This is a genomic window from Paenarthrobacter sp. NPDC090517 (assembly GCF_044769165.1).
Lineage (GTDB): Bacteria > Actinomycetota > Actinomycetes > Actinomycetales > Micrococcaceae > Arthrobacter.
In genome coordinates this window covers 115,343-228,865 of the sequence record NZ_JBIVXN010000004.1, presented here as the reverse complement: position 1 = coordinate 228,865, position 113,523 = coordinate 115,343, and the positions used below count along the sequence as shown (strand labels likewise).

General features: G+C 62.7%; 104 protein-coding genes, 1 tRNA gene and 1 pseudogene (2 of these 106 only partly in view). 64 read left to right on the top strand and 42 right to left on the bottom strand.

Annotation, left to right across the window (positions count from 1 at the left end):
- Both purN and ACIQTW_RS14610 read left to right on the top strand, forming a co-directional pair.
- Positions 1 to 281, top strand: the 3' portion of a protein-coding gene (gene purN, locus ACIQTW_RS14615; RefSeq protein ID WP_402938037.1) for a phosphoribosylglycinamide formyltransferase. Its footprint begins 301 nt before the window's first position; the window shows 281 of its 582 coding nt (coding positions 302-582); its start codon lies off the left edge, out of view; its stop codon occupies positions 279 to 281.
- A gap of 120 nt (positions 282 to 401) precedes the next feature.
- A complete protein-coding gene (locus tag ACIQTW_RS14610; RefSeq protein WP_402938034.1) occupies positions 402 to 1,337 on the top strand; it encodes a hypothetical protein in 936 nt (311 codons plus the stop codon).
- A gap of 57 nt (positions 1,338 to 1,394) precedes the next feature.
- On the opposite strand, the gene ACIQTW_RS14605 is transcribed toward ACIQTW_RS14610, so the two are convergent.
- Genes ACIQTW_RS14605 through ACIQTW_RS14595 form a run of 3 tightly spaced genes read right to left on the bottom strand, consistent with a single transcriptional unit; the run spans position 1,395 to position 4,671 of the window.
- Positions 1,395 to 2,747, bottom strand: coding sequence for an MFS transporter (locus ACIQTW_RS14605; protein ID WP_402938031.1), 1,353 nt, complete (start codon positions 2,745 to 2,747; stop codon positions 1,395 to 1,397).
- 51 nt (positions 2,748 to 2,798) lie between these two features.
- The gene (murQ, locus tag ACIQTW_RS14600; RefSeq protein ID WP_402938029.1) at positions 2,799 to 3,749 is read right to left on the bottom strand and encodes an N-acetylmuramic acid 6-phosphate etherase; all 951 of its coding nucleotides are present in this window, start codon (positions 3,747 to 3,749) and stop codon (positions 2,799 to 2,801) included.
- Positions 3,724 to 4,671, bottom strand: coding sequence for an N-acetylglucosamine kinase (locus ACIQTW_RS14595; protein WP_402938027.1), 948 nt, complete (start codon positions 4,669 to 4,671; stop codon positions 3,724 to 3,726). Before ACIQTW_RS14595 ends, murQ begins: the two co-directional genes overlap by 26 nt.
- A gap of 236 nt (positions 4,672 to 4,907) precedes the next feature.
- Between ACIQTW_RS14595 and ACIQTW_RS14590 the strand changes: the two genes are divergently transcribed.
- Positions 4,908 to 5,837 carry an endonuclease domain-containing protein gene (locus ACIQTW_RS14590; protein ID WP_402938025.1) on the top strand — a complete coding sequence of 310 codons (930 nt, stop codon included), beginning with the start codon at positions 4,908 to 4,910 and terminating at the stop codon, positions 5,835 to 5,837.
- Between the two features lie 345 nt (positions 5,838 to 6,182).
- Positions 6,183 to 7,853: a bifunctional phosphoribosylaminoimidazolecarboxamide formyltransferase/IMP cyclohydrolase gene (gene purH, locus ACIQTW_RS14585; protein ID WP_402938022.1), complete on the top strand. Its 1,671-nt coding sequence runs from the start codon at positions 6,183 to 6,185 to the stop codon at positions 7,851 to 7,853.
- Positions 7,854 to 7,988: 135 nt separating this feature from the next.
- Here the strand turns inward: purH and ACIQTW_RS14580 are convergent, their stop codons facing one another.
- Positions 7,989 to 9,098 carry a trypsin-like serine peptidase gene (locus ACIQTW_RS14580; protein WP_402938019.1) on the bottom strand — a complete coding sequence of 370 codons (1,110 nt, stop codon included), beginning with the start codon at positions 9,096 to 9,098 and terminating at the stop codon, positions 7,989 to 7,991.
- A 129-nt stretch (positions 9,099 to 9,227) separates the two neighbouring features.
- Here ACIQTW_RS14580 and ACIQTW_RS14575 point away from each other — a divergent pair, with 129 nt between their 5' ends.
- The 3 genes from ACIQTW_RS14575 to ACIQTW_RS14565 all read left to right on the top strand — a co-directional run bounded on the left by ACIQTW_RS14575 (position 9,228) and on the right by ACIQTW_RS14565 (position 13,001).
- Positions 9,228 to 9,824 carry a DUF2243 domain-containing protein gene (locus ACIQTW_RS14575; protein ID WP_402938016.1) on the top strand — a complete coding sequence of 199 codons (597 nt, stop codon included), beginning with the start codon at positions 9,228 to 9,230 and terminating at the stop codon, positions 9,822 to 9,824.
- Between the two features lie 3 nt (positions 9,825 to 9,827).
- Positions 9,828 to 10,667: a cytochrome c oxidase assembly protein gene (locus ACIQTW_RS14570; protein ID WP_402938014.1), complete on the top strand. Its 840-nt coding sequence runs from the start codon at positions 9,828 to 9,830 to the stop codon at positions 10,665 to 10,667.
- A gap of 114 nt (positions 10,668 to 10,781) precedes the next feature.
- Positions 10,782 to 13,001 (top strand): NADP-dependent isocitrate dehydrogenase, encoded by a 2,220-nt coding sequence (locus ACIQTW_RS14565; protein WP_402938011.1) that lies wholly within the window; start codon positions 10,782 to 10,784, stop codon positions 12,999 to 13,001.
- Positions 13,002 to 13,064: 63 nt separating this feature from the next.
- Here the strand turns inward: ACIQTW_RS14565 and ACIQTW_RS14560 are convergent, their stop codons facing one another.
- The 5 genes from ACIQTW_RS14560 to ACIQTW_RS14540 form a co-directional block, all read right to left on the bottom strand.
- Positions 13,065 to 14,174, bottom strand: coding sequence for an FAD-dependent oxidoreductase (locus tag ACIQTW_RS14560; RefSeq protein ID WP_402938008.1), 1,110 nt, complete (start codon positions 14,172 to 14,174; stop codon positions 13,065 to 13,067).
- A gap of 153 nt (positions 14,175 to 14,327) precedes the next feature.
- The gene (phnE, locus tag ACIQTW_RS14555) at positions 14,328 to 15,182 is read right to left on the bottom strand and encodes a phosphonate ABC transporter, permease protein PhnE (RefSeq protein ID WP_402938006.1); all 855 of its coding nucleotides are present in this window, start codon (positions 15,180 to 15,182) and stop codon (positions 14,328 to 14,330) included.
- Entirely contained in the window at positions 15,179 to 15,973 is a 795-nt protein-coding gene (locus tag ACIQTW_RS14550) for a phosphonate ABC transporter ATP-binding protein (RefSeq protein ID WP_402938003.1), read from the bottom strand. The genes phnE and ACIQTW_RS14550 overlap by 4 nt, the downstream gene beginning before the upstream one ends.
- Complete coding sequence (locus tag ACIQTW_RS14545; RefSeq protein ID WP_402938000.1) at positions 15,973 to 16,887, bottom strand: phosphate/phosphite/phosphonate ABC transporter substrate-binding protein; 915 nt, start codon at positions 16,885 to 16,887, stop codon at positions 15,973 to 15,975. The genes ACIQTW_RS14550 and ACIQTW_RS14545 overlap by 1 nt, the downstream gene beginning before the upstream one ends.
- A gap of 53 nt (positions 16,888 to 16,940) precedes the next feature.
- Positions 16,941 to 18,194, bottom strand: coding sequence for a TIGR03364 family FAD-dependent oxidoreductase (locus tag ACIQTW_RS14540; RefSeq protein ID WP_402937998.1), 1,254 nt, complete (start codon positions 18,192 to 18,194; stop codon positions 16,941 to 16,943).
- A gap of 127 nt (positions 18,195 to 18,321) precedes the next feature.
- Here ACIQTW_RS14540 and ACIQTW_RS14535 point away from each other — a divergent pair, with 127 nt between their 5' ends.
- The 3 genes from ACIQTW_RS14535 to ACIQTW_RS14525 all read left to right on the top strand — a co-directional run bounded on the left by ACIQTW_RS14535 (position 18,322) and on the right by ACIQTW_RS14525 (position 20,260).
- A complete protein-coding gene (locus tag ACIQTW_RS14535; RefSeq protein ID WP_402937995.1) occupies positions 18,322 to 19,089 on the top strand; it encodes a GntR family transcriptional regulator in 768 nt (255 codons plus the stop codon).
- Positions 19,086 to 19,757, top strand: a complete 672-nt coding sequence (locus ACIQTW_RS14530; RefSeq protein ID WP_402937992.1) for a phosphonatase-like hydrolase — start codon at positions 19,086 to 19,088, stop codon at positions 19,755 to 19,757. Before ACIQTW_RS14535 ends, ACIQTW_RS14530 begins: the two co-directional genes overlap by 4 nt.
- 62 nt (positions 19,758 to 19,819) lie before the next feature.
- Entirely contained in the window at positions 19,820 to 20,260 is a 441-nt protein-coding gene (locus ACIQTW_RS14525) for a DoxX family protein (protein ID WP_402937990.1), read from the top strand.
- A 101-nt stretch (positions 20,261 to 20,361) separates the two neighbouring features.
- Here the strand turns inward: ACIQTW_RS14525 and ACIQTW_RS14520 are convergent, their stop codons facing one another.
- Both ACIQTW_RS14520 and ACIQTW_RS14515 read right to left on the bottom strand, forming a co-directional pair.
- A complete protein-coding gene (locus tag ACIQTW_RS14520) occupies positions 20,362 to 21,432 on the bottom strand; it encodes a Gfo/Idh/MocA family protein (protein WP_402937987.1) in 1,071 nt (356 codons plus the stop codon).
- 13 nt (positions 21,433 to 21,445) lie between these two features.
- Complete coding sequence (locus ACIQTW_RS14515; RefSeq protein WP_402937984.1) at positions 21,446 to 21,970, bottom strand: hypothetical protein; 525 nt, start codon at positions 21,968 to 21,970, stop codon at positions 21,446 to 21,448.
- Positions 21,971 to 22,377: 407 nt separating this feature from the next.
- On the opposite strand from ACIQTW_RS14515, the gene ACIQTW_RS14510 reads away from it, so the two are divergent.
- From ACIQTW_RS14510 to ACIQTW_RS14500, 3 genes are read left to right on the top strand one after another with little or no spacing between them, the layout of a single operon-like run.
- A complete protein-coding gene (locus ACIQTW_RS14510; RefSeq protein WP_402937981.1) occupies positions 22,378 to 23,472 on the top strand; it encodes a biotin/lipoyl-binding protein in 1,095 nt (364 codons plus the stop codon).
- A gap of 13 nt (positions 23,473 to 23,485) precedes the next feature.
- Complete coding sequence (locus ACIQTW_RS14505; RefSeq protein WP_402937978.1) at positions 23,486 to 24,214, top strand: ABC transporter ATP-binding protein; 729 nt, start codon at positions 23,486 to 23,488, stop codon at positions 24,212 to 24,214.
- Complete coding sequence (locus ACIQTW_RS14500) at positions 24,211 to 25,392, top strand: ABC transporter permease (RefSeq protein ID WP_402937976.1); 1,182 nt, start codon at positions 24,211 to 24,213, stop codon at positions 25,390 to 25,392. Before ACIQTW_RS14505 ends, ACIQTW_RS14500 begins: the two co-directional genes overlap by 4 nt.
- Before the next feature lie 110 nt (positions 25,393 to 25,502).
- Here ACIQTW_RS14500 and ACIQTW_RS14495 read toward each other — a convergent pair whose 3' ends face one another.
- From ACIQTW_RS14495 to ACIQTW_RS14480, 4 genes are all read right to left on the bottom strand, one after another.
- The gene (locus ACIQTW_RS14495) at positions 25,503 to 26,600 is read right to left on the bottom strand and encodes a substrate-binding domain-containing protein (protein ID WP_402937973.1); all 1,098 of its coding nucleotides are present in this window, start codon (positions 26,598 to 26,600) and stop codon (positions 25,503 to 25,505) included.
- A gap of 54 nt (positions 26,601 to 26,654) precedes the next feature.
- Positions 26,655 to 27,923 (bottom strand): multiple monosaccharide ABC transporter permease, encoded by a 1,269-nt coding sequence (gene mmsB / locus ACIQTW_RS14490; protein ID WP_091466014.1) that lies wholly within the window; start codon positions 27,921 to 27,923, stop codon positions 26,655 to 26,657.
- A 45-nt stretch (positions 27,924 to 27,968) separates the two neighbouring features.
- Entirely contained in the window at positions 27,969 to 29,525 is a 1,557-nt protein-coding gene (gene mmsA / locus ACIQTW_RS14485) for a multiple monosaccharide ABC transporter ATP-binding protein (RefSeq protein ID WP_402937970.1), read from the bottom strand.
- Between the two features lie 129 nt (positions 29,526 to 29,654).
- Entirely contained in the window at positions 29,655 to 30,845 is a 1,191-nt protein-coding gene (locus tag ACIQTW_RS14480) for an ROK family transcriptional regulator (protein WP_402937967.1), read from the bottom strand.
- Positions 30,846 to 31,155: 310 nt separating this feature from the next.
- Here ACIQTW_RS14480 and ACIQTW_RS14475 point away from each other — a divergent pair, with 310 nt between their 5' ends.
- A complete protein-coding gene (locus ACIQTW_RS14475) occupies positions 31,156 to 31,965 on the top strand; it encodes a carbon-nitrogen hydrolase family protein (protein WP_402937964.1) in 810 nt (269 codons plus the stop codon).
- On the opposite strand, the gene ACIQTW_RS14470 is transcribed toward ACIQTW_RS14475, so the two are convergent.
- Both ACIQTW_RS14470 and alr read right to left on the bottom strand, forming a co-directional pair.
- Positions 31,962 to 33,590: a PucR family transcriptional regulator ligand-binding domain-containing protein gene (locus ACIQTW_RS14470; protein ID WP_402937962.1), complete on the bottom strand. Its 1,629-nt coding sequence runs from the start codon at positions 33,588 to 33,590 to the stop codon at positions 31,962 to 31,964. The genes ACIQTW_RS14475 and ACIQTW_RS14470 overlap by 4 nt on opposite strands.
- Positions 33,580 to 34,827 (bottom strand): alanine racemase, encoded by a 1,248-nt coding sequence (gene alr / locus ACIQTW_RS14465; RefSeq protein WP_402937959.1) that lies wholly within the window; start codon positions 34,825 to 34,827, stop codon positions 33,580 to 33,582. The genes ACIQTW_RS14470 and alr overlap by 11 nt, the downstream gene beginning before the upstream one ends.
- A 194-nt stretch (positions 34,828 to 35,021) precedes the next feature.
- Here alr and ACIQTW_RS14460 point away from each other — a divergent pair, with 194 nt between their 5' ends.
- Together ACIQTW_RS14460 and ACIQTW_RS14455 are read left to right on the top strand one after the other, a co-directional pair.
- The gene (locus ACIQTW_RS14460) at positions 35,022 to 36,452 is read left to right on the top strand and encodes an amino acid permease (RefSeq protein ID WP_402938464.1); all 1,431 of its coding nucleotides are present in this window, start codon (positions 35,022 to 35,024) and stop codon (positions 36,450 to 36,452) included.
- Entirely contained in the window at positions 36,449 to 38,155 is a 1,707-nt protein-coding gene (locus ACIQTW_RS14455) for a flavin monoamine oxidase family protein (protein WP_402937957.1), read from the top strand. The genes ACIQTW_RS14460 and ACIQTW_RS14455 overlap by 4 nt, the downstream gene beginning before the upstream one ends.
- Before the next feature lie 76 nt (positions 38,156 to 38,231).
- Here the strand turns inward: ACIQTW_RS14455 and ACIQTW_RS14450 are convergent, their stop codons facing one another.
- From ACIQTW_RS14450 to purU, 3 genes are all read right to left on the bottom strand, one after another.
- Positions 38,232 to 38,750 (bottom strand): gamma carbonic anhydrase family protein, encoded by a 519-nt coding sequence (locus ACIQTW_RS14450; RefSeq protein WP_402937954.1) that lies wholly within the window; start codon positions 38,748 to 38,750, stop codon positions 38,232 to 38,234.
- 72 nt (positions 38,751 to 38,822) lie between these two features.
- Positions 38,823 to 39,488: a class I SAM-dependent methyltransferase gene (locus tag ACIQTW_RS14445; protein WP_402937951.1), complete on the bottom strand. Its 666-nt coding sequence runs from the start codon at positions 39,486 to 39,488 to the stop codon at positions 38,823 to 38,825.
- 21 nt (positions 39,489 to 39,509) lie between these two features.
- The gene (purU, locus tag ACIQTW_RS14440; RefSeq protein ID WP_091466029.1) at positions 39,510 to 40,361 is read right to left on the bottom strand and encodes a formyltetrahydrofolate deformylase; all 852 of its coding nucleotides are present in this window, start codon (positions 40,359 to 40,361) and stop codon (positions 39,510 to 39,512) included.
- Positions 40,362 to 40,597: 236 nt separating this feature from the next.
- Here purU and glyA point away from each other — a divergent pair, with 236 nt between their 5' ends.
- The 5 genes from glyA to ACIQTW_RS14415 all read left to right on the top strand — a co-directional run bounded on the left by glyA (position 40,598) and on the right by ACIQTW_RS14415 (position 45,809).
- Entirely contained in the window at positions 40,598 to 41,893 is a 1,296-nt protein-coding gene (gene glyA / locus ACIQTW_RS14435) for a serine hydroxymethyltransferase (RefSeq protein ID WP_364308261.1), read from the top strand.
- Between the two features lie 151 nt (positions 41,894 to 42,044).
- Positions 42,045 to 42,938, top strand: coding sequence for a bifunctional methylenetetrahydrofolate dehydrogenase/methenyltetrahydrofolate cyclohydrolase (locus ACIQTW_RS14430; RefSeq protein WP_402937946.1), 894 nt, complete (start codon positions 42,045 to 42,047; stop codon positions 42,936 to 42,938).
- 255 nt (positions 42,939 to 43,193) lie between these two features.
- Positions 43,194 to 44,123: an ABC transporter ATP-binding protein gene (locus ACIQTW_RS14425; RefSeq protein WP_402937944.1), complete on the top strand. Its 930-nt coding sequence runs from the start codon at positions 43,194 to 43,196 to the stop codon at positions 44,121 to 44,123.
- A 4-nt stretch (positions 44,124 to 44,127) separates the two neighbouring features.
- On the top strand, positions 44,128 to 44,979 hold the full coding sequence (locus tag ACIQTW_RS14420) for an ABC transporter permease (protein ID WP_402937941.1): 852 nt from the start codon (positions 44,128 to 44,130) through the stop codon (positions 44,977 to 44,979).
- The gene (locus tag ACIQTW_RS14415) at positions 44,976 to 45,809 is read left to right on the top strand and encodes an ABC transporter permease (RefSeq protein WP_402937939.1); all 834 of its coding nucleotides are present in this window, start codon (positions 44,976 to 44,978) and stop codon (positions 45,807 to 45,809) included. The genes ACIQTW_RS14420 and ACIQTW_RS14415 overlap by 4 nt, the downstream gene beginning before the upstream one ends.
- A 27-nt stretch (positions 45,810 to 45,836) precedes the next feature.
- Here ACIQTW_RS14415 and ACIQTW_RS14410 read toward each other — a convergent pair whose 3' ends face one another.
- Both ACIQTW_RS14410 and ACIQTW_RS14405 read right to left on the bottom strand, forming a co-directional pair.
- Entirely contained in the window at positions 45,837 to 47,162 is a 1,326-nt protein-coding gene (locus ACIQTW_RS14410) for an MFS transporter (protein WP_402937936.1), read from the bottom strand.
- 58 nt (positions 47,163 to 47,220) lie between these two features.
- The gene (locus ACIQTW_RS14405; protein ID WP_402937933.1) at positions 47,221 to 48,312 is read right to left on the bottom strand and encodes a C45 family autoproteolytic acyltransferase/hydolase; all 1,092 of its coding nucleotides are present in this window, start codon (positions 48,310 to 48,312) and stop codon (positions 47,221 to 47,223) included.
- A gap of 188 nt (positions 48,313 to 48,500) precedes the next feature.
- Between ACIQTW_RS14405 and ACIQTW_RS14400 the strand changes: the two genes are divergently transcribed.
- The 7 genes from ACIQTW_RS14400 to ACIQTW_RS14370 all read left to right on the top strand — a co-directional run bounded on the left by ACIQTW_RS14400 (position 48,501) and on the right by ACIQTW_RS14370 (position 54,042).
- The gene (locus ACIQTW_RS14400; RefSeq protein ID WP_402937930.1) at positions 48,501 to 49,553 is read left to right on the top strand and encodes a LacI family DNA-binding transcriptional regulator; all 1,053 of its coding nucleotides are present in this window, start codon (positions 48,501 to 48,503) and stop codon (positions 49,551 to 49,553) included.
- Between the two features lie 65 nt (positions 49,554 to 49,618).
- On the top strand, positions 49,619 to 50,185 hold the full coding sequence (locus ACIQTW_RS14395) for a hypothetical protein (protein WP_402937927.1): 567 nt from the start codon (positions 49,619 to 49,621) through the stop codon (positions 50,183 to 50,185).
- 10 nt (positions 50,186 to 50,195) lie between these two features.
- Positions 50,196 to 51,029 carry an exodeoxyribonuclease III gene (locus tag ACIQTW_RS14390; RefSeq protein ID WP_402937924.1) on the top strand — a complete coding sequence of 278 codons (834 nt, stop codon included), beginning with the start codon at positions 50,196 to 50,198 and terminating at the stop codon, positions 51,027 to 51,029.
- A gap of 20 nt (positions 51,030 to 51,049) precedes the next feature.
- The gene (trpS, locus tag ACIQTW_RS14385) at positions 51,050 to 52,174 is read left to right on the top strand and encodes a tryptophan--tRNA ligase (RefSeq protein ID WP_402937922.1); all 1,125 of its coding nucleotides are present in this window, start codon (positions 51,050 to 51,052) and stop codon (positions 52,172 to 52,174) included.
- 4 nt (positions 52,175 to 52,178) lie between these two features.
- On the top strand, positions 52,179 to 52,856 hold the full coding sequence (locus ACIQTW_RS14380) for a 2'-5' RNA ligase family protein (RefSeq protein WP_402937919.1): 678 nt from the start codon (positions 52,179 to 52,181) through the stop codon (positions 52,854 to 52,856).
- Positions 52,857 to 52,941: 85 nt separating this feature from the next.
- Positions 52,942 to 53,868, top strand: a complete 927-nt coding sequence (locus ACIQTW_RS14375; RefSeq protein ID WP_402938462.1) for a YihY/virulence factor BrkB family protein — start codon at positions 52,942 to 52,944, stop codon at positions 53,866 to 53,868.
- A 21-nt stretch (positions 53,869 to 53,889) separates the two neighbouring features.
- Positions 53,890 to 54,042, top strand: coding sequence for a hypothetical protein (locus tag ACIQTW_RS14370; RefSeq protein WP_017197830.1), 153 nt, complete (start codon positions 53,890 to 53,892; stop codon positions 54,040 to 54,042).
- Between the two features lie 60 nt (positions 54,043 to 54,102).
- Here the strand turns inward: ACIQTW_RS14370 and ACIQTW_RS14365 are convergent, their stop codons facing one another.
- Positions 54,103 to 56,286, bottom strand: a complete 2,184-nt coding sequence (locus ACIQTW_RS14365) for a hypothetical protein (RefSeq protein WP_402938460.1) — start codon at positions 56,284 to 56,286, stop codon at positions 54,103 to 54,105.
- Between the two features lie 105 nt (positions 56,287 to 56,391).
- Positions 56,392 to 57,195: pseudogene (locus tag ACIQTW_RS14360) on the bottom strand (glycoside hydrolase family 43 protein); the annotation flags it as partial.
- Positions 57,196 to 57,317: 122 nt separating this feature from the next.
- On the opposite strand from ACIQTW_RS14360, the gene ACIQTW_RS14355 reads away from it, so the two are divergent.
- Complete coding sequence (locus ACIQTW_RS14355; protein WP_402937916.1) at positions 57,318 to 58,619, top strand: ABC transporter substrate-binding protein; 1,302 nt, start codon at positions 57,318 to 57,320, stop codon at positions 58,617 to 58,619.
- 100 nt (positions 58,620 to 58,719) lie between these two features.
- On the opposite strand, the gene ACIQTW_RS14350 is transcribed toward ACIQTW_RS14355, so the two are convergent.
- The 6 genes from ACIQTW_RS14350 to sdhC form a co-directional block, all read right to left on the bottom strand.
- A complete protein-coding gene (locus tag ACIQTW_RS14350; protein ID WP_402937913.1) occupies positions 58,720 to 60,009 on the bottom strand; it encodes a DDE-type integrase/transposase/recombinase in 1,290 nt (429 codons plus the stop codon).
- 156 nt (positions 60,010 to 60,165) lie between these two features.
- A complete protein-coding gene (locus ACIQTW_RS14345; protein ID WP_402937910.1) occupies positions 60,166 to 60,942 on the bottom strand; it encodes an alpha/beta hydrolase family protein in 777 nt (258 codons plus the stop codon).
- A gap of 132 nt (positions 60,943 to 61,074) precedes the next feature.
- A complete protein-coding gene (locus ACIQTW_RS14340; protein WP_011773975.1) occupies positions 61,075 to 61,857 on the bottom strand; it encodes a succinate dehydrogenase iron-sulfur subunit in 783 nt (260 codons plus the stop codon).
- A complete protein-coding gene (sdhA, locus tag ACIQTW_RS14335) occupies positions 61,857 to 63,656 on the bottom strand; it encodes a succinate dehydrogenase flavoprotein subunit (RefSeq protein WP_017197834.1) in 1,800 nt (599 codons plus the stop codon). The genes ACIQTW_RS14340 and sdhA overlap by 1 nt, the downstream gene beginning before the upstream one ends.
- Positions 63,657 to 63,755: 99 nt before the next feature.
- A complete protein-coding gene (locus ACIQTW_RS14330; protein WP_026542860.1) occupies positions 63,756 to 64,232 on the bottom strand; it encodes a succinate dehydrogenase hydrophobic membrane anchor subunit in 477 nt (158 codons plus the stop codon).
- Between the two features lie 3 nt (positions 64,233 to 64,235).
- Complete coding sequence (gene sdhC / locus ACIQTW_RS14325) at positions 64,236 to 64,616, bottom strand: succinate dehydrogenase, cytochrome b556 subunit (RefSeq protein WP_011773978.1); 381 nt, start codon at positions 64,614 to 64,616, stop codon at positions 64,236 to 64,238.
- Between the two features lie 255 nt (positions 64,617 to 64,871).
- On the opposite strand from sdhC, the gene ACIQTW_RS14320 reads away from it, so the two are divergent.
- The 25 genes from ACIQTW_RS14320 (at position 64,872) to ACIQTW_RS14200 (ending at position 90,847) form a co-directional block, all read left to right on the top strand.
- On the top strand, positions 64,872 to 66,005 hold the full coding sequence (locus ACIQTW_RS14320; RefSeq protein ID WP_017197836.1) for a mannose-1-phosphate guanylyltransferase: 1,134 nt from the start codon (positions 64,872 to 64,874) through the stop codon (positions 66,003 to 66,005).
- Positions 66,006 to 66,115: 110 nt separating this feature from the next.
- The gene (locus ACIQTW_RS14315; RefSeq protein WP_017197837.1) at positions 66,116 to 67,321 is read left to right on the top strand and encodes an amidohydrolase; all 1,206 of its coding nucleotides are present in this window, start codon (positions 66,116 to 66,118) and stop codon (positions 67,319 to 67,321) included.
- A 122-nt stretch (positions 67,322 to 67,443) separates the two neighbouring features.
- Positions 67,444 to 67,878 (top strand): MarR family winged helix-turn-helix transcriptional regulator, encoded by a 435-nt coding sequence (locus ACIQTW_RS14310; protein WP_402937905.1) that lies wholly within the window; start codon positions 67,444 to 67,446, stop codon positions 67,876 to 67,878.
- 52 nt (positions 67,879 to 67,930) lie between these two features.
- Positions 67,931 to 68,362 (top strand): organic hydroperoxide resistance protein, encoded by a 432-nt coding sequence (locus ACIQTW_RS14305; protein ID WP_402937902.1) that lies wholly within the window; start codon positions 67,931 to 67,933, stop codon positions 68,360 to 68,362.
- Positions 68,359 to 69,372, top strand: coding sequence for an NADP-dependent oxidoreductase (locus ACIQTW_RS14300; RefSeq protein WP_402937899.1), 1,014 nt, complete (start codon positions 68,359 to 68,361; stop codon positions 69,370 to 69,372). Before ACIQTW_RS14305 ends, ACIQTW_RS14300 begins: the two co-directional genes overlap by 4 nt.
- A 113-nt stretch (positions 69,373 to 69,485) precedes the next feature.
- Complete coding sequence (locus ACIQTW_RS14295) at positions 69,486 to 70,724, top strand: BMP family protein (protein ID WP_402937898.1); 1,239 nt, start codon at positions 69,486 to 69,488, stop codon at positions 70,722 to 70,724.
- A gap of 135 nt (positions 70,725 to 70,859) precedes the next feature.
- Positions 70,860 to 72,380 carry an ABC transporter ATP-binding protein gene (locus ACIQTW_RS14290; protein WP_402937895.1) on the top strand — a complete coding sequence of 507 codons (1,521 nt, stop codon included), beginning with the start codon at positions 70,860 to 70,862 and terminating at the stop codon, positions 72,378 to 72,380.
- Positions 72,370 to 73,716, top strand: a complete 1,347-nt coding sequence (locus ACIQTW_RS14285; protein ID WP_402937892.1) for an ABC transporter permease — start codon at positions 72,370 to 72,372, stop codon at positions 73,714 to 73,716. The genes ACIQTW_RS14290 and ACIQTW_RS14285 overlap by 11 nt, the downstream gene beginning before the upstream one ends.
- Positions 73,713 to 75,002 (top strand): ABC transporter permease, encoded by a 1,290-nt coding sequence (locus tag ACIQTW_RS14280; protein WP_091466067.1) that lies wholly within the window; start codon positions 73,713 to 73,715, stop codon positions 75,000 to 75,002. Before ACIQTW_RS14285 ends, ACIQTW_RS14280 begins: the two co-directional genes overlap by 4 nt.
- A 2-nt stretch (positions 75,003 to 75,004) precedes the next feature.
- Complete coding sequence (locus tag ACIQTW_RS14275; RefSeq protein ID WP_402937889.1) at positions 75,005 to 75,409, top strand: cytidine deaminase; 405 nt, start codon at positions 75,005 to 75,007, stop codon at positions 75,407 to 75,409.
- Positions 75,406 to 76,716 carry a thymidine phosphorylase gene (locus ACIQTW_RS14270; protein ID WP_402937887.1) on the top strand — a complete coding sequence of 437 codons (1,311 nt, stop codon included), beginning with the start codon at positions 75,406 to 75,408 and terminating at the stop codon, positions 76,714 to 76,716. The genes ACIQTW_RS14275 and ACIQTW_RS14270 overlap by 4 nt, the downstream gene beginning before the upstream one ends.
- Positions 76,717 to 76,803: 87 nt before the next feature.
- Positions 76,804 to 77,454 (top strand): DedA family protein, encoded by a 651-nt coding sequence (locus ACIQTW_RS14265; RefSeq protein ID WP_017198718.1) that lies wholly within the window; start codon positions 76,804 to 76,806, stop codon positions 77,452 to 77,454.
- A 192-nt stretch (positions 77,455 to 77,646) separates the two neighbouring features.
- The gene (locus ACIQTW_RS14260) at positions 77,647 to 78,339 is read left to right on the top strand and encodes a DedA family protein (RefSeq protein ID WP_402938457.1); all 693 of its coding nucleotides are present in this window, start codon (positions 77,647 to 77,649) and stop codon (positions 78,337 to 78,339) included.
- Positions 78,340 to 78,378: 39 nt separating this feature from the next.
- Complete coding sequence (locus ACIQTW_RS14255; RefSeq protein ID WP_017198716.1) at positions 78,379 to 79,521, top strand: adenosine deaminase; 1,143 nt, start codon at positions 78,379 to 78,381, stop codon at positions 79,519 to 79,521.
- Positions 79,499 to 80,188: a MazG nucleotide pyrophosphohydrolase domain-containing protein gene (locus ACIQTW_RS14250; protein WP_402937884.1), complete on the top strand. Its 690-nt coding sequence runs from the start codon at positions 79,499 to 79,501 to the stop codon at positions 80,186 to 80,188. The genes ACIQTW_RS14255 and ACIQTW_RS14250 overlap by 23 nt, the downstream gene beginning before the upstream one ends.
- Positions 80,189 to 80,304: 116 nt before the next feature.
- Positions 80,305 to 81,585 (top strand): phosphopyruvate hydratase, encoded by a 1,281-nt coding sequence (gene eno, locus ACIQTW_RS14245; RefSeq protein WP_011773994.1) that lies wholly within the window; start codon positions 80,305 to 80,307, stop codon positions 81,583 to 81,585.
- Between the two features lie 148 nt (positions 81,586 to 81,733).
- Positions 81,734 to 82,495: a septum formation initiator family protein gene (locus ACIQTW_RS14240; protein WP_402937880.1), complete on the top strand. Its 762-nt coding sequence runs from the start codon at positions 81,734 to 81,736 to the stop codon at positions 82,493 to 82,495.
- A 68-nt stretch (positions 82,496 to 82,563) separates the two neighbouring features.
- Entirely contained in the window at positions 82,564 to 83,247 is a 684-nt protein-coding gene (locus ACIQTW_RS14235) for a DUF501 domain-containing protein (protein WP_402937877.1), read from the top strand.
- Complete coding sequence (locus tag ACIQTW_RS14230; RefSeq protein ID WP_402937874.1) at positions 83,244 to 84,212, top strand: exopolyphosphatase; 969 nt, start codon at positions 83,244 to 83,246, stop codon at positions 84,210 to 84,212. Before ACIQTW_RS14235 ends, ACIQTW_RS14230 begins: the two co-directional genes overlap by 4 nt.
- Positions 84,209 to 85,609, top strand: a complete 1,401-nt coding sequence (locus ACIQTW_RS14225; RefSeq protein ID WP_402937872.1) for a S8 family serine peptidase — start codon at positions 84,209 to 84,211, stop codon at positions 85,607 to 85,609. The genes ACIQTW_RS14230 and ACIQTW_RS14225 overlap by 4 nt, the downstream gene beginning before the upstream one ends.
- Before the next feature lie 38 nt (positions 85,610 to 85,647).
- Positions 85,648 to 87,102: an FAD-dependent oxidoreductase gene (locus ACIQTW_RS14220; protein WP_364308279.1), complete on the top strand. Its 1,455-nt coding sequence runs from the start codon at positions 85,648 to 85,650 to the stop codon at positions 87,100 to 87,102.
- A 101-nt stretch (positions 87,103 to 87,203) separates the two neighbouring features.
- Positions 87,204 to 88,124, top strand: a complete 921-nt coding sequence (locus ACIQTW_RS14215) for an N-acetyltransferase (protein ID WP_402937869.1) — start codon at positions 87,204 to 87,206, stop codon at positions 88,122 to 88,124.
- Between the two features lie 21 nt (positions 88,125 to 88,145).
- Positions 88,146 to 88,219 (top strand) — tRNA-Leu (locus ACIQTW_RS14210).
- A gap of 223 nt (positions 88,220 to 88,442) precedes the next feature.
- Positions 88,443 to 89,798, top strand: coding sequence for an ABC transporter substrate-binding protein (locus ACIQTW_RS14205; RefSeq protein WP_402937866.1), 1,356 nt, complete (start codon positions 88,443 to 88,445; stop codon positions 89,796 to 89,798).
- A gap of 110 nt (positions 89,799 to 89,908) precedes the next feature.
- Positions 89,909 to 90,847, top strand: coding sequence for a lipid kinase (locus ACIQTW_RS14200; protein ID WP_402937863.1), 939 nt, complete (start codon positions 89,909 to 89,911; stop codon positions 90,845 to 90,847).
- Positions 90,848 to 90,906: 59 nt separating this feature from the next.
- Here the strand turns inward: ACIQTW_RS14200 and ACIQTW_RS14195 are convergent, their stop codons facing one another.
- The 4 genes from ACIQTW_RS14195 to ACIQTW_RS14180 are packed head-to-tail and all read right to left on the bottom strand — an operon-like array spanning position 90,907 to position 95,041.
- Entirely contained in the window at positions 90,907 to 91,680 is a 774-nt protein-coding gene (locus ACIQTW_RS14195) for an ABC transporter ATP-binding protein (protein WP_017198706.1), read from the bottom strand.
- A complete protein-coding gene (locus tag ACIQTW_RS14190) occupies positions 91,677 to 92,669 on the bottom strand; it encodes an ABC transporter ATP-binding protein (protein ID WP_402937860.1) in 993 nt (330 codons plus the stop codon). Before ACIQTW_RS14190 ends, ACIQTW_RS14195 begins: the two co-directional genes overlap by 4 nt.
- A complete protein-coding gene (locus tag ACIQTW_RS14185) occupies positions 92,666 to 93,634 on the bottom strand; it encodes a branched-chain amino acid ABC transporter permease (RefSeq protein ID WP_402937858.1) in 969 nt (322 codons plus the stop codon). Before ACIQTW_RS14185 ends, ACIQTW_RS14190 begins: the two co-directional genes overlap by 4 nt.
- 9 nt (positions 93,635 to 93,643) lie before the next feature.
- Positions 93,644 to 95,041 carry a branched-chain amino acid ABC transporter permease gene (locus ACIQTW_RS14180; protein ID WP_402937855.1) on the bottom strand — a complete coding sequence of 466 codons (1,398 nt, stop codon included), beginning with the start codon at positions 95,039 to 95,041 and terminating at the stop codon, positions 93,644 to 93,646.
- Between the two features lie 342 nt (positions 95,042 to 95,383).
- Between ACIQTW_RS14180 and ACIQTW_RS14175 the strand changes: the two genes are divergently transcribed.
- Complete coding sequence (locus ACIQTW_RS14175) at positions 95,384 to 96,295, top strand: Bax inhibitor-1/YccA family protein (protein WP_402937853.1); 912 nt, start codon at positions 95,384 to 95,386, stop codon at positions 96,293 to 96,295.
- 78 nt (positions 96,296 to 96,373) lie between these two features.
- On the opposite strand, the gene ACIQTW_RS14170 is transcribed toward ACIQTW_RS14175, so the two are convergent.
- The 3 genes from ACIQTW_RS14170 to galT are packed head-to-tail and all read right to left on the bottom strand — an operon-like array spanning position 96,374 to position 99,978.
- The gene (locus tag ACIQTW_RS14170) at positions 96,374 to 97,612 is read right to left on the bottom strand and encodes an acetyl-CoA C-acetyltransferase (RefSeq protein WP_402937851.1); all 1,239 of its coding nucleotides are present in this window, start codon (positions 97,610 to 97,612) and stop codon (positions 96,374 to 96,376) included.
- 60 nt (positions 97,613 to 97,672) lie between these two features.
- Positions 97,673 to 98,833 (bottom strand): galactokinase, encoded by a 1,161-nt coding sequence (galK, locus tag ACIQTW_RS14165; RefSeq protein WP_402937849.1) that lies wholly within the window; start codon positions 98,831 to 98,833, stop codon positions 97,673 to 97,675.
- Entirely contained in the window at positions 98,830 to 99,978 is a 1,149-nt protein-coding gene (gene galT, locus ACIQTW_RS14160) for a galactose-1-phosphate uridylyltransferase (RefSeq protein ID WP_402937847.1), read from the bottom strand. The genes galK and galT overlap by 4 nt, the downstream gene beginning before the upstream one ends.
- A gap of 98 nt (positions 99,979 to 100,076) precedes the next feature.
- On the opposite strand from galT, the gene ACIQTW_RS14155 reads away from it, so the two are divergent.
- From ACIQTW_RS14155 to ACIQTW_RS14140, 4 genes are all read left to right on the top strand, one after another.
- Positions 100,077 to 101,027 carry an aldose 1-epimerase family protein gene (locus tag ACIQTW_RS14155; RefSeq protein ID WP_402937844.1) on the top strand — a complete coding sequence of 317 codons (951 nt, stop codon included), beginning with the start codon at positions 100,077 to 100,079 and terminating at the stop codon, positions 101,025 to 101,027.
- A 94-nt stretch (positions 101,028 to 101,121) separates the two neighbouring features.
- Complete coding sequence (locus ACIQTW_RS14150) at positions 101,122 to 102,402, top strand: AI-2E family transporter (RefSeq protein WP_402937841.1); 1,281 nt, start codon at positions 101,122 to 101,124, stop codon at positions 102,400 to 102,402.
- A 3-nt stretch (positions 102,403 to 102,405) separates the two neighbouring features.
- On the top strand, positions 102,406 to 103,644 hold the full coding sequence (gene ilvA / locus ACIQTW_RS14145; RefSeq protein ID WP_402937838.1) for a threonine ammonia-lyase: 1,239 nt from the start codon (positions 102,406 to 102,408) through the stop codon (positions 103,642 to 103,644).
- Between the two features lie 14 nt (positions 103,645 to 103,658).
- Positions 103,659 to 104,273 (top strand): rhomboid family intramembrane serine protease, encoded by a 615-nt coding sequence (locus ACIQTW_RS14140; protein WP_402937835.1) that lies wholly within the window; start codon positions 103,659 to 103,661, stop codon positions 104,271 to 104,273.
- A gap of 142 nt (positions 104,274 to 104,415) precedes the next feature.
- Here ACIQTW_RS14140 and greA read toward each other — a convergent pair whose 3' ends face one another.
- Both greA and ACIQTW_RS14130 read right to left on the bottom strand, forming a co-directional pair.
- Positions 104,416 to 104,910, bottom strand: a complete 495-nt coding sequence (gene greA, locus ACIQTW_RS14135) for a transcription elongation factor GreA (RefSeq protein ID WP_026542824.1) — start codon at positions 104,908 to 104,910, stop codon at positions 104,416 to 104,418.
- 149 nt (positions 104,911 to 105,059) lie between these two features.
- The gene (locus ACIQTW_RS14130; RefSeq protein WP_402937832.1) at positions 105,060 to 105,518 is read right to left on the bottom strand and encodes a DUF4307 domain-containing protein; all 459 of its coding nucleotides are present in this window, start codon (positions 105,516 to 105,518) and stop codon (positions 105,060 to 105,062) included.
- 75 nt (positions 105,519 to 105,593) lie between these two features.
- Here ACIQTW_RS14130 and mca point away from each other — a divergent pair, with 75 nt between their 5' ends.
- The 3 genes from mca to ACIQTW_RS14115 all read left to right on the top strand — a co-directional run bounded on the left by mca (position 105,594) and on the right by ACIQTW_RS14115 (position 109,087).
- Positions 105,594 to 106,499 carry a mycothiol conjugate amidase Mca gene (gene mca, locus ACIQTW_RS14125; RefSeq protein WP_402937829.1) on the top strand — a complete coding sequence of 302 codons (906 nt, stop codon included), beginning with the start codon at positions 105,594 to 105,596 and terminating at the stop codon, positions 106,497 to 106,499.
- 106 nt (positions 106,500 to 106,605) lie between these two features.
- Positions 106,606 to 106,917 (top strand): hypothetical protein, encoded by a 312-nt coding sequence (locus ACIQTW_RS14120; RefSeq protein WP_402937827.1) that lies wholly within the window; start codon positions 106,606 to 106,608, stop codon positions 106,915 to 106,917.
- The gene (locus ACIQTW_RS14115) at positions 106,895 to 109,087 is read left to right on the top strand and encodes a thioredoxin domain-containing protein (RefSeq protein WP_402938454.1); all 2,193 of its coding nucleotides are present in this window, start codon (positions 106,895 to 106,897) and stop codon (positions 109,085 to 109,087) included. Before ACIQTW_RS14120 ends, ACIQTW_RS14115 begins: the two co-directional genes overlap by 23 nt.
- Positions 109,088 to 109,103: 16 nt before the next feature.
- On the opposite strand, the gene ACIQTW_RS14110 is transcribed toward ACIQTW_RS14115, so the two are convergent.
- Positions 109,104 to 109,745, bottom strand: a complete 642-nt coding sequence (locus ACIQTW_RS14110; protein ID WP_402937825.1) for a hemolysin III family protein — start codon at positions 109,743 to 109,745, stop codon at positions 109,104 to 109,106.
- A 108-nt stretch (positions 109,746 to 109,853) separates the two neighbouring features.
- On the opposite strand from ACIQTW_RS14110, the gene ACIQTW_RS14105 reads away from it, so the two are divergent.
- Both ACIQTW_RS14105 and ACIQTW_RS14100 read left to right on the top strand, forming a co-directional pair.
- Positions 109,854 to 110,660: an isoprenyl transferase gene (locus tag ACIQTW_RS14105; RefSeq protein WP_402937823.1), complete on the top strand. Its 807-nt coding sequence runs from the start codon at positions 109,854 to 109,856 to the stop codon at positions 110,658 to 110,660.
- Between the two features lie 237 nt (positions 110,661 to 110,897).
- Positions 110,898 to 112,292: a PhoH family protein gene (locus tag ACIQTW_RS14100; RefSeq protein WP_402937820.1), complete on the top strand. Its 1,395-nt coding sequence runs from the start codon at positions 110,898 to 110,900 to the stop codon at positions 112,290 to 112,292.
- Positions 112,293 to 112,457: 165 nt separating this feature from the next.
- Here the strand turns inward: ACIQTW_RS14100 and ACIQTW_RS14095 are convergent, their stop codons facing one another.
- A complete protein-coding gene (locus ACIQTW_RS14095; protein WP_402937817.1) occupies positions 112,458 to 113,102 on the bottom strand; it encodes a GNAT family N-acetyltransferase in 645 nt (214 codons plus the stop codon).
- A gap of 32 nt (positions 113,103 to 113,134) precedes the next feature.
- Positions 113,135 to 113,523, bottom strand: the 3' portion of a protein-coding gene (locus tag ACIQTW_RS14090; RefSeq protein ID WP_402937814.1) for a hypothetical protein. Its footprint extends 373 nt past the window's final position; the window shows 389 of its 762 coding nt (coding positions 374-762); its start codon lies off the right edge, out of view — the gene reads right to left on this strand; it ends in the stop codon at positions 113,135 to 113,137.

Below are 113,523 nucleotides of genomic sequence, written 5' to 3'. Positions count from 1 at the left end.
GCGGCAAGTACGTCAACACACACCCCGCGCTGCTGCCGTCCTTCCCGGGCGCTCACGGAGTGCGCGACGCCATCGCGTACGGCGTAAAAGTCACGGGCTGCACAGTCCATTGGGCCGACGCTGGCGTGGACACCGGCCCCATCATCGCGCAGGAAGCCGTTGCAATCCTCCCCGAGGACTCCGAAGAATCCCTGCACGAGCGCATCAAGGTAGTGGAGCGCCGCCTGCTGGTCCAGACCCTGGCCGACCTCGCCGCCGCCCCCACCCCCTTACCCAACTAAGTAACAGCAAGCGTCGCAATGAGCCCTGATTAGAACGTCTGCTGTTACCTAGTTGAGTGGCAGGGGCGAAGGGCTGTGGATAACTCCCCAAGTCCTCGGCGCATTTGTCAGCATGGGCTGATGAAGACTTCGCGGCCGCTCCCGGCAGACCTCACTTCGAAACCATTTACAAGGCAGGAAGCGCTCGACGCCGGAGTGTCAGTTGGACGCCTGCGTTACCGGGATCTGGACTCACCAAGCCGTCAGATATACATACCCGGCTCCCTTGACGAGCTGCCATTGACCGATCGCGCCAGACCCCTGACGTTGGTCACGCCGTTCTCCGCGGCTTCGCATGCCACGGCATTCCTTCTTTGGGGGTTTCCCGGTTTCCTCCCGCGCAGCCATGAGCCTGGTATTCACATTTCCCGCCCTGACACCGTCGGGATCCCTCGCCGCCGGGGCGTGATCGGGCATAGGGGACAGTTCTTCGAGGATGAAATCACCACGTTTAATGGCCTGCTTATCACCAGCCGTGCCCGGACGTGGCTGGATTGCGCGCGGAAGATGGATATCGACGAGATCACGGTTGTGGCCGATCATTTGCTGCGTATACCGAGGCCGGAATTCGAAGGACGCAGTGAGCCACACTGCACTATGGATGAGCTGGAGGAGATGCTGGACAGACACTGGGGGACACCGGGTATTCGGAAGGCCCGCCTCGCTTTGGAGCAAGCCTGCGTGGGGGCCGACTCTGCCCCCGAAACGCGACTGAGGCTGGCGCTTGAGCGGGCTGGGCTTCCCGCCCCGGAAGTAAACGTGCGCACAGAACTAGGTCCCCGCGTCGTGCGCCAACCGGACCTGGCCTATCGCGAGCGGCGGGTCGCCGTCGAATATGAAGGTGAGGGCCACTCGGATCCGGAGCAGATCGTGAGGGACATTGCCCGTGAGGAGGACTTCAGCCGTGCCGGATGGATCCTTGTGCGAATCTCCAAGCGCCACATGTCTACGGGCGCGACGACCGCTGTGGCCAAGGTCCGGAGGGCGCTGGAGCAGCATGGGTGGGCTCCCAACTAGGTAACAGCAAACGTCCCACTGAGCGCTCAATGGGACGTTTGCTGTTACCTAGTTGGGCTACTCGAGGACGCGCTGCTTTGTCTCCGGAGCGAAGAACGCCATCCACAGCACGGACAGCAGCACCAGGCCGCCAGCCATCGCGAACGACTGCGCCAACCCGAACTCCGGCCAGAAGAATGAGGCAAACACCAAAGGGCCGAACCCTGCGCCGATACGGGAGAACGTCGATGCCCAGCCGAAGCCCGAACCGCGAAGCTCTGTGGGGTACAGCTCGGAAACATACGCATAGAGCACAGGAATGGCCACCTGAACCACGAAGCCGAACACCAGCAGCCAGAACACAGCAGCCGAGGGCACATCCACCACAATCGCCACGATCACCAGGGTCAACGCAGACAGCGGGCCGGTCACGGCGAGTATCCACTTGCGGCCCACTCGCTCCACGAGCAGCGCTGCAACAATGACACCCAAGAGTCCGACGGCGGCCATGCTCGCCGTGGTGACGAACGCCTTGTACTCCTCGAATCCGGCGCCGATGAGAATCCGGGGCATCCACGTCAGCGACAAGTAATAGACCAACAGGATGCTGAAGAACAGGGCCCAAGCCGCCGTCGTGATTTTCCAGTTGAACTCCCAAATCCGCCGGAGCTGCGTCCACGCGCTGCCGGGGGAGAGACGCGGCGCGGCCTGGGGTTCGGGCAGGCTGTAAGCGCGCGGCTCTGCACCGGTTGCTTCAACCAAACCGTCAATCACCGCAGCCGCCTCAGCACGTCGGCCCGCCCGAATCAGGAACAACGGCGACTCGGGAACCGAACGCCGAACCCAGAAAACGAGCAGCGCGGGCAGCACCATGATCAGCATGGTGAGCCGCCAGTCGCCAAAGGCCGCAACCAGCCCCGCCGAGACGAAACCGCAGAGCGCAGCGCCGATCGGCCACCAACCATCCATGGCCGTGAGCACCTTGCCCCTTTGCTTCTTGGGCGTGAACTCACCCACCAGGGCATAGTCCACAGGGATGCAGCCGCCCAAGCCGAAGCCGGCCATGAAGCGGAAGATGCAGAACCACACGATGTCAGGGGAGAACGCACCCAGAACTGTGAAGATGCTGAAAATGAGGAGGGTGGCAGTGAACGCCTTTTTACGGCCGATGGTGTCCGCGATGGTGCCCCACGCGAACGCACCCACAGCCATGCCGATCAAGTTCGCAGTGCCGATCCACGCGGCGTCAGCCGCTTGCAGCGACCAGTGCTTGGACAGCAGCGGAATCAGGATGCCGTTGAGCGTGACATCCCAGGCGTCGAACATGAACCCGAGCCCGCCGATCAGGAAAATCCGTCCTTGGACCTTCCACCGCCATGGCAGTTCCTGCACAACTTGTTCGCCGCTGGGCACGGCCGTGTATGTATTCATTTGCCCTCCTGCATGCAACTTTATGCGCTTGGGCTAACCCCGCCGACCGCGTTACTTCTGGTTCTCGATGGCCCTCCGCAGGAAACCGCCGGCTTCTTCCAAGGCACCCTTGGCCTGACCAGCCTCGATGCCGGTAAGGAGGACCAAAATGGCTGCCTTCACTGAACCGCCAACGGAGTCCAGCGCTGCGGCGGCTTCGTGCGCGTCCACGCCGGTTGCGTGCTGGACCGTCCGTTGCGAGCGGGCCAGCAGCTTCTCGTTCGTGGCCCGCAGATCCACCATGAGGTTCCCGTAGGTCTTGCCGAGCTTCACCATCACCAACGTGCTGATCATGTTGAGGACAAGTTTCTGGGCCGTGCCCGAGTTCAGCCTGGTGGAGCCCGCGATGAACTCCGGACCCACAACAACCTCGATCGCGACATCCGCCAGGTGGCTCACGGCCGAGCCCTTGTTACAGGCCAGCGACGCCGTAAACGCGCCCCGCTTCCGGGCCTCCTCAAGAGCGCCGATCACGTAGGGCGTCCGGCCCGAGGCCGTAATACCCACGACGGCGTCGGCTTCGGTCACGTTGATGTCGTGAAGGTCGCGCGCGCCGGCAGTCGCGTTGTCCTCGGCGTACTCAACGGGTTTCTGGATTGCCTGCACTCCGCCGGCAATAAGTCCGACGACGAGTCCCGGCGGGGTGCCGAACGTTGGCGGGCACTCGCTTGCATCGAGCACGCCCAGCCGCCCGGCCGTCCCGGCTCCCACATACAAAAGGCGGCCACCGCGCTGGAGTCGCTCCGCAACGGCGTCGACGGTTTGAACAATGGCGGGACTCGCGGCCTCAACCGCAGCGTGTACTCCTGCACTGTGGGCAAGCATCGCCGCGACCAGTTCTTCAGTGCCCAGAATGTCCAGGTTTTCCAAGCCCTCGGCCGTGGCCTCGGTCGCCAATCCGGCGAGTTCCGTGCGCAGGCCCGCTAGTTTGTCGGCGTTAGTCGGGCCAGTTTGTTCCGTCACGGTGGATGTACCTTTCCTGGATGAGCCCGCGGCGCGTCGCAGCGAGGGCAGCGCCGTCCATTCCATCGCCGAGCGGTGCAACCACCTCAATCCCAGCCGAAGCGAGGGACTTCCGCAAGAGCGCAGCAAAGAAGTCCGACTCCACCACTCCGCCCAGCATCGCCACGCGGGGTGTGCTGCCGTTGTCGCCGCCGGCTGCGAGCCCCACGGTATGGGTCAGGATGCGGCACGCCTCGCTGATGATGCCATGTGCGACGGCGTCACCCGCCTCCGCTGCGTGCAGAACCAGCGGCGCGAAACGGGCCATCGCCCGGTAGGGGTTCTCGTTGGAGGCGAGCCACCCCGGAAGCATTTCCGGTGACTCCACCAGAGCGCCCGCCGCAGCTGACAACGACGTGGCCGGGCCGCCGTCGTGCGCTTCAAGAACTGCCTGAAGTCCCTGCTGCCCGATCCATCGTCCGCTGCCGCGGTCACCCAGGTAGGGTCCCCAGCCGTCGGCCCGGTGCAGGACGCCGGCTTCATCGAAGCGGAAGGCCACGGCACCCGTACCCACGATGAGCGTGGTGCCTGGGGCGCCTTGAAGTGCGCCGAGTTGGGCGGCCGTGGCGTCGGACAGGACTGCCGCAGGAACAGAGAACCTTTGGGACAACATGGTGGCGAGTTCCTGCGACTTTTCCGCGGATGCTTCGACGCCGGCTACAGCCGCTCCAACGCTGGTAATCCCAGCCAGGGGAAGCGTGGGAGGTAACAGGCTGATCGTCTCGAGGAGGAGCTCGAACGCGAGGGTGGGCCCGTTGTCCACGTGTACGCCGGGGAAGCCATGCTGGTCGGCGGCGCCCAGCAACTCCGTATCGCTGCGCAACTCAACGCGGCAACGGCTCTTCCCTACATCGGCAACAAGAACGACCTCGGTGGCTTCCATGGATCAACCCTATGTTGCGGGGCCTGTTCTGCGTGGCATCGGGTGTGTTTTGCGTGCAGAGTGGGCCTCGCAACTTCCGTGCCCCGAGTTGTGAGGCCTGTTTTGCAGGGTATTGGGTGTGTTTTGCGTGCAGAGTGGGCCTCGCAACGCCTGTGGAGGAACAGTTGCATCGCCCTCTAGGGGCCTAATCTGTGGATAACGCAACGCTGCTGGCAGTTTCCGGCAAGCATGGTCCAATGCGGAAACCCATTCCTTTGCCGGGGGAGATCGACCCGGAAGGCTTCCTTGTCAGAGACGCGTACGCGGCAGGCGTGCCACGGGGGAGGCTGCAATCGGCAGGCCTCGTCACACCCAGCCGAGGAATCCGGCTTGACCGGAGCGATAGCCCCAACGTGGCGCTACTTGCACGGCTGCACACGGCCATCACTCCCCGTTGTGCGGTCAGCCATGTGACCGCTGCGCTCCTCTGGTCGATCCCTCTTCCGATATATCTGGAGGAGGAGGGCAACAACGGCGTTATCCACGTGACGCGACGACACGAGATCGGTCGGGTCAAGCGGCGCGGTGTGATCGGGCATCGGGCTCCGCTGCTTGCCCGGGATGTTCGTGCAGTGAACGGTGTCCAACTGACGTCGCCGGAATGGACCTGGGTGGACCTTGCTCGGCATGTGGGGCGGTCTTCGCTCGTGGCGGCCGGCGACTTTCTGTTGGCTCGGGAGAATCCGCTGTCTTCGATCGAGGCAATCCAGGAAGTCATTGACCGGCGCCCAAAGGTCAAGGGAATCAGGATGGCCCGGGAGATACTGCCGTTGCTGCGCGTCGGGGTGGACTCACCCCAGGAATCCCGGCTGCGGTTGAAAATCGTCGACGCCGGGCTGCCGGAGCCAGCGGTCACGCAGCCCGTCTTCGACGAACACGGTAGGTACGTATCCACGCCGGATCTCCAGTACAAGGAGTACAAAATTGCCATGGAGTATGAGGGGGATCATCATCGATCCGACCCCGTGCAGTGGGGAAAGGACATCGAACGCGACGATCGTCTTCGCGCCTTGGGGTGGATCGTGCTGAAGTTCTCGGATGTTCAGATGAAAAGTGGATGGGCCAACGCCGAACGTAAGGTGCGCGAAGCGTTGGTGTCGCGCGGGTGGCGAGGGCCGGCGTCGTAGAGCGCGCGTCGGGTGGGGTGGGTTTATGGGGCCTGGTGTGCGGGGTTTGGGCTGGCTTTGGGTGCAGAGTGGGCCTCGCAACGGGCGGGGTGGGTTTGTGGGGCCTGGTGTGCGGGGTTTGGGGCTGGCTTTGGGTGCAGTGTGGGCCTCGCAACGGGCGGGGTGGGCTTGTGGGGCCTGGTGTGCAGGGTTTGGGGCTGGCTATGGGTGCAGAGTGGGCCTCGCAACGCAAAGGGGCTCCCAAGACGCAAAACGGGACCAACCACGAAACACGATAAACTCTCCGTATCCCCACCACCCGCCCCACCACCCGCGACATCTACGCGAACTAAGACGGAGACTTTTGTGAGCTTGACGCAGCTTGACCGTGTTCCCATCCGCCGTGCACTGATCTCGGTTTACGACAAGACGGGACTGGAGGAGCTCGCGAAGGGCCTGCACGCAGCCGGCGTCGCAATCGTTTCCACCGGCTCCACCGCCAAGAAGATCGCCGCCGCAGGCATCCCGGTCAAGGAAGTCGAAGAAGTCACCGGCTCCCCGGAAATGTTGGACGGCCGCGTCAAAACCCTGCACCCGCGCGTGCACGGCGGCATCCTGGCCGACCGCCGCGTCCCGGCCCACATGGACACCCTTGCCGGCATGGAGATCGAAACCTTCGACCTCGTGGTGGTGAACCTGTACCCGTTCGTCGAGACCGTGAAGTCCGGCGCAGCGCAGGACGATGTGGTTGAGCAGATCGACATCGGAGGCCCAGCCATGGTGCGTTCGGCTGCGAAGAACCACGCCGCCGTCGCCATTGTCACGGACCCGAACTTCTACGGCGCAGTAGTTGCTGCAGCTCAAGAAGGCGGTTTCGACCTGAACACGCGTCGCCGCCTGGCTGCCAAGGCCTTCGCCCACACGGCCAGCTACGACAACGCGGTGGCCACCTGGACCGCCAGCCAGTTCCTGGACGAAGACGGCGACGGCATCATCGACTGGCCTGCCTACGCCGGCCTGTCCCTGGAACGCTCCGAGGTCCTCCGCTACGGCGAGAACCCGCACCAGCAGGCCGCACTTTACGTGGACAAAGCTGCTCCGGCCGGCATCGCCCAGGCTGACCAGCTGCACGGCAAGGCCATGAGCTACAACAACTTCGTCGACGCCGATGCCGCCCTCCGCGCTGCCTTCGACTTCGCAGAGCCCGCCGTTGCGATCATCAAGCACGCCAACCCCTGCGGTGTCGCTGTCGGTTCCGCCGACGCTGCAGATCCGATCGCTGACGCCCATGCCAAGGCCCACGCCTGCGATCCCGTCTCCGCTTTCGGTGGCGTTATTGCTGCGAACCGCACCGTCACCGCTGGCATGGCCCGCACGGTTGCCGACATCTTCACCGAGGTTGTCATCGCCCCGGACTTCGAGCCCGAAGCCGTGGAGATCCTCTCCAAGAAGAAGAACATCCGCCTCCTCGCCCTGCCCGAGGGCTACGGCCGCTACCCCTCCGAGATGCGCCAGGTTTCCGGCGGCGTCCTGGTCCAGATGAGCGACAAGGTAGACGCCGACGGCGACAACCCCGCCAACTGGACCCTCGCAGCCGGTGAAGCCGCCGACGAAGCAACCCTCGCCGACCTCGCCTTCGCCTGGACCGCCTGCCGTGCTGCCAAGTCCAACGCCATCCTGATCGCCAACCACGGTGCAGCCGTGGGCATCGGCATGGGCCAGGTCAACCGCCTGGACTCCTGCCGCCTTGCCGTGGAGCGCGCCAACACGCTGGGCGTGAAGGTGGAGTCCGACGTCGAAGGTGCCGGCGGTGCGTCCAACACCAGCGGTGGCGACGCACCTGAGCGTGCTCGCGGTGCCGTTGCATCCTCGGACGCATTCTTCCCGTTCGCTGATGGCCTGCAAATCCTGATCGACGCCGGTGTCCGCGCCGTCGTCCAGCCGGGCGGGTCCGTCCGGGATGAGGAAGTCATCGCCGCGGCCAACGCTGCCGGCATCACTATGTACTTCACGGGAGCACGCCACTTCTTCCACTAGAAGCAGCAGGCCCAGCCGCACGGCACAAAGTTGCGGACGGCAAAAGCAACGCAACGGCGGCCGCCCCCGGAAGGGGACGGCCGCCGTCGTGCTTAACACGTACTTAACAGGGACGTGCCGGATACATCAGAAGCGCTACGAAGCCGCCGCTGCAGTGTTGTACGTGGACTGGATCACGGTGCCCCAGTACGGGCCGTACATGGTGCTGGAGTTGCTGCCGTATCCGTAGCTGTTCACGGAGTTCTGGTAGCCGGTGGAGCTGGTGCCAATGAACCACGGACCGCCCGAGGATCCACCGGTCATGTTGCAGGGGATTCCCTGGCTGTTGAACTGCGGGTTGTAGGGATCGTTGGTGGCCTTGCCGGAGCAGCTCTTGAGCGATTCACCGTTGAAGGGCGAGCCTGCAGGGTAGCCGAATGCCTTGTAGCTCAGGCCGCGGGCGGCATTGAACTGGACGCCCGAGGAACCTACGACGTCGGCGAGGCGCTGGCCGTTGAGGGTGTTCATGACGGCGAACGCGGTGTCGTACTGCATGTTGCCGTTGGAAGCCCACTGGGTGGGGGCGTACAGCGCCTTTGCCGTCCACTTCCCGTAGGGTGCTGCACCGTTGAGGTAGGCGGGAACGAAGACGAAGTTGGTGGCGTAAGCGCCTGGGCCTTCGTTGAGGCAGTGTCCGGCGGTGGACACGGTGCTCTTGTTGGCTGCGGTGACGGAGTTGCCTGAGCAGACGTAGTTGGAGCCGCCCAAGGTGAAGAAGATCTTGCCGATGTGCTTGACCGGCGTTTCGCTCTGGTTCACCTTCCGGTCGACGGTCTTGGAGTCGGTTGCTGCCGGCTGCCCTGCGATGCTGCTGATGGCGCCGGGGGCTTCAGTGACCGGGGCTTTGCCGAGGTTGAGGAGCTTGCCGCGTTCCAGTGCTTTGGCGGCAAGGATCTCGCCGGACTTGGCGCTCTTCATGCGTTCCGGCGTCCAGTAGTCTGCAGCGCCGGCGTCCGACACTACATGGCTGCTGACCGCAGCGCCGCTGGAGTCTGTGTTGTTGGCCGGGGCCGCGTTGGCGCTGGTGGTTCCAACCAGCGCCAGGATTGCGGCAGCGGACAGACTCAGCAGGCTTGTGGCCAGGGTCTTGGTTTTTGTCACGTTGTTCCTACCTATCGAGGGAGTGAGGCGGTCAGTGATGGCGACCGCCGACTGACGGAATTGAAGGTATCGAACGTGTGACAAGTTTGTAAAGAGATGTTTCATAGTTTGTGATAATTTGCTGTCACTTCCTTGTTAAGTGGCGAGGGCCTTTTGGCGCGCGGTTGCACAGGTCGTGGATTGCATGAGGTACTCAGGGTACTGCGTATCTGGTTGGGGCGGATGGGAGCTGACATGGCCCAAACATCATCGGACAGGAAATCCGGCCGCAGGCTCGGGGATATGGGCCTGCCGGGGATCATTCTGGGGATCGGCCTGGGTGGGTTCGTGGACGGAATCCTGCTTCACCAGATTCTCCAATGGCACCACATGTTGTCCAGTTCAGAGACGGCAAACATCGACGTCGGCGCCTACCCGGTGACCACCGTGCACGGCCTCCAAATGAACACCTTATGGGACGGGTTGTTCCACACGGTGACGTGGCTGGCGGTGCTGATCGGTCTCGGGATGCTCTACTCGCGGCTGAACGATACACGCTCACGGAACAGGGTGTGGGGCTCGCGATTGTTGTGGGGCTGGATGCTGTTCGGGTGGGGTTTGTTCAACGTGGTTGAAGGTCTCATTGACCACCAGATTCTGGGCATCCATCACGTGGTCACCGGCCAGTTCCAAGTCCTGGCCGACGTTCTGTTCCTGGTGTTCGGGGCACTGTTGATGGTGGGAGGCTGGCTGCTGCAGCGAGGCGCGGAACCCACGCAGCGCGGAACCACTGAACGCGGAACCACTGAACGCGGAACCACTGAACGCGGAACCCCTGAACAGGATCGCTGACGCATGCACCAGCACTACGCCGCGACCGGCCCACCGGGAACCCTGATCGTCCTCATTGCGCTCGCAGCCGTGTATTTTGTCATAGCTGCCAGGCAAAGCAAGCAACCCAAGGGCTGGCCGCGCTGGCGAACGGCACTTTTCCTCTCGGGGCTGGTGGTCCTCGGCGTCGGCCTGACCCCGCAACTCTCGCCATACCCGCACGGGAGCCTGCCCGCCCACATGTTCCAGCACCTGCTGATTGGCATGTATGCGCCGATCGGGCTGGTTCTCGGGGCACCCATGACGCTGCTGCTCCGGACTGTTCCGCGAAAGCAGGGCCGAATACTGGGTCGGATCCTTCGTTCCAGGCCCCTGCATGTCATCGCGCACCCGATCACTGCTTTGGTCCTCAACGTTGGCGGCCTCGCAGTCCTGTACTTCACCCCGCTGTACGAGGCAGCAACGCACAACCCCACCCTGCACATGCTTATCCATGTCCACTTCATTGCAGCCGGAATCCTCTTTGCCTGGGCAATTGCCGGACCGGATCCAGCGCCGCGGCGGCCCTCCGTCCCAGCCCGACTGGTGGTGTTGGGCGTGGCGATCGCCGGCCACGCGGTCATCTCCCAGTTGTTCTATGCGGGCCTCTTCGTCCAGGTGGCCGGATCCGCCGCGGAAGGGAGGCAGGCGGGGGAGCTCATGTACTACGCCGGCGACATCGCCGAACTATTGTTAGCGTTCGCCCTCGTTTCGTCATGGCGGCCCGCGCATCGCAGCGGCAGGGGAAGGCAGGCCCGAACGGAAAGCAGCAAGCGCTCGACGGCGGTGCGCAGCAACGGCGGTCAGGCCGCCGTCGGGCGTTAATCACCGGAGAGTGGTAACGAGCACGTGATCCCGGACACGAAGGGCCGCCAAAACGGTCTACTCGGGTAAGTTAGAGATGTTGAAATCTGCAGACTTTCAGGGAGAACCCCGCCAATGGCCAAGATTATCTATACCCACACAGACGAAGCGCCGATGCTGGCAACTTACTCATTCCTGCCGATTGTTGAAGCGTATGCCTCGACCGCAGGAGTGGAGGTTGAGACCCGCGATATTTCGCTGGCCGGCCGCATCATCGCCGTCTTCGGTGATTTCCTGACTGAAGAACAGCGCACGGGCAACGCCCTTGCTGAACTTGGTGAACTGGCAAAGCAGCCGGAAGCCAACATCATCAAGCTGCCCAACATCAGCGCCTCCGTGCCGCAGCTCAAGGCTGCCATCGCCGAGCTCCAGGCCCAGGGCTACGCCCTCCCGGACTACCCGGACAACCCCTCCTCGGACACCGAGACGGACATCCGCTCGCGCTACGACAAGATCAAGGGCTCCGCTGTGAACCCGGTGCTGCGTGAAGGCAACTCGGACCGCCGCGCACCCCTGTCGGTGAAGAACTACGCCCGCCAGAACCCGCACTCCATGGGTGCCTGGACCGCTGACTCCAAGACCAACGTCGCCACCATGGGCGAGAACGACTTCCGCTCCAACGAGAAGTCCGTTGTCCTGAAGGCCGACGACTCCCTGACCATCCAGCTGGTGCGCGAAGACGGCACCACCAAGGTCCTGAAGAAGGACTTCCCTGTCCTGGCCGGCGAAGTTGTGGACGCTACCGTCCTGCGCGCCGAGGCACTGGACGAGTTCCTCAAGGCACAGGTTGCCCGCGCCAAGGAGGAGGGCATCCTCTTCTCCGCGCACCTGAAGGCCACCATGATGAAGGTCTCGGACCCCATCATCTTCGGCCATGTGGTCAAGGCTTACTTCTCCGAGCTGTTCGACACCTACGGCAAGCAGCTCGCAGCCGCAGGCATCAGCCCCAACAACGGCCTCGCAGCCATCCTCAGCGGCCTTGAAGACCTGCCCGAGGACGTCCGCGAAGGCGTCAAGGCAGCCATCACCAAGGGCCTCGAAGACGGCCCCGCGCTGGCCATGGTCGATTCCGACAAGGGCATCACCAGCCTGCACGTCCCGTCGGACATCATCGTTGACGCCTCCATGCCGGCCATGATCCGTTCCTCCGGCCACATGTGGGGCCCGGACGGCAAGGAAGCCGACACCCTGGCCGTTATCCCGGACAGCTCCTACTCCGGTATCTACCAGGTTGTGCTGGACGACTGCCGTGCCAACGGCGCGTTCGACCCCACCACCATGGGTACGGTTCCCAACGTGGGCCTCATGGCACAGGCAGCCGAAGAATACGGCAGCCACGACAAGACCTTCGAGATCCAGGCAGCCGGTACCGTCCAGCTTGTGGACAGCAAGGGCAACGTCCTCACCGAGCACCAGGTCTTCCCCGGTGACATCTGGCGCGCATGCCAGACCAAGGATGTCCCCGTCCGCGACTGGGTTAAGCTGGCCGTCACCCGTGCCCGCGCGTCCCAGACTCCGGCCGTGTTCTGGCTGGATGAGACCCGCGCCCACGACGCAAACCTCATCGCCAAGGTCAACGAGTACCTCAAGGACCACGACACCGAGGGCCTGGAGATCAAGATCCTTTCCCCGGTTGAGGCCACGGCCTTCACCCTGGAGCGCATCCGCAAGGGCGAGGACACCATCTCCGTCACCGGTAACGTCCTCCGCGATTACCTCACGGACCTGTTCCCGATCCTCGAACTCGGCACCAGCGCCAAGATGCTCTCCATTGTTCCGCTGATCAACGGTGGCGGCCTGTTCGAGACCGGCGCCGGTGGCTCCGCTCCCAAGCACGTCCAGCAGCTGGTCAAGGAAAACCACCTCCGATGGGACAGCCTGGGCGAGTTCCTTGCCTTGGCCGTGAGCTTCGAACACCTTGCCACCACCACGGGTAACGCCCGCGCACAGGTCCTGGCTGACACGCTGGACCGCGCCACCGGCACGTTCCTGCTGGAAAATAAGTCCCCGCGCCGCAGCGTCGGCGAGTTGGACAACCGCGGAAGCCACTTCTACCTGGCCACGTACTGGGCCCAGGAACTGGCCAAGCAGACCGAAGACGCCGAGTTGGCCAGGGACTTCGCAGCAATCGCTGAAGCCCTGACCTCCAACGAAGAGGCAATCGTCGGCGAGCTGGCAGCAGTCCAGGGTCCCGGCGTCGACCTCGGCGGTTACTACCGTCCGGACGCTGCCAAGGCCGCTGAGATCATGCGCCCGTCGGCTACCTTCAACAAGGTCCTCGCGACCCTGAAGTAGTCCCGGAATAACGCCACCGGCCCGCAGGCAGTGCCTGCGGGCCGGTTGCTTTTAAGCGTGGATTCAGCGTTCCGCGTGGAACCGCTCAGGTGCCACGCCGCCGTCGACGATGTCCTTCAACACCCGGCCAATTGCCGGCGTGAACTTGAAACCATGACCCGAAAAACCAGCGCCCACCACCAGCGGACCGAAATGGTCCAGCACAAAATCCTCGTTGGGCGTGGTGGTGTAGGTGCAGCTGATGGGTACTGCTGTGGAAGGATCGACGCCGGGAAGCCACTCTTCTGCGTACCGCATCAACGCTTCCATTTGGTGGGGGATTGGCTCGAACGTGCGCTCGTCCGGATCCATGACCGGGCCGACTCCGTGCCAACCGGCCTTCACGCCTTCGCCGGGGGTGAGCATTCCGTAGACGGGGCTGTACCAGTACTCGTAGGCTTCATTGTTCGGATCGGGGTCCGGGCTGTGGTTGAAGCTCGGCCACACCAGCGTGTTATCCCTGGGTGTGAAGTGGGCCGGCTGCTCTTGGGTTACCACCAATGCCGGCAGATCAGTGAGCTTGCCGATGAGTTTCGGGGTCCAAGCACCGGCCGTAACCACCACGCGCCTGGCCGTGTACTCCACCTCTTCCGTCACCACCACCGCGGATTCGCCGCCCGTGACACGGATGTCCTTGACCGGCGTCGAGTATTTGAAAACGGCACCGTGGGCTTCAGCTGATTTCCGCAGCGCGAGCAAAGCGTCAGCGGAGCGGATTCGGCCGGAGCCAGGCACGAAGAGGACGTCGGTGGCGAAATTCATCCCCAGCCAGCGGTTAGCGGCTTCGTCGGGGGAGATGAAGTAGCTTTCGATGCCGCGGGCCTCGTGTGCCTCCCGGACCTGTTGCAGGTGGGGGACGTTTCCATGGTTCACGAGCCCCACCATGTCCAGGAGCGGTGCGCCGTGCTCTGCGGCGAGCTCGTCCCAGAGGATTTTCGACTCGGCGAGCAGGTCCAGGTAGTCGGCCTCTGCGTAGGCGGTGTTGAAGTTGCGCGTGGCGCCGTGGGATGCGCCGATGTGGTGTCCGGCCTCGAACTGCTCCAGCAGAACCACAGAGCGACCTGCCCGCGCGAGTTGCCACGCGGCAGCCGACCCCATAGCTCCTCCGCCAACAACTACAACGTCAACCTGCATGCCTGCTCCATCCACCGTCGGCCCTCTTGAAACGCGACCCCCAAAGAGGGCCACCTCCCATTCTGCCCCCACTCACCCAACTAAGTCGCAGATCAGGTCGTTCTCAGTGCTCAGAACGACCTGAATTGCGACTTACTTGGGGCGGCACGCAGGCTACGCAGCCAGGCGCCGGCGGATCCACGCGGAGAACTGGTCCACCACGATGATCAGCACCAGCACGATCAGGATGTGGGTGAGCATGGAGTCGAACTGGAAGGACTTAATGGACTGGTTGATCAGCAGCCCGATGCCGCCAGCACCCACCAAGCCAAGGACCAGCGAGGACCTCACATTGACGTCGAAGCGGTACAGCAGCAGGCCCACGAACTGTGGAACCACCATGGGCAGTGTTGCGTTGGCTACCTGCTGGATGCGGTTTGCGCCCGCGGTCCTAAGCGCCTCCTGGGGGCCGGCGTCGATCTCCTCCATCGACTCCGCCCACAGCTTCCCCATCACACCGGTGTTGTGGCAGATCAGCGCGAGCACGCCCGCAAACGGTCCAAGGCCGACGGCGGTGACAAAGATCAGCGCGAACACGATGTCCGGCACGGCGCGGAAGAAGGATAGGATGGCGCGCGCCGCTTGGTAGACGAGCCGGTGCGGGCTGGTGTTCTCAGCAGCCAGCGCTGCGAGCAGCAGGGCGAACGGCACGGATAACGTAGTCCCCAAGAGCCCGATCCACAGGGTTACCAGCGTGGCTTCGAGGCCGGGCTTGAGCGTCTTCTCCCAACTGAGGTCCGGCGGGAAGGCGTCGCCGATGAACGCGGCCATTCCCTTCCAACCATCAACCAAAAGTTCGGGTTGGAAGTCCGTCCCTTCGATGGCCACGGCGTGAAGTCCGACGACGGCGGCCGCCACTGCCGCCGTCGTGATCCACCGCAGCGGCTTCTTCGGGCGGACAAGTGCCACCCGGGTTTGGGCAGAAGAGCCACGTCGCACGACGGCCGGGGTCAAAGTGTGGGGAGTCATGCTGCCTGTGTCCTGTCTACGGAAGGGTTCCTGTCCGGGGCGTACAAGGTGTCGAGGTGCTCCGCCGTGACCTCTGTGGAGGGGAGGTCGAAGGTCAGGGAGCCTTGGAGGAGGCCGATTGACCTGTCCGCGTACCGAAGTGCGAGGTCGGGCTGGTGCAGTACAGCGGCCACGGCCAGTCCTTCCGAATGCGCGAGCTCGCGCAGCAGTGCCATGACCTGCTCGGCGGCGTGCGGATCCAAGGCGGACACCGGCTCGTCGGCGAGTACGACGTCGGCCCGTTGGCAAAGTGCCCGGGCTACAGCCACGCGCTGCTGCTGTCCGCCGGACAAACGGCCGACACGGTCGAAAGCACGGTCGGCCAGGCCCACCCTGTCCAGGCAGTCGAGGGCTTCCTGCTGAACGTCGGCCGGGAACAGCAACGGACTGAGTGACCGAAAAGTGGGGATCCGCGACAGGGCGCCGGCGCAGACGTTATCCAAGGCGGTACGGCGGGGGACCAAATGGATCTTCTGGAAGATCATGGCCATCCGCTGGCGCGCCTGCTGCAACTCGCGGCCCTGCAGGGAATCCAGCGCGTTCCCGGAAATGCTGATGCCGCCGGAATCCGGGGAGGTGATGCCCATGACGCAGCGCAGCGTGGTGGACTTGCCGGAGCCGTTGGCGCCCAGGAAGGCCACCAACTCACCGGCTGCAACGGAGAAGTCGACACCCTGCAGCACGGTCCGTCCGTTGAATGATTTGCGCAAGCCCTGCACAGAGAGGAGCGGGCCCTGCCCGGAGGTAGGCATCACAGATCCTTCTCGGTGAGGCCCATGGTCTCGGCGAGCTCAAACAAGGGCGTGTAGTTGTCTTTGGTGACCTCCAAAAGCGGGCCCGGAGGGGTGACATCAAGGAACTCACCCACCTTGGCTACGTCGGCGGGGTCAAGGCTCAGAAACGCATCCTTCACAGCGGCCTTGAACGCGGGATCGGCGTCGCCCCGGACGGTGATGGGGTCGTTGGGGATGGGGTTGGACGTCCAAACCTGTCGGAACCCATCCGGAGTGAAGGTGCCGGCGGCAATCGCCGTAGCAAGCGTCTGCGAGTTGATTTGCGCTGCATCCACCTTGCCGTTTGTCAGTGCCAACAAGGCTTCAGGATGGCCGCCCGTGTAGTCCATCTTGATGTCGGCATCGGCGATTCCGGCTTCCCGGAGACCGAAACGGGGCAGGACATCGCCTGAGGTCGAACCAACACTGCCCAAGGCGAGGGACTTACCCTTCAAATCACCAATCGCCTGGATGGGGCTGTCCTTGGGGACCCAAATCCCCGCGGTGTAGGTGCTGAGTTCCTTCTCCGCAGTGCCGAACGAAACCAGCGGCTCAGCACCCGCTTTGGCGTCAGCGAACACGTAGCCCAGGGGACCGAACTGGCCCAGGTCCAGCTTGCCGTTGCGCATGGCCAGGACCTCGGCGGCATAGTCCTCAACAACCTGGACGCTGACCGGGCATTCGAGCTTCTTGGAAAGGGCTGCAGCCAGGACGTCATAGGCGGGCTTGAGCTTGGCCGGGTCCTCATAGGGCTCGATGCCGAACTTGATCTCGCCGTTCGGGCAGGTAGCCGTTGTGGCCTCGGGGGAGGACTGTGCCGGGCCGCCGCAGGCAGTGAGCGCCAGGACGGTGGCGAGGGCAAGCGCGGAACCGGTGAGGAGCGTGGTTTTCATGGGAATCCTTATGCGAAGGGGATGGGGAGGGGAGAACGGATACCAAAAATGAATCAGTGCAGGCGCGATACGTTGCGGTGTGCCAGGCCGAAGGACAGGGTCATGCCGACGCCGGAGGTCACGGACACCACCGTGACGCCGGGCTGGACTTCGCGGACCAGGATTGGCGCAACGTCGGAGGACGCGTAGATGCCCTGCCAGCGCTGGATGATCTCCAACGGTTCGCCGATCCGTCCGGTGATTTCAGAGTTGAGTGTGTTGGTCACGGACTCGTCCAGGAACGGATCGGCCGTGTGGTGGTAGTGGTGCGAGTCGCCCAGGATGATGGTGCCGTCGGGGCGTTGGGTGAACATGACGTTGGCGCCGATCTCCAGCAGTTCCGGCTCCTTCTCCAAAACTTCCGCGCGCAGGGCTGCAGCAGCCGGCATGTCCGTGAAAGCCGGGTATCGCAGCATTGATGTCGCAGTAAGAACCGCTGGCGCGAACTCGACGCCGGTGGGCTTGGCCGCCAGGGACATCTGCAGGGCACACCGTTGGATCCGGTGTTCCTCGGCAAGGTCCGGGAAGAGGTAATCGACGTCATGGCCGACACACACGAAAACCTGCTGCGCGCGGAGCTCGCCGCGCGACGTCTGAACGGTGACCCCTTCAGAATTCTGGGTGAAGCCCAGCGCGGCGGTGTTCCAGTGAAGTTCGACGCCGCGCTGCTGGCTGAGCCACTCGGCCAACTTTGCGACCGTGGTGCGGGGATCTACCCGGAGGTCGTCCCGGAGGAAGGCGCCGCCTACCAGGCCGGGCCATTCGCCGCCTGAAGTACCGCCGTCGTCGTGTGCTTCTTCAGCCACGGAAGCCGACATGCCAAGGCGGGCGCGCGTCGAGGCAGGGGAGAGCATCTCGACCTGTCCCGGTTCCCGCGCAGCGGAGAGTTCTCGAAGGACATTCATTTCGGCTTCAGATCGGGCAAGGACTACGGCTCCCGCTTCAGCGGCCCAGAATGCGGCGCGCTCGGAAAATTCGAGCCAGTACTTCCGTGAGGTCTGGGCGAGCTCATACAGTTCGCCGGATTGGGCCGTGATGCAGCAGTGGCCGAAGTTACGCACGGAAGCGCCGGCTGCGTGGTGGTCGCGCTCGATGATGGTGACGGTCAGGCCGTTGGCAACAGCGTGGGCGGCGTGGGCCAGTCCCACAATTCCAGCGCCGACAATGACGACGTCGGCAGGCTGGCTTGGGCTGCTGTGGGCGGCTTTGGGAGAGGTGCTCGGGTTGTTCACACCACTGACATTGGCCGCTCCGGGAAGGGGAATCAAGCCAGAACGGGACTTGTATATACAAGTTAATCTGAATTTAATATTTGTTCACCGAAATTCACGGTGCGTTCATTTGGAATGCCTAAAAAACGGTTCAAGCCGCCGCGCCGACTTGTATGATCAACTTGTGAGCACACAGCAGAATGCACCACTCCACGTCCGTCTCAGCGAGGAATTCATGCGCCGGATCACTGATGGCGATTGGCCTCCGGGCTTCCAACTGCCCAGTGAGGCGGAGCTGTGCCGCGAGTTCGGAACATCGCGGGGTCCGATTCGCCAGGCGCTCGCCTTCCTTCGTTCAGAAGGAGCCGTTACGGGTGGACGCGGACGACCCCCCATGGTCCGCTCGTCGGTGCCGTCGCAGTCATTCTCCACCTTCAACTCGTTCACCGAATGGGCCAGCGGGATCGGCAAAAAGCCAGGCCAGCGAACCCTCGAAGTGGCACGGCGCGAAGCCAGCCCGGAAGCGGCGGAGGCACTTGGCTTGATCCCCGGAACCACCGTGGTGGAGGTTCTGCGCGTCCGCTATCTGGATGAGGCTCCGGCGATGATCGAACGCACCACGTTCATCCTGGACGTTGGTCGGAAGCTGTTCGACTTCGACACTGATTCCGGGTCCATCTTCGCGTTCCTCAAGGAACAAGGCGTGGACCTGCACAGTGCCCGCCACACCATCGACGCCGTCGCTGCCAGTGACGAGGACGCCGAACTGCTGGAGCAACCCGAAGGTATTCCGCTCCTGCGTGAACGCCGCATCACCCGATCTGCCGACGGGCAACCCCTCGAATACTCCGAGGACCGCTACCTGCCGGCATTGACCAACTTCACCATCGACAACACCGTGGACCGCCGGGCCGCACTGGTCCGCATCCACACTGAAGGAGCCACCCCATGATTCAGCTTGTTGCCTGCGATATGGCCGGAACCACCATCGACGAACACGGCGACGTGTACCTGGCCCTTGCCCGCTGCGTTGAAGAAACCGGGGTGACCACCACGGCAGAGGCTGTGCAGGAGTGGATGGGCGCGGACAAAGTTGAGGCCATTACGGCGCTGATTGAAGCCGGGGGAGGAGCGGCCACACCGGAAGTAGTGGCTGCCGCCTTCACGCGCTTCAAGGAATTGCTCGTGGAGTTCTATGACGCCAACCCGCCGGTTGCGCTCGAAGGCGTAGAAGACGCGTTCCGCGAACTCCGCCGCCAAGGCATCAAGGTGGCGCTGACTACAGGCTTCTCACGCGACGTCGCCGAGCCCCTCCTTGAGCGGCTGGGCTGGAACGTGGACGACGATAACTTGCTGGACGCCGTCGTATGCTCCGACGAAGTAGCCGCTGGCCGGCCTGCGCCGCACATGATCCACCGGGCCATGGAACTGACCGGTGTGCGCGACGTCCGCGCCGTTATCGCCGCGGGCGACACCGTGAACGACCTTGCCGCTGCCAACAACGCCGGCGTCATGGCCGTCGGTGTCCTGACCGGCAAGCTGGACGGCGACGCTTTGGCCGCGCACCCGCACCACCACATTCTGGACGGCGTGAAGGACATTCCGGCGCTGCTGTCCTAGCAACCCGCCGGATGGGCAAGCCGTGTTGGCGGTAGGCACGCAGGCATGGAAGATTGGAACCCGTGAAATTCCTTCACCCGTCTCCCAAGTCCTCTGCCCGCGGCGTCACCATCCTGCGAGTGGTGTTCGGTGCGCTCCTCATGGTGCACGGCTTCCAGAAGTTCATGGCCGGGCATGCCGCATTCTCCGCGTCGGTTGCTGCCATGGGTGTACAGAAGCCGGAGATCGTGGCGTGGTTGGTGATCGCCGGCGAACTGGGCCTTGGCCTGTTGTTGGTCCTCGGCGCCCTGACCCGCGTGGCCGGGTTCCTGGCGGCCATCATGTTCGCGGGGATCTGGTTCGTCACCGAAGCGGGCAAACCCCTGCTCACCGACAAGTCCGGCGTCACCGCCGAACTCCTGATCATTTACGTCGCCATCTCCATCGCGTTCGTCTTCCTGGGGCCCGGCGCTCTGTCCCTGGACCGCAAGCTGTCAAGGCAACCGGCCCGCCAAGGGCGTTAATACAGTTGAGTTAACTCACGACGGCGGCACGCACCGCCGCGAGCTGTCCCCGGTCACCAGGGCTGGGTCGCGGGGTTACGTCGCTGGGTCACCGCCCGGGCTCACCTGGCGTCGTTGGGGTACCGAATCCCGAGCTGCGACCGCACGCCGTCGAAAAGGCGCGTGACGTTAATAGAGTCCTCCAGCGGCATGACCGGGCTCTCGGTGAGGCCTTGTTGGATGCAGCGGGTCACCTCCCTGAGTTCGTAGGTGTAGCCGATGCCCACAACGTCAAAGTGCTCGCGACGCGGCTCGTCCCAACCAATCCGGATCATCAGCTCACGGGGGTTGTTCACGGAGCCCACGGTTTGCAGGAACCCGAGCCCGCCGGCCACCGTTGCGGTTCGGGGGCCGTGGGCCATCAACGACGACGTCAGCTGCGCCTGGGCACCCGTGTCGTAGCCGAGGGTCAGAGCGTTCTGGCTGTCCACGCCGTCCTCGTTGAGGGTGCCGATCGCGGTGACCGACTGCGGGAAGCCCAGCGTTCCCAGCGCCCAGAGCAACGGGTAGACGGTGATGTCCAGGAGCGCCCCGCCGCCGTCATTGAGGGCCCAAATTCGTGCGGCGGGATCGTAGGGTGCCGGGAAGCCGAGGTCGGCGCTGACCCACTGGATCTGTCCGAGCTCCCCGGAGGCCGCGATCTCGAACGCCCGCTGCATGCTGGGCAGGAAGCGGCTCCATACGGCTTCCATGAAGAACACCTTCTGTTCCCGGGCAAGTCTCACCAGCTCGCTGGCTTCGCGGGCGTTGATGGTGAGGGCCTTTTCGCACAGCACGTGCTTCCCGGCCCGCAAAGCGGCGGATGCAATCCGGAAGTGCTGGGCATGCGGCGTAGCAACGTAGACCACGTCCACGGCGGGATCGTCGAACAAGCGCTGGTAGCCGGGTACGCCGCCGTCGTCCCCGTAGCCCTTGGTGAAGCCGAGCGTATGGGCGAACGCATCCGCGGCAGCCTGGGTGCGGGAGCTCACGGCGTACAGCTCCGCGTCTTCAAGCAGTGCCAAGTCCTGGGAAACGCTGTTGGCGATGTTGCCTGTAGACACCGCTCCCCATCGCAGGGGCCGGCCGGTGGCTGCCCGGGGATCCTGGTTGGTTTGGGTGGAAAGCCACGGCACGGCGATAGGAAGTGTCATGCCGTTTATCCTCTCAGAAGCTGCTAAAACCGTGCGTAATTGCCGATTGTTTTCTCGCCAGCACAGTGGCGACACGACTACAACCGTTCATGATCGCTGAGGCATCTACGTGCACATAGCCCGCGATACGGGAGATGTCAGTCTTTATTGTTTCCAGCGGCATCTTGAAGATGGGTTCGTGGTGGGCAATTCGATTACGCATTTCGCGGATCTGGGTAAGTTCCGTAAATAGGACTTTTCTCTTCAGGTTGGCCCCATGCGGGAAAGCTCTGACCAGCCGCGGCTGCCAGAAAGCGGTCTCATAGCTTAAGAGTGGGTCGCGCGGAATGCCCTTGTCGAGCAGGCGAGTCCAGAAGCCGAACGGCAGGGCGGCGACGACTTGGCCAGGGGAGGGGGAAGAGATCCTCCGCTCTAGCTTGGCAATCGTCTCGTCGAGGATCGCGCGGTCGTTGTTCAAAAGGCGGGTTTCGGAGAGTTCCCACCATGCTTCCGCGCGGCCATTGGCCAAGGTGTTGTGGAGCGCGTTGCGGACGGCCACTTCCAAGATGCTCAGCGGACCCCAGAAAGCAGAGGAAATTTCGATGTTCCACGCATACAGTCGGGATGCTAGTTGCTGATCCCCGCGGTAATACCGGAGGTAAGTCTGGAAGCGTGGAGCGCTCACTAGTTGTTCAAGTGCTCCGACTGATCCGACGTCCACATGGCCTCTTCCGACTTAAAAAAATTTGCCCCAGGAGTCCGACATTTCTGCCGAATAGTCACTGGGGCGTGTACCCGTTTATTCTGCCATGCCTCAACCAAATAGTTCAAGGCAGCGCTACATCCCCGACACGGTAAGGCTTCTGTCAAGTCATAGGAATGCCCGGTGCGCAGAAATTCCTCCCTTAGGCTTAGGCAATCATCCCTCGCAGAGGTTCTGTGGGGAGTTACCGAAATGGAGCAGGGATGGGTACTTTTCGGCGTGTCATTTTGCCGGTTGCCTGGTTGTTGGTTTTCGCGATTATTGCGGTGGCCTTGGTTAAGATCGCTTTTGTGGATGGCCTGGAATCGGCCGCTGCCGAGCCCGCACCTTTGGCTCAGGTGGATATCCCGGTAGTCCCGGCCACTCGAGCTACCGTTACGAACACCGTGGAAATCAAAAGCACCGTACAGAGCGACGCAGCCGAGACCGTCCGCAGCACATCCGCGGGAAAAGTGGTCCAGGTCTTCGTTGAGCAAGGCGCCACCGTCGCCAAGGGCGAGATCCTATTCCAGGTCAAGGCGGAGCGCGCGGTTACCCCCACGCAGACTTCACAGGAGGGGCCGCAAACAGCTCCCAAGCCCGTGTACGACTACTTCGACATCCTCGCTCCGAGTGCCGGAACCTTGCAGCAGCTCACAACCCTCATTGACCAGCAGGTGACCGTGGGCGAGTCCGTGGGCAAGATCGATCCCGGAACCTACACCGTGGCGGGATCCGTCACGGCCGCGCAGCAATACCGCCTACTGGGCAAACCCGGTCCTGCGGAAATCGCTTTGGTGGGTGGACCGGCGCCGTTCCAGTGCGCCGACGTGACGCTCAAGAACAACACATCCGACGACGGCGGTGCGGCCTCGGGCGGGCTGGCCGCCACAGGCGGAGGTGCCGGGATGGGCGTCGGCGCAGCGATTGCGGGTCCCGGCGGAGGCAACCAACCGGAAGAGGGCGGCACTCCCACGGGAACGCTTAGCTGCCCGATTCCTTCAGGCCAACAGGTCTTCGCAGGACTTGGCGCCACCATGACGGTCAGTGCCGGTGTTGCCCCCGACGTGGTGACTGTTCCTCTGACATCCGTGAAGGGCAGCGTGAAGGACGGGATTGTGTGGATCGCCGGGCCGGGAGGAACGGGTGCCGCGCCCGAGCAGCGCACTGTCCAGCTGGGGCTCAACGACGGCTCTGTGGTGGAAGTGACCTCCGGCCTGACCGAAGGCGAACAGGTCTTGGAATTTGTTCCCGGGGCACCGGCCGTTGAAGGTCCCATGATGGGTCCGGGCCAGGCCGCCTACGGCCCGATGGGCTAGGGCATCTAACGGCATGGACGAATCACCTAAAGAAACCCTCGTCAGTCTCAAGGCAGTCACCCGATCTGTCAGGCTGCCCGACGACCAGCAGCTGAATATTCTCCGGGGTATCGACCTCGAGGTCCGCAGCGGAGACCACACAGCCATCGTGGGCCGTTCCGGCTGCGGCAAGTCAACACTGCTGAACCTCCTTGGCCTCCTGGACATCCCGACGTCGGGCGAGCTGGATTTCCTTGGCCAGCCCGCAAACCGGCTGGGCAACAACGCCCGCGCCCGGCTACGGGGCTCCACGGTGGGCTTCGTGTTCCAGCAGTTCAACCTGTTGCCCGGACGCAGTGCGCTGGACAACGTCATTACGCCGCTCTTCTACGCCAAGGGCAAGGAGTTCTGGCGGCGTCGCGAGATTGCCATGGACATGCTGGACCGGGTTGGCCTGGCCTCCCGCGCCAAGACGATGCCCAACATGCTGTCCGGTGGCGAGCAGCAGCGCGTGGCCATCGCCCGTGCCTTGGTCCGCAGGCCGAGGCTGATCCTCGCCGATGAACCAACCGGTGCGCTGGACGTGGAAACGGGACAGTCCGTGATGGCCCTGCTGGATACAGTGGCCACGGAAACGGCAGCCGCGTTGGTGACCATCACGCACGACACCAACGTGGCAGCCCTGGCCCGGGCCTGCTACCGACTGGATTCCGGGGTGTTGAGCCCGCTTCCGGCGCCGGCTCCCGCAGGAGCGGTCGCATGACGGGCTTCATTTCCACGCTCGTTGAAGCGTGGCAGGAACTCCGCATCAACAAGGTTCGCATTCTCCTGGCCCTGCTGGGTGTTGCGCTGTCCGTTGCGGCGTTGACCTCTGTGGTGGGCGTGGGCAGTTTGGCTCGCGAAGGCATGAAAGTTCAGTCCGAACGTAACGGCGGCCGGGTGGCCACGCTGTCCTTGAACGTCCAAGGGCCAACCATGCCGGACCCAGTGAAACTTGAGAAGGCCTACCAAGGTATTCAACAGCGCTACGGCATCACCACCTCCACGCACGTCAGCCAAACGCAGGCGGGCTTTCAGTTTCCCCGCGGTGTGACAACCGTGAACGTGACCATTGTGGATGTTGGCTACGGTGTCATCCACCGGGTTCCGCTTCAGCAAGGAAGCTGGTTCGCTGCCGACGACGGCAAAAGGCTCGCACCCGCCGTCGTCGTCTCTGAATCTTTCTACAACCAAGCGGGAAGACCGAACCTCACCACCCATCCCACGGTGAGCATCCCTGGTGACCAGCCGGCCACGGCGGTAATTATCGGCGTCGTACCTGATTCCTACCCGGACTCGCCACCTTCCGCGTTCATTCTTGCCGAGGGCGCGGCCACGACCGGAATCAAGCCGCAGATGTCCGAGTTCAAAATGTGGGTTGGTGAGGCACAGGCCGGAGCCCTCACCGCAGCAATTACCGCCGATCTCCAAGGCCAGTTCCCCGGCTACTACGCCCAAGCCAACCGCATGGACTATGCAGCGTGGGGAGATCCCTTAGCCCCTGTCCAGCTGGTGGTGGGCGGCGTGGCCGGGCTGGTTCTCCTGCTCGGAGCCGTGGGGATGCTCAACATCTCCATGGTCACGGTGCGCTACCGGGTCCGTGAAATCGGCATCCGCCGTAGTTTCGGGGCAACGTCCGGGCGGATTTTCGTGGGCGTCATGATGGAATCCGTGGTGGCCACCGCAGTTGCCGGTCTGGCGGGAGTCATGTTGGCAGTCGCGGTGGTGAAGCACCCGTGGATCGAATCGAAGGTAGCACCAGGGCTTACCGAATATCCGGCGTTCCCCATCGACGCCGCGCTGATGGGTTTTGGCGCGGCAGTCCTTGTGGGCGCACTCGCCGGAGCGATCCCTGCGCTCGTGGCGGTGCGCGTCAAGGTCATCGACGCGATCCGGTTCTGACCTCCTCGGTGACCCTGCACTGTTGAAAGACGGAAGCAGATTTGAGCATGAAGAAAGCCCCGGCCCGCCGTATTGGCGGACCGGGGCTTGCTGTCTAGCTAGGAGCGGTGTTACTTGGTGATCGGGCCGAGTACCGGATCGTCAACGTAAGCCGTCTTGACGTTCTCTGCCGTAACGATCTGCGGAGGCAGGAGGAATGCCGGGACGGTCTTGACGCCGTTCTTGTAGGAATCCTTGTCGTTGATTTCCAGTTCCTTGCCGGCCTGGAGGTCCTTCACCATGGTGATGGCGTGCTCAACGAGCTTGCGGGTGTCCTTGTTGATGGTGGAGTACTGCTCGCCGGCAATGATCGACTTGACGGACTCAACTTCGGAGTCCTGGCCGGTCACGACGGGGAGCGGCTTGCCAGCGGCCTTGACGGAGGTCAGGACTGCGCGTGCAAGGGTGTCGTTCGGTGAGAGGACGCCGTCCAGGGAAGCGGTGCCGTAGCTGCCGGTGAGCAGCGTGTCAGCGCGACGCTGGGCGTTCTCTGCCTTCCAACCCTGGGTAACAGCCTGCTCAAACGAGGTCTGGCCGGAGACAACCTTGAGGGTGCCGTCGTCGATCTTCGGCTTCAGGACGCTCATGGCGCCGTCAAAGAAGACCTTCGCGTTGGCATCGTCGGGGGAACCGGCAAAGAGCTCAATGTTGTACGGGCCGGAAGGCTTCTTGGCCTTCATGCCGTCCAAGAGCGCCTGGCCCTGGAGCTCACCGACCTTGAAGTTGTCGTACGCCACGTAGTAATCCACGTTCTCGGTGTTGAGAAGCAGACGGTCGTAGGCGATGACTGTGGCGCCGGAGTCCTTGGCCTGCTTGAGCTGCGTACCCAGCTGGGCGCCGTCGATGGCTCCCACGATGATTACCTTGGCACCCTTGGTGACCATGGCGCTGATCTGGTTCTGCTGCTCGGACACGCCGCCGTTGGCGAACTGGACGTCGGGCTTGAACCCGGCGCTGCTGAGGCCATCGTTGAACAGCTTCTCCGCGAGGACCCAGTTTTCACTGGTCTTCTGCGGAAGTGCGACGCCGATCATCGAGTCCTTGGGGAACGCTTCCCCGCCTGCTGTGCTGCTGCTTGAGCCGCTGTCAGTGCGGCCGCAGGCTGTCAGCGCCAGTGCCGCGATGGCAGCGACTGCTGCTGCCTTTCCTGCTTTACCAAACATTCGCATATCTTGGTTCACTTTCTGTGTGGGTGGGGTGGAGCGAGTCTTTCAGGGAGCGGATTACGCTTCCTTGGAGATGACCTCTTTGGTGGAGGTGGTTTCGTCGGGCTTGATCTCGTTGTTGCGCTGGAAGTTCTTCATCAGCAGCCCGGTAATGGACCGCTTGCCCTGCGACTTGTTGTAAACATCGAAGGCGACTGCTGCAAGGAGCACCAGGCCCTTGATGATCTGGGTGAGGTCGGCACCGACGCCCAGCAACTGGAGGCCGTTGTTGAGGACAGCCATGACCAGGCCACCGACGATCGAGCCGATCACGGTGCCAACACCACCGGTGACGGCTGCGCCACCGATGAAGACTGCCGCAATGGCGTCCAGTTCCCAACCGACGCCGTCGAACGGACCGGAAGCGGTGGAACGTCCAACGAAGATCATGCCGGCTAGGCCAGCCAGGACGGACATGTTCATCATGACCAGGAAGTTGACCTTCTTGGACTGCACGCCGGACAGCTCAGCTGCGTGGCGGTTGCCACCCACTGCGTAGACGTGACGGCCGAGGACGGTCTTGTCAGCGATGAAACCGTAGATAAGAACCAGGACGGCCAGGATCAGGCCGGGGATCGGGAAGGACGTGCCGGGCCGACCCGTGGCGAACAGGTATGTAGCGTAGAGGATGGCGCCGCAGATCAGGACCAGCTTGGTGACTTCTACCCAAAGTTCAGGAACTTCGGCGCCCAGAGCCTTGCTGGTGGCGCGGGCACGCAGGGACATGATGACCACGAACGCAGCTGCAATGATGCCCAGAAGCAGGGTGAGGTTGTTGAAGCCTGTATTAGGGCCAATCTCGGGCAGGTAGCCGGAACCAAGGAACTGGAAGTCCTGGGGAACGGGGATGGTGTTGGACTTGCCCACGAACTGGTTGAAGCCACGGAACAACAGCATGCCGGCCAGGGTCACGATGAAGGCTGGTATGCCCACATACGCCACCCAGAATCCTTGCCAGGCTCCGATCACTGCTCCAAGGAGCAGGCCGAAGAGCACGCCTGCCCACCAAGGCAGACCCCAGTCGCGCATTGCCAAGGCCACGAAGACGCCCACGAAGGCGGCAACTGAACCCACGGAAAGGTCGATGTGGCCGGCAATGATGACCAGGACCATGCCGATGGCAAGGATCAGGATGTAAGAGTTGCCGTTGAACAGGTTGATCACGTTGCCGGGCGTCAGGGTACGGCCGTCCGTGAAGATCTGGAAGAAGACGATAAGTGCCACCAGGGCGAAGATCATGCCGAACTGGCGGGTATTGCCACCAAATAGCTTCTTGAGCGCGTTCATTGTTTTGGTCCTTGTGTCAGGAAGGGGCGGGGCGAGGCCAAAGGGTCAGGCTGCTTTGCGGGCGGACGTCATAAGCTTCATCAGGCTTTCCTGGCTTGCTTCGTTTTTGTCCAGGACGCCTGTGATGGCGCCTTCGAAGATGGTGTAGATCCGGTCGGACAGGCCCAGGAGCTCAGGAAGCTCCGAGGAAATGACAATCACTCCCTTGCCCTGGTTCGCCAGCTTCTGGATGATGCCGTAGATCTCGTACTTGGCGCCGACGTCAATGCCACGGGTGGGTTCATCCAGTATCAGGAGATCCGGATCTGTGAACATCCATTTGGCCAGGACCACCTTCTGCTGGTTGCCGCCGGAAAGCTTGGCAACGCCTTCCTCAACCGACGGGGTCTTGGTCCGCAGTGATTTCCGGTACTCCTCGGCAACGGAGAACTCCTTGCGGGTGTCTACTACCGTGTAGTTGCTGATCTTGTTCAGCGCCGCCGAAACCGTGGTGGTCTTGATGTCATCCAGGAGGTTCAAGCCCAGGGACTTCCGGTCCTCAGTGACGTAGCCGAGTCCGGCGTCGATCGCTTGACGAACGGTGCGGAGGTTGACCTGTTTGCCGTCCTTGTAGACCTGGCCCTTGATGAACCGGCCGTACGAGTGCCCAAACAGCGAGCGGGCGAGTTCCGTGCGTCCAGCGCCCATGAGCCCTGCGAAACCAACGATTTCGCCGCGGCGCACAAAGAAGTTGGAGCCCTTGCAGATCAGGCGGTCCTGGATCTGCGGGTGCCCAACGGTCCAGTCCTTGACCTCGAAGAACACCTCGCCAATCTTGGGTTCGTGATCCGGGAAGCGGGACTCGAGCGTCCTGCCCACCATGCCCTTGATGATGCGGTCTTCATCCACGCCGTCACGCTTGACGTTGAGGGTTTCGATGGACTTACCGTCACGGATGATGGTGATCTCGTCCGCGATCTGTTCGATCTCGTTGAGTTTGTGGGAAATGATGATCGAAGTGATGCCCTTGCCCTTCAGGCCAAGGATCAGGTCCAACAAGTGCTGGGAGTCGGACTCGTTCAGTGCGGCGGTGGGCTCGTCCAGGATCAGGAGCTTCACGGACTTGTTCAGGGCCTTGGCGATTTCCACCAGCTGCTGCTTGCCGACGCCGATTTCCTTGATGGGGGTATCGGGATCTTCCCTGAGGCCGACACGGGCCAGCAGCTCGAGGGAACGCTTCCGGGCTTCTGCCCAGTCGATCACTCCCCACTTGGTGGGTTCGTTACCCAGGAAGATGTTCTCCATGATGGACAGTTCCGGGATCAGTGCCAGCTCCTGGTGGATGATCACGATGCCGGCCGCTTCGCTTGCGCGGATGTCCTTGAATTGCTGCGTTTCCGCCTGGTACACGATGTCGCCCGTGTAGCTTCCGTACCCGTAAACGCCGGATAGAACTTTCATGAGCGTGGATTTGCCGGCACCGTTTTCGCCACAGATGGCGTGGATTTCGCCGGCCATCACGCGCAGGCTCACATTCGACAAGGCCTTCACCCCAGGGAATTCCTTGGTGATGGAACGCATCTCCAAAAGGATGGGTTCACCTTGCGTGTCGAGGGTTGTCATCAGCCCTTACGCCTCCAATGCATGACTTCGTTGTCGGCCCCGCAATGGCGAGGCTGTCTGATCAAAAAGTAAACTGGATCACCCATCTTGTCGTCAAGACTTGAACGCATGATCCAGCTAACGATTTCGTTACCTACCGGTAATGCCTGCGTGTTGGAACACCAAAGCGGCGGCTCCCAAGGCCTCTGCCCGTGCTCCGAGGGACGACATCGCGAGGTGGGTTGTCTCTCCCACCACGGGTACCGCATGCCGGACAAGGCCGCGGCGGATGGGGTCCAGGAGGAGGTCGCCCAGGCCCGCCAAGGGTCCACCGACAACGATCACTTCAGGGTTTATCAGGTTGGAGACATTGCCCAAGGCGCGGCCCACTGCCAGGCCGGCATCGTCCACCACACGTTGGGTTGCGGAGTCTCCGGCCAAACAATTGCGGACGATGTCCTGCGGGGTCAGGAGCTTCTCCTGCCCGCGACCCAGGAGCTCGATCATGGTGGTGGTTGAGGCAATGGTTTCCAGGCATCCGCGGTTGCCGCAGCGGCACACCAATCCGTGTTCGTGAATGGTGGCATGGCCGATTTCTCCGGTGATGCCTACGTTCCCGTAATAGGGCAGTCCGTTAAGGATCAGGCCGGCGCCGATGCCCGAGCCGATCTTGAGGAACATGAGGTTTGAGACTCCGCTATGCGGGCCCCATGTCACTTCCGACAACGCACCAAGATTGGCGTCGTTATCAACAAAGACGGGGCAGTTGAGCGCTTCCTCCAAGCGATGAAGGATGTCGATGCCCACCCATTCGGGGAGGATGGCGCCCTGGGCAACCGTACCTGTGCGGCGGTCGATGGGCCCCGGAATGCCGGCACCTGCTCCCACCACCGCGGTGCGGTCTATGCCATTTTCACGCAGTAGTTTGTCAAGGAGTGGGACTGCCGCCGCGATGCCCTCTTCGGCCTGGTGGCCCAGTGGTAGTTCCATGTAATCCTCGGCAATCACGTGGTACCCCAGCGATGCCAACACCACCCTCAGGTGCCGGCGCCCGAAGTCAATTCCGACGGCGACTGCACCGTTGCTGTTGAGTCTCACGTTGGTTGCCCGGCGCCCCGAGCTTGTGGTCGGCTCGGTGGAAACCAGCCCGGCGTCCTGCATGATTTTCACGATGTTGGAGATGGTGGCCGTGGAAAGACCGGTCTGCCGTGAAAGCTCCGCTTGTGTGGACGGCCCGCTCAGCAAGCACTCGATAATGCGTTGCTGATTCAGGTGTCGCAGCGCGGACTGCGAGCCGGGTTTTCTTGGATGGCTCTTCGTTGAGCGCTGCGTAGCGGGCATGACAAGAAGATTGCCCCACAAGCAACCTTGTAGTCAAGAAGTGAACACAGCAAGTCAACCCTGCCCGACATACTCCAACGCGAGAACATGGGATACGTACCCCTTGTGAGGCCCACTATGCGCACTATGAACGGGTGTTTACCTGCAGGGCGGGCCCCGCAACAGGGGAGCCGCGTGCATTGCGTCCCGATTCCACGGCGTGCGGGTCCAATTGCCTCACCCGCTGAGTGAGTCCCGCGCCTACGCTGGAAGCAAGAAACGTCCCGGGCCCGTGTACGGGGCATCGGGAACAGAAGAAACCAAGGTGGTAATGATGCTGCTCTCAGTCCTGCAGGCAAACGCTTCCGTCATGGACGTTGAGGCGAACCTGCGCACAATCGACGACGCTGCGCAGCGCGCCGCCCAAGCCGGGGCCGGGTTGCTCCTTACACCAGAGCTGTTCCCCGTTGGTTACGCGCCCTTGCGTCTCCACGCTGAGCTGGACGCGTCAACGCTTCCCGGCATTCGGGATGGGCTGGCAGGGATTGCCCGTACCAACGGCATTGGCTTGGTCTACAGCCTCCCGGCGCCGGCCGCTGGCAACGAAGGGACCTGGCACATCACCGCCACCCTCCTGGACGCCAAGGGTAACGAGGTCCTCAATTACGCCAAGGTGCACCTCTTCGGTCCGGAGGAGCACAAAGCGTTCGTCGGCGCCCAAGAACCTCCCGCCGTCGTGGACTTCAACGGAATCCGCACATCGATGGTGATTTGCTACGACGTCGAGTTCCCGGAATCCGTGCGGGCAGCGGCCACACGCGGTGCTGAACTCCTGCTGGTGCCGACAGCCCTGTCCGCCGGTTTCGACAACGTGCCCCAGGTCCTGATCCGTGCCCGCGCATTGGAGAGCCAACTCAACGTGGCCTACGCCAACCACAGTGGGCACGAGGACATCTACAACTTCCTGGGCGGAAGTGTTGTTGCCGGACCGGACGGGTCATTGCTTGCCGCTGCGGGGGAGTCCGCCACTTTGTTGTTCGCGGAGATCGGCACGGAGTCAGTGAAGGCGGCACGCGAAGAAGTCCCGTACCTGCGCGAACGCCGGCCGGAACTCTACGAGGAGTGGGACAACCGCGCCTAGTCGCCCGTCCCCTCAGTGGAAAGACCAGCCACCAGCTCATCCACGTACTGCAACGCAAACCACAACTCGGCCCGAACCTGCGCCTGGTTGAGGTCCATGTCCAACAGCTCGCCGAGAACACCGATCTGTCGCCGCACGCTGTTGCGGTGCAGCCCCAGCAGCTTGGCTGAACCGTCCCAACTGCCGTTCTCGCTTAGCCAACCGCGCAGTACAGCAAGAAGCGGGTCCCGGCGGTCGGATTCAAGCGTGAGCACGGGTGCAAGCAGTCGTTCGGCCAGCATGGTCCCGGCTTCGCGGCCCAGCAGTCCTGTGACAGACCAAGTGACCTCGTCTACGCGGGCACTCTTCCCGGTTGAAAGAACGCGGCTGCGCAGGGAGCTTGCACGTTGGTAAGCCGCTTGGAGTCCAAGGCGCTCGGTCGGTTCCCCGATGACCAGCCGCCAACCCAGCTTCTCCACGTCTGCCAGCAAAGAGTCGTCCACCCTTAAGCGCGTAATGGCCGCGAAACCGTACTCGGTAATTTCCACAAGTTTGGTATCGAACAGCCTCCGCCATTGCAGTAGTTCCCGCACCGGACCGTCGTCTGCCGCACCGTCCACCCTGATGCCCTGCACCACCCGCATCTGTGCCGAACGAGTGGAGGATAAGCTCTGCGCCAGCAGGTCCTTGAGCCCGTTGACGTGTTTGGTGCCGCCGGAGGACAGCGAATCCGGGTGCAACAAAACAGCCGTCGCCAGCTGGCTCGGTGCCAACGAGCCACTGGTCCGCTGCCTCACCAACAACTCAAGCAAGCCAACGGCCGACTGCACCACGTTGTTCTGCGCAGGAGTCAGCGGCGCATCCGAACCGAGGATTAAAGCGCCGAGGTTGGCGTCCTTGGTGCTGCGCAACGGGTGCCCGAACACCAGCGCCGAACCCGGCTGGTCGAAACTATCCATCTCTACACGCGGACCGCTGCCGGACAGCAACCGTTCCAGCAGCGGTGCCAACAAGGAATGCTCGACGCCGTTGCTGCCGCCGGCATTGAGTCCGGCGGTATTGTGGCCTCGCGCCCGGACCCGTCCATCAGCGCCCACCAGAACAGCCCACACGGGCACTCTCTGCACCAAGGCGGCCAACAGTTCATGTTCCGGCCGGGGGGACAGGACCGCCCTCATGAGTTGGCGGTTGGTCTCGGCCAGTTGCCTGAAGACCCTCGCGTTGTCAGTCTCCAGGAGCTGGGAGAACTCCAAGCCGATCGCCGCGAACGGCACAGACTCCGGAACCTCGAACAAGGTGAGGTTATGTTTCCGGCAAGCGTCAAGCAGGACGTCGGGGACGGCATCGAAATAAGGCCTGATGCCGAAACCGAGGGCGGCAACTTTGGCACCCACGAGCCGCCTGACGTAGGCATCCACCTTGGCCGCCGAGCCGCCCTTCCCGAGGAAAGGCAGCCCGGCGGTGAGGAGGAACTCACCCTCCGGCAGGTACGGGGTGGGGTCTTCGAGCTCACTGGGTTCCACCCACCGCAGCAGCGAGGCGCCGCTGCCGCCGTCGTGAAGCATTTTCAACTCCGGGGGCAGCTGCTCCAGGAACTGTTCGAGCGTGACGAAACTCAGGCGGGCAGTGGCGGGTTCAGGCGACATTGCCCTGCCCGGCGGCGGCCGGCTCCTGGTAGTCGGGGCACTCGTAAGCGGTATCCTGGTTGGCGCCGCTTGCGTAGGCGCGCGGCAGGCGCGGGGCGATCCTGTTGATAATCTCGTCGCCGTGGCTTCCGATCGCAGCGCCCCAGTCGTCGGCGCTCGCCGCCCCGCAGGCAGGGTCACCGAACAGTACCGCGGTGTCCCCGACGTCTATTCCGGAAGCGTCCGGTCCGAGGTCCACCATGAACTGGTCCATGCAGACCTTGCCGATCACCGGTACCGTGCGTCCGGCCACGTTCACAACGGAACGGCCGCTGATGCCCTTGGGAATACCGTCCGCGTAACCGAGCGGGATGAGCCCGAGGTAGCGCGGTTCGTACGTGATGGCTTGGTGTTCGTAGCTGACGCCTGTCCCCGCGGGGACCTTTTTGACCATGACCAAGGGAGCAGTCACGCTGAGGGCCGGACGCAATCCAAAGTCGGCCGGGTTCAGGTGATCGGCCGGGGCGAGCCCGTAGATGGCCAGCCCTGCTCGAACCATGTCGAAGTGGAATTCGGGTCGGTCCAGGATGTTTGCCGAACTGGAAACATGCCTGAGTTCCGGGGCCAGTCCCGCCTCGCGCGCTTGGCGGACTGCGTCTTCGAACTCCGCGACGGCGGTAACGTTACCGGGGTGGGCCGGGACATCGGCCCAGGCCAGATGGGTCCAGAGGCCTCGGACCCGCAAGGTCCCGTCGAGTTCAGCTAGCCGCGCCTGCGCCACCAGTTCGGCCCAGTCTTCCTTGCGTGCGCCACCTCGGCTGAGGCCGCTGTCCAGTTCCAAATGCACGACGGCGGGACGGCCAAGGCGTTCGGCGATACCTGCCAGCACCTCCAGCTGGCTGACACTTCCGAGGGAAACATCAATGTCGTTTTCCAGTGCCTCGAGGATGGTGGCACTTGTCTGGGATGCCAGATACAACCACGAGAGGATAGGAACCGTGATGTCTGCTTGGCGGAGTGCGATTGCTTCGCTGAGCTGTGCCGTGCCAAGCCAATCTGCACCAGCTTCCACCGCTGTGCGAGCGATTTCCACCAAGCCGTGGCCGTAGGCGTTCCCCTCGACTACAGCCATGAAGTGCGGCGCCTCGGTGCGCTTTTTCAGGGCTTTGACATTGTCTGAAATAGCGGACAGGTCCACGTTGACCTGCCCGGAAAGGGCTGCAGCGGCAGCCTCTTGATAGTGTGCATTACGTCTCATGGTTGAACACTATAGGTCATTTTGCACCGCGGTGAGAGGTGGCTCACATGCCAGTCTTGTGGAGGGGAAATCGAAACTACTTTGAAGGGACGTCAAGGGTGACTGTGCCTGTGAACACCAAAAACCCGGCCGCGGCAAGCGTCGCCAGGCCGAGCCTCGGCGCGCAACTCCTGCGCCGTAAGCCAATTGGCCAAATGGTCAGCGAAGCGGGAAGCGGCGAAGGCGGAACGCCGCTGGTCCGCAGCTTTGGCGTCTTCCAACTCACCATGATCAGCGTCGGAGCTACGCTTGGCACCGGCATCCTGGTGATCCTCGGCGAATCCGTGCCGCTGGCCGGTCCGGCCATTTGGATCTCCTTCGTCATTGCCGGCCTCGCCGCGCTGCTTTCAGCAGTGTCCTATGCCGAGATGGCCGGGCTCGTCCCGGTGGCAGGCTCCAGCTATTCCTACTCCTACGCCACCATGGGCGAGGGCATGGCCTGGATTTGTGGCTGGTGCCTGGTGCTTGAGTACGCGGTCTCCGTGGCAGCCGTTGCTGTGGGCGCCGGCCAGTACGTAAATGAGACACTCGCCGCATTTGGCCAGTTCCTGCCGGATGCCATGAGCCAGCCGCCGGGGGACGGCGGGCTGGTGAACGTGCCCGCTATGGTGATCGTTATCCTGGCTATGCTCCTGCTGGTCCGGGGTGCCCGCGAGAGTGCCTGGATCAACACGGCGATCGTCGTGATCAAAGTAGGCATCCTGATCTTCTTCTGCGCAGTAGCCTTCACCGCATTCAACGCCGGAAACTTCGAGCCGCTGCTGCCCATGGGCGCCGCCGGTGTTTCGGCCGCCGCATCCAGCGTTTTCTTCTCCTACATCGGCTTCGACGCCGCTTCCACCGCCGGCGAGGAAGCCAGGAACCCCAAGCGCGACCTTCCCCGGGCCATCATGCTCTCCATGGTCATCGTCACCACCATCTACGTCCTGGTTGCCGTTGCAGCCATCGGCGCCCGCCCGTGGGGTTGGTTCGACGGCACGGAAGCTGCACTGGTACAGATCCTGCACGAGATCACCGGCCAGCCATGGATCGCCCTGGTCTTCTCGGTGGGTGCTGTACTGGCCATCGCAAGCATCGTTCTGACCGTGCTCTACGGCCAAACACGCATCATGCTCTCCATGTCCCGCGACGGCATGGTTCCCAAAATCTTCGGCCGCGTTTCCCGCCGCACCGGCACTCCGGTGGCTGGCACGCTGATCATCGGTACCGCCGTCGCCCTCACCGCAGGCTTGGTCCCGCTGGGAGCTTTGGCGGACGCCACCAGCATAGGTACGCTCTTCGCGTTCGCGCTGGTCAACGTGGCCGTCATCTACCTGCGACGCAACCGGCCCGACCTGGAGCGCAGCTTCCGGGTCCCGCTGTACCCGATCACGCCGATCCTGGGCACCCTGATGTGCGCGTACTTGATGCTCAACCTGGGCGCCGACACCTGGATCACCTTCGGTATCTGGATGCTGGTGGGCGTCGCCATCTACTTCGGCTATGGACGCCGGAACTCAAAGGTAGCCGCGCTCAGCGAGCAGGACTACCGTGAACTAACCACCAGGGCCGTGAGCCCGGAATCTGTGAAAGCAGCAAACTCATGACCATCGCCACAGAACTCCCTCTCGTCGAGGAACCAGGCGCGCCTGACGCGGCCCCTGGAGCACCTATCACCATGCTGAACCCGGACTTCCCGTTCAGCTACGACCACTACTTGGCGCACCCCGATGGGCTCGGCTCAATCCCGGAAGAGCTCTACGGCACTGAAGTAGCCATCATCGGCGCCGGCCTGTCCGGCCTGGTCACGGCCTATGAGCTGATGAAGCTTGGTCTCAAGCCGGTCATCTATGAAGCCGACCAGATTGGTGGACGCCTCCGCACCGCGAGCTTCCCATCAGCTCCCGGCGTCGTGGCTGACCTTGGCGGCATGCGCTTCCCTGTCTCCGGCAAGGCCTTCTACCACTACGTGGACTTGCTTGGCCTGGACACCAATGATTTCCCCAACCCCATGGCGCCGGCAACTTCTTCCACAGTGATCGAGCTTGCGGGCAAAAAGCACTATGCCACCACGGCTGACGAGCTGCCGGAGTTCTTCCTGGAAGTGGCCGACGCCTGGAAAGCAGCCGTCAACGACGGCGCCGCCTTCGCTGAGATGCAGGAAGCCATCAAGGCCCGCGACACCAAGCGAATCAAGGAACTCTGGAACGCGCTCCTCCCGGAACTGGACGAGCAAACGTTCTACGGCTTCATCGCCGCCAGCAAGTCCTTCAAAGAGGCCGGCTTTGCGCACCGCGAGGCATTCGGCCAGGTGGGCTTCGGTACTGGCGGTTGGGACACTGACTTCCCCAACTCCATCCTCGAAATCCTCCGCGTGGTCTACACCGACGCTGACGACCAGCACCGCTCCATTGCGGGAGGAGCGCAACGGCTCCCCGAGGCACTCTGGAACCACGCGCCGTCGGGCATTAAGTACTGGCCGGAGGGCACCTCACTGGCGTCGCTGCACTCCGGCTCGCCTCGTGGAGCCGTGGACAACATCCGCCGGGTAGAGAGCGGCGACCTCCTGGTCCGCGAGAACTGGGGACGCGAAGCCACCTACCAGGCCGTGGTGACCACCTGCCAGTCCTGGCTGCTGTCTACGCGCATCCACACGGAGGAAGCGCTGTTCCCGGCCGAGCTGTGGACCGCGATCGAGCGCTCGCATTACATGCAGTCCTCAAAGACCTTCGTGATGGTGGACCGTCCGTTCTGGAAGGACATCGATCCTGAGACCGGCCGCGAGGTCCTGTCCATGACGCTCACCGACCGCCTCAACCGGGCCACTTACCTGCTCGACGACGGTCCGGACAAGCCCGCTGTCATGCTCCTGTCCTACACATGGAACGACGACGCCCTGAAATGGCTGGCCCTGACTGCAGAGGAGCGCGTGAAGCTCATGCTGCACTCCTTGGAACAGATCTACCCGGGCGTGGACATTGCGAGCCACATTGTGGGGCAGCCGATCACGGTGTCCTGGGAAGCTGACCCCAACTTCATGGGCGCATTCAAAGCCAACCTGCCCGGCCACTACCGGTACCAGCAGCGCTTGTTCACCCACTTCAAGCAGGATCAGTTGCCGGCGCACCAGCGCGGCATCTTCCTCGCGGGCGACGACGTGTCCTTCACCGCCGGCTGGGCTGAGGGTGCCGTGACTACGGGCCTGAATGCCGTGTGGGGTGTGGTGAACCACCTGGGTGGTACGTCGGCTGCCGGAAACCCCGGACCGGGTGACCTGCTGGACGAGCTCGGCCCGATCTCACTGGACTAGTCTCCTTACGTTGCGAGGCCCGCTCTGCGCCCTAAACCCTCAGGTTAGGGAGAAAAGCGGGCCTCGCATTCGGCGTTTAGGCGTGCATTTCCCGGTGCGCCGCAGCGAGTTCCTTGTAATGCGCGGCGTTGTGTTTCACGCCCTCGAACTCTTCGTCGGTGAGTTCACGGCGGACCTTCGCCGGCACACCGGCAACCAAAGAGCGCGGGGGAATGACAGTACCTTCCAGCACCACGGCGCCGGCGGCGATGAGCGAGCCAGTGCCGATCACCGCGCCGTTGAGGATGGTGGCGCTCATACCGATGAGGCAGTCGTCCTCCACAGTGCAGCCATGGACCACGGCGCTGTGCCCCACGGAGACGCGCTCGCCTACCGTGCAGGGGAAGCCGGGGTCGGCGTGGAGGACTACGTTGTCCTGGAGGTTGGACCCTGCGCCGACGCTGATGGCCGCTGTATCGGCGCGGACGGAGACGCCGTAGAAAGCGCTCGAGTCCTCGGCCAACGCGGCCTTGCCAATAATGGAAGCCGTGGGCGCCACGAAGGCGGTTTCATGGATGGCCGGGGTGTCCCCGGCGAAAGTGTAAGAGGGAGCCATGGAGCCAGCTTAGTTCCCAAGTAGGTCGCAGCAGAGCGCGTTTTGAGCGCTCAAAACGCGCTCAATTGCGACTCAGTTGGGTGCAGGGGTGCGGAGGACCAGGAATTGATAGTGCTGGGACCAGTTTCCTGCGCCTGGCCCGGACTCTACCCCCACGCCCTCCGGCCACGTCCGGAAGTGTTCCACCGCGCCGTGTTCGCCAAAAATGCGCTGCACGGTTTCGTCGCTGCGACGGCTGAAGAACCGCCGCGGTTCCTCGAGGTCTTCCGGGTTCAGGACTTCACAATCCTCACCTGACCACAGCCCGACGGCGATTGGCGCACCAGGTGCGGTGACCCGCACAAGTTCGCGGACGACGTCGTGAATTCCGCTGTTGGGAACATGCAGAAGAGTGCTCATAGTCCAGGCAGCTGAAAAAACGGCATCCGGAAACGGCAGGCTGCGGCCGCTGGCAACAGTGGCATCAAGCCCGGCCGAGCGCGCCAAGTGAACGCTCTCCGAGGACAGGTCCACGCCGGTATAGTGCAAGCCCGCGCGCACGAATTCCACGCCCTCAACCCCAGTGCCACAACCCAGTTCGAACAACGAATGACGATGTTCGGACTTCAACAGCCGGATGAACCACTCCCGGCATTCAACCCGGTGTGGCGTCAGCGCGCGGGTGTTCCGTACCGGTGCTTGGCGGTCGTAAAAGACAGCCAGGTCAGCGTCGTGGTCGGCGTCAGGGATGCCCCGCATACCCCCAGCATAGGAGTGGCGTTAGTTGAACACCACGGTGCGGGTGCCGTCCAGGAGCACACGGTGTTCGGCGTGCCACTGGACCGCCTGAGCCAACGTGCGGCCTTCGACGTCGCGGCCCATCTGGACGAACTGGGCAGCCGTGCGCGCGTGATCAACGCGGATGACTTCCTGCTCGATGATCGGACCCTCGTCGAGGTCCGCCGTCACGTAGTGGGCGGTGGCGCCGATGATCTTCACACCACGGGCGTGGGCCTGGTGGTAAGGCTTGGCACCCTTGAACGAGGGGAGGAACGAGTGGTGGATGTTGATGGCCTTGCCGTTCAACTCCGTGCACAGATCGTTGGAGAGAACCTGCATGTAACGGGCCAGGACAGTGAGTTCCACGTCGTGCTCGGCAATCAGCTTCAGCAACTGCGCCTCGGCCTGCGGCTTGGTCTCCGGCGTGACCGGGATGTGGTGGAACGGGATGCCGTAGAACTCCGCCAACGACTCAAGATCCCGGTGGTTGGACACAATCGCCGGAATCTCAATGGGCAAAGTGCCCGTGCGCTGCTGGAACAAAAGGTCGTTGAGGCAGTGCGCATCCTTGGAGCACAGGATGATGGTGCGGACCTTTTCGCCCACGGGGTTGATTTGCCAGGTCATGCCGAACGATTCAGCTACCGGCCGCAAGGCCGTGGCCAGTTCGGCCTGGGAGGACGACGTCGATGCCTCCACGCGCATGAAGAAGTTGCCTGTGCTGGGGCTTCCGTACTGCTGGGAATCGGCGATGTTGCAGCCGGCATCAAGCAGGGCTCCGGCTACCGCGTGGACGATGCCGGGGCGGTCGGGGCAGGAAAGTGTTACTACGAAAGCGGTGGATTCAGTCACACGATCAAGCCTACCTGTGCTGCCTTGTTGTACTGTTAATGGGTCGCAACTGGCGTTGGGTGGACTACCACCAGGGAGCGGCAATCATGAAGACCACGGATCGTACGCCTGGGCCGAGGGTCATGTCTTACCGCTGCACGCACGTGACCGATCCCTCCGTCAAAAAGGGGACGCGGGAATGCTGCTGCCGGTAGCCTGACCTGTAGCACCACCCGTTGCCTAGCCAGGAGATTTCCGTGACTACCACAACCACTTCCGCGTCTGTCAGCAACCAGTCGCTTGCCGATCTCGATCCCGAGATCGCAGCAGTCCTTAACCAGGAACTCGGCCGCCAGCGCGGCACCCTGGAAATGATTGCGTCCGAAAACTTCGCCCCCCGCGCCGTCATGGAAGCTCAGGGCTCCGTCCTGACCAACAAGTACGCCGAGGGCTACCCGGGCCGCCGCTACTACGGCGGTTGTGAATACGTCGACGTCGCCGAGCAGCTTGCGATTGACCGCGTCAAGGAACTCTTCGGCGCCGAGTACGCCAACGTCCAGCCGCACTCCGGTGCCCAGGCAAACGCTGCAGCGCTCTCCGCCATGATCACCCCGGGCGACAAGATCCTGGGCCTCTCGCTGGCACACGGTGGCCACCTGACCCACGGCATGAAGCTCAACTTCTCCGGCAAGCTCTACAACGTAGCTGCCTACCAGGTTGAAGAAGACAACTTCCGCATCGACATGGACAAGCTCCGCGAGCAGGCCATCGCCGAGAAGCCGCAGGTCATCATCGCCGGCTGGTCCGCGTACCCCCGCCACCTCGACTTCGCTGCCTTCCGCTCCATCGCGGACGAAGTTGGCGCCCTCCTCTGGACGGACATGGCGCACTTTGCCGGCCTGGTTGCAGCGGGCCTGCACCCGAGCCCGGTTCCTTACTCCGACGTCGTCACCTCCACGGTTCACAAGACCCTCGCGGGTCCCCGTTCCGGTGTGATCCTTGGCAAGCAGGAGTGGGCCAAGAAGCTCAACTCCAGCGTCTTCCCGGGCCAGCAGGGCGGGCCGCTCATGCACGTGATCGCGGCCAAGGCTGTTGCGTTCAAGATCGCCGGCGGCGAAGAGTTCAAGGAGCGCCAGGAGCGTGTCCTCGAAGGTGCCAAGATCATCGCTGACCGCCTGAACCAGGCCGATGTTGCCGAAGCCGGCGTCTCCGTCCTCACCGGTGGCACCGACGTTCACTTGGTCCTGGTTGACCTGCGCAACTCGCAGCTGGATGGCCAGCAGGCCGAGGACCTCCTGCACTCCGTGGGCATCACCGTGAACCGCAACTCTGTTCCGTTCGACCCCCGCCCGCCGATGGTCACCTCCGGCCTCCGCATTGGTACCCCTGCCTTGGCCACCCGCGGATTCGGTGCTGCCGAGTTCACCGAGGTTGCCGAGATCATCGCCGCCGCGCTCAAGGCCGGTACCTCGGCCGACGTCGAGTCGCTCCAGGCCCGCGTCGACAAACTGGCCGCTGACTTCCCGCTGTACCCGCAGCACGAGCAGTGGTAAATCCGCGTTTACGCGGATAAATAGAGCAACACCCGGGCATTGAACCGGAGCTGACGGGACCCGCCGCCACACCTACGGCGGCGGGTCCCGTTGGCATGGGCCTCCTCAAAGGCTTTCTCACACAGGTCACCCACCAGAAAGAGCAGATGGAATGACACAGTCCACCGCACAGATCCTTGACGGCAAGGCCACCGCCGCAGCCATCAAGGCAGAACTGACCACTCGCGTTTCCGTCCTGGCCGCTAAGGGAATCGTCCCCGGCCTGGGCACCATCTTGGTGGGTTCCGACCCCGGCAGCACCTGGTACGTCGGCGGCAAGCACAAGGACTGCGCCGAGGTTGGTATCCAGTCCATCCGCCGCGACCTCCCCGAAGACATCTCACAGGAAGACCTCCTGGAAGTTGTTCGCGAGCTCAACCACAACCCGGAGTGCACCGGCTACATCGTCCAGCTTCCGCTGCCCAAGCACATCGACCAGGACACCATCCTGGAAGCCATGGACCCGGACAAGGACGCCGACGGTCTGCACCCCATGAACCTTGGCCGTCTGGTGGCCAACGTCAACGGCGAGATGAAGTCCCCGCTTCCCTGCACGCCTAAGGGCTGTGTGGAGTTGCTCCGCCGTCACAACATTGAACTCAAGGGTAAGCGTGTCCTGGTGGTTGGACGCGGCGTGACCATCGGCCGCCCCATTGGCCTCCTGTTGACCCGCAAGGAAGTCAACGCCACGGTCATCCTCGCCCACACCGGAACAGTGGACTTGCCCGCGGAACTCAAGCAGGCCGACGTCGTGATTGCCGCGGCCGGTGTGCCGCACATGATCAAGGCTGAAGACCTCAAGCCGGGCGCCATTGTGCTCGACGTCGGCGTCAGCCGTGTGGACGACGGCAACGGTAAGGCTGTTGTTACCGGAGATGTTGACCCGGCAGCTGCCGACGTCGCCGCTTGGCTGTCCCCGAACCCGGGCGGCGTGGGGCCGATGACCCGTGCCATGCTGCTCGCGAACGTCGTGGAGAGTGCGGAGCGCCAGGCAGGCATCGCCTAGGTTCTGCGACTCACAGCAAGGCCCATTACGGGGCTAAGCTGCCGAAGATGCCGGGCGCACGGCATCTTCCGCAGGGAACCCCCGAAATGGCCCGCGTACTCCTCCGAACAAACTGAGGGGCTCTTGCAAGATTATCTGCAAGAGCCCTTTCACATGTCAGTGGGCGCTACTAGTCTGCTGAGGGTGCACAATGAAGCAATCCGCTCTCCGACACCGTCACCAACACAGTCCGAATCGTCGCAATCCGGCTTCGACATGAACCCAGCATCCGTCATCAGCGCGCGGAACCTCACCAAGGCCTATGGTGATCTCACCGCCGTGGACAACATCTCCTTCGACGTACCGGCGGGGGAGTCCTTCGGGCTGCTGGGCCCCAACGGTGCCGGTAAGTCCACCACCATGAAAATGATCGGCGGCGTCTCCCAACGCACTTCGGGCACGCTGAGCATTATGGGCTTGGATCCTGAGTCGCACGGTCCGGAGGTCCGGGCGCATCTGGGTGTGGTCCCACAGCAGGACAACTTGGATGAAGAGCTCAAGGTTCGCGAGAACCTGATCGTCTATGGGCGCTATTTCGGCCTGCCCTTGAGCTATCTGCGTCCGAAAGCCGACGAGCTGCTGGAATTCGCGCAGCTAACGGACAAGGCCAATTCCAAGGTGGACGCACTTTCCGGTGGCATGAAGCGTCGGCTCACCATCGCCCGGTCGCTTATTAACGAGCCCCGCATTCTTCTCCTCGACGAACCCACCACCGGCCTGGATCCCCAAGCGCGCCACATTCTCTGGGACCGCCTGTTCAGGCTCAAGGAAAGCGGCGTCACCCTCATCCTCACCACCCACTACATGGACGAGGCTGAGCAACTTTGCGACCGCCTGATCGTGGTGGACAAGGGCAGGATCATGGCCGAAGGATCGCCTGCCGCCCTGATTCGCGAGCACTCATCGCGCGAAGTACTGGAGCTCAGGTTCGGGTCCGAGCGGAACGCGACCATCGGCGTCGAGCTTCAAGGCATTGGTGAGCGGTTGGAGACACTGCCGGACCGTGTGCTCATCTACGCGCACGACGGTGAGGCCGCGCTGGAGCAGGTCACTGCCCGCGGGCTGCACCCCATGACCTCGTTGGTGCGTCGCTCGTCCCTGGAAGACGTCTTCCTCAGGCTTACCGGTAGGAGCCTCGTTGACTGAGTCCGTGAACACACCAAGCACGACGGCGGAGCAGCCGTTGCGGGCCCACTCACCTGAGGTTTCGGCTGCCAGGGCGCGACGCTGGGGTTCCTTCTTCTACGCCGAGCAAGTGCTCCGCGTCATGCGGAACTATGGCTGGTCCGTGATCCTGTACAGCGTGGGGCAGCCCGTGGCGTATCTCTTTGCCATGGGTGTAGGGCTCGCCAGCTTGGTGGATGCCAACAGCGAGGCCGCATTCGGAGGTGTCAGCTATTTGGAGTTCGTGGCTCCGGCGTTGTTGGTCTCCGCCGCGGTGATGACGGCGTCGGGGGAATTTTCGTACCCCATCATGGACGGCTTCAAATGGCGTCGCGTGTTCAATGGTCCCCATGCCTCGCCCCTGATTCCGGAGCAGATCGCCAGTGGCCACATCATGGCCAGTTCCCTGCGCTTCCTGTTGCAGTCGGTAGTTTATTTCGTGGTGGTGGCTATGTTTGGTGCGTCGCCGAGCCCATGGGGCTGGGTTTCGGCCATCGTGGCCACGGTTGCGGCGCTCTCCTTCGGCTTGCCGCTGATGGCCTATGCCGCCAGCATCAAACAGGACAAAGGGCAGTTCGCGCTGGTGCAGCGCTTCATCGTCATGCCGCTTTTCCTGTTTTCCGGGACGTTCTTCCCGCTGGATTCCCTGCCGATCGCCGTTCGTTGGATCGGTTGGATATCACCGGTGTGGCATGGAACTGAGTTGAGCAGGGTCTTCACCTACGGGATGGACCAAAACCCGTTGCTGATCATCACCCACGTAATGTTCCTGCTGGCGACCGCCACCGTTGGCTGGATACTTGTCCGCCGCCAGTTCGTGAAAAGGATGGGCTCATGAGTGTCCTGACAGGTGGCCACAGCGCCACGGATCTTGCCCGTGAGCGCAAGTTCGGCTCCCTGTACTCCCGCAACGCCAAGGCAGTGGTGGGCCGTGGGCTAATGGCTGCCAAAAGCAGCACGTGGCTGGTGATGGTGTCCGGGTTCTTCGAGCCAGTGCTGTTCCTGCTGGCCATGGGCGTGGGCATGGGCTCCATCGTGGGCACGGTCCAGGGTCCAGGCGGCGAGGAAATCAGCTATGCGGCGTACATTGCGCCGGCACTCCTGGCGGTCTCGGCCATGAACGGAGCAATTTACGATTCCACGTGGAACGTCTTCTTCAAGATGAACTTCGCCAAGCTCTACCAAGGGATGCTCTACACATCCTTGGGCCCGCTGGACGTGGCGATCGGCGAGATCTTCCTGGCACTCCTACGGGGTTTGCTGTACGCCACGGGATTCACCGCTGTCATGGGGTTGATGGGACTGCTCACCAGTTGGTGGGCCATTCTGGTTATTCCTGCCTCGGTGCTGATCGCGTTCGGTTTCGCGAGCTTCGGGATGGGCATCACCAGCTTCATGAAGACCTTCCAGCAGATGGACTGGATCAACTTCTTCCTGCTGCCCATGTTCCTGTTCAGCGCCACGTTCTACCCGCTCAGCGTCTACCCGCAGGTCATCCAGTGGTTCATCCAGGCAATGCCGTTGTGGCACGGGGTGGAACTTTTGCGCCAGATCAGCGTGGGCTCGTTCAGTCCGGCTACCGCAATCCATGTGGGCTACTACCTGGTGATGATCGCGCTCGGGATCATGCTGACCACGGCAAGGTTGCGCCAGCTGTTCCTGAAGTAGGACCAGCCGGCGCAGCCCGCACCGGTTCTAGGCCGTCTCGATCTCAGCCATGGTCAGTTTCGCGTTGTCGCGCAGGCCCCAGGAGCACAGTCCCATGACTGCCAGCGCGGACACTGTGTAAATCACGACGCCGATCGGGTCGCCGTGCGTGGCGATCAGCAACGCCGTGGCCACAGTAGCTGCGGTGCCGCCACCCAGGGCTGAACCTATCTGGTAGCTGGCCGAGATGGCTGAGTAGCGGGAAGCCGACGGGAACTGTTCGCCAAGAAAAGCCGGCAAGGGGCCCTGCGGAACAGTGTTCAGCGCGCCGCCCAGCGTGAACATCAGGAGGGCAAGCCAACCCGTGTGTGTCTCGATGGCCGGGAAGAACGCCAGGAAGTAGATGATGAGCATCACCGAACCACCTATCATCACCGGCTTACGCCCGATCCTGTCGGAAAGCATCGCGGCGAGTGGCGCGGAGACGACGCTGGCCAGTGCACCCCACAGCTGGAACTGAAGTGATTCACTGTCCGAATAGCCGCGCTGGAGCACGTACGACATGAGGAACACTGTGGCGATGTAAGTGAAGGTGTTGTAGCCGTAGCTGACGCCGATCGACATCAGGATCTGGCGCGGGTGCGACTTGAGGACCGCCAGAAGCGGAATCCGGGGTGTCCGGGTGCCGGAAGGGCGTTCGTCCTGGGGCAGGGTCAGTCGGGCAATGAGGCCAGCCACTACCAACAGTCCGCCGATCCAGAAGGGTACCCGCCAAGCGAAGCTCGCCACTTCGCCGCCCGAGACGGCGTCCGTCAGCGTGAAAACCCCGGAACCCATCAGTACACCCAGCCCAATGCCCATGCTGGTGAAGCTTCCCCACAGTCCTCGACGACCCGCCGGTGCCGCCTCGATTCCCAACAAGGCAGCGCCTCCCCATTCGCCGCCGGCAGAGAATCCTTGAACAAGGCGCAACGCGATGAGCAGCATGGGGGCTGCGGCGCCGATCGAATCTGCGCTGGGCAGGCAACCGATCAGGAAGGTGCTCCCACCCATCAGGATGAGCGTGAGGATCAGGATCTTGCGCCGGCCGAGGCGGTCGCCGAAGTGGCCCAGGACGATTCCACCCAAGGGCCGGGCCAGGAAGCCGGCGCCGAAGGAAGCGAAGGCCACCAATGTTCCGGTCAGTGGATCAAGATTGGGGAAGAAAAGCTGCGGAAATACCAAGGCTGCAGCCAAGCCGTAGATGGTGAAGTCATAAAACTCCAGTGCGGTTCCAAAGCAGGAGACGAAGAAAGTACGCGCGGCGGATACGGAGCGCTTGGACGACGGACCTTGTGGTTCCAGCGCAACATTGGGCTGAAGGGATTGCGGCAAGGAAGTGCCTTTCGGTGGTTGTTTTTTGGGGGTTGCGGGGTTGCAGGGGTGGTCTGGGTCAGAAGATCAGGAAGCCATCGCGTGCGGCATCGGCAGGGTTGGCAGCTGCGTAGGCGAGGGAGCAGTCACCGGCATCGACGCTGATGGTCAGCAGTGTCTGCCACTGCTCATGTAGCGGTGCCGAGGCGTCGGGATGGAAACAGACCACGGAGGAAGCTCCCTCGGACGAGCAGAACTGCTTGGCCCGGTCAGCGATGCCCAGTCCGGTTAGCTCCGTCCTCACGCGCCCAAGGTGGGCCAGACGCTGCGGCGACAACGCGCCGTCGTCGATTGCGTCTTGTTCCGCGAGGACGGGGTCCAGGAAATGGTTCGTGTGGAGAAGCCAACCGTCACTTCCGGCATCCACGACGGCGGTGCCGGCCGGAGAGACCTCGATGCTGGCGGCCAGGCGCGGGGTGCTGGTGGTGTCGGCGGTAGCTGTGAAAACCGTGAAGACCGTAGAGGCACTAACCCTGGCTGAGGACGCGATAGCGATGGCTTGGTCGATGGTCGAGGCCTCATCGAGGATGCGGCGGGCGATTGCGTGGACCGGAACTCCAGCGGAGTCATCATCCCGGGAGTGGGCAAGGATATTGAAATGCAGGCCGAGGCCTTCACTGTTGACACCGATCTTGCCTAGCGTCCCGAACTCCGTGAACGTCTTGGTAGTCCGACCGGGGGATGGGCTCAGCTGAAGCAAGAGTCCTTCGGGGGCGAGGTGGTCATGCCAGTCCCAGGTCTGAATGGTTTCCGGCGCCGAAGCGCGGGCTGGTGCGTAGACCGCCGTCGAGCATTCATGGGAGCCGACCTTCCTGGGTGCCGCCGCAAGAATCTCAGTGCGGGCGTTGACCACGCTCAGTTCCCAGGTCTCTAGCCCGGCGCCGGCGGCCCAGCCCTCGGCTTCCCCGGCCAGTGCCGGGCACCAGGCATGGAGGGCTGCATGGCTCCGCTCCGCAATATCCCGGACTTTCTGCGGGGCGATGCCAAGCGTGGCGAAGAAGTCAAAGTAGAGCTTGGCGGTGTTGCGTGTTTGTGCATCCCAGGTGCGGCCGATGTCGAGGCCGCGCTCGCGGGGATCGTGCGCGGCGGATGTATGGAGGTGAAGCTGCATAGCTCTCCTTGAAGGGAGCCATCCCCGGTTGATTGCGGGGGGGGGGGGGGCTCTTGGATGAGGTGGATCACTTGTGACGCTCAAAGTACGGAAGAAAAACGTTTTTGTGTAGCTGGTTCCGAAGATTTACTGTTAATTTCGGAAGTCGGGACTCCCGTGATCCCAAGGCGACGAAAATAGGGGAGCGCATGGCCCGCGAACTACAACACGGCGCCACGATCTGGGATGTAGCGAGGAAAGCCGGAGTTTCGATCACCACGGTGTCGCACTCCCTCAACGGCAAGGGCAACATCAGCGAGGCCACCAGGGAACGGGTCCGCGCCGTTGCCTCGGACATGGGTTACGTTGCAGACGCCATGGCACGGGGGCTTCGAAGTTCCAGGATGAATGCGATCGGCCTGGTGTTCCGCTCCTTGGACAGCTTGGGCAACTACGGTCCCAATGGCGTGGACGTCTTCATGAAACTCGCGGGAGCAGCCGCGGCCGAGACACTGAATCGGAATCTGGGCCTGATGCTCGTCCCCGACTTGAGCCGTGGACCGCTTCCCCCGTTTTCCATGTCCCTGGACGGTTACATCGTTTTCGCCCCGCATCTGGATGACCCAGTGGTGGCTTTGCTGGAGAAGCGTGGAATTCCCTATGTGACCTGGGACCGCGACCCGGGCCGCCCCGACTTCCGGAACTGGGTCGCCCACGACGACGCAGCTTCTACACGAGTCGTTTTGGACCACCTGGCAGCAGCGGGCGCTGGATCCATCGCCTACGTAGGCGGCACGGATAGAAACGCCTGGAACTTCGATTGCGAGGCCGCCTACGTTGCTTGGTGCTTGGAAACCGGTAAAGAGCCCCGGATCTACCACGTACCCGAACGGGACGGCGTGGAAGGCGGTCAGCAAGTGGGCGCCAGGATTGTGGACGAGGGCCTGCCGGGCGCAGTTTTTTGCTTAACTGGTAGGCACGCCAGCGGCGCAGCCCAGGCAATGCAGGAACGTGGAGTCCGTATCCCGGGGGACCTGCTGGTGTGCACGGGCTCGGACTCTGAGCACTCACGGCAGCATAAGCCCCCAATTTCCGCCCTCGACGTGGATATTCCTGCTGCAGCCGCCGCGCTGGTCCAGCGACTCTGCGAAGTCATGGAAGGTGAGCTGGAACCTGAACCGGTGCTGCTGGCGGCGAGATTCCTGCACCGCAAATCCACGTCGCCTGGCAAAACCCGGAATCAGCAGAGGCGCGGACCCTAGTGTGGGCATGTTCGCCGTCCGTGGAAGAGGACGGGGCACCTTTCCGCATTTGAGAGAATGGGTTCATGCAATCTCTCGGTGATCCGCACCCGTCCACGTCCCCCGCCGGTAAAGGCATGTTCAAGGGCTTCCGCATCGGCGGCCTGGGGATGACAGTTGTCATCATTGCTTTCCTGGTAGCCGTCATCTTTGCGGCCAACCAGAACGATGTTGTGGGCTGGGTTGTTGCCGTGGTTGCTTTCGGGTGGCTTGCCCTCGCAACGTTTGTGGTGCTGAGCATCCGCAAGGCCGCTCGGCGGGCCGGTGCCAAGCTGACCGAAGCGCAGAACGCCTTCAATGCCGCAGCCGGCCGCGCTCCGTCGTCGTCCGCTGCTGACAATGGTGGCACGCGCGTAGTTGCCGAGCGCAGCAAAGTCGACGAAGTCCGCGACCTCAAGCTGGACCACTCCTTCAAGATTGTCCAGGTGCAAGTCCGTGTTGTGGACGAGGAACGAGCCAAGGGCGCAACGGCCAACCAGGACACCATCAACCGGGCGCTGGAAACCATCGCCATTACAGCCACGAATGCGCGGGACATGATCAAGTCTTCAGGTGGCTCGGACGAGCCCGTGGCCGGCACCATCATCGACTAGAGTGGACCGGGTGAGTACGGCATTGAAGAAGGATTTCCTTCGCATCGCATCAGTTAACGTCAATGGCCTCCGGGCTGCCTACAAGAACGGCATGGCGGAATGGCTGGAGCCACGCGAGGTAGACATCCTCTGCCTGCAGGAAGTGCGCGCCCCTGACGACATCGTCAGGAAGCTGATCGGCGAAGGCTGGCACATCCTCCACACCGAGGCTGAGGCCAAGGGCCGCGCCGGTGTGGCCATCGCTTCCCGCGAGGAACCCACTGCCACCCGAGTCGGTGTGGGCGACGACTACTTCGACACGTCCGGGCGCTGGGTCGAAGCGGACTACACCGTCAGGAACACAGCCGGTGACCCCACCACCCTCACCGTTGTCAGTGCCTATGTGCACTCCGGAGAGGTGGGAACCCCCAAGCAGGACGATAAGTTCCGCTTCCTCGACGCCATGACCGTCCGCCTGCCTGAGCTCGCGAAACACAGCGACCATGCTTTGGTGGTTGGCGACCTCAACGTCGGACACACCGAGCTCGACATCAAGAACTGGAAGGGCAACGTCAAACGTGCCGGCTTCCTCCCGGAGGAGCGGGCGTACTTTGACCGTTTCCTCGGCGAAGAAATCGGATGGAGGGATGTCCATAGGGGCCTGGCAGGTAATGTCGCCGGCCCCTACACCTGGTGGTCCCAGCGCGGTAAGGCCTTTGACACTGACACGGGCTGGCGCATCGACTACCACCTGGCCACCCCGGACCTCGCTGCAGCCGCTTTCTCGGCTGTGGTGGACCGGGCGCCTTCGTGGGACACCCGCTTCTCTGACCATGCACCGCTGGTAGTCGACTACCGGCTCTAAGCTTCCTAAGGTATTGCTCCATGACTAGTTCCACCACGACTGAAACCGGCGCAGCGGCTGATGCTGCGATCGAACCGAAGCCCGTGACGTCCACCAAGCTTGCCGTTGGCGCCAAGCACCGGGTCCTGTCCGGCATGCAACCCTCCGCGGACTCCCTGCACCTGGGCAACTACCTCGGCGCCTTGGTTAACTGGGTCCGGATGCAGGACGAGTACGACGCCGTGTACTTCATTCCTGACCTGCACGCCATCACGGTGCCGCAGGATCCGGCGGAACTCGCCCGGCGCACCAGGGTTACGGCCGCGCAGTACATCGCCGGCGGCGTGGACGTGGACAAGTGCACCCTCTTCGTCCAGTCCCAGGTTCCCGAGCACGCCCAGTTGGCGTGGGTCCTGAACTGCATCACTGGCATGGGCGAAGCCGCCCGCATGACCCAGTTCAAGGACAAGGCGCAGAAGCAGGGTTCGGACCACGCCAGCGTTGGCCTGTTCACGTACCCCATCCTGCAGGCCGCCGACATCCTGCTGTACCGGCCGCACGGTGTGCCGGTGGGTGAAGACCAGCGCCAGCACGTGGAATTGAGCCGTGACCTCGCCAACCGCTTCAACAGCCGGTTCGGCGAGACCTTCCAAGTGCCTGAGGCCTTCATCCAGAAGGAATCGGCAAAGATTTACGATCTCCAGAACCCCACCGCCAAGATGTCCAAGTCCGCGGAATCTCCAGCAGGCCTGATTAACCTGCTGGATGACCCAAAGACTGTGGCCAAGCGGATTAAGTCAGCCGTTACGGACACCGAAACCGAGATCCGCTACGACCGCGAGAATAAGCCAGGCGTATCCAACCTGCTGACCATCTACTCGGCCATCAGCGGCACGCCGGTGGACAAGATCGTGGCTGACTATCAGGGAAAGATGTACGGCCATTTGAAGGTTGACCTGGCCGAACTGGTCTCCGGCCACCTGGCACCTATCCGGGAACGTGCCAACGAACTTCTGGCCGACCCCGCAGAACTCGACCGGCTCCTCGCCCTCGGCGCGGACAAGGCACGTGAAATTGCGGCCGCAACGCTCGCGGACGTCTACTCCAAGGTTGGTTTCCTGCCCTACCGCGGCGATGCCTCCCACGGAAACCAGGGAGTCCGCTAAGTCCATGTGCTCCGCTGGCCAGCTCAACGTCAAGACCGGCACCCGACAGGGTGCCGGTCCGGACGACTCCCGCCAGCCTGCTGCTTCCGGCACCGATTGCGGTGCCGGTGACACCATGTGCGTCGGCGTAATCCTCGGGTTCCCTCCTGAGATCGCCCGCGAACTCCAGGAATGGAGGGCCTCCTTCGGTGATCCGATGGCTGAGGTCATTCCCGCCCACATCACCCTGATCACCACCACACCTACCCAGGACTGGGCCGCCACCCGGGAGCACGTCAGGGAAGTCGCAAGGACCCAGGAACCTTTCGAAATCACCATTTCCGGCACGGGTTCTTTCCGCCCCATCTCGCCGGTGGTGTTCGTGAACGTAGAGGAAGGCTTCGAGGAGTGCGTGCAGTTGCACGAAAAACTCCAAACAGGTCCACTCGAGCGGATGTTGCCCTTCCCGTACCACCCGCACGTCACCGTGGCGCACGATGTCGCCCAGGAAAACCTTGACGAAGCCGAAACGGTCCTCAGGGATTACCGGGCCACCTTCCCTGTGGTTAGCATGGGACTTTACGAGCACGATACCAATGGAATTTGGCAGCTACGGGAAGAGCTCGACTTTGGCGGCGATACTGACGAAGCACAGCAAGCGAATCCAAGCCGCAGAGGCGGACGTTCCTCCGCTGCCAACTGAGCTGGCGAAACTCAAACTCCAGCTTCTCCGCAAGCGGCAGGATTGGGGGCACGCGAAGCGCGCCGGCGAGGGTTTGCCGAAAAAGGTGGGTGCATTCTTTGCACTCTTCCTCGCCAGACTGAACACCAACCGGGCCATGCGTTCCTTTCAGCACTACACCCGGCAGCACGGGCCGTTGTTGAGCGCCGGTATCGGCTTCAACATGTTTTTCTCCGTGACCGGTCTGCTCACAACCGGCTTCGCCATCGCGGGAATTGTTCTGGGCGGTAACCCCGCGCTGCAGGATGCCGTGATCGACAGTGTGGCCGCGGCTGCCCCTGGGCTGCTTCAGGTGGATGGCGGCGAAGGTTTGGTGGATCCACAATCCTTGCTCAACCCGTCGGGACTTGGGTGGACGGCCCTCATCGCAGCAGTTGTTACGGTCTTTGTTTCCCTTGGCTGGATCGCCAGCATCAGGGAAGGCCTTAGGGGTGTGATGAACGCTGATCCCTTGGTACGCAACCCGATCCTTCAAAAGCTCATCGACGCCGGCACCCTGCTGCTCCTCGGCGTCATCCTGGTCATCAGCGCAGGTGTCTCGCTCGTCTTTGGCACCGCAGCCGACTGGCTCATCGCTTTGCTGAAGCTGGACGAAGGCGTGGCCGAGCCCGTAGCCGCAACCGTCAAGATCGTTATCCCTCTCCTGCTGAACTGCGCGACGGCGGCTGTGCTGTTCCGCATTGCAGGTGGGCTGAAGCTGGGACGCCGTGCATTCCTGGAAGGCGTGGTGCTGGCGGGCGTTGGGACCACGGTCCTCCAATTCTTCAGCACTGAACTTCTGGCCCGGTCCGGCAACAACCCGGTCCTGGCATCGTTCGCCATTATCATCGGCCTGCTCATCTGGTTCAATCTTGTGAGCCAGGTGTACCTTGTCTCGGCGTCGTGGTCTGCTATTCGCGAGGCTGACACGGCGTCGGGGGAGTCCCCGCGCAAGAAAGTCCTGGGTTCGCGCCGCGTGGCGCCCCGCACCTGACAGTTCTATCCGGAGGCTGCCGTGAACAACCAACTGTGGATCGCCTGCCTGCTCGGGGCTGCAGCGGGACTCGTGGTTGGCCAGCTGATCTTCAATTCGCCCTTTCTGGGTATCCTCATTGGCGTTGGACTCGGCGCTTTGGTCGGAGCCGCGGTGGGACCCCGCCGTGGTTAACCGGCGAGGTCCCTTTGCGGTGATTTCCCATTGCGGCGATGCTATCCAGCTGCGGCGATGCTAAGGCGCCTTGACCAGCCCCTCCCATGCAACGGTCCAGTGGGCCGGGAATCCGGGTGTTTGCCGGTCCGGTCCGTTGTCCCAGCCGGCGGCCATCAGCGCAACAGCGGCCAGAAGCCCACCGTTGCCTGGCAGGTAGAGCGGGAGGGAGCCGGTTTGGCGGTTGTGCCCGTTGGGGAGGACGGTATTTTTTCCCGCGCTTAGGAGGAGCGCATCAACAGCGGCCTCCGGGTCCTCAAGTCGTGCGGCCGTCATGGCCATCACGGGGTAGTCCCAACCCCAGGTGCTGCCCCAGTCCCAGTCTGCCAGGACGTTTGAGAGGGTTCCTCGCATGATAGCCGGATCAATGAGATTAGTCAGCGGGAGGACTCCCAGGGCGCACAGCATGGATGGATGGTCCGTGCGTATGGTGAACGGTTCGACGTCGATCGCAGCGTACACGCCGTCAATCACACGTGGCGGTACCATGCCCTCCGCCACGTCCAACCATGCCTGGATTGGTTCCAGACCCAGCCGTTCCCGCCAAGCAGCAGCAGTCCGCAGGCCCCACTGCCAGTACGCCAATTCGAACGTGGGATTGGTGACCCTGGCCCGGATGGAACCGTAGCTTTCCTGCGCTGGAATCAGGGGAGGGCCCAGCTCAAAACCACGCGACGTGGGATGCGCGAAACTGGCCATGAACGCGGCAGATTCGAAGACGATCTCCGCGAACTCCTCCAACACTTCCCGGCTCGGATTGGCGCGGTACACCAGCTCGGCCAGGTGGATGGGGTGGGGCTGTTGCCAGATCAGGAAGGTACCGATGGGGCTCGGGCTTTCCCGCCCATCCGGTCCTACCTGCTTCGGCCAGCGAACGCCGTCGAATCCTTGCGCTTTCGCCGTCTGCCGTGAGGTCTCCAGCACCGTGGAGTACCACCGCAATGACGGCAGGAGCAGTTCTACTCGATTCCACTGCGCAAAGTGCGCGGCATGCCACCAGTGCATCTCCAAATGGAAGCGGCCGCGCCAAGAATTGCAGACCAGCCCGGTCTCCTGCGGCGGCAACGAACCAGAGCAATTGATCGCGGTCAGGTATTGCGACAACACGATCCTGCGTTCCAATTCCTTGGCCCTCGGATCATCTGTCGCATCAAGCTCGATCGCGCCTCCCGAAGACCAGAATGCAGGCCAATAGGCTGCAGACGCGTCCGCCACACGGAGCGCAGGAGAGCGTCCGACGCCGGAACCGGTCTGGGTGCCGGAACTCACTGCCGGTGTGGGCTCGGCGAGCCTGTTGTTGCCTCGGGGGATGCAGTCGCCGTCCCCGGCGGACCGGAAAGCAATGGAGACGTCCATGGTGGTGGCGGCTGAGGCGGGCGAAACCCGGAGCCGGTGCTGCGCAGTCTGTTCAACGGTCAGTTCGTGGCCTGTGATGACCACTTGGTAGCGGGAATCGTCCAGCTCGCGTTCAGCTGTCCATGTCGTGGCACCGTCAGGTCCGTCTGCGGAGAGGCTCGGGCCTTCGAGGGAGGTGGTGTGGCACTCCGGGTGCGTCCAGTCCGCGGCGTCATGCCATGCCTCGGACCCGTAGGGAAAGTCGACACCCACAACCAAGCCGGCAGCAAGTGCCGGCGACTCCACATGAATGCCGAGCTCATCCCGGCCGGGGTGGCATGCCGTCGTCACTGTGACGGGATGACCCGCCACTGTGAAGCGGCTGGTTACTATGCCGGTCCAGAGGTCGAGCGTTTGTTCAGTGTCAGCGATGTCATCTGGCATGAGGGGACGTTCCGTGCCGTCTTTCACCCAACGGAAGCCGATACGACCCAAATCCAGCCGGTGTGCGTTCGCCCGGAGCCACGTTTCGGCCACGGAGGTGTCGGTTTCACGGTCATTCACTATGTCTCCCACCATGTCCACGTAGGGGACCGGGCCACGGGGTGAATCGTAGAGGACGGTTGATCCGGCAAGGTCGTAGGGCTGTTGTGCTGGAACCGAGTGCCAGCCCCACTGCGATTGTGTCCCGAGAAGCGTTCCCGGCGGAAGATCGTCACGAGCTCCCACGGGGTAGTGATTGGGGAACGACTGAAGCCCGGTCAGGTCCACTGTGAAAGCGAATTCTCCGTTACCCACCGACACCGGGCTTCGTGGGTCCAAATTCTGCTGCCGGACGTTGTGTCGCCGGACCAGTGCCTTGCGATCGATGGCGGGGCCAACGGGTGCGGGAGCAGCTGAATCCAGGACCACCGTTTCCTCGAGCTCACGAAGAGGGACAAAGGCCGCCCGTTCGTCAGGGCTGTTGTTGGGCTGATGAAGGGTGAGGAACAGGCTGCCGTCCAGTGCCCGGCCGATCATGCCATGCCCGCCGTCGGTGCCCCACAGCGGTTCAGCTTCCTGGGTCCAGGGTCCCAGCACTGTGCCGGACTCGCTCCTGGCGATGCCCATGGAATAGCCCCGGTCACCAAAGCTGGACCACAGCATGATGAGCCTGCCGCTGCCTAGCCTGAACAAGAACGGGCCGTCAGTGACATACACGGAGGACTCACTCTCCCGGACTGACGGGACGTCCAGAGCACGGGCCCATGGTGCTTCGGACGCGCTGAACAGGAAGATTGGCTCACCAATGGCGTGCCTCAGGTCCGGGCTGAGGCGCTGGGCCATGATGGTGCCGTCATGGACTTGTTTCCACTCGTGGCAGAAAACCATCCACGGCGTCCCTTCATGGTCAACGTGGAGTGTGCCATCCAGGCACTCCCAATCGCGGGGTGTGACGGGACCATCGCTCCACGGCTCATAGGGACCTTCCGGCTTGTCGGCAGAAAGTACCTGCGTTCCCCGGGAACGTCCAGGAGCGGTAAAGGTGGCAAACATGAAGTAGCGGCCTTGATGCTCGTGCACCTCAGGAGCCCAGTACTGTTCCTTGCTCCAAAAACCGTCCGTTGGGCGAAAGGCCTCGATGGGGCCTTCCCACGTCAATAGGTCATTGCTCCGATAGCAGTCGAAGCCCGTGGCTGGCCCGGACCAGATGTTCTTGTCGGTGCTTCCGAAGAGCAGATATTGCCCGGATTCCTGCAGCGTGACGACGAAGGGATCCCGGATCTGGATCTGGTCCAAGTGGTAGCTCAAAGCATTCTCCTTCGTCGCAGAAATAGTTCACGGTGGAAACTATTGACGAATATACACTGCCTTGATACGTTTCAGGAACCGTTTTCTTGAGTCTGAAAGAAGCTTACCCAATGGCGCGTAAATCTCTCCGAACCATCCGCAGGTCAATAGCATTCTTCACGGCGGTAGGCCTGCTTGGCCTTACCGCAGCGTGTTCCAGCCCCACGTCCACCCAGGCCGAAGACGGCCCTGTAGAGATTCGGTTTTCGTGGTGGGGTAATGCCACCCGTGCCGAATTGACCAACAAGGCCATCAAGGAGTTCGAAGCAGCCAACCCCAACATCAAAGTGAAGCCGGAGTACGGAGACATCGGGGGCTACTTCGACAAACTGGCCACCCAAGTCGCTGCAAATGACGCCCCTGATGTCATCACCATGGGTGGTGCCTACCCGGCCGAGTACGCCAACCGGGGCGCACTTCTGGACCTCTCCAAAGTTGAAGGGTCCCTCGACCTCTCCAAAATGGACCAGGGAGCCCTGGAAAACGGTCAGGTGCAAGGCAAGCAGTACGGTGTCTCCACTGGTGCCAATGCTTTGGCCATCGTGGTGAACCCCGCCGTCTTCCAAGCTGCCGGGGTAGCCATTCCGGATGACAGCAAGTGGTCCTGGGATGACTTTGCAAAGACAGCCGAGGACGTCACTGCCAAGAGCCCCAAGGGAACTTACGGCACCGCCACTGTCCTCACGCATGACTCATTGGATGCCTTTGCGCGTCAACGGGGAGAATCCTTGTACACGCAGGACGGTCAGTTGGGACTTGGCAAGGAAACCGTTCGGGACTACTTCGATTTCTCCGTCAAGCTCAGCGAATCAGGCGCTGCCCCCAGCGCCTCGGAAACTGTGGAGAAGCTCAACGTCAGCACTGAGCAGACACTCATGGGCATGGGACAGGCCGGCATGATGCTCACCTGGACCAACTCCTTGACCGCCCTCAGCAAAGCATCAGGAGCTGAACTGAAGCTGCTGAAGCTGCCCGGCGAGACTCCCACGCCCGGCATCTGGCTTCAGTCCTCGCAGTTCTACACCATCTCCGCCCGCAGCAAGCACACAGACGCTGCCGCCAAGTTGGTCAGCTTCCTGGTGAATAACGAGGCCGCAGCCAAGATCATCCAGAGCGACCGTGGCGTGCCCAGTAATTCGGGGATGCGCACGGCCATCCAGGACCTGCTGACGCCCCAAGGAAAGGTGGAAGCGGCCTACATCGACCAGATCGGCAAGATGGACTTCGCCCCAACCTTCATCGGTCCCACCGGTTCAACCGCCGTCTCCGAGATCACTGCCCGCATCAACACCGAGGTCCTGTTCAAGAGGCTGACCCCGGAGAAGGCTGCCGAGCAGTGGCTCAGTGAAAGCAAGGCGGCCATCGGCAAGTAAGTACCCATGTAGGTCGCAGATAATGCCGTTATGAGAGCTTGTGATGTCTCAGGACTTCGTAGACAGTTCATGTCTCAGGACTCTATGGACAGTTCATGTCTCATGACTCTGTGGACACTTCGTTAGTGGGTGGGCTGTCGGGGCGTTTGCGGGGCGGGTATTTCGTTCGTTTCTTGCGGGCGCCCCGTGGGTCCGCTGCCACGCCGGAGGGTTTGCCGTTGCCGACATAGAGCGTGCCTTTGGCCGGTCTGGGGTGGGTGATGATCTCGGTGCCGTGCGCGTCGAAGAACATGATCGTGGTGTGGTCGTAGATGATGTGCACTGCGCTGCCGGCTAGGTCTTTGCCCATGTTGAAAGCGGTCCCGAGCACGGTGACACGGCCACCCTTCGTGACGCGGCGTTGTTGGCCTTGGCGCGGCTCTTGGCTAGGTGCGGCCGGTTCGGGCCGGGCGGGCGCCGGAGTTTTCGGGGTCGCATGCCAGGCTTCCTGTGGGGTTTGTTTTCCGGGCAGGGCCTGGTGTTCGCGTTCGCTGTTGTAGTACTGGTCGAAGGTATCGATCTGGGCTTGCAGGATGGCCATGGTCCCGGCTACTGACTGCTTGCGCAGGTAGCGGTGGAGGGTGAAGTGGAAGCGTTCGTTCTTCCCTTGCGTGGTCGGCTTGCCGGGTTTTCCTGTGATGGGTTCGACGCCGTGGGATTTGAGGAATTCCACGAGCGCGCCGGTACGTCCGCGGCGGCTGGGATTCAGCGCCGCGCCATTATCGGAGAGGAATCTTTCCGGCACGCCGTGGCGTTCGATGGCCAGGGACACAACGGCGATCGCGGCCTCGCTCGTTTCCCCGGTCGCGACCAGCGAGGCCAAGGCAAGACGGGAGTGGTCATCGATGAGTTGAAAGATCGCCACTTTCTTTCCGCAGGCCAGGAGCCACTCGGTAGCGTCGATCTGCCAGCACGCATTCGGCTGAGGGTAGACGAACCGTTTCTGTGCGTTGTGTGGCTTCTTCCGCGGCTCCGGGATGACGACGCCGGCCCGGGTGAAGATCCTGGCCGCCGTCGCCCTGGATGGCGGGGCAAAGCCTTTGCGGGAGAGCGTCGCGATCACCGATAGCGGGCCATAGTCGTAGCCCCCTGATTCCAGTGCCGTCCGGGTGGCTAGAAGAAGTTCAACCATCGCTGCCGCCGTCGCTGTCGGGTTTGTCAACGGAACCGGCCGTTTCGTGGCCATCGCCTGCACTGGGCCTACGATTTCAGCTTCTGCCCGGACTTTGTAGAACCAAGCCCGGGAGACGCCGTGCTTCCTGCAGAACTTGCTGACTTCACCACGAGGGGCATCGGCTGGCCACATGGCTACTGCTTGACGGACAGTCAACTTCGGGGCGGGTTTGCTCATGAAACCGAGCAAACCCGCCCCGAGTGTCTACAAGGTCCTGAGACACACTGTCCACGAAGTCATGAGACATAAGTGTCCATTAAGTCATGAGACTTCACAGCCGTTATGAGAGCTGATAACGGCATTATCTGCTACACAGTTGGGCGGGCAGGGTCATCAGCTAGCGTCGCCGACCTCGAGGTACGGGTCCGCCCAGGCGCTGATGATCCGCGCTGCCCTTGCCGCCTGGCCCTTCCCGGTGAGGAGATGCTCGCTGCCCTCCAGGGAGATAAAACTCCGGGGGTGCCGGGCAGTCCGGAAGATTTCGCTGGCGTTGTCGATTCCCACGGTGTTATCGGTGGGGGAGTGCATCACCATGAGCGGCTTGTGGAGGGTCCGGATGCAGTCGCGCAGGTCAGCGCGTTCCACATCCTCCACAAAGTGGCGGCGAACCTCCATGGGTCGTCCGCCAAGGTCCACCACCGCGCTGCCATCGCGCAGGATGGACTCGATCTCGGCGTCGAACATGTGTTCAACATGTTTGGGCTCGTAGGGTGCGCCAACCGTGACCACGGCGTTGAGGCCTGGGATGTCGCGGGCTGCGGCCAGCACCGCTGCACCTCCAAACGAGTGGCCTACCAGGAGTGATATTCCCCGGCCTTGCTCCCGCATGAAGTCCGCGGCCAGGATGGTGTCGGCTACCTTGACGCTGAACGACCCCGCAGACCATTCACCTGCGGAGCCGCCCAAGCCCAGGTTGTCGAAGCGCAGCATTCCCACACCTTGCTCAGCGAGTCCTTTGCAGATCCGGGATGCGGCTGGGCTGTCCTTGCCGAGCGTCAGGCCATGCGAGTACAGGCCCCAACCCCGGATGGGACCCTCGGGCACGTCCACGATGCCAGCCAGGGTATCGCCGGTGCTTCCCGTGAAGCTGATCTTCTCAGAGCGTGACACGCTGATCTCCTTGCGTTGCGGTGAAGGTTGTAGTGATGACCGGTTACGGCACTTGATTAACGACGACGGCGCCACCCACCATCAGTGGTGAGCGGCGCCGTCGTCGTTTGGTTCCTTTGGGGACCGGCGTAACTAGATCTTGCGGGCCAGGATGGCTTGCTTGACCTCGGCGATTGCCTGGGTCACCTGGATGCCACGGGGGCATGCTTCCGAGCAGTTGAAGGTGGTGCGGCAGCGCCACACGCCTTCTTTGTCGTTCAGGATCTCAAGGCGCATGTCACCGGCATCATCACGGGAATCGAAGATGAAGCGGTGGGCGTTGACGATCGCAGCCGGACCGAAGTACTGGCCATCAGTCCAGAAGACCGGGCAGGACGACGTGCAGGCCGCGCACAGGATGCACTTGGTGGTGTCGTCAAAGCGCTCACGGTCCTCGACGGACTGCAGGCGTTCCTTGGTGGGCTCGTGGCCCTTGTTGATCAGGAACGGCATGACTTCGCGGAAGGACTGGAAGAAGGGTTCCATGTCCACGATCAGGTCCTTCTCCACGGGGAGGCCCTTGATCGGCTCGACGGTGATGGGCTTGGTGGTGTCCAGGTCCTTCAGCAGCGTCTTGCAGGCGAGGCGGTTGCGGCCGTTGATGCGCATGGCGTCGGAGCCGCATACACCGTGGGCGCAGGAGCGGCGGAAGGAAACACTGCCGTCAATCTCCCACTTGACCTTGTGAAGGGCATCCAACACGCGGTCCGTGCCGTACATGGTCAGCTTGTAGTCATCCCAGCGTGCTTCGTCCGAGATTTCGGGATCGTAGCGGCGCACACGCAGCGTGATGTGGAAGGTGGGGATTTCACCGTCGCCTGCAACGCTTGCCGGGAGCTCGATCTTGGAAGCGGGCTCTGCCATTTCGGTCGTCATTAGTACTTACGCTCCATCGGCTCGTAACGGGTGAAGATGACGGGCTTCGTCTCAAGACGGATGCCCGCAACAGATTCCGCCGAGGAGTCGACGGTGACGGAAGTGTCCAGGTAAGCCATGGAGTGCTTCATGAACTTTTCGTCATTGCGGTCCGGGAAGTCCTCGCGGTAGTGGCCACCGCGCGACTCTTCACGATGCAGCGCACCTACGGTCATGACCTTGGCCATGTCCAGCAGGAAGCCAAGTTCCACGGCCTCCAGGAGATCCAGGTTGAAGCGCTTGCCCTTGTCCTGAACGGTGACGTGCTTGTACCGCTCTTCGAAGGAAGCGATATCGCGGAGGACCTGTTCCAGGGATTCCTTGGTACGGAAAACCTGCATGTTGGCATCCATGGTGTCCTGCAGTTCCTTGCGGATCTGCGCAACACGCTCGGTGCCGTTGCCGCTGAGCAATCCGTCCAGGATGCCGCGGGTCATTGCCTCGGGGTCCTCGGGAAGCTCGACGAAGTCGGCGGTCTTTGAGTACTCCGCAGCGGCGATACCAGCGCGCTTACCGAACACGTTGATGTCCAGCAGCGAGTTGGTGCCAAGACGGTTTGAGCCGTGCACGGAAACGCAGGCAACTTCACCGGCTGCGTAGAGGCCCGGCACAATTGTGTCGTTGTCCTGCAGCACTTCGGTGGTGATGTTGGTGGGGATGCCGCCCATGGCGTAGTGCGCCGTGGGGAACACGGGGACGGGGTCGGTGAACGGTTCCACACCCAGGTAGGTGCGGGCGAACTCCGTGATGTCCGGGAGCTTGGCCTCGATGTGTGCGGGCTCAAGGTGGGTCAGGTCCAGGAGGACGTAATCCTTGTTCGGACCACAGCCGCGGCCTTCGCGCACTTCGTTCGCCATGGCGCGGGCCACGATGTCACGGGGTGCGAGGTCCTTGATGGTGGGGGCGTAACGCTCCATGAAGCGCTCACCCTCCGAGTTACGCAGGATGGCACCTTCACCACGTGCACCCTCGGTAAGGAGGATTCCCAGGCCTGCCAGGCCGGTCGGGTGGAACTGGAAGAACTCCATGTCTTCCAGGGGGATGCCGCGACGGAACGCGATGCCCATGCCATCACCGGTGAGGGTGTGTGCATTGGAAGTGGTCTTGAAGACCTTGCCGGCGCCGCCGGAAGCGAACACCACGGACTTGGCTTGAAAGACGTGCAGTTCACCGGAAGCGAGGTCGTAGGAGACCACGCCGGCAACGCGCTTCTGCTTGTACGGGGTTCCGTCTTCGCGTACTGCGTCTTCTTCGACGATCAGCAGGTCAAGGACGTAGTACTCGTTGTAGAACTCAACGTTGTGCTTGACGCAGTTTTGGTAAAGCGTCTGCAGGATCATGTGACCCGTACGGTCGGCTGCATAACAAGCACGGCGGACGGGGGCCTTGCCGTGGTCACGGGTGTGACCACCGAAGCGGCGCTGGTCAATCCGGCCCTCGGGCGTGCGGTTGAACGGCAGACCCATCTTTTCCAGGTCCAGCACGGCGTCGATGGCTTCCTTCGCCATGACCTCGGCTGCGTCCTGGTCAACCAGGTAATCGCCACCCTTGATGGTGTCAAAGGTGTGCCATTCCCAGTTGTCTTCTTCGACGTTGGCCAGTGCTGCGCACATTCCACCCTGGGCTGCACCGGTGTGCGAGCGGGTGGGGTAGAGCTTGGTCAGTACCGCGGTGCGTGCTCGCTGACCGGATTCGATCGCGGCGCGCATGCCGGCGCCACCTGCACCGACAATGACGACGTCGTACTTATGGACCTGCATACCAGATGCTCTCTCTTTCAAAAATTCAGATGGTCGGCGGAGGCTGCTCCGCTACGTCAGGCGAACCGGTGCACTCCAGGGAGTGACCGGAAGGCGCCGCTACGGGGCCGGGCAGAAACCGCCAGGCAACTGAACGCCGTCGACGACGGGGCACGGGTTGAAGGTGAAGATCACCAGCGTGCCAAGGATGATGATGACCAGGGTGGCCGCGTAGAGGACCATCTTGAGCCAGAAGCGCGTGGAATCCTTCTCGGCGTAGTCGTTGATGATGGTGCGGACGCCGTTGGTGCCGTGCAGCATGGCAAGCCACAGCATGGCGAGGTCCCAGAACTGCCAGAACGGATCGGCCCACTTACCGGCAACGAAGCCGAAGTCGATTGCGTGGATGCCCTCGCCCACCAGCAGGTTCACGAACAGGTGGCCGAAGATCAGCACCACCAGGACGATGCCGGAGAGACGCATGAAGAGCCAGGCAATCATCTCAAAGTTGCCACGGCTGGAGCCGGTGCGGTTGTACTTCGGAGCGATCTTGCCGGAGCCGATTTTTCCGCTGCGTGGGGATTCGATGGTTGTCATGGCTTAGTGGCCTCCCAGCGCGAGGGAAAGGTGGCGGATGGCGAAGCCGGCGAACGTGACAAGCCACAGCGCAAGCACGACCCACAGCAACTGGCGCTGGTACTTCGCGCCCTTCTTCCAGAAGTCGATGGCGATCACACGCAGGCCGTTGAAGGCGTGGAAAATGATCGCGGCGACCAGGCCCGTTTCACCCAGGGCCATGAGGGGGTTCTTGTAGGCGCCAATGACGGCGGTGTAGGCCTCAGGGGACACGCGCACCAATGAGGTGTCCAGCACATGGACCAACAAGAAGAAAAAGATCACTACACCTGTAATGCGGTGTCCAACCCAGGACCACATGCCTTCACGGCCGCGATACAAGGTGCCAGCTGGTTTTGTCGGCACTGATTAAACCTTCCTGCAACACAGCGGCGCTGGCATGGGATCCACGCGGGGGGAACGCCTGCTGCGAGAGCACTCGTAGCTCACGCCTAAATCTAGGCTTCGCTAACAGCATATTCAATTTAGGACGGGCTTCTCTGCTTGTTAATTCCATGTTTCCTGCCGATATTCAGGCGATTTTCGGCAGTACCTGAGACGAACGCCACACGTGTGTCCTGTTGCGGGGGCTTGCCGCCCGGCACAGGATAAAGTGTTGCGGTGAGTACAGAAGACGCGAAATACCCGGAATCGCCATTGAACCGCTTCCATGCGGTTATTCCGGCGGGCGGTGTGGGGACCCGGCTATGGCCACTCTCGCGTGCCGCTGCGCCCAAGTTCCTCCACGATCTGACCGGTTCCGGCAGCACGTTGTTGAGGGCTACCTATGACCGCCTGGAACCACTGGCCGGTGAACGGGTCCTTGTTGTTACCGGCGAAGCGCACCGCGCCGCCGTATGCCGCCAACTCCCCGAAGTGGGGGACGACGAATTGGTGCTGGAAAGTGAGCCCAAGGACTCCGGTGCCGCCATCGGGCTCGCAGCAGCCATCCTTTACCGCCGCGATCCGGACACCATCATGGGTTCGTTTGCGGCGGACCATGTCATCAGCCCGGACAACCTGTTCCAAGAGACTGTGCGCGAGGCCATCTACACCGCCGCCACAGGGAAGATCGTCACCATCGGCATCAAGCCCACTCATCCATCTGTCGGCTTCGGATACATCCGCTCCGGTGCGGCGCTGAATGTTGAGGGTGCCCCGAACGCACTTGCTGTTGCTGAGTTCGTTGAGAAGCCCAGCCAGGAAGTGGCCAACAAGTACGTCGAAGCGGGGGACTACGTCTGGAATGCGGGCATGTTCGTCGCTCCGGTGGCTCTCATGCTGAAGCACCTCGAGGCCAACCAGCCGGAGTTGTTCAAGGGCCTCCAGGAAATCGCCGAGGCGTGGGACACGCCTGAGCGCTCGGAAGTGACGTCGCGTGTGTGGCCCACGCTGCCGAAAATTGCCATCGATTACGCCGTGGCGGAGCCCGCAGCGGAAGCCGGGGACGTCGCCGTCGTGCCTGGTACTTTCCGTTGGGACGATGTTGGCGACTTCGCCGCGATCGGCCGCCTCAACAACGCCGGCGATGTTGATGAAGTGACGGTGCTTGGTGAAGGCGCGCGCGTGTTCGCGGAAAATGCCAGCGGCGTGGTGGTTTCCGATACTAAGCGCGTCATTGCGTTGATCGGCATCAAGGACGTGGTCATTGTGGACACGCCGGACGCGCTCCTTGTTACGACCAAGGAGCATGCGCAACTGGTCAAGGGCACTGTTGATGCCCTGAAGGCCAGCGGAGACACGGACGTGCTCTAGGGCAACTGCTTATACCGTGAGCCACCTCTTTGGTTGTCCTGCGTCTGAACGCAGCGTAACCAAGAGGTGGCTTTCGTTCTTCGGGTGCCGCGCATGGCTAGAGTTGTGACGTGCGCAATTACACGACTGAAACCGAGCCCGCTCCCGTTGTGAGTCCTTGGGTTGATGAGCTGCTTCCCGGACTCATCGACTTCCGGCGTGACCTCCATGCGCACCCTGAGCTGTCCTTCAAGGAATTCCGCACTACGGACAAGCTGGTGGAGCGGCTTGAGGCAGCCGGACTGAAGCCGCGGCGCCTGGAGGAGACCGGGCTGACGGTGGACGTGGGCGAGGGCCCCATTGCCACAGCCCTTCGCGGGGACATCGACGCGTTGCCGATCATTGAGGAAACCGGCCTGCCGTTCGCGTCCAAGAACCATGGCGTTACCCACGCTTGCGGCCACGACGTTCACACCACTGCAATGCTCGGCATTGCCTTGACGCTGCAGCGGATGCACAAGAACAATCCGCTGGGCGGCACGGTCCGGATCATCTTCCAGCCTGCCGAGGAAACCATGCCGGGTGGCGCGCTGTCCTGCATTGAGCAGGGAGTGCTGGAAGGCGTACCGCGTATCCTGGCGCTGCACTGCGATCCCCGGATCAACGTGGGCCAGATCGGCACCCGCATCGGTGCCATCACCTCCGCCTCGGACACCATTAAAATTGAGCTCTCCGGCCGTGGTGGACACACGTCGCGCCCACACTTGACCGAGGACCTCGTCTTCGCGCTGGCGCAAATCGCGGTGAACGTCCCGGCTGTCCTTTCCCGCCGGGTGGATGTCCGCAGCGGTGTGTCGGTGGTGTGGGGGCAAATTTCGGCCGGCTCCGCACCGAATGCCATCCCGGGCTCCGGTTACATGGCCGGAACCATGCGTTGCCTTGATCGCGATGCCTGGCATAGCGCGGGGGAGTTGCTGGACGACGTCGTAAGGCAGGTTGCCGCGCCCTACGGCGTGGACGTCCATCTTGAACACACCCGTGGCGTGCCGCCTGTAGTGAACTCCGAGCATGAAACGGCCCTCATCGAAGCTTCTGCCCGCGCTGAGTTGGGTGAGAACGCGGTGGTCCTGACTCCGCAGTCCATGGGTGGCGAAGACTTTGCCTGGTTCCTGGCGGACCTTCCGGGGGCCATGATGCGCTTGGGCACGCATACCCCTGGCGGCGAAGAATATGATCTTCACCGCGGTGACTTCATCGTTGACGAGCGCGCGCTCGGCTACGCCATTCGCGTCCTGACCGCAGCCGCCCTCCGCACGATCCGAGACCTCGAACCGTAAACCCGACTGAGTCGCAGTTCAGGTCGTTCTGGGCTCTCAGAACGGCGTGAACTGCGACTCAGTTGGGTGCACATTGCCGGGATAGGTTGTGCGCAATTGAATTGTGCACTATCGTTTTAGGTATGAGTGATGCACCCCGCCTCCGCCATCAGGTCTGCTTTGCGCTCTACTCGGCATCCAAGGCAGCGACGGCGGTCTACCGCCCCGTGCTGGAGGACCTCGGCCTGACGTACCCGCAGTACTTGGTGATGCTGGTCCTCTGGGAGCAGGAACCGCGCAGTGTCCGCGAACTAGGTGCGGAACTGGGCCTCGACTCGGGCACCTTATCGCCCCTGCTCAAGCGGCTGGAGGCCATGGGGCTGGTGGAACGCCACCGCTCGGCCGAGGATGAGCGTCGGGTGGACGTGGTCCTCACCGACGCCGGCACCGCCTTGAGTGCCCGGTCCGAGGCTGTGCCCAAGCGTCTCGCCGACGCCGCTGGCCTATCGCCCGATGAGATCGAGCAGCTACACGCAACGCTCGGCAAACTCACGGCAGCGCTGAACAGCTCACTCTGACAAACCTCCGGAAAATCCCGGGACATCCATTCCCAAAGAGAACGGAAACACCATGAAGACTCTTTACACTGCCGAGGCATTGGCATCCGGTGAAGGCCGCGACGGCAACGCCCGCACCAACGACGGCAAACTGGACGTCGCCCTCGCCAGCCCCGTGGAGCTCGGGGGCAACGGCGAAGGAACCAACCCGGAGCAGCTGTTCGCCGCCGGCTACGCCGCGTGCTTCCACTCGGCTCTGCGGCTCGTAGGTCGCAAGGAACGCGTTGACCTCAGCGATTCGGCCGTTGCCGCCAAGATCCACTTCGGTGCGCTGACGGACAGCGAAGGATATGGACTGGCGGCCGAACTCGAAATCGCGCTGCCTGCCCTGGACCGCGGTACTGCGGAGCAGTTAATGGCCAAGGCGCACAAGATCTGCCCCTGCTCCAATGCAACGCGCGGCAACATGGCCGTAGACCTCAAGCTCGTGGAGTTCGCAGCATGAGCGCCGTGGCAACCGAAACCCGCGAAATCCAGCTTGCCTCCCGCCCGGTTGGCCGCCCTGCTCCGGAGAACTTCCGGCTGGCAACAGCGCCGCTCCCTGAGCTCTCGGACGGCCAGCTCCTGGTGAAGAACCAGTTCATGTCAGTGGATCCCTACATGCGCGGCCGCATGAATGACGTCAAGTCGTACTCGGCGCCGTTCCGCTTGGATGCAGCGCTCGACGGCGGCGCGGTAGGTGAGGTGATCGCGTCCCGTTCGGACGCGCACAAGGTGGGTGACGTCGTCGTGCATCAACTTGGCTGGCGCGAGCATGCGGTGGTGGACGCCGCCGCAACTACGCCCGTGCCCAGCGGCCTTGCCCCAACGTCGGCGTTCCTCGGTGCGTTGGGGATGACCGGCCTGACCGCCTACGCCGGTTTGTTGAAAGTTGCCGAGTTCAAAGAGGGCGACGTGGTCTTCGTGTCCGGAGCGGCAGGTGCGGTCGGCTCTATGGTTGGCCAGATCGCCAAGGCCATGGGCGCTTCCAAGGTCATCGGCAGCGCCGGATCGCCGGACAAGGTTGCCCGCCTGTTGGAGCTCGGCTTCGATGCTGCTTTCAACTACAACGATGCTCCCGTGCTGGAACAGCTGAAGGAAGCGGCGGGGGAGCGCGGCATTGACGTCTATTTCGATAACGTCGGCGGCGAGCACCTCGAAGCCGCCCTGGCCACGCTGACGGTTGGCGGGCGCGTAGCAATGTGCGGAGCGATTTCCCAGTACAACTCCACGGAGCCTCCGGTTGCCCCGCGGAACCTCGCGGTTGCCATCGGCAAGCAGCTCACCCTGCGCGGATTCCTGGTGGGCGGGCAGCGACAGCACGCCCCCGAGTTCGCGCAGAAGATGGCCGGCTGGCTGGCCGATGGGTCCGTCAGCTACGACGAAACAATCGTGGACGGACTGGAGAATGCGCCGCAGGCATTCATGGACCTGTTGGACGGCGCGAACACTGGAAAGATGCTGGTTCGCCTCTAAACCACAGGTGAAACGCGTGTGACTTGCGCACCCGGCTACTGCTTGGTAACAAAAGGTCAACAATCTGACCTGGAGTGATCATTTGTGGTAGCTGGGTGTGTTGCAGGCCACTAGTGTTGGTTTCATCAATGCGCTTCGGCGCAGCTGCGAGCATCAGTGAAAACAGAATTTCTGCCTCAGGTATAGGAAACGGACACTCATTGACCATCCGTCGTAGCGCCAATCACTTTCTTCCTGGAGGAAAATTGAAGAAACCACTGCGTGCCACCCTGAAGCGCGGTTCAATGGCCGGTGTTGCCACCCTCGGTGCAGCAGCGCTCCTGCTGACCAGCTGCGGCCAAGCTCCCGACGCCGGATCCGGCGCGGCGACCAAGAGTGACTTTACTGGCTGCATCGTGTCGGACTCCGGCGGATTCGATGACCAGTCCTTCAACCAGTCTTCGTTCGAAGGCCTCAAGAAGGCGGAGTCTGATTTGGGCATCACGGTAAAGTCGGCCGAATCCAAGGCCAACAGCGACTTCGAAACCAACCTCAACGGCATGATCTCCGCTGGCTGTAACCTCACTGTCACCGTTGGCTTCCTCTTGGGCGATGCCACTAAGGCCGCCGCGGAAAAGAACGCCGACAGGCACTTCGCGATCGTCGACTACACGTACGAGACTCCGATCGCCAACGTCAAGCCGATTGTCTACGACACGGCACAGGCGGCATACCTCGCAGGCTACGCAGCTGCCGCAACATCCAAGACCGGCAAGGTGGGCACCTTCGGCGGCATCAAGATCCCCACGGTCACCATCTTCATGGACGGCTTCTACGATGGCGTACAGGCCTACAACAAGGCCAAGGGCAAAACCGTCCAGGTTGTTGGCTGGGACAAGAACACCCAGGACGGTTCGTTCACGGGCGACTTCGAGAAGCAGGACACGGGCAAGCAGGTCACCATCAACCTGCTGGACCAGGGCGCGGACATCATCATGCCCGTAGCCGGACCGGTTGGTAAGGGTGCCGGCGCTGCGCTGAAGGAAGCCAAGGCAGCCGGCAAGGACGTCAAGCTCATCTGGGTTGACTCTGATGGCTACCTCACCGCGCCCGAGTACAAGGACCTGATGCTGACCTCCGTGGTCAAGCAGATGGGCGAAGCCGTTGAAGCCGTGGTGAAGGACGACACGGAAGGCAAGTTCAACAACGAAGCCTACGTCGGCACGTTGGAGAACGATGGTGTTGCCATCGCTCCGTTCCACGATCTCGACTCCGCTGTCACCGCTGAAACCAAGTCCGAGCTCGATGCCCTGAAGGCTGACATCGTCTCCGGCAAGCTGGTTGTCGAGTCGGCAGCGAGCCCCAAGAAGTAAAACAATTCCTGGACGCGCCGCCAGTACCGAGCACCGGTACTGGCGGCGCGTTTTTGCCCTGACTACGCTGGGCCTCAAAGCCAGTGGCTTTGGAGCAGTACAGCCGTCCCTCGGACTCACAGAACGGTGGGAGTTGTGAAACTCGAATTGAAGGGGATCTCGAAAGCCTTCGGGACCTTCTACGCCAACCAAGACATCGACCTCGTGGTCGAATCCGGCCAGATCCATTGCCTCCTCGGCGAAAATGGTGCCGGCAAATCAACCCTCATGAACGTGCTGTACGGGCTGTACGAGCCCACAGCCGGGCAGATCCTGGTGGATGACCAACCGGTCAATTTCCGCGGACCCGGTGACGCCATGGCGGCCGGCATCGGCATGGTGCACCAGCACTTCATGCTGGTCCCCGTCTTTACAGTGGCGGAAAACGTTGCCCTCGGCGCTGAACCGACCACTTTTGGCGGTGTGCTCAGCATCGACGAAACCCGGAAGAAAATCCGGGCGATTTCCGATCAATACGGCTTCGACGTCGATCCTGACGCACTGGTGGAGGACCTCCCCGTGGGCGTCCAGCAGCGGGTTGAGATCATCAAGGCGCTGGTGCGTGAGGCAAAAGTCCTCATTTTGGACGAGCCCACGGCCGTGCTGACGCCGCAGGAAACCGATGAGCTCCTGGACATCATGAGGCAGCTCAGAGCCGGCGGCACGTCCATCGTCTTCATCTCGCACAAGCTGCGCGAAGTGAAGGCCGTTTCGGACGTCATTACCGTCATTCGCCGCGGCAAGGTGGTGGGAGATGCGCCTCCCACGGCCTCAGCCACAGAACTGGCCTCCATGATGGTGGGACGCCCGGTTAGCCTGAGCCTGAACAAAGCTCCCGCGCAGCCCAAGGAAACCACGTTTGTGGTGGAAAACCTGACGGTCCGTGCGGCCAACGGTACCAATGTGGTGGACGGAATCAGCTTCGACATCGCCCAAGGTGAGATCCTCGCCGTCGCCGGTGTCCAAGGCAATGGCCAAACGGAACTGACCGAAGCCATCCTCGGTGTCCAAGAGCATGTAACCGGTTCCGTGACCCTTGATGGCAAGCAACTGCTGGGCCTTCCGGTCAAGGACGTCCTGCGCTCCGGCGTCGGGTTTGTTCCGGAGGACCGGACGGTAGACGGGTTGGTTGGGCCGTTCTCCGTGGCAGAGAACCTGGTCCTGGACCTTTACGACCAAGCACCCTTTGCCAGTGGCATCAGCATGAAACCTGCCAAGGTTGTGGAGCACGCGAAGGCCAAGATCGAGGAATTCGATATCCGGACTCCTTCCGCGGCATCGGCTGCCGGAACGTTGTCCGGCGGCAACCAGCAGAAAGTGGTCATGGCCAGGGAACTGTCCCGGCCCTTGCGGCTGTTTATCGCGAGTCAGCCCACACGCGGCGTGGATGTCGGTTCCATCGAGTTCCTGCACAAGCGCATCGTTGCCGAGCGCGACGTCGGAACGCCGGTCATGATCGTGTCCACTGAACTTGATGAGGTCGTTGAGCTCGCCGACCGGATTGCCGTGCTTTACAAAGGCAAGCTCGTGGGCATTGTCCCTGCTGGAACACCCCGCGACACCCTTGGCTTGATGATGGCCGGCGTCGGCCCTGAAGGAGGCCCCGATGACAACTAAAGACGAGTCAGGCAAAGACCAAACACCCGAGGAATCCACCTCCGAAGTGCGGGCGGCAGACGTCGCGCTGGACACCGCCGGAGGGACGCTTGAACCCTCCATAGTGCCTGTTTCCTCCCAAAGCGGGGACCCGGGACACCAGCAAGGCAGCCTCATGCGCCGGATCGTGATGGGCAGCGGCTTTGTCTCCGTCCTGGCGGTCATTGTGGCGCTGTTCCTCGGCGGCTTGCTGATTGCCAGTACGGACGCCCAGGTGGTCAAAACCGCAGGTTACTTGTTCGCACGCCCCACGGACTTCCTGAGTGCCTTGTGGACAGCCATGACCGAGAGCTACGTTGCACTCTTCCAGGGCGCTGTGTTCAATCCACGTGAAGGCTTCAAGCCCTTACTCGAAACAATGACCGTGGCAACCCCGCTGATCTGTGCCGGCCTTGGTGTCGCACTGGCATTCCGCGCCGGCTTGTTCAACATCGGCGCCCAGGGGCAGATCATCATCAGCGCCACTCTCGCTGCCTACGTAGGGTTCGCCTGGCACCTGCCGTTCGGACTGCACCTGCTGGTGGTCATCATCATGGGCGTCTTGGGCGGTGCTCTGTGGGGCGCCATTGTGGGCATTCTCAAAGCCCGGACCGGCGCGCATGAGGTCATCGTTACCATCATGCTGAACTATGTGGCCTTGTTCTTGCTCGACTTCCTGCTGAACACTGCTGCTTTCCGGCGTCCGGGGGACAACAGCCCCATTTCGCCGCGCCTCGATGAATCGGCAACGTATCCCGTCCTGATCCCGGGATCCCGACTCCATGTGGGCTTCCTGGTGGCAATCGCGCTGACCTACGGTGTGTGGTGGCTGCTGAACCGATCAACCATCGGCTTCGAGTTCCGTGCCGTCGGTGCCAACCCCGTCGCAGCGCGGACCGCCGGCGTCAAAGTCTCCCGCGCCACCATCCTGGTGATGGCCATGGCCGGCGCCCTCGCCGCGTTCGGTGGTATTGCCCAAGTGGCCGGTACCGAAAAGGTGCTGACAGGCGGCGTTGCTGCCCAGATCGGCTTCGACGCGATGACTGTTGCCCTGTTGGGACGCAGTACACCGTGGGGAACGTTCTTTGCCGGACTGCTGTTCGGAGCTTTCCGGGCAGGCGCAGTGCAGATGCAGATCCAGACCGGGACGCCCATTGACATCGTGCTGGTGGTGCAATCGCTGATTGTGCTCTTCATCGCCGCGCCGCCCCTCATCCGTTCGATCTTCCGGCTTGAGCCCAAGAAGAAGAACAAGAACAAGACACCGAAGGCGGCCCCCAAAGCTGCCCTTGCCAACGCCACCGGAGGTGCCAAGTGAGTGCGACAACCACCGCTCCCAAGTCGGGATCAACGGCCCTGCCAGCGTTCCGGCCTTCCATGAAGGTTCCGCTTTCGCTCGGCATCCTGGCGCTCATAGCCTTGGTCTTCTTCGGCTTCCTTGGCCCGGACCAGACAGCCGAGATGAAGATCAGCGACGCCGGCGACGCCGTTGCGGTCCCTGCCCTGATGATTCCAGGGCAGGTGGGCGGAATTGTCCTCGGCATCCTGCTGCTGGCCATGGCTGCCTACTCGATCTACCTCTGGACCCAAGGAGAGCGGTCGCCCAAGTGGCTGCCCATCGCGTTTGCAGTGGTGTTCGTGTTCGCCTTGCTTGTTTGGATCGTGGCAGGCGCCCGCCAGCCCTCCATCTCGCTGGCCGGCCTCGTTGCCGGCTCGGTAACACTGGCAGTGCCACTGGTCTTCGGCTCGCTCTCCGGCGTGCTCTGTGAGCGTGTGGGCGTTGTGAACATTGCCATCGAGGGACAACTCCTGGGCGGAGCATTCACTGCCGCCCTGGTGGCCACCATGACGGGGAGCCCGTACATCGGCCTGATTGCAGCCGCTGCGGCAGGTGCTGCCGTGTCCATGGTCCTGGCCGTGTTCAGCATCAAATTCCTGGTCAACCAGCTCATCGTCGGTGTGGTTTTGAACGTGTTGGTCTCCGGCCTCACAGGCTTCCTGTACGGCACCTTGATGGTGCCCAACAAGGAGCAGTTCAACACCCCGGGCCGGTTGGACATCCTGCCGATCCCGCTCCTTTCGGACATCCCCATCATCGGGCCCATCCTGTTCGAACAGTCCATCGCGGGCTACCTCATGTATATTGCGGTGGCCGTGGTGTGGTTCGGTTTGTTCAAGACCCGCTGGGGTTTGCGGGTCCGCGCCGTCGGTGAACACCCGCAGGCTGCTGACACGTTGGGTATCAACGTCAACGCGACCCGTTTCTGGAACGTCACGTTGGGTGGTGCCATCGCGGGTATTGGTGGCGCCGTCTTCACACTGGTGACCATTGACTCCTTCACCAAGGACATCTCCGGCGGCCGTGGTTTTATTGCCTTGGCTGCGCTGATCTTTGGGCGCTGGAACCCGATCGGCGCCTTCCTGGCCTCGCTGCTGTTCGGCTTCGCCTACAACCTGCAGTCCATCTTGGGCATCATCGGTACCCCGGTACCGAGCCAGTTCATGGCCATGCTGCCGTACCTGGTGACCATTTTCGCCGTCGCCGGTCTGGTGGGTAAGTCGCGGCCACCGGCCGCAAGCGGCATACCGTACGTGAAGGGTTGACGATGCCAGCGGAAGATATCGACTGGCAGGCCTTGGAAGATGCAGCAAAGCAGGCAATGCAACGGGCCTACGCGCCTTATTCCAAGTTCCCGGTGGGGGCTGCGGCCCTCACCGAGGACGGCCGGATCGTCAGCGGATGCAACGTGGAGAACGCCAGTTACGGGCTGACCCTCTGCGCCGAATGTGCCCTTGTAGGCCAGCTCCATATGACAGGCGGCGGCAAAATCGCCGCTTTCTACTGCGTGGACGGGCAAGGCAACATCCTCATGCCGTGCGGGCGTTGCCGCCAGCTGCTCTATGAGTTCAGGGCGCCCGGAATGCAGCTCATGACAACGCAGGGAATTAAATCCATGGACCAGGTACTTCCTGATGCCTTTGGTCCCGAACATCTGGAGGAAACCACGTGACCACCACTGAAGCGTTCGACGCCGTCCAGATCATTTCCATCAAGCGGGACAAGGGCACGCTCACTCCCGAGCAGATCGACTGGACCATTGATGCCTACACCCGCGGCGTGATCGCAGAGGAACAGATGGCGGCACTGAACATGGCCATCCTGCTGAACGGCATGGATCGCGCCGAGATTTCGCGCTGGACTTCGGCCATGATTGCCTCGGGCGAGCGGATGGACTTTTCGTCCCTGACAAGGCCCGACGGCGGCCGGAAGCCTACCAGCGACAAGCACTCCACCGGTGGGGTGGGGGATAAGATCACGCTGCCGCTGGCGCCGCTGGTGGCCGTGTTCGGAATCGCGGTTCCGCAGCTTTCGGGCCGCGGACTCGGCCACACCGGCGGAACGCTGGACAAGCTGGAGGCCATTCCCGGGTGGCGGGCCAACCTGAGTAACGACGAAATCATGGCCCAGCTCCAGGACGTTGGCGCAGTCATCTGTGCTGCAGGTTCAGGGCTCGCTCCAGCGGACAAGAAGCTGTACGCACTGCGTGACGTTACTGGAACGGTGGAAGCCATCCCGCTGATTGCCTCCTCGATCATGAGCAAGAAGATCGCCGAAGGCACCGGCTCGTTGGTGCTGGACGTCAAAGTGGGTTCGGGTGCCTTCATGAAGGACGAAGCCCGGGCCCGGGAGCTTGCAGAGACCATGGTGGCTTTGGGCAAAGATGCAGGCGTACACACCGTCGCGCTGATCACGGACATGTCCACGCCGCTTGGATTGACCGCCGGTAACGCCATCGAGGTGGAGGAGTCAGTGGAGGTCCTTGCCGGCGGCGGTCCGGAAGACGTTGTGGAACTGACCGTCCGCCTGGCGGAGGAGATGCTGGCCGGTGCCGGCATCCACGACGCCGATCCCGCTGCCGCGCTGAAGGACGGACGCGCCATGGACGTCTGGAACCGGATGATCGAAGCCCAGGGTGGAGATCCCAGGGCAGCGCTGCCCGAAGCCAGGGAATCCGAGGTTGTTTACGCTCCGGCGGACGGCGTCCTGGTGGAACTGGACGCGCTTTCCGTGGGTATTGCCGCCTGGCGCCTGGGTGCTGGCCGCGCCCGCAAGGAAGACCAGGTTCAATCCGGGGCCGGTGTCCGCCTGCACGCCAAGCCCGGCGCCCTGGTCCGTGCGGGAGAGCCCCTGATGACACTCCTGACGGATACCCCGGAGAAGTTCGACCGGGCCAAGGAAGCGCTCCAAGATGCCGTCGTGATCGCCCCTGAAGGGTCACGCCCGGCACATCAGCTCATCATCGACCGCATCGCCTAGGCTTAAGTGTCCCGGGCGGTTTCCAGGAACAGCCCGGGACACTAGCCGTCCGGCGCCCGTGGGGGAGCCGGCTATCGTAAGGAAACCGTGCAGGGCATCAACGATTTCATCCTCGCCGCGGCGGAACAGCCGTGGGTGTTGGTCCTGGTGCTCGCCTGCTGCGTGATTGACGGTTTCTTCCCGCCCATTCCCAGCGAATCCGTGGTGGTGGGGCTGAGTGCCGTTTCCGGTAGCAGCGGCTCACCCAACGTGTGGTTGCTGGGCTTGATGGCAGCCATCGGCGCGTTCTCCGGGGATAACATCGCCTACATCATCGGGCACCGCATCGGTATCCAACGGTGGCGGTGGATGCGCACCCAGCGGATGCAGGGCGCCTTTCGTTGGGCCGGCAAGGAACTTCGACGCCGGTCAGCCTCGCTCATCATGGTGGCCCGCTTCATCCCCATTGGCAGGGTGGCCGTCAACCTGACGGCCGGTGCTACGCACTTCCACCACCGCAAATTCGTCGCCCTTACCGCGATGTCCGCCGTCTTGTGGGCAACGTATTCGGTGATCCTCGGGTACTTCTTCGGTGTCTGGTTCGAGGACAACCACCTGCTGGGCGCCGTCATAGCGATCGTGGTGGCCGTAATCCTTGGAATCATCATCGATCGCATCATCAGCAAAGTCCGGGGATCAGTGCCTTTGGACGGCAAGAACATTCCCGAGGAAGACGCCCCGGCTCCACCCACGGTATGACGATTTGTGCCCCGGAAGATCAGCCCCGCGGTTGACGACTCCGGCATCTTCAAACCGATAGCGTTAAACGCGTGATCCCAAGGCTGGGACGTAGCGAACGACGTCCCGGCCGTGGGACACTAGAGCGACTTCCGTCACATCGTCAAGTCACATTCGTCTAGGAGCTACCCCCGCGTGGAGTTTTTGAATCAAATGCTCGAGCATGCAGCCGGGCAGCCCTGGATATACCCGGTACTTCTCGTCTTCTTCTTCATTGACGGATTCGCCACCATTCTCCCCAGCGAAACAGCCATCGTGGGTCTCTCGGCGCTGTCCCTTCACAGCGGAGAACCCAACCTTTGGATTCTGGGTGCAACTGCCTTGGTAGGTGCCATGGCAGGCGACAACATGGCTTACATGTTGGGCCGCAAAATCGGCCTTACCCGTTGGAAATGGATGCGGCGTCCCAAGGTGCAGAAAATGTTTGCGTGGGCGCAGTACGAGCTGGACAAGCGTGGTGCGGTATTGATCTTCACGGCCCGCTACATTCCGTGGGGTCGGGTAGCGGTGAACTACGTAGCCGGGCAGACCGGATTCCGTCACCGCACTTTCTTCTGGCTGGATGCCTTTGCCTGCATTACGTGGGTGGGCTACTCAATCGGCATTGGCTTGCTTGCAGGTCAGTGGGTGCACCACAACCCGCTCCTCGGCGTCGGAATTGCTGTGGCCTTCGCTGTGGTCCTCGGCATCGTGGTGGACCACGCCTTGCGCTGGTGGCATAAGTACCTTGAGAAGAAGGACCTGGCCCGTGAAGCGGCCGCAAGCAATACTGCACCCGCAGCGGAGTCGCCGAATCTGTCGCAAAAAGCAGTTGCCGGGGCCGACCTCTCCAATCCTGCCGGCTAAGGACCTGCCGAGGGCTGCGGTGGGGACTAGTCTTAGTACGTGACTGAGCCCATTCTTGACGCTGCCCCTGCCCTTGACTTCGATCTGAAGAGCCTTCCCAAGGTTTCCCTCCACGATCATCTGGACGGAGGACTCCGCCCGGCCACCATCATTGAGCTGGCTGAGGCCGCCGGCCACACCCTGCCCTCCACCGATCCGGTGGCGCTGGGTGAATGGTTCCGTGAATCCGCTGACTCCGGCTCGCTGGTCCGCTACCTCGAAACGTTTGACCACACCGTCGCCGTCATGCAGACCAAGGAAGGCCTGTTCCGGGTCGCCAAGGAATTCGTGGAGGACCTGGCCGAGGACGGCGTCGTATACGGCGAAGTCCGGTGGGCTCCTGAACAGCACTTGCAGCAGGGCCTGACCCTGGACGAGGTTGTGGAAGCAGTCCAGACCGGGCTCGAAGCCGGCATGGATTCCGCCGAAGAGCGCGGCCAGCAGATTCAGGTTGGGCAGCTCATCACTGCCATGCGCCATGCTGACCGTGGTCAGGAAATTGCAGAACTCGCTGTCCGCCACCGCGCCAACGGTGCCGTCGGCTTCGACATTGCCGGCGCCGAAGACGGCTTCCTCCCGTCCCGCTTCAAGGATGCCTTCACCTACCTGGCCGAGAACAACTTCCCGGCAACGGTCCACGCTGGCGAGGCTGCGGGTCTGGAGAGCATCCAATCCGCCTTGGTGGACGGGCGTGCTTTGCGCCTTGGCCATGGCGTGCGGATCGCCGAGGACATCTCAGTGGAGTTTGAGGACAACTCCGACGACGACGGCGAGGACACCATCGGCATGGTGACCATCGGCAGTGTGGCAGCATGGGTTCGCGACCGCGGGATCGCCCTTGAAATCTGCCCTTCCTCCAACCTTCAGACCGGTGCCATTTCCGGCTTTGGCGATGGCATCGAAAGCCACCCGGTGGACATGCTCTTCCAGCTCGGCTTCAACGTCACCATCAACACTGACAACCGCCTCATGAGCGGCGTGACCCTTACCGACGAGTTCGAACTCCTGGTGGAGACCTTTGACTACGACCTCGATGATCTGCTCGAGCTGACGCTCAACGCGGCCGAGGCAGCGTTCCTGCCGCTGGACGAGCGTGAAGCCTTGGTTGAGTACATCAACGATGCCTACGCCAACCTCGGGTGACAACGGCCCAAGTGGCTTGCCGGAGCTCATCCGGACCATAGCCGCGCTCCGGGAGCACTGCCCGTGGATGGGCGCCCTGACCCACGAGTCGCTGGTGGAGTACTTGATCGAGGAAGCCTACGAAGTGGTTGATTCGATCGAAGCCGGTGCGGTAGATGACGAGCTCCGCGGCGAGCTGGGCGATGTGCTGCTTCAGGTAGTGCTTCATGCCCGGCTCGCCGAGGAGCGCGGCAGCTTTGATTTCGAGGATGTGGCGCGCAGCATCAATGCCAAGATGGTCCGGCGAAACCAGCACGTCTTCAAGGCCGACGGTTCCCTGCAGGAGAGTTTCCCGGCCAGCGTCGAGGAAATCATCGTCAAGTGGGACGCCGCCAAACGCGCGGAAAAGCCGGAGCGGAAAGACCCCTTCGCGGGGATTCCGCCCCACCTGCCGGCGTTGGCAGGAGCCCAGAAGTCCTTCGACCGGGCAGTCCGCGCCGGCACGCCCGTTGACGCCCAAAGCCGGCTCGCCGCCGTCGGACTTCCTGCCTTCCCGGCCACCGAAGAGGTGCTGGGGGAGCTTTTGCTCGCCGTCGTCGCGGGTGCCCGGGAGCAAGGACTCGACGCCGAACGGGCCCTCCGTGCCGCAGTTCGATCGTTTCAGAACAACCAGGCGCAGCCTTCATGACGTGAACCGTTGGAAGCCGTGCCGTAACGTAAGCCACTCTCGACTACGCTAGTAGCGACGAGGACGTTGAGAATTTCCCTCCACATTCCTGTAATTCGCCCATAAGGAGCACATCCATGGCGCTTATCGATGCCATCCACGCACGCGAGATCCTTGATTCCCGCGGAAACCCGACCGTAGAAGTTGAGGTCCTGCTCTCCGACGGCCAGATCGGCCGCGCAGCAGTTCCCTCCGGTGCCTCCACCGGCGAGCACGAAGCCGTTGAGCTTCGCGACGGCGACAAGGGCCGTTACCTCGGCAAGGGTGTCCAGAAGGCCGTTGACGCCGTCATCGACGAGATCTCCCCGGCCCTGATTGGTTTCGACGCCACTGACCAGCGCAGCATTGACCAGGCCATGATCGACCTGGACGGTACGCCCAACAAGGGCAAGCTCGGCGCCAACGCCATCCTCGGCGTTTCCCTGGCCGTTGCCAACGCTGCCGCAGCTTCTGCTGACCTGCCGCTGTACAAGTACCTGGGCGGCCCGAACGCGCACGTCCTTCCCGTTCCGCTGATGAACATCCTCAACGGAGGCTCGCACGCCGACTCCGATGTGGACATCCAGGAATTCATGATCGCTCCGATCGGTGCCGAGACCTTCTCCGAAGGCCTGCGCTGGGGCGTTGAGGTTTACCACAACCTCAAGGCTGTCCTTCAGGAAAAGGGCCTCTCCACCGGCCTCGGCGACGAGGGTGGCTTCGCCCCCAACCTGCCGTCCAACCGCGCTGCGCTGGACCTGATCCAGGAAGCCATCAAGAACGCCGGCTACACCCCGGGCACGGACATCGCGCTTGCCTTGGACGTTGCGTCTTCCGAGTTCTACAAGGAAGGTGCTTACCAGTTCGAAGGCAAGGCACTTTCGGCCACCGAGATGAGCGCCTACTACGCTGAGCTGGTTGCCGACTACCCGCTGGTTTCCATCGAAGACCCGCTGGACGAGAACGACTGGGAAGGCTGGAAGACCCTCACCGACACCATTGGTGACAAGGTCCAGCTTGTTGGCGACGACCTCTTCGTCACCAACCCGGTCCGCCTGCAGCAGGGCATCGAGACGGCCACAGCCAACTCCCTGCTGGTCAAGGTCAACCAGATCGGTTCCCTGACCGAGACGCTCGACGCCGTTTCCCTGGCCCAGCGCTCCGGTTACACCACCATCACCTCGCACCGCTCCGGCGAAACCGAGGACACCACCATTGCTGACATCGCCGTTGCCACCAACGCGGGCCAGATCAAGACCGGTGCCCCGGCCCGCTCCGAGCGCGTTGCCAAGTACAACCAGCTGCTGCGCATCGAAGAAGAACTCGACGACGCCGCACGCTACGCCGGCCGTAGCGCGTTCCCGCGTTTCAAGGGCTAGCCTTCAGCGAAAACACGCAACCGGTGGCTATGGTGGAAAGACCATGGCCACCGGTTCTGTTTAACTCCGGTTCTGTTTAACACAGGCCAGGTCAGCAACAGCAAGCGCAGCAACCCGCCAGGCAAGCACCGGGCATTACAGGAGTGTCATGGCCACCCGTCGTCCAAAGGTACCCAGGGCCGACGCCCTTGGTCGTCCGTCAAGTGGTGCCCGTCCGGCCAGTGGTGCCCGTCCGTCAAGTGGTGCCCGTCCGGCCGGCGCAGGCGGTGCTGCCGGCAAGGGCTCTGAAGGGGCAGGTTCTGAGGGCGCTGACGTCATCAAGGCCGAGTTCGGAGGGCCGCGGGCTTCGTCAAAGACATCGACGGCGGCGGTTGGCGCCAAAGCCCCTGGCAACAGCAAGACGCCCACCGGTACCAAGGCGGGCAAGGAGAGCAAGCCGGCAGGCACTTCACCGAAGACTGCGGACAAGGGCAAAGAAAAACCACGGCCCGGGGCGAAGGATGACCGGGAGCTGGATCCCGTACCGGCGAAGGCGTTCTCCGGCAGGATGCTTGCACTGGCTGTGGTGATGATTGCCATCACTGTCCTGCTGGCCCCCACCGTGAAGATTTTCCTCGAGAAACGCGCCGAAATTTCAGCGCTGGAAGCGGAAATTGCGAGCAGGAAAGCGGAGCAAACCGAGCTGAACAAGCAGCTCTCCCGGTGGCAGGACCCCAACTACGTGAAACAGCAGGCCCGCGACCGCATTAACATGGTTATGCCGGGTGAAACAGGTTACTGGGTGTTTGGGGGAGAAGAAGCCGCCGGCACACCGGGTGGCCGCACCGGCTCCGGATCGTCGGCCAACCCGGAGAATCTGCCTTGGGTGGATGCTCTCTGGGAGTCAATCAGACGATCGGCAACTGACTAGACGCGGTGCCCGCCGCCGTCGTGTCCGCATGGGACGTGACAAAAGGGGCAGGAAGGTTGGCAGCGCAAGTGGAAGAGAACACGGCAGCCGTGCCGCAGGAATCCCGCCAGCCATCAGCACACGATCTTGAGGTCCTCAGCCGACAGCTGGGCAGGCCGGTCAGGGATGTGGTCGAGATCCCGGCGAGGTGCGTCTGCGGCAACCCTTTGGTGGCAGCGACAGCTCCCCGGCTCAGCAACGGAACACCGTTTCCCACCACGTTTTACCTGACCCACCCGGTAATCACTTCCGCAGTGTCGCGCCTTGAAGCGGGCGGGCTCATGAACGAGATGAACGAGCGACTGACCGCTGACCAGGAGCTGGCCTCCGCCTATCATGGCGCCCACGACGCATATCTTCAGGCCCGCAACCAGATCGCGGATCGCTCCGGCACCGGGGCGGTGCCCGAGATCGACGGTATCTCTGCCGGCGGTATGCCCGCCCGCGTGAAGTGCCTGCATGTCCTGGTGGGTCATTCTTTGGCCGCCGGACCGGGGGTCAATCCGCTGGGGGACGAGGCACTGGATGCCATCACGGAGTGGTGGACCAAGGACCGTTGCTATTGCGACGGCGCCTGGGACACGGCCGGTGAGGCTCCTTCGCGGGACTTGAGCCGTCATGGTCCCCAAGGGCTGCCGGACATCGTGGGTCGTCCCGCGCCGGTACGGAAGTCAAAGATTGAATCCCCGGACGGGCAGGAGGGCACATCATGACCCGCGTGGCTGCCATTGACTGCGGTACCAACTCTATCCGGCTGCTTATCGCTGATGTCTCCAATGGGCTAACCGAGAACGCTGCACAGGGTCCGCTGACCGACGTCGTGCGTGAGATGCGCGTGGTGCGGCTGGGCCAGGGCGTCGATGCCACGGGAGAGCTGGCTCCGGAGGCCTTGGAGCGCACGTTCTCTGCTACGCGGGACTATGCGCGCCTCATCAACGAACACGGTGCCGAACGAGTCCGTTTCGCCGCTACGTCGGCAACCCGTGATGCCAGTAACCGCCAAATCTTTGTGGACGGCATCCGGGATCTCCTGGGCGTGCAGCCAGAGGTCATTTCGGGTGACGAGGAAGCTGCGTTGTCCTTCGCGGGAGCCAGCAGCGTCCTGCCAGCCACTGGGGAGGACGCCATCCTGGTGGTGGACCTGGGCGGAGGGAGTACTGAATTCGTGCTGGGCGACTCCAGCGGCGTTATCGCAGCGCGTTCGGTGGACATTGGCTGCGTGCGGCTGACTGAACGTCACCTTCGCAGCGATCCGCCCACTGCTGCGCAAATCACCGCAGCAGAGGCCGACGTCGATGCCGCACTTGATCTTGCCGCTCAGACGGTACCGCTCGACCGCGCCACAGCGGTGGTTGGGGTCGCTGGTTCCATCACCACCATCACTGCGCACGCGCTGGGCCTGAGCGAATACGAGCCGGACCGGATCCACGGTGCTTCGCTGGATCTCGAAACCATCACCGAGGCATGCACCAGCCTGCTGGACATGACGCGCGAAGAACGTGCTGCCCTTCCCTACATGCACCCGGGACGCGTTGATGTGATCGGAGCGGGAGCTTTGGTTTGGCGCCGCATTCTGGCACGGATGGAAACGGTCAGCAACGGCACCATTCGCGCGGCTGTTTCCAGCGAACACGACATTCTTGACGGCATCGCCCTGAGTATCCGGGACGGCGAATGACGTTGCGGCACCGACGCAACCTGTCCGCTGCGCTTGCCGCCACGTTGGCTGGCGGGGCGCTTGCAGGTGCGCTGTTGTCGGCTCCGGCAGCCAACGCGGACGCATGGCGCGACAAGGAGTACTGGCTCAAGGAATCGGGTGTAACCAACGCCTGGCAGGTGTCCAAGGGCGCCGGCGTCAAGGTCGCGATCATCGATAGCGGTATTGACGGAAGCCACCCGGATCTCAAAGGCGTCGTAGTCGGTGGGACAGATGTCTCCGGGGCCGGGGCTCCGAACGGACAGAAGAGCATCGGCGCCAAGACCGAACACGGCACGCTGGTGGCAACGATGCTCGCCGGGCGTGGCCACATCACCCCCACCCCGCCGCCTTCGCCGTCCGCGTCAGCATCTGCATCACCCGCTCCACCGCCCCCAACCACTCCGCCCGCCGGGGGACCGGACGGGATCACGGGCGTTGCGCCCGAAGCGGAGATCCTCGCGATTTCAACGTGGCTCGGGTCGCCAAACCCGGGCGGCAAGACCGACCAGGAACAGATACCCGAGGCCGTGCGCTGGGCTGTGGACAACGGTGCCAAGGTCATCAACATTTCCCTCGGCAGTACTTCGCCGGATTGGCCGCAGAGCTGGGACGCAGCGTTCCTGTACGCGGAGCAAAAAGATGTGGTGATTGTTGCCGCCGCGGGAAACCGGGTGGGAGGCAATGTCCAGGTTGGAGCCCCGGCAACCATTCCCGGCGTCCTTACGGTGGCGGGGTTGGATGGCGAGGGACGCGCCAGCGTCGACTCATCGTCCCAAGGCATCAGTATTGGTGTAGCAGCTCCTGCGGAGAAACTGGTGGGCGGCATTCCCGGCGGTTCGTATGCCGAGTGGGCAGGAACGTCCGGAGCGGCGCCCATCGTTTCAGGTGTAGCAGCACTGATCCGTTCCAAATGGCCGGAGATGAGCGCTACCCAGGTCATCAACAGGATCGTCAGCACTGCCAAGGATGCCGGCGCCCCGGGCAAGGACCCCCTATATGGCTACGGCATCCTCAACGCGGAAGCAGCGCTGAAGAACGACGTACCCATCACCAGCACCAACCCGCTGGGTTCCATCGCGGACTGGATCCGCGTCCACCGCCGCGGCGTCTTTAGCGAACCCTCTCAAGCGCCCGTGGCGAGTCCTACCAGCGCTGCTCCCACGCTTGCCGACCCGACGGTCCCTGTTGCGAAGGCCCCTGCCACTGTGGACGAAGCCCTTCCTGCGGCCGTCGTGCTGGGTTTTGGTGCGTTGTTTGTCGCCCTCGTGGCGGGTGCAGCCATCCAGTTGCGGAGAGTCCTGAAGAACCCGCCGGCGGTGCCCGAAGAAGCCGAGACGGGCGCGCTTTTGAAGGTGGATCCACCCTCGAGGAAGTAGTTAGTGAAGATTTTCACAAAGTACTGTACTCTGGATTCATGGCAACCACCCCAGAGCTCATTGACCGTCCCCGGGTTCTCGTCGTCGGCGGCGGCTACGTCGGCCTGTACGTAGCACTCAAACTGCAGAAGAAGATCGCGAACGCAGGCGGAATCGTCACCGTCGTTGATCCACTGCCGTACATGACCTACCAGCCCTTCCTCCCGGAAGTAGCCGGTGGCAACATCGAGGCACGCCACGCCGTCGTCTCCCACCGTCAGCACCTCAAGCAGACTGAGCTCATCCAGGGCCGCGTCACCAGCATCGACCACGCTAACCGGACCGCGGTTATCGCCCCGTCCGATGGCGGCGAGAACTTCGAGATCCCGTACTTCGATGTCGTGATCGCAGCCGGCGCCATCACCCGCACGTTCCCCATCAAGGGCCTCGCGGACAAGGGCATCGGCCTGAAGACCATTGAGGAAGCCGTTGCACTGCGCAACAAGGTGCTGGAGCGCATCGAATCAGCTTCCACCATGACTGATCCCGCAGAGCGCGCCAAGGCTCTGACCTTCGTTGTGGTGGGTGGCGGCTTTGCCGGCATCGAGTGCCTCACCGAAATGGAAGACCTCGCCCGCGCTGCCGTGCGCAACAACCCGCGCATCCGCCAGGAAGAAGTCCGCTTCATCCTGGTTGAAGCCATGGGCCGCATCATGCCCGAGGTCACCGCCTCGCAGGCCGAATGGGTTGTGGAGCACCTCCGCAGCCGCGGCATCGAAGTACTCCTCAACACTTCCCTTGACAGTGCCGAGGGCAACCTCAAGCTGATCAACCTCCCGGACAAGACCCCCGCCGGCGAAGTTGAAGCAGACACCTTGGTGTGGGCTGCCGGTGTGCAGGCCAACCCGATGATCCGCTCCACCGACTTCCCGCTGGAACCGCGTGGTCGCGTTCGCGTCCTGCCTGACCTGCGCATCGCAGGCGATGAAGGCATCGTGGAGAACGCCTGGGCAGCCGGCGACATCGCCGCCGTTCCGGACCTCACGGGCAAGGGCCTGCCGGACGGCACCTGCGTCCCCAACGCCCAGCACGCCCTGCGCCAGGCCAAGAAGCTCGCTAAGAACCTCTGGGCCTCCCGCTGGGACAAGCCGCTGCACGACTACAAGCACAAGAACCTCGGTGCTGTAGCCGGTTTCGGCGAGTGGAAGGGTGTTGCAAACATCAACCTGCTCGGCCGCATCGGCCTCAAGGGCGGCCTCGCCTGGCTGGCCCACCGTGGTTACCACGGCATGGCGATGCCCACGGTGGAGCGCAAGTTCCGCGTGATCCTCGGCTGGATCCTGGCCTTCTTCGCGGGCCGCGACACCACTCCGCTGATGGACCTGGACAACCCGCGCGGCGCCTTCGTGGCCGCAGCGACGCCGGCTCCCAAGCCTGCTGCCGCTCCGGCGCCGGTGGAAGCCAAGCCGGTTGCCGAGGAAGTCAAGACTCCGGTAACTGCTGACGCCAAGTAGTACACGCACGACGGCGGCCGCCCCTTATGGGGGATGGTCGCCGTCGGCGTTTAATGCCTGCTGCTCAGCAGTGGCGCGGCCTGCGCCCCTAGACTGTTGCCATGTCCGGTGAAACTGATCTGAAGACGCTCCTGGAGTCGCTTCATCCCGTAGCCCGCGATGGCGACTACGTTTACGCCCTGTGGCCGCACGGCCGGCCGCTGGAAGGTGGCATCGAAGCGGCCGTTCGCGAGGCCGAAGGCCTGACGGTGGTCCTTCACCGCGACGAAGCCGATTCTTTGGGTCTTAGCTACGATTTCGTGGCCACATGGATCACGCTGCAAGTCCATTCGGCATTGGAAGCCGTGGGGCTGACTGCTGCTGTCAGTGCTGCGCTGACACACGCGGGGATCAGTTGCAACGTGCTGGCAGGTTTCCATCACGATCACCTGTTGGTGCCCTCGGCGGACGCCGGCCGGGCCATGGACGTGCTGCGGCTCCTGGCACGCGGCGTGGTTCTGCGCTCCGAGAGGCCCGAGGACCGGGCCGAGATCCTGGAGCTCACTGCCCGCGCGTTTTCCGTCTCCCCGGTGACCGGTGAACCCGTTGAAGGCACCCCGGTTGAAGTGGGGCTTTTGCGGGAGCTCTTTGAGTGCAGCGAGTATGTTCCGGAACTCAGCATCGTGGCGGAAATGGGCGGGGAAATCGTGGGTCACGCGATCAGCACAAGGGGCTGGGTGGGAGAACTCGAACTGTTGGGCCTGGGTCCCATAGGCGTGCTTCCACCCTTCCAGCGGCGCGGGGTTGGTTCGGCGTTGATGCGCGAGTCAGCGGCCCGTGCCACTGCACTCGGAGAACCGGGAATTGCCTTGCTCGGCAGCCCTCTTTACTACCCGCGCTTCGGCTACGTTCCGGCCACCTCCATGGGTGTTGAACCGCCTGAGGCGATGTGGGGCGAGCACTTCCAGCTTCTACCCCTGCCGGAATGGCCCGACGGCGTCCGGGGCACCTTTCGCTACGCCGCGCCATTCAACCGGCTCTAGCTGGGATACCATGGTCCGGGCGCCCCAGTAGCCCAATTGGCAGAGGCAGCGGACTTAAAATCCGCGTGTTGTGGGTTCGAGTCCCACCTGGGGCACAGATGCAAGGTGAGAGCTCTTTCTCCCTTCGTGTGCACGGTTCTCCTCTTCAGTGACTTTTCCCAGCAAGCTCGTAGATTCCCCACAGGCAACGAGTGTTATAGGGATGTGACCTGAATCACTTATGTTCCCGGGGCAATTGCACTAGTTTGAGTCTTAATCAGGAACACCTGAGTAATCGCATCAAAGGCAGTTCGCACCTTTCGATCGAGGAGACAACGAATGTTTGATCTTTCCCCAGCGGCGCCCCGAGCCGCCAAGCTAACAGCGCTTGGCATTGGGGTCGCTCTCTTGGCCACAGCTTGTGGTGGGTCTTCGACACCTACCCAGACTGGGTCTCAATCCGCCGCCCCGGCAGGTATCGCCTGCCCGGCACCGAGCGGCGGGGCGGGAGCCGGCAACAGCCAGGCTGCCACCAACACGGGACCTGTACCTCCCTCGACCACCACCACGGCTACGCCGCTTAAGCTTGGATCGCTCCTGCCGACAACGGGGTCGCTGGCGTTCCTCGGCCCACCCGAAATTGCCGGTGTCAACCTCGGCGTCAAGGAAGTCAACGACGCCGGTGGCGTTTTGGGCGCCCCGGTGGAAGTCACCCACCGCGACTCCGGTGATACCAAGACCGACATCGCCACGCAGTCCACCACAGCCTTGCTGGGCCAGGGTGTGAGCGCAGTAATCGGTGCGGCCTCCTCGGGCGTTTCCAAGACGGTCATCAACCAGATCACCGGCGCTGGCGTCATCCACTTCTCCCCGGCGAACACCTCACCTGACTTCACCACGTGGGACGACAAGGGCCTCTACTGGCGCACGGCACCGTCCGACGTCCTGCAGGGCAAGGTTCTCGGTAACTACATGGCTACCTGTGGCGCCCAGACTGTTGGCATGATCGTTCTCAACGACGCCTACGGAACCGGCCTGCAGAAGAACGTCAAGGAAGCCTTCGAGGCAGCCGGCGGCAAGGTTGTTGCGGAAGAACTCTTCAACGAGGGTGATTCGCAGTTCAGCAGCCAGGTGGACAAGGTCCTGGCAGCCAAGCCCGATGCCATCGCATTGATTACCTTCGACCAGGCCAAGAGCATCGTGCCCCTGATGACCGGAAAGGGCGTCAAGCCCACGCAGCTGTTCATGGTTGACGGCAACACCTCGGACTACAGCAAGGACTTCCAGGCAGGCACCATGAAGGGCGCACAGGGAACCATCCCCGGTACGTTCGCCAAGGACGCCTTCAAGCAGAAGCTCCTCGCGATCGATCCCGCCCTGAAGGATTACAGCTACGCAGGCGAGTCCTACGACGCCGTGAACCTGATCGCGTTGGCCTCCGAGGCAGCCAAGAGCACCAAGGGCACGGACATCGCGGCCAAGCTCAAGGAAGTCTCTGAAGGCGGCGAGAAGTGCACCGACTTCCCGTCATGCGTCACCCTGCTCCGCGAGGGCAAGGACGTTGACTACGACGGCCAGTCCGGTCCGGTAACGTTCTCCGATGCCGGTGACCCCACCGAGGCATACATCGGTATCTACGAATACCAGGACGACAACACCTACAAGCCGGTCCGCGAAGAGTTCGGCAAGCTCTAAGCTGAACGCCAACTAGACCGCAGTTAGCAACGGGTCCCCTTCCTCACAAGGAAGGGGACCCGTTGGGGTTAACAAAGCCCCCACACAGGCTGTAGACCTACCATGGCCTCATGAAGCTAACCCGGGAAGCCCGCTCCATCGCCGTGGTCATCAACGCCGGTTCACGCAAAGGTTCCGCGGCTCAAAAGTTGGTGGCAGACAGTCTCGCAAAGGCGGATCTCCCGGTCTCCGCGATGTACACGGTGTCCGGGGGCGGGGACCTCGGCCGGGCCTTGGAGCAAGCAGTCACCGAAGGTCACGATTTTGTGGTGGTTGGCGGAGGCGATGGAACAGTCGCCTCCGCAGCAGGACTCGTGGCGGGTACCGACGTCGTGCTGGGTGTTCTTCCGCTTGGCACCGCGAATGACCTTGCCAGGACGCTGGAAATCCCCCGGGACCTGGGCAGCGCCTGCGCCGCCCTCGCGGACGGAAAAGTAGTGGACATCGACCTCGGTCGGGCGAACGGCCAACCCTTCCTCAACGTGGCTTCGGCCGGCCTGTCCGTGGCAGTCACGCAGGCGCTCAGTCCCCGCCTCAAACGACTCATCGGGCCCCTGGCATATGGTGTGGCAACGCTTCGCTCCTACGCCACGCACAAGCCGTTCCACGCCCGCATTGAGTTCCCGGACGGGGACCATGCGCCGGTGGAGTTGGAGGACTTGCTGCAGGTGGCGGTGGGAAACGGAAGGTACTACGGAGGCGGTAACGCGGTCTCTCCGACCGCAGGCATCGACGATCACACACTGGACATCTACGCGATCCACGCGGCGCCGCTGTGGGAGCAGGCAAAGATTGCGCGTTCGCTCAAGAACGGCAAGTTTGTGGAAAACGAGCGTGTGCTCCACCTAACCAGCCGGAATGTCAGGCTGGTGACCATTCCGCCACTCCCGGTGAACCTCGACGGCGAGATCACTACCAGCACGCCCACCGACTTCACGGTTGAGCGAAATGCGCTGCACGTGGTGGTTCCGGGGAACAGCAGCAGCGCAACGTTTGAGGGACGAAACTGAAAACACTGAAGGCCTGGTTCCGGCGCGACACCGGAACCAGGCCTTCGGGGTTATTGCAGCTAGACCTCGTCCGCCAAGGTACCCAGGTAGAGCTGGATGACCTTGGGGTCCTTCATGAGCTCACGGCCTGTACCGGTGTACGCATCCTTGCCCTGGTCCAGGACATAGCCGCGGTCACAGATCTGCAGGCAACGGCGGGCGTTCTGTTCCACCATGATCACCGAGACTCCGGCGCGGTTGATCTCGTGGACACGGAGGAAGGTCTCGTCCTGTTTGACGGGGGAGAGGCCAGCTGACGGCTCGTCGAGCAGCAGCACAGCCGGGTCCATCATGAGTGCCCTGCCCATGGCCACCATCTGGCGTTCGCCACCGGACAGGGAACCTGCACGCTGGGCACGCCGCTTTCCCAACTCGGGGAAGAGGCTGGTGACAAAGTCGAAGCGTTCGGAGAAATCCTTGGGACGCTGGAACATGCCCATTTGGAGATTCTCTTCGATGGTCAGCGTGGCGAAGACGTTGTTTGTCTGCGGGACGAAGCCCACACCCTGGGTGACCAGCTTGTTGGCCTTCAACCCGGTGAGGTCCTGGCCACGAACCACCACTGTGCCGGAGTGGACCTTCACCAGGCCGAACATGGCCTTCAGCAGCGTGGATTTACCAGCGCCGTTGGGGCCGATAATGCCGATCAACTCACCCTTGCGGGCCTCTATGCTGCAGCCATTGAGGATATTGACGCCAGGAATGTAGCCTGCCACCAGGTTGGTGACCTTGACCACGGAATCGCCGGCGGGGGCGGCCGCCGAGGCGGGCATTTCGCTGATGCTGCTGCTCATTTCCCGTCCTCCTTCTTGCTTTCTTCAATCTCGGACAGGATGCCGGCGTCTTCGGTACCCACTACCGACTCTTCATCAGCTTCGAGTTCTGCCTCGAGCACCTTGATGCCTTCCGCGTCGCCAAGGTCCACATCGTGGTGGGCGCCAAGGTAGGCGTCGATCACGGCGGGGTTCTTCATGACTTCGCCCGGAGGTCCTTCGGCAACAACTTTGCCTTCGGCCATGACCACAACCCAGTCGGCGATATGGCGCACCATGTTCATGTCGTGCTCCACGAAGAGGACGGTCATGCCCTCGGCCTTGAGGTTCTTGATGTGGTCCAGCAGTGACTGCGTCAACGCGGGGTTCACGCCGGCCATGGGCTCATCCAGCATCACCAGCTTGGGCTTCACCATCAAGGAGCGTGCCATCTCCAGGAGCTTCCGCTGACCACCGGAGAGGGACGCTGCATAGTCGTCCTTCTTGGTATCCAGTTTAAACTTTTCCAACAGCAAGTCGGCTTGGGCCGTGATTTCCTTTTCGCGACCTCCCCATATGCCTTTGAACAGGGCCTTGGACAGCCGTTCGCCGGGCTGGTCTGCGGCACCAAGGCGCATGTTTTCCATGACGGTCAGCTTGCCCATCACTTTGGTCAGCTGGAACGTGCGGACCATGCCCATGCGGGCCACCTTGTACGAGGAAACGCCCGCCAGGCTGTTGCCTTCAAACTGCCACTTGCCTGTGTTGGGAGTGTCAAAGCCCGTGAGCAGGTTGAACAAGGTGGTCTTGCCGGCTCCGTTGGGACCGATCAAGGCGGTGATCTTGTGGCGCGGGATCTCGAGGTATTCCACGTCTACTGCGTTGATGCCGCCAAAGGAACGTGTGACGTCCTCTGCCACCACAATGGGATCGCGCTTCTTGCAGCCGGGGGTATTCTCCCCGACGGCGATGGGCCGCGAATCGGTCATGTAGTCGATATTTTCGGTGTTGCGTTCGTTGGTCTCACTCATGCGAAAGCAAGCTCCTTCTTATTGCCGAAGACGCCTTGCGGGCGGAAGATCATCAGGAGCATCAGGGCGACGCCCACCAAGATGTAGCGCAGCTGGCCTGCCTGGACGGTGGTCAGCCACGTGACTGCCCCTGATTCGATGAGGCCGTAGAGCAGACTCTGGGTCAGCGAGAGCACCACCCAGAAGATCATGGCTCCAATGACCGGCCCCAGGACCGTGGCCATGCCGCCGAGCAGGAGGCAGGTCCACAGGAAGAACGTGAGTTCCGTGCCGTAGTTGGACGGCTGGACGGCGCCGCGGGGGAGGGTGAAGATCATGCCCGCCAAGGCTCCGAGCACGCCACCAATGACCAGCGCCTGCATCTTGTAGGCGTAGACGTTCTTGCCGAGCGAGCGGACAGCGTTCTCGTCTTCCCGGATACCCTTCAGCACGCGGCCCCAGGGGCTGCGCATCAGGAGCCATACCAGGAGACAGCACACGATGACCAGGCCCCAACCGACGACGCGGATAAAGAAGTCGCGGTTGTTCATGCCCATGTAGGACCCCTCGGGGAAGGGGTTCATGCCATAGAAGGTGTTCTCAAAGGCTGCCAAACCGTTGGCGGAGCCTGTGACGCTGGTGAGCTGGTTGGTAGTGACCACGTACCGCACAATTTCGGCGGCGGCGATGGTGACGATAGCCAGGTAATCGGCACGAAGCCGCAGCGTAGGAATACCCAGGATGAAGGCGAAGATCACCGAACAGAGAATAGAGATGATCAGTGCCAGGAAGAACGGGGCGTCGAAACTCAGGGTGGAGATTGCGAAACCGTAGGCACCCACAGCCATGAAGCCGGCCTGGCCGAAGTTCAGCAGGCCTGAGTAGCCGAAGTGCACCGCGAGGCCCAAAGCGGCAAGTGCGTAGGCCGCCGTCGTCGGGCTGAACAGTTCGCCAAGGGCGCTGGAGAAAATAAATCCGAAGTCCATGGCCCGCTCCTAACCCACACGCTCACGCCGGCCGAGGATACCCTGCGGTCGGAACAGAAGAACAACAATCATGATGAACAGGGCACCGACGTACTTGAGGTCGGCGGGGAGGCCGAACACTGTGGTCAGTTCCACGAAGATGCCGACGACGATCGAGCCGATCAGGGCACCGAAGACGGTTCCCAAACCACCCAGCGTCACGCCGGCGAAGATGAGCAACAGGATTTGCGAGCCCATGTCGAAGGTGACGCCAGGGCGGTAGTACGCCCACAGGATGCCACCGAGGGAGGCGAGGACGCCGCCGACGATCCACACAATGCGGATAACGGAGTCGACGTCGATGCCGGAGGCGGCTGCCAGTGCCGGGTTGTCGGCTACTGCACGGGTTGCCTTGCCTAGACGGGTCTTCAGCAGGACGATGCCGATCAGGGCGATGACCACTGCGCTGATGACCAGGGACCACAGGTTGTTCGGGGAAATCGAAACAGGGCCGATCTGGATCTCTGCACTCTGGGCGCCGGGCAGCTGCTGCGTTGCACCGCCGAAGAAGAACTGGATGACGTAGCGGATGGCCAAGGCCAGGCCGATGCTGACGATCATCATGGGGACCAGGCCGGAGCCACGTTTCCTCAGGGGCCGCCAAAGCCCTGCGTCCTGGACGTAGCCGAAGAGACCGCCGCCTACCAAGGCAAGCAGGATGGCCAGCCAGAAGGGGAACCCGAAGGCGTTGAACATGAACACCAGTACTGCGCCCAGCGTCACCATCTCACCGTGGGCGAAGTTGGTCAGGCCGGTGGTTCCGAAGATCAGGGAAAGGCCAACCGAGGCGAGTGCCAGGAGGAGGCCAAAGCTCAGGCCCGCAACGAGGCGGTTGAGGAGGTTCTGGCCGAAGTCCTGTTGCTGGACCACGATGCCTTCGCCGAAGGCAAAGATCACCGACAGGTTGGACGTCTGGCTGAACGTGACATCGCGGGGATTGTCCTGGCCCTCGGCCAGTGCGATGCCCTCCGGCAAGGTGGAGGTGTCCAGTTCGATGGTGTAGGTGCCTTGGACGGGAACGCCGATGGTCCAGGCTCCGTTGGCTCCGGAGGTGGCTTCACCTTCAAACCCGTTGCCCGTGGCTTTGATCTTGACGCCGGGTATAGGGGCCCGGGCATCATCGCGGAGGAACCCGCTGATGTTGTTCTGGAAAGTCGTCGGTGACGGCGAAGGCGAGGGGGTGGTTGCCTGTGCCGAAGGGGCGGCGATCAACAGAGCGGTGATGAGGGCTGCGAACAGCGCCCCCACAACTCTCTGCAGTCCCTTGGACCGTCTCATGGACGGGTCGCGCAGTGTGCTTCTCAAAATGGAAACCTCCACAGTGGGGGTGGTCCCGGCTGCGCCTTTGCAGCCGGTGCGAACGGTCATGGGGCTTGTGAACAGTTCTTGCCTAGCTGCCTCGTTTGTGATCTAAGTCACCCATGTGTGGCCTATGTTACCGCCCGGTGGAGATAATAAATGCCCAGTTCGGGGGTGTGAAGATCGCGATCGGATAACAACTGTGAAGCTATAGGCAACTAGTGATGTAGCAAGGCTTAAGTAAACCTTTGTTGTTTGAGGGTGCTACTAAACGTTCCGGTGTAGTCACACTTCCAATTTCTTGTCACGGTTGAGTTTCGTCTCCGTGAACAAGGGAACTTTCCCTGCCACGCGCGCGTGGTACTTGGTACCGTGAACTATCACTAGCCCTTTTTCAGGAGGACACCCGCAATGGCACTTGGCGGAAACCCAGTCTTCAACGGAAAGAATTTCCGTGGAGCAAAGCAGGCCCCGCCTGTACCGCAGAACCCGTACGGCCAGCAGTTCAACCAAGCGCCCGGCCGTGCACCGAGCCAGGTCATGGACGGCCATGCAGCATGGTCTGCCCAGCAGCAGAACATGACCAATGAGCAGCTGCAGCAGATGTACAACCAGCCCGCTGCAGGCCCGGCCGACACCGGCCGCATGACCTATGACGACGTCATCATGAAGACCGTCGCCTGCCTCGTGGTTCTCATCCTCGGTGCCGGCGTCACACTCTTCGTGGCGCCTGCGCTCTCCACCATGCTCATGATCGTTGGTGCCTTGGGCGGATTCGTCCTGGCGCTGGTCAACACTTTCAAGAAGCAGCCTTCACCGGCACTGATCCTTGCTTACGCTGGCCTTGAGGGCTTGTTCCTCGGTGGCCTCACCCGCATCCTGGACGGCATGTTCCCCGGCGTGGGTCTCCAAGCCGTCATCGGTACGCTGGCAGTCTTCGGCGTCACCCTGGCGCTCTTCAAGAGCGGCAAGGTTCGCGCCACGCCGAAGATGATGCGCTTCTTCCTGATCGCCACCATTGGTTACGCGGTCTTCGCACTGATCAACATGGTGATGATGTGGACCGGCGCTGTGCAGGAGCCTTTCGGCCTCCGGACCGGCATTGAAATTGCCGGCATCCCGCTGGGTGTCTTCATCGGCATCCTGGCCATCGGCCTGGCGGCGTTCTCGCTGATCATGGACTTCACCAGCATCGAAGAAGGCGTCCGCGCAGGCGCCCCGGAGCGCTACTCCTGGGTTGCGGCATTCGGCCTGACGGTCACGCTGGTCTGGCTCTACGTGGAAATCATCCGCCTCTTGGCGATCCTGCGAGGCGACGACTAGCTACAAACAGCTCCAACGCGAAATGCCCCCGAAGAAAATTCGGGGGCATTTTTGCGTCTCGGCTAGTCTGCGTCCTGTCTAGCTCAGGCGTTCGAAAACAACCGCCATGCCCTGCCCGCCACCGACGCACAACGTGGCAAGCCCCAGGGTTCCGTCTCGTTGCTTCAGGCCGTTGAGGAGCGTATTTGTCATCCGCGCGCCCGTCATGCCGAAGGGGTGCCCCAGGGCAATGGCCCCGCCATGGACGTTTAGCTTTGCGGGGTCAATCCCAAGTTCACGGGCGCTTGCCACCACCTGCACAGCGAAGGCCTCGTTGAGCTCCACGAGATCGATGTCGTCCATGGTCAACCTGGCCAGTGCGAGAGCCCGTCGCGTGGATTCCACAGGCCCCATGCCCATGAGTTCGGGGGAGAGGGCGCTGACCGCAGTTGAAACCACCCTCGCCAGCGGCTGCAGGCCCAGGTCGCGCGCGCGTGAGTCACTCATCACCACTACCGCGGCGGCACCGTCGTTGAGAGGGCATGCATTGCCGGCTGTAACGGTCCCATCAGGGCGGAAGACCGGTTGCAGGGCGGATACCGCTTCGAGGGTCACACCTGCGCGGGGTGAGTCGTCCCGCTCCACCACGGTCCCGTCCTTGCGTGTGTAGGGCGTGATGTCCCTGGCGTAAAACCCTGCGGCGATGGCGGCTTCGGCACGATTCTGGCTTAGGACGCCCCACTCGTCCTGCTCCGCCCGGCTGATGCCATAGCTGGTGGCAACGTTCTCTGCCGTCTGGCCCATGGAGATGTAGATGTCGGGCAGCCGGCCGCCGAGTCGAGGGTCGGTCCAAGGGATATTGGACGCTGCGCGGGACGCTGTACGTTGGGCTGCCGCCTCGAAGAGCGGGTTGTGGTTGGAGGAGTCAGTTTCGCCGGCACCTGCCCAGTTCTGGTACCTGGACACGCTCTCCACTCCCGCGGAGACCATTGCGTGGGCTTCCCCGGATTTGATGGCGTGGAAGGCCATCCGCAAGGTTTGCAGGCTTGAGGCACAGAAACGGTTGACGGTGGTCGCTGGCACGCGGTCCAGCCCCGCGAGGACAGCCACCACCCGCGCCATGTTGGATCCGGCCTCGCCACTGGGTTCAGCGCAGCCCAGCAGGATGTCGTCCAGGCCTCGCCCGTCCTCCGCTCCAGGATCGAAGCCCGGGACCTTTGCGAGGGCAGCCTGCACCATGGCGGTGGCCAGGTCATCCGGACGTTCGTCTTTGAGGGACCCCTTGAAGGCCCGGCCAATAGGGCTTCTTGCAGTAGCAACGATGACAGCCTCAGTCATGGCCCCAGCTTACGCCCGGCATCCGCTGGGACGCCGGGCGCTCGCCGCAACCGGGGCGCCCTAGGCCAGGCGCAGCGCTCCAGCGGCCGGGGTAACGGTGAAGATGTCCGGGGCGATGAAGCCCGCCTCCGCGAAGGAACGCACGACGGCGTCGCGCACCTGTTGCTCCTGGCCAACCGGGGTGAGTGCGATGGCGGAACCGCCAAAACCGCCGCCCGTCATGCGGGCACCGATAGAGCCGTTGGCCCGGGAAGTATCAACGGCAAGGTCGAGTTCCGGGCAGGAGATCTCAAAATCGTCGCGCATCGAAACGTGGCTGGCATCCAGCAATGCTCCAATGGCGGCAGGGCCACGGGTGCCCAGGACTTCCACCGTTTGGAGGACCCGATCGTTTTCCGTCACCACGTGGCGGACCCGCCGAAGGGTGGTTTCATCCAGCAGACCTGACGCTTCCTCCAAACGCTCCACACCGACGTCGCGCAGTGCCTTGACGCCTAGTATCTCGGCACCCAACTCGCAGGACGCACGGCGGGAGGCATATCCGCCGTCGGCATGCGAATGCGACACCTTGGTGTCGATCACCAACAGGACCAGGCCGGAAGCTTCAGCGTCAAAAGGGACCAGCTCCACATGTTGGTCACGGCAGTCCAGGAATACGGCGTGTCCTTTGGCGCCGCGCAGGGACGCTGACTGGTCCATGATTCCGGTGGGTGCTCCAACGAACACATTTTCAGCGCGCTGGGTTGCGAGTACCAGGTCCTCGGCAGTGAAACCGGCGCCTGTCAATTCGTTGAGGGCCGAGATGACGGCGCACTCAATCGCATGGGATGAAGAGAGGCCGGCTCCAGAGGGAACATCGGAATCAAGCAGGAGGTCAAAGCCGGGAACCTCGATGCCGCGCTCCTTGAGCGCCCAAGCGACGCCGAGCGGGTACCGGGACCATCCCTCGCCGGATCCGGGTTCCGAGTCCGCGAGGTCAGCTTCCACCACGCCGTGCCCGCCAAAGGTGGACAGCATACGCACCCTTGAGTCGTCGCGGACTCGCAGTGCCACCTTCGCCGTCTTATCGATGGCGAAGGGGAGCACGAAGCCCTCGTTGTAGTCCGTGTGCTCGCCGATCAGGTTGACGCGTCCCGGTGCCTGCCACACGCCGTCGGCAGCTGCGCCGAACAATTCCTGGAAACGGGCGGCGAGGACGCCGGCCTGGGTGGTGGTGGTCATGCTCGTGTGCCTTCCAAGGTCTTGTTTGAAGGTGATGCGGCGACGCTGCGCAGCCGCTCCGCCACTGCTTCGGGGGTGGTGTCGTTGATGAACGCTCCCATGGCGGCCTCGGAGCCGGCCAGATACTTGAGCTTATCGGCAGCGCGGCGAGGTGAGGTCAGTTGCAGGTGCAACTGGCCCGCAGGGCGAAGAGCAGGGTCAAGCGGGGCTTGGTGCCAGGCCGAGATGTAGGGCATGGGGGTGGGGTAGAGGGCGTCGAGCCGCTTCAGCAGGTCCAAGTAGACGTGCGAAAGCTCATCACGTTCTTCCCCCGTCAGTGCCGCAAGGTCGGGGACGGTGCGGTGCGGAACGAGGTGGATTTCCAGCGGCCAGCGCGCCGCGAAAGGTACGTAGGCGCTGAAGTACTTTGCTTCCAGCACCATGCGGCTCCCGTCCTCGCGTTCAGCGTTGAAGAGTGAGGCTCCGAGCGTTTCCTTGGCGTCGACGTCGTCGTAGTACTTCCGGGCCACCGCACCGAGCTGGGCGGCGCGGGGAGTTACATAGGGGTACGCATAAATCTGGCCGTGGGGGTGGTGCAGGGTGACCCCGATGTCCGCACCGCGGTTCTCGAACGGAAACACCTGCTTGATGCCGGGCAGGGCGCTCAACGCCTCGGTCCGCTGGGCCCACGCTTCAATGACCGTACGCGCACGCGTCTCGCCCAGTTCGGCGAAGGAGCCAGTGTGCTGTGGCGTGAAGGCAACCACCTCGCAGCGGCCGTATGCCGATCCCTTGACGTTGTGGCCGGAGTGCCCCGGGGCAGGAGCAGGGGGAATATCGCCCAAAGCCGGGCCCAACGACGGGAAGCGGTTCTCGAACACCACGACGTCGTAATCCGGTGCCGGAATTTCGCTGGGGTTCGCAGCTGTGGTGGGGCAGATGGGGCATTGATCAGCTGGGGGAAGATGCGTCCGTGTCTGTCGGTGGGCAGCCACTGCCACCCAGTCACCTGACAAGGCGTCATAGCGGACCTCACCGGGCTCACCGCGGGCGGGAAGCTCGCGGTGGTCAACCAGCGAATCCGGTGTTCGTTCAGGAGTCCCGGGGTCGTCGAAGTAGATCAGCTCTCGGCTGTCTGCGAGGCGGGTGCTGGTGATGCGGCTCATGCATCCATCATTCCACAAGTGATCAAAAGTGCATAGTTTCTAACAAAAGCAAACATTTCGTACCGGGGCGCTGTCCACTCATGCAGTACGGTATTGCCATGCCTGCCTCCCCGTCGCCCGCCGATAACATCCACCAGTCCGAGTCCCGCCGCTTTGCTACGGGGCGTCAGTTCGAGCTCCGCAGGGACGATGCGCTCGCCGTCGTCACCGAGCTCGCCGCGGGCTTGCGACTCTACTCCCGGGGTGGAGTCCAGTTGACTGAAAGTTACGGTGACGACGAGATTTCGCCCGGCGCTACCGGCATCACCTTGGCGCCGTGGGCCAACCGGGTGGAAGACGGGATCTGGTACCTCGAAGGCAAGAAGCAGCAACTCGATATCACCGAAGCCTCACGCAACAACGCCAGCCACGGCCTATTGCGCAACACCGGGTACACCCTGGTGGACGAATCCGAATTTTCCGTGACGCTTGAAGCCACCGTCTTCCCGCAACACGGCTACCCGTTCCTGCTGCGGCATCGGGTGCGCTATGAGCTCGACCAGAACCTGGACCTCCGGGTCTCGCAGACCCTGGTCAACGATTCCCAAGCCGCGGCGCCCTTCGTCCTGGGCGCGCACCCTTACCTGCGCGTCGGAGATGTTGCCCCCGAGGATCTGATCCTGACGGTCCGTGCAGGCACCCGGCTGGTGGCGGACGAGCGACTCATCCCACGCAGCACCGTCCCTGTGGACGGCGGGTATGACTTCTCCGGTGGTGCCGCTGTGGGCACCTTGTTGGTGGATGTTGCACTGACGGACCTGGCGTTCGACGGCGGGACGGCGCGCCACACGCTCACCGCGCCGGATGGCCGCAGGGTAAGCCTTGAGCAGGACGAGAGCTGCCAATACGTCCACGTTTTCGTCACGGACACCTTCCCGGGCCGTTCGAAAGCGGTGGCCATGGAACCCATGACAGGCCCGGCCAACGCGTTCAACAGCGGTGATGGCCTGCGCTGGTTGGCGCCTGGCGAGGAGTTCACCATGCGGTGGGGAATCACAGCGTCCCTATAGCCCCTTCGCCTGGGAGATGCCTCCGGATGCCTCGGATCGTCTCGGAAGTGAGAGCCGGTTTCCCATACGGGCCGGGCTACGGAATTATGGGTTCATGACGCCAACACCGGACGCCAAAACACGTTCTGACCGCCAAATTGCCGAAGACATCCCCTACGGGGTGCGCATCGCTGCAGCCTGGTCCTGGCGGGCAGGCCTGATCCTTCTCATGATCGGCGCCCTCGTCTGGTTGTTGGGCAAAGTCAGCTTCCTCATCATCCCGGTGATGGTTGCCGCGCTGCTGGCCGGTCTGCTGCATCCGGTTGTGGCTTGGCTGCGTAATCGCAAGGTTCCCAACGGGGGAGCAGTCGCCATTACCGTGCTTGGTTTCATTGGCGTGATCGGTGGCGCCTTGGCGCTGGTGGGCAGGCAGCTCGTTACGGGCTTCGGTGCGCTCTGGCACGAAGCACTGGCGGGCATCCAGCAGATCCAAACCTGGCTGGCCGATGGTCCGCTGCACCTGACTGCGGACCAGATTGACCAGTACATTTCCGACGGCGCCGATGCGCTCCAGAACAACAGCAGCAGCATCCTCAGCGGTGCACTGTCTTTCGGCAGCACCGCGGGTCACTTTGCGGCAGGTCTTGTGTTGGCGCTGTTCATCCTCATCTTCTTCCTGCTCGAGGGGCCACGGATCTGGGCCTTTATGGTCCGTCTCCTGCCCAAGAGCGCGCGGAGGGCCACCGATGGCGCAGGGCGTCGGGGCTGGACGTCCATGGTCAGCTATGTGCGGATCCAGATGTTCGTTGCGTTCGTAGATGCTGTTGGCATTGGCGTTGGCGCAGCCATCATCCAGGTTCCCTTGGCTCTCCCCTTGGCTGTACTGGTGTTCATCGGCTCGTTCATTCCGGTGGTTGGTGCCTTGGTGACGGGTGCCATCGCTGTGTTGCTGGCCCTCGTTGCCAACGGGCCCATCAACGCGCTGATCATGCTGGCGATCGTTCTAGTGGTGCAGCAGTTGGAAAGCCACATCCTGCAGCCACTGGTAATGGGCAAGGCAGTGGCTCTGCATCCCGTGGCCGTGATCCTCTCGGTTGCCGCCGGTTCCTACCTCGCAGGCATCCCCGGGGCCCTGTTCGCGGTCCCATTGCTCGCCGTAGTAAACACGGCAGTTCGCTACATTGCGGGCCGGACGTGGGAACATGATGAAGGATTGGGCGGTGTGGAACTCCAGCCGGCAGCCGCTTCGGCGGGGCCAAGCGGCGACGCCAACTTCAAGGAGGTCCACCTCCCACGGCCCGAATCCCGCCTCGGCAAAGGCGTCGCCGGCAAGACCAAGGCTTCGGGGAGCACCTCTGTTGAGGATCCCCAAGCCGACACCAACAAAGGAGAATAGTCAGTGAATACCCTCGAAACCCTGCCCGTCACGCTGGACGATGTCCTCAAGGCGCAGGAGCTGCTCGAGGGCATTATTACCAAGACTCCTGTGGAGTCGTCCCGTGCGCTGGGCAGCCTCGTGGGCGGCAACGTCTTTTTCAAGTGCGAGAACCTGCAGCGTGCAGGCTCCTTCAAAGTCCGCGGTGCCTACGTCCGGATGGCCCGGCTGACGGACGAGGAAAAGAAGCGCGGTGTGGTGGCAGCTTCGGCCGGCAACCACGCCCAGGGTGTGGCAGTGGCTGCCAAGAGCCTGGGCATCAACGCCCGCATCTACATGCCCCTGGGCGTAGCCCTTCCCAAGCTGGCGGCCACCCGCAGCCACGGTGCTGAAGTGGTCCTGCACGGCCACAACGTGGATGAAGCGCTGGCGGAAGCGCAGCGCTATGCCAACGAAACAGGGGCAGTGTTTGTCCACCCCTTCGACAACGTGGACGTTGTTGCCGGGCAGGGTACCATCGGCCTTGAAATCCTGGACCAGATCCCCAACGTGGACACCATTCTCATGGGAGTCGGCGGCGGAGGGCTTTTGGCCGGTGTAGCTGTCGCGATCAAGGCAAAGGCAAAGGAACTTGGCCGTGAGATCAGGGTCATTGGCGTGCAGGCAGAGAACGCCGCCGCTTACCCGCCATCACTGGCCGCTGACGCGCTGGTGCCGCTGAAGAAGGTCACCACCATGGCCGACGGCATCGCGGTTGGACGTCCCGGGCAGCTTCCCTTCAGCATCATTCGCGAGCTGGTGGACGACGTGGTGACCGTGAGCGAGGATTCCCTTGCGCGGGCCCTGATCTTCCTGCTCGAGCGCGCCAAGATGGTTGTTGAGCCTGCCGGGGCCGTCGGAGTAGCCGCGCTGATGGACGGCAAGATCGAAAACCCGGGGAACACCGCCGTCGTGCTTTCCGGCGGCAACATCGATCCCATGCTGATGCTCAAAGTCATCCAGCGCGGCCTGTCGGCCGCTGGCCGTTTCATGACGGTTCGGATGATGCTGGACGACCGTCCGGGTTCATTGGCCACCATCGCCCGCATCATCGCTGAAAATGATGCCAACGTCACTGGCCTGGACCACACCCGCCTTGGTGGTTCCATCAGCATGGGTGACGTCTCCATCACTATCAACCTGGAAACCAAGGGCCACGAACATGGCGAGCAGGTACTCGGTGCGCTCCGGGCCGAGGGCTTCCAGCCAATCGTGGTGCACTGACAGGAGGGGCGCCCATGGTGCTTGGAATGCCTGAGGGCTCAAAGGAAGCGGCCAGGGAGTCGCTCGCTGGTCGGGCGAAGGGCGGACTGCTCTTCATGGGCGGATTCGTCATTCTGCTCTACGTAATTGAGATCTTCAACACCTTGATGCGCCATGAGCTCAACCCAACTTTCGGTTTGCGCCCCCGTTCCATGGACGGTGTGCTGGACATCCTGACGTTTCCGTTGCTGCACGCGAACCTGAACCATCTGCTGTCCAACACGCTGCCGCTGATCATCTTCGGTTTCCTGGTGTTCCTGTCCGGAATCCGAGTGTTCATTACAGCGTTGGCCTTCAGCTGGCTCGGATCAGGGCTTGCGGTGTGGCTGATCGGCGGGGGAGGGGTAACTGTCGGAGCTTCCGGTCTGGTGTTCGGTTTCTTTGCATTCCTGTTGGTGCGGGGATTCTTCAACCGCAGCTGGTGGCAGATCCTGCTCTCCGTGGTCCTGTTCATGGCATACGGCAGCATCCTCTTCGGCGTTCTACCCACGGTGCTGGGCTACATCTCCTGGCAGGCGCACCTCGGTGGGGCCGTAGGGGGCGTCGTAGCAGCCATCCTGCTGCGTCCGAAGGCCAATCTCACCCCCTGACCCAAGTAGGTCGCAGTTGACGTCGTTCTGAACGCTCAGAACGACCTCAATTGCGACCCGGTTGGGTCCGCACACGAAAAACGCCGGCCCACCCCGCGAAGGGGTGGGCCGGCGTCGTGTATTCAGGCTGTTCAGCCGCTGCTTAGGCGACGTAGGGCTTGGCGGAAACGATCTCCACCGGGATTTCCTTGCCATTAGGGGCGACGTAGCTCAGGCTGTCGCCTTCCTTGTGGCCGATGATGGCGGCCCCCAAGGGGGACTTTTCGCTGAAGACATCAAGGTCGGAGTCGCCGGCGATTTCGCGGGAACCCAGCAGGAACGTTTCTTCGTCGCCGGCGATGCGGGCGACAACCAGCATGCCGGGCTCGACGATTCCGTCGTCTGCCGGAGCTTCGCCTACTTGGGCATCGCGCAGGAGGGCGGTGAGCTGGCGGATGCGGGCCTCGATCTTGCCCTGCTCCTCCTTGGCGGCGTGGTAGCCGCCGTTTTCCTTGAGGTCGCCTTCCTGGCGTGCAGCTTCGATCTTCTGGACGATTTCCGCCCGGCCAGCGCCGGAAAGGTGGTCCAGCTCAGCCTGCAAGCGGTCGAAAGCTTCCTGGGTAAGCCAAGCCGCAGTGGCGCTATTGGTGGTAGACACGGATTTCTCCTCTAGATCTGACAATGCAAAAGACCCCGCCGAGTTGGCCACTCGTGAATCTCAGTAACCAACTTAACGGGGTGAAGGTTTCATCCATTGTAGTAAATCCTCTGGACGAACCCAAACCGGTTGAGTCGTGGGTCACACGGCTATTTACCGCTGTCCACGATCCAGCAGTTGTCCACGACTCCGGAGACGGCCGGGGACTCGGTCCTCAGGACAGTGCGCTGCATGGTGGTGCTGCCGCCGTCGGGATCGTCCCGGGGATCGTTGGGCCCGATCTCCACCACTTTCCAGCCGACCACTGCGAACTTGGAATCCAGGGCCTTGATTGCACATTTGGCAGTGGCGCCGGGGTATTTGGTGACTTGGTAGTCCACCTCGGCCTGGGTGTCGTCCACGGTGCTGTAACCGATGTCCTTGAAGGTGACCGGGGCCTGTGCTGAACCCGTTGCCACGTAGGCGGCGAACGCAATTCCGAGGACCAAGGCGGCGATGACGATGTTCCGCCTGGTTTTGCGGGTGATGGCGCGCTTTTGACCGCCGTAACGATTGGCTAGGCTGGTGCTTGCCGGTACTTGGGTGGCCGATAGGTCCTCTGAAGTCACCCATCCAGTTTAGTGCCGATCCCGGCGCCCCATCACCGCCCACAAAAGCATGATCCATGAAAGAGGAGCCGTCACGTGACAGCGTCCAGCAGTTCCGAGCAGCAGCTGCGCCTGCTCGCCGTCCACGCCCATCCGGATGATGAGTCCAGTAAGGGCGCAGCAACCATGGCGATGTACGCCGCGGCGGGAGTGGACGTCATGGTTGCCACGTGCACGGACGGTTCGCGTGGCGACATTCAGAACCCCGCCATGGAAGACGCCCCCCACCCCAAACGGGACATGGCCGGCGCCCGACGCCTCGAGATGGCCAACGCGGCAGCGGTTCTGGGAATCCAGCAGCGCTGGCTCGGTTTTGTGGATTCAGGCCTTCCCGAGGGCGATCCGCTGCCGCCCTTGCCTCCAGGGTGCTTCGCCCTGCAGCCATTGGAGCGCGCCACAGCGCCCTTGGTCCGGCTGGTGCGCAACTTCAAGCCGCACGTCATTCTCAGCTACGACGAAAACGGTGGCTACCCGCACCCGGACCACATCATGGCCCACAAGGTTGCGGTGGAAGCTTTTGAAGCCGCAGGCGATCCCGGGCGCTATCCCGGTATGGGTGAACCATGGACGCCCGCCAAGCTCTACTACGACCGCGCTTTCAGCCCGGAGCGATTCCGTGCCCTGCACTTCGCCCTGGAAGAAGCGGGGCTGCAGTCCCCATATGCCGAGCGGCTTGCCGCATGGCTGGAAGCCGATGCGGAAGGTCACACTGCGCCGGTGGCTGGGTACCAGACCACCACGCAGATTGATTGTGGTGACTTCTTCGAGGCAAGGGATGACGCCCTGCGGGCCCACCGGACCCAGATCGATCCACTTGGCTTCTTCTTCGCGGTATCGCCGGACCTGCAAAGGACCGCTTGGCCGTGGGAGGACTACACGCTGATCAAGTCCAGGGTCCCTTCCGAAGTGCCGGAGAAGGACCTCTTCGCGGGGATAAGATAGGAATGCAGGTAGTTTCTATCGCTCGTAGAAATTGCCGTGCGGCCAGCCAGTTTCCCGGCTACGCGCTGCCAATCGGCACGCACCGGCTCCCATAGAAGGTTTGAAAGTGCATCACTTGATTCTTGCCCTGACCGTCACTCCGTCGCCCGATCCCACGGGCACGCTGCGGCCCGGCCTGTCCGAGGATCAGGTGACGCCCGGTACTTGGGGCTTCGTCCTCACGGCCTTCATCGTGATCCTCACAACCTTCCTGATCGTGGACATGGTTCGCAGGATTCGCCGTGTGCGCTACCGCGCCCAAGTGGAGGAAGCACGCTTGGCGGCAGAGGCGGGGAACACGGACGGCGGAAGCGAAAACGTGACCGAAGCACGTAGCTCCACTGACGAGAATGGCGATGGCGGCCCCCGGACCCGCTGAGTCGGGTCAACCCGCCGAAGCCGGCGGACCCAACTGGCCAGGGGCAAGTAACGCCCTGGGCTCGGAACCTTCTGCTTATTTGCGGCAGCACGCAGACAATCCTGTGTTCTGGCGTCCGTTTGGTGATGAGGCTTTTGCCTTTGCTGCCGAGCGTGATGTACCCGTCTTCCTTTCCATCGGCTACGCGGCATGCCACTGGTGCCACGTCATGGCCCACGAGTCCTTCGAAAACCAGGAAACTGCCGCTTACCTGAACGCCCATTTTGTCCCGGTGAAGGTTGACCGGGAAGAGCGGCCCGACGTCGACTCCGTGTATATGGCTGCTACGCAGGCGATCAGCGGTGAAGGCGGGTGGCCGATGTCCGTGTTCCTCACCCCCGATGGGCTCGCCTTCCACGCGGGAACTTACTTTCCGCCCATTCCCTTGCCCGCCCGTCCCTCGTTCCGCAATGTCCTGGAGGCGGTTCATGAGGCGTGGTTGGAGCGCCGCGATGCCGTGGAGCAGAATGCCAGGGGACTGGCAGCGAACATGGCCGATGCGCATTTTGCCGGTGTGGTCCGGCTCGACGACCCGCCCGAAATGCTGGATGCAAGCATCCTCCCGGAGGCCTTAACGCTGCTGGCCCGTTCAGAAGACCCCGACGCCGGCGGGTTCGGCAGCGCTCCCAAGTTTCCGCCGTCGGCGGTTCTTGAGTTCCTCATCCGGCACGCAGCCGCACCGTCGGATACTGCCCTTGCTGCCCGCGACATGGCAGCGCGCGCCCTTGCCGGTATGGCCCGATCGGCATTGTGCGACCAACTCGACGGCGGATTCGCCCGCTACTCGGTCACGGCGGACTGGTCCGTGCCGCACTTCGAAAAAATGCTATACGACAATGCGCAGCTGCTGCGGGTCTACGCACACTGGGCCCGGCTTGGTGGCAATGAGGTCTTCCCGGCGGACGAAGCAGCTTCCGTGGCCTTGAGGTGTGCCGACTGGCTCTTGGGTTCCCTCAAGTTGCCCAATGCCGCGTTGGCCTCATCCTTGGACGCTGACACCGTAGTTGGCGGAGTGCACCATGAGGGCGCAACATATTTGTGGACTCCTGAATCTCTCGTGGATACTCTTGGCCCGGCTGATGCTGAGGCCGTGGCGACCATGATGAACGTGGGTGCAGAGGGGACTGTCTCTGAGCTGGGCTCGCCGCTACATCCTGCACGGGCCTTGACGGGCGCAGAGAGCAGGCTCTGGGAGCGCGTCCGGCCGGTGCTGTTGGCCGCCCGTCACCTTCGGAACCAGCCGGCAAGGGACGACAAAGTGGTGGCCGGCTGGAATGGCCTCGCCGTGGCCGCCCTCGCGGAAGCAGGGGCTATTCTGGACCGCCCCGACTTGGTTGCCGCGGCCGAAGCCGTGGCGGAGTACCTCGCCGATGTTCACTGGAACAGCGCGACACAGGTGCTGGTCCGGGTTTCACATGACTCGCGGGCGAGGGGCATTGGCGGTCTGTTGGAGGACTACGCGTTCTGCGCAGATGGCCTCCTGGCGCTTTACGCTGTCACGGGCGCCAAACGCTGGTACCACTTTGCGGAGGAGCTCATCGTGGCAGCGTGTTCACGTTTTGTGGAGAACGGTCAGTTGGCCGACTCAGCCGGGGAGTCGGAGCAGGTTTTCAATGCCCAAGGCCAGAAAGCTGCGTTGGACCCCTTCGACAACGCCACGCCCAGCGGTGCCGCCGGTTTTGCGGGCGCCTTATTGTCTTACGCCGCGTACTCCGGTTCCCACGAGCATCGCCTGATGGCCGGAAGTATCCTGGGCCTGCTACCACCCCTCGCCACGCGAGCACCGCGTGTTGCCGGTTGGCTGCTGGCTACCGCCCAAGCTGCACTTGCCGGCCCTGTGGAGGCCGCCGTCATAGGTTCGGACTCGCCGTTGCGGCGCGAGTTGCACAGTGCGCTGTTGAAGTCTCCCAGCCCCGGCCTGGTTGTCGCCGTGAAAACGGGCGACGGCGGGCAAGCGGACGACGGCGCGTCCCCGGCAGGGGAGGCCGAAGTCCCTCTGCTGCTCCACAGGTCCGCTGCGCCGGACGGCTCACCGCAGGTTTACTTGTGTCGCGACATGGTGTGCGAGAGACCGTTGGGCGGTGTGGCTGCGATTCAGTCCCGGCTGGCCGGGATGGCTTCAGGCGACTGAGACGAATTCACCGGGCCTAGCTGAGCACTGCCATCACGATGGCAGCAAAATGCGCCGCGAACGCCAGCACTGTGAAGGCGTGGAAGAGTTCGTGGAATCCGAAGTGCTGGACGCTGAAGTTCGGTTTTTTGATGGCGTAGAACACCGCGCCGGCGATGTACAGCGCTCCACCGACGCAGATAAGTATGGCTGCCGGGGCATTTGCAGTGAAGAACTGCGGCAGGTAGAACAGCGCTCCGCAGCCCAGTGCAATGTAGACCGGCACGTACAACCAGCGTGGAGCGTGAGTCCAGAGAATTCGGAAGAGCACCCCCACTATTGCCCCCGACCACACTAGCCAGAGCAACGTCACGGCCTGTGATCGCTCCAGCAAAGACCACGCCAAGGGTGTGTAGCTGCCTGCTATCACCAGCATGATGTTGGTGTGGTCCAGCCGTTTGAGCAGCATACGGACCTTGGGTGACCAATTTCCGCGATGATAAACGGCGCTGACGCCAAACAGCAGGAAGCCTGTCAACGCATATATGGCGGAGGTGATCTTGCGATCAGGGGTAGGGGCAACGGTCACCAGGACGATCCCTGCCGCGAGCGCAAATGGAGCGGCGACGGCGTGGATCCACCCACGCCAGATGGGCTTGGTTTCAAGGAGCTCAGCCATGAGTCAAGAATAACTTACGTTTCGGTAAGTTACCGACTGGTAACAAGCATCCGTCGCGATTTTGACTGACGACTGCACCGGCGCGGCAGCTCGGGACGGTAGCCTTGGATGTGCGCCGTCGTCGTACAAGCAAGGAAGTCAGGTGAGAGTCCGGTGGAGCTGCCCGGTTTCCTCTATGGCTTCTACGAGCGCAAACTATTGCGTTCCCTCAAGCAAGACAGAATCCCCCGGCATATCGGCGTCATGGTGGACGGAAACAGGCGGTGGGCACGCCAGTTCAACGCACCCACCAGCCAAGGGCACCAAGCGGGCGCGGACAAGATCCACGAGTTCCTGGGCTGGTGCCAGGAACTCGGCGTCAAAGTAGTAACCCTCTACATGCTCTCCACGGATAACATGAACCGCTCCGGTGAAGAACTTGACCTCCTCATGGGCATCATCGCGAACACCATGGACCGGCTCGATGAGGACGAAGACGTCTCCGTCCACGCCATGGGCGCACCGGAGCTGCTCCCGGACTACCTGGCCGAACGCCTCAACAAACTGACCGCCCGCACCCCGGTCCACGAAAAGATCCACGTAAACGTGGCCGTGGGCTACGGCGGGCGCCGTGAAATCGTCGACGCCGTACGGGAACTCCTCCACGACGCCGACGCAAAAGGACGCAAGATGTCCGACGTCGCAGATGAACTTTCGGTGGACGACATCTCAAGGTTCCTTTACACCCGTGGCCAACCCGACCCGGACCTCGTCATTCGCACCTCCGGCGAGCAGCGGCTCTCAGGTTTCCTCATGTGGCAAAGCGCTTACAGCGAGTTTTACTTCTGCGAAGCCCTCTGGCCGGCGTTCCGCAAGGTGGACTTCCTGCGTGCGCTGAGGGACTATGCCGGGCGCCAGCGGCGATTCGGGACCTGATCCTGCTGCGGTTAATCAGGAATTAATCAGCTGGCAATGCGACTTGCCGACGCAGGTTGCGGAATTTTCTGTGAGTGGGATTACGTTAATCCCATCAGCAGGCAAAACCGCCCGCTGATCGGGGAGGCCAGTATATGGAGCGAACTATCGCACCAGTTACATGGGAGGCCACGCCCGGCCTTCCGGCCGAGCCGCTTCACCATTAGGCCGGGCGAACTGCCCGGGGCTGGAGTCGATGTGGCTATTTCTGAGCAACTGCCCGCAATGGTTTCCGACGGGGAAAGTGCAGCTACCTCTCGCACCAAGCGGGTCTCACAAAAAGCGCGGACCGCACCGTCCGCCACAGGCCGCAGCTACGTGATCGATACGTCGGTCCTGCTATCCGATCCACACGCACTATTGCGTTTCGTCGAACACGAAGTCATCGTCCCCATCGTGGTCATCAGTGAGCTGGAAGGAAAACGCCACGATCCCGAACTGGGCTACTTCGCCCGAAAAGCCCTAAGGCTTCTGGACGACCTCAGAATCGAACATGGTGGGCTGGACCAGGCCATTCCAATAGGAAAAGACGGTGGCCTCCTCAGGGTGGAAATGAACCACATCTCCCCGGAAGTGCTGCCCGCAGGATTCCGCGGAGGCGACAACGACAGCCGCATCCTGGCCGTCGCCAAAAATTTGGCCAATGAAGGCCACAACGTCACCGTCGTCTCCAAAGACCTCCCCATGCGCGTCAAAGCCTCCGCCATGGGACTCCACGCCGACGAATACCGCAACGAACTCGTCAAAGACTCCGGTTGGACCGGCATGGCCGAAGTGGACGCGACCGAAGAAGAAATCACAACCCTCTACGGCCACGAACCCGCATTCATCCCCGCCGCCGCGGAACTCCCCGTCAACACGGGACTGGTTCTTCTCTCCAACCGCGGCTCCGCCCTCGGCCGCGTAGGAGCAGACAAACAAGTCAGGCTCGTCAAAGGCGACCGCGACGTCTTCGGACTGCACGGCCGCTCAGCAGAACAACGCCTCGCCATCGACCTCCTCATGGACCCCGCTGTAGGGATCGTCTCCATCGGTGGCCGTGCAGGCACCGGCAAGTCCGCACTCGCCCTCTGCGCGGGCCTGGAAGCCGTCCTGGAACGCCGGGAACACCGCAAGGTAGTGGTGTTCCGTCCCCTCTACGCAGTGGGCGGCCAGGAACTCGGCTACCTCCCCGGCTCTGAATCCGAAAAGATGAACCCCTGGGCGCAGGCGGTGTTCGACACACTCGGGGCGCTCGTCAGCCAGGAAGTCGTGGAAGAAGTCATGGACCGGGGCATGCTCGAAGTCCTGCCACTGACACACATCCGCGGGCGCTCCCTGCACGACGCCTTCGTGATTGTGGACGAAGCACAGTCACTCGAGAAAAACGTGCTCCTCACCGTGATGAGCCGCATCGGACAGAACTCCAAAATCGTCCTCACCCACGACGTCGCCCAACGCGACAACCTGCGCGTGGGACGGCACGACGGCGTGGCCGCCGTGGTGGAGACCCTCAAGGGCCATCCCCTGTTCGGACACATCACGCTGACCCGCTCTGAGCGGTCGCCGATTGCTGCTCTTGTGACTGAGTTGCTCGAAGGGGCTGAGATCTAGGTTCGCTGCTGCACAGTGGTTACCACCGCGTGGCAACGGCCTCCCGCCGTCGCTTAGACACACCGCAAAAGGACCCCGAAGGTCGCTGGGCGACCTTCGGGGTCCGATGCGTCGCGATGCGCTCCTTCCCGGGAGCCCGCCGCCTCGCTAATGCTTCTAGTACGGTCAGAGCTTCAGGTAGGTTTTCAGCTCTTCGTGGCCTTGGACTTTTAGGGTCCAGAGGGGGCGGGTGAATGTGGTGGGGGTGAGGCGGACTCTTTGGACTTCCTCCACTTTTTCGCCCCAGCCGTCGCGGAAGGTGCCGTTCAGTTCGTAGCCGAGGCTGGTTGAGACGCCCAGGGATTGCTGGTTCCAGACCGCAGCTTCGGACTCGGCTACTTCGGCGCCCAAGTGGTCGAACGCGAAGCTCACGACGGCGGCACGCATCTCCTTGCCGAAACCCTGACCCTGCACGGACTGCTTGAGCCACGAGCCCGTGCTGACTGTTTTGAGGGTGTTGAAGCTCTTGGCACCGATGTCCTGGACGCCGAGGAGTTCGTCGTCGTGCCAGACTCCGAGGAGGAGCGTCCAGGAGTCCTTGGTGAAGTTGGCGCGGCAGCGCCAGTACCACTGGGCCATGTTGGGAGCGAGCTCGTCGTCGGGAAGTTCTGTCCACGGCATGCTGAACGGGCTCTTTCCGGGTTCATGGACGCCGGACCGGGCCGCGGCCACGGCAGAAGGGATATCTACGTCGAGGATGGGACGGATGGTCAGCCTCGGAGTGGTGAGGGTGAGTCCGAACGGGGGCCATATTTCTGCCAGCGATGTCATCGCCGTAGCTTAGCCCGGAAGAGAGCCGTCGCTCAGGCGGCAGGGCCGATGTCCCACGGGATGTGGCGGCGGACGTCCGTAAGGTTCATCGATTCCGCCAGGAAAAGGTCGTCCAGCATGTACTCGTCCACTGCAAGGATCTTGAGCCAGTGGCCCTTGCCCGCGGAGTCGCCGTCAAGGCTCTGGCTGGCCACGCAAACACCTGTGCCGGCATCAATCCTGATCAACGTCCGGCCGGCGTGCGCCAAGGGTGCATCCGGGTCTGAGGGGACGTAAGTCCGGCTCGGGGTAACGATGGTTTCCAAGGCGAGGCGGCCCTCATGGTCCACCTCGCGGGGTTGCTCAAGGAAGACCCGGTTGGTGTCCGGGAACTCCAGGGGAACTGGCGCGTTACCGGCAAGTTCCACGGGATCGAGGGCGG

What these genes read in the sequence shown, in the direction of transcription:
- ACIQTW_RS14610 (WP_402938034.1), top strand. Translation starts at nt 402, where the DNA reads ATGAAGACTTCGCGGCCGCTCCCGGCAGACCTCACTTCGAAACCATTT.
- ACIQTW_RS14605 (WP_402938031.1), bottom strand. Translation starts at nt 2,747, where the DNA reads ATGAATACATACACGGCCGTGCCCAGCGGCGAACAAGTTGTGCAGGAA.
- ACIQTW_RS14595 (WP_402938027.1), bottom strand. Translation starts at nt 4,671, where the DNA reads ATGGAAGCCACCGAGGTCGTTCTTGTTGCCGATGTAGGGAAGAGCCGT.
- ACIQTW_RS14590 (WP_402938025.1), top strand. Translation starts at nt 4,908, where the DNA reads ATGCGGAAACCCATTCCTTTGCCGGGGGAGATCGACCCGGAAGGCTTC.
- ACIQTW_RS14580 (WP_402938019.1), bottom strand. Translation starts at nt 9,098, where the DNA reads ATGAAACATCTCTTTACAAACTTGTCACACGTTCGATACCTTCAATTC.
- ACIQTW_RS14575 (WP_402938016.1), top strand. Translation starts at nt 9,228, where the DNA reads ATGGCCCAAACATCATCGGACAGGAAATCCGGCCGCAGGCTCGGGGAT.
- ACIQTW_RS14570 (WP_402938014.1), top strand. Translation starts at nt 9,828, where the DNA reads ATGCACCAGCACTACGCCGCGACCGGCCCACCGGGAACCCTGATCGTC.
- ACIQTW_RS14565 (WP_402938011.1), top strand. Translation starts at nt 10,782, where the DNA reads ATGGCCAAGATTATCTATACCCACACAGACGAAGCGCCGATGCTGGCA.
- ACIQTW_RS14560 (WP_402938008.1), bottom strand. Translation starts at nt 14,174, where the DNA reads ATGCAGGTTGACGTTGTAGTTGTTGGCGGAGGAGCTATGGGGTCGGCT.
- phnE (WP_402938006.1), bottom strand. Translation starts at nt 15,182, where the DNA reads ATGACTCCCCACACTTTGACCCCGGCCGTCGTGCGACGTGGCTCTTCT.
- ACIQTW_RS14550 (WP_402938003.1), bottom strand. Translation starts at nt 15,973, where the DNA reads ATGCCTACCTCCGGGCAGGGCCCGCTCCTCTCTGTGCAGGGCTTGCGC.
- ACIQTW_RS14545 (WP_402938000.1), bottom strand. Translation starts at nt 16,887, where the DNA reads ATGAAAACCACGCTCCTCACCGGTTCCGCGCTTGCCCTCGCCACCGTC.
- ACIQTW_RS14530 (WP_402937992.1), top strand. Translation starts at nt 19,086, where the DNA reads ATGATTCAGCTTGTTGCCTGCGATATGGCCGGAACCACCATCGACGAA.
- ACIQTW_RS14520 (WP_402937987.1), bottom strand. Translation starts at nt 21,432, where the DNA reads ATGACACTTCCTATCGCCGTGCCGTGGCTTTCCACCCAAACCAACCAG.
- ACIQTW_RS14510 (WP_402937981.1), top strand. Translation starts at nt 22,378, where the DNA reads ATGGGTACTTTTCGGCGTGTCATTTTGCCGGTTGCCTGGTTGTTGGTT.
- ACIQTW_RS14505 (WP_402937978.1), top strand. Translation starts at nt 23,486, where the DNA reads ATGGACGAATCACCTAAAGAAACCCTCGTCAGTCTCAAGGCAGTCACC.
- ACIQTW_RS14500 (WP_402937976.1), top strand. Translation starts at nt 24,211, where the DNA reads ATGACGGGCTTCATTTCCACGCTCGTTGAAGCGTGGCAGGAACTCCGC.
- ACIQTW_RS14495 (WP_402937973.1), bottom strand. Translation starts at nt 26,600, where the DNA reads ATGCGAATGTTTGGTAAAGCAGGAAAGGCAGCAGCAGTCGCTGCCATC.
- mmsB (WP_091466014.1), bottom strand. Translation starts at nt 27,923, where the DNA reads ATGAACGCGCTCAAGAAGCTATTTGGTGGCAATACCCGCCAGTTCGGC.
- mmsA (WP_402937970.1), bottom strand. Translation starts at nt 29,525, where the DNA reads ATGACAACCCTCGACACGCAAGGTGAACCCATCCTTTTGGAGATGCGT.
- ACIQTW_RS14480 (WP_402937967.1), bottom strand. Translation starts at nt 30,845, where the DNA reads ATGCCCGCTACGCAGCGCTCAACGAAGAGCCATCCAAGAAAACCCGGC.
- ACIQTW_RS14475 (WP_402937964.1), top strand. Translation starts at nt 31,156, where the DNA reads ATGATGCTGCTCTCAGTCCTGCAGGCAAACGCTTCCGTCATGGACGTT.
- ACIQTW_RS14470 (WP_402937962.1), bottom strand. Translation starts at nt 33,590, where the DNA reads ATGTCGCCTGAACCCGCCACTGCCCGCCTGAGTTTCGTCACGCTCGAA.
- alr (WP_402937959.1), bottom strand. Translation starts at nt 34,827, where the DNA reads ATGAGACGTAATGCACACTATCAAGAGGCTGCCGCTGCAGCCCTTTCC.
- ACIQTW_RS14460 (WP_402938464.1), top strand. Translation starts at nt 35,022, where the DNA reads ATGGTCAGCGAAGCGGGAAGCGGCGAAGGCGGAACGCCGCTGGTCCGC.
- ACIQTW_RS14455 (WP_402937957.1), top strand. Translation starts at nt 36,449, where the DNA reads ATGACCATCGCCACAGAACTCCCTCTCGTCGAGGAACCAGGCGCGCCT.
- ACIQTW_RS14450 (WP_402937954.1), bottom strand. Translation starts at nt 38,750, where the DNA reads ATGGCTCCCTCTTACACTTTCGCCGGGGACACCCCGGCCATCCATGAA.
- ACIQTW_RS14445 (WP_402937951.1), bottom strand. Translation starts at nt 39,488, where the DNA reads ATGCGGGGCATCCCTGACGCCGACCACGACGCTGACCTGGCTGTCTTT.
- ACIQTW_RS14430 (WP_402937946.1), top strand. Translation starts at nt 42,045, where the DNA reads ATGACACAGTCCACCGCACAGATCCTTGACGGCAAGGCCACCGCCGCA.
- ACIQTW_RS14425 (WP_402937944.1), top strand. Translation starts at nt 43,194, where the DNA reads ATGAACCCAGCATCCGTCATCAGCGCGCGGAACCTCACCAAGGCCTAT.
- ACIQTW_RS14415 (WP_402937939.1), top strand. Translation starts at nt 44,976, where the DNA reads ATGAGTGTCCTGACAGGTGGCCACAGCGCCACGGATCTTGCCCGTGAG.
- ACIQTW_RS14405 (WP_402937933.1), bottom strand. Translation starts at nt 48,312, where the DNA reads ATGCAGCTTCACCTCCATACATCCGCCGCGCACGATCCCCGCGAGCGC.
- ACIQTW_RS14400 (WP_402937930.1), top strand. Translation starts at nt 48,501, where the DNA reads ATGGCCCGCGAACTACAACACGGCGCCACGATCTGGGATGTAGCGAGG.
- ACIQTW_RS14395 (WP_402937927.1), top strand. Translation starts at nt 49,619, where the DNA reads ATGCAATCTCTCGGTGATCCGCACCCGTCCACGTCCCCCGCCGGTAAA.
- trpS (WP_402937922.1), top strand. Translation starts at nt 51,050, where the DNA reads ATGACTAGTTCCACCACGACTGAAACCGGCGCAGCGGCTGATGCTGCG.
- ACIQTW_RS14380 (WP_402937919.1), top strand. Translation starts at nt 52,179, where the DNA reads ATGTGCTCCGCTGGCCAGCTCAACGTCAAGACCGGCACCCGACAGGGT.
- ACIQTW_RS14355 (WP_402937916.1), top strand. Translation starts at nt 57,318, where the DNA reads ATGGCGCGTAAATCTCTCCGAACCATCCGCAGGTCAATAGCATTCTTC.
- ACIQTW_RS14350 (WP_402937913.1), bottom strand. Translation starts at nt 60,009, where the DNA reads ATGAGCAAACCCGCCCCGAAGTTGACTGTCCGTCAAGCAGTAGCCATG.
- ACIQTW_RS14340 (WP_011773975.1), bottom strand. Translation starts at nt 61,857, where the DNA reads ATGACGACCGAAATGGCAGAGCCCGCTTCCAAGATCGAGCTCCCGGCA.
- sdhA (WP_017197834.1), bottom strand. Translation starts at nt 63,656, where the DNA reads ATGCAGGTCCATAAGTACGACGTCGTCATTGTCGGTGCAGGTGGCGCC.
- ACIQTW_RS14330 (WP_026542860.1), bottom strand. Translation starts at nt 64,232, where the DNA reads ATGACAACCATCGAATCCCCACGCAGCGGAAAAATCGGCTCCGGCAAG.
- ACIQTW_RS14310 (WP_402937905.1), top strand. Translation starts at nt 67,444, where the DNA reads ATGAGTGATGCACCCCGCCTCCGCCATCAGGTCTGCTTTGCGCTCTAC.
- ACIQTW_RS14305 (WP_402937902.1), top strand. Translation starts at nt 67,931, where the DNA reads ATGAAGACTCTTTACACTGCCGAGGCATTGGCATCCGGTGAAGGCCGC.
- ACIQTW_RS14300 (WP_402937899.1), top strand. Translation starts at nt 68,359, where the DNA reads ATGAGCGCCGTGGCAACCGAAACCCGCGAAATCCAGCTTGCCTCCCGC.
- ACIQTW_RS14285 (WP_402937892.1), top strand. Translation starts at nt 72,370, where the DNA reads ATGACAACTAAAGACGAGTCAGGCAAAGACCAAACACCCGAGGAATCC.
- ACIQTW_RS14275 (WP_402937889.1), top strand. Translation starts at nt 75,005, where the DNA reads ATGCCAGCGGAAGATATCGACTGGCAGGCCTTGGAAGATGCAGCAAAG.
- ACIQTW_RS14260 (WP_402938457.1), top strand. Translation starts at nt 77,647, where the DNA reads ATGCTCGAGCATGCAGCCGGGCAGCCCTGGATATACCCGGTACTTCTC.
- ACIQTW_RS14250 (WP_402937884.1), top strand. Translation starts at nt 79,499, where the DNA reads ATGCCTACGCCAACCTCGGGTGACAACGGCCCAAGTGGCTTGCCGGAG.
- eno (WP_011773994.1), top strand. Translation starts at nt 80,305, where the DNA reads ATGGCGCTTATCGATGCCATCCACGCACGCGAGATCCTTGATTCCCGC.
- ACIQTW_RS14240 (WP_402937880.1), top strand. Translation starts at nt 81,734, where the DNA reads ATGGCCACCCGTCGTCCAAAGGTACCCAGGGCCGACGCCCTTGGTCGT.
- ACIQTW_RS14230 (WP_402937874.1), top strand. Translation starts at nt 83,244, where the DNA reads ATGACCCGCGTGGCTGCCATTGACTGCGGTACCAACTCTATCCGGCTG.
- ACIQTW_RS14225 (WP_402937872.1), top strand. Translation starts at nt 84,209, where the DNA reads ATGACGTTGCGGCACCGACGCAACCTGTCCGCTGCGCTTGCCGCCACG.
- ACIQTW_RS14220 (WP_364308279.1), top strand. Translation starts at nt 85,648, where the DNA reads ATGGCAACCACCCCAGAGCTCATTGACCGTCCCCGGGTTCTCGTCGTC.
- ACIQTW_RS14215 (WP_402937869.1), top strand. Translation starts at nt 87,204, where the DNA reads ATGTCCGGTGAAACTGATCTGAAGACGCTCCTGGAGTCGCTTCATCCC.
- ACIQTW_RS14205 (WP_402937866.1), top strand. Translation starts at nt 88,443, where the DNA reads ATGTTTGATCTTTCCCCAGCGGCGCCCCGAGCCGCCAAGCTAACAGCG.
- ACIQTW_RS14200 (WP_402937863.1), top strand. Translation starts at nt 89,909, where the DNA reads ATGAAGCTAACCCGGGAAGCCCGCTCCATCGCCGTGGTCATCAACGCC.
- ACIQTW_RS14195 (WP_017198706.1), bottom strand. Translation starts at nt 91,680, where the DNA reads ATGAGCAGCAGCATCAGCGAAATGCCCGCCTCGGCGGCCGCCCCCGCC.
- ACIQTW_RS14190 (WP_402937860.1), bottom strand. Translation starts at nt 92,669, where the DNA reads ATGAGTGAGACCAACGAACGCAACACCGAAAATATCGACTACATGACC.
- ACIQTW_RS14185 (WP_402937858.1), bottom strand. Translation starts at nt 93,634, where the DNA reads ATGGACTTCGGATTTATTTTCTCCAGCGCCCTTGGCGAACTGTTCAGC.
- ACIQTW_RS14180 (WP_402937855.1), bottom strand. Translation starts at nt 95,041, where the DNA reads ATGACCGTTCGCACCGGCTGCAAAGGCGCAGCCGGGACCACCCCCACT.
- ACIQTW_RS14175 (WP_402937853.1), top strand. Translation starts at nt 95,384, where the DNA reads ATGGCACTTGGCGGAAACCCAGTCTTCAACGGAAAGAATTTCCGTGGA.
- ACIQTW_RS14170 (WP_402937851.1), bottom strand. Translation starts at nt 97,612, where the DNA reads ATGACTGAGGCTGTCATCGTTGCTACTGCAAGAAGCCCTATTGGCCGG.
- galK (WP_402937849.1), bottom strand. Translation starts at nt 98,833, where the DNA reads ATGACCACCACCACCCAGGCCGGCGTCCTCGCCGCCCGTTTCCAGGAA.
- galT (WP_402937847.1), bottom strand. Translation starts at nt 99,978, where the DNA reads ATGAGCCGCATCACCAGCACCCGCCTCGCAGACAGCCGAGAGCTGATC.
- ACIQTW_RS14155 (WP_402937844.1), top strand. Translation starts at nt 100,077, where the DNA reads ATGCCTGCCTCCCCGTCGCCCGCCGATAACATCCACCAGTCCGAGTCC.
- ACIQTW_RS14150 (WP_402937841.1), top strand. Translation starts at nt 101,122, where the DNA reads ATGACGCCAACACCGGACGCCAAAACACGTTCTGACCGCCAAATTGCC.
- ACIQTW_RS14140 (WP_402937835.1), top strand. Translation starts at nt 103,659, where the DNA reads ATGGTGCTTGGAATGCCTGAGGGCTCAAAGGAAGCGGCCAGGGAGTCG.
- ACIQTW_RS14115 (WP_402938454.1), top strand. Translation starts at nt 106,895, where the DNA reads ATGGCGGCCCCCGGACCCGCTGAGTCGGGTCAACCCGCCGAAGCCGGC.
- ACIQTW_RS14110 (WP_402937825.1), bottom strand. Translation starts at nt 109,745, where the DNA reads ATGGCTGAGCTCCTTGAAACCAAGCCCATCTGGCGTGGGTGGATCCAC.
- ACIQTW_RS14105 (WP_402937823.1), top strand. Translation starts at nt 109,854, where the DNA reads ATGTGCGCCGTCGTCGTACAAGCAAGGAAGTCAGGTGAGAGTCCGGTG.
- ACIQTW_RS14095 (WP_402937817.1), bottom strand. Translation starts at nt 113,102, where the DNA reads ATGACATCGCTGGCAGAAATATGGCCCCCGTTCGGACTCACCCTCACC.